Raw genomic sequence first — 114,744 nt, 5'->3', positions numbered from 1 at the left:
TGCGCTTTCGAATCTGACGAAGCGACACCAGCACCGGCACCGCGAGCATCGGCATGAGCAGCAGTTTGGTGGGTCCGGCCGCGGGGCTGTCGAGGCCGAGCAGTGTCACATGGATCACCGAGACCGCGATGTAGGGCAGGAATGCCCACACGAGCGGGTCAGGCTGACGGCGGCGCTGCATCTCCCCATCGTAAGCGGGACTGAACCGCGCCCTTCTCGCTCAGGACTCGACGGTGACCTGCGTGATCTGACCGTCGGTGCCGAGGTGCACGGCGGGCCAGTATCCCTCGGGGAAATGCTGGCCGCAGGTGTCGATGAGGTGGAGTATGACGGTGCCGTCGGATGAGGCCTCGAGCGTCTCGAGGCTGAGGTCGGTCGCCGCGTCATCGAGCTCGTGCTGCTCGGGGGTGACGCTGCTGAACGCCGCCACGACCGCATCCGTGGCCAATCGCCGCAGAACGCTGAGAGCGGCAATGGTCTGATGGACGTGGGGGAGCAGAGTGGACGCCTCATCGACGTCTGTCCCTTCGATCATGAGATCGAGGGGTTCGCCGTTGACCACCGTGCCGCCGGCGTACCAGTCGTGGGTCAGAACGGTCCCGTCAGACAGCTCCGTCGTCGCGCGCACGAGGGTGCCCAGCTCGGGATCTTCGATGGTGGGGTTCTCGTCGCTCATGTCACCACGCTAGCGGTCATCACGGTTCGAGAGCCGAGCCGAGCGACTCGAGGTGTTCGCGCAGGATGCGGACGGCTTTCGGCCCCACTCCGTGAATTGCGAGGAGTGCACGCTCTGACGCTCCGTCGAACTGGTCGAGACGAGTGAGCCCCTGCTGAGCCAGCGCCCTACGTGCGACGGTGCCCATGGATGTCGGCAGCTCTGTCTCTTCGCTCACGTGGAGAGCTCCACTGCGACGAGAGTGCGTCCTGGCTTCATCTCGGCCCTCTCTTCGAAGCCTGCTGCCAGGAACGTGGTGAGTAGGCCGTGGAACAGGTCGTTCGTGCGCTTCTTCTCGCCGCGGGTGTCTACGGGGTAGCCCTCGATGAGTCGGGCCCCTGAGCTTCGCGCGAATTCGACGGCAGCGCGCAGCAGTTCGAGGTTGAGGCCCGAGCCTCGGTGTTCGCGACGGACCACGAAACACGTGACGGCCCACACCGAGTCGTCGTCGAAAGGCTCTGAGGAGGCTGCCGCGATCATGCGCGTGCGCGCCACCCGCTGCTGCTTCGTGCGAGGCCCGATCCGGATCCACCCGGCGGCAGCGCCGTCGACATACGCGATCAGACCGGGCGGAGGGCCTGCGTCGATCTCGTCGCGCAGCATCTCAGTGCGTTGCGGCGTGGTCGTCGCATCCCAGTCCTTGTTGCTCAGCATCGGCCAGATGCACTGGCAACTGGCGCCATCGCCCCCGCCGGTGAGAGCACTCTGAACGTCGTGCCATCGGGCGGTCGTCGCCACCTCTGTCGTGATCGTCGCCATGCAGGTGACGGTACGCCGCGCCTCCGACACCACGCAACGCCCGGGGCTCACGCGGTTCGCGGAGGGCGGGCGTGTAGGGCTAAGATGGGGGAGTTGCCTGCGCGAGAGTGCAGAACAACGGGCTGTGGCGCAGCTTGGTAGCGCACTTGACTGGGGGTCAAGGGGTCGCAGGTTCAAATCCTGTCAGCCCGACCGAAGAGAAAATACCCGATCAGAAGGTATTTTCAAGAGGTCGTGAGATCGGCGTTCGCGTCGGTCTAGCACCCAAAATTGTACCCGCTGAACCCCTTGACCCGACATGGTCAAGGGGTTCAGGCGTTCCTAGCTGCTCACCGCGGCCTCCCGAAGGTGCTCATTCATCCGTGCCCCGGCGTTCTGCAGTGCCGTGTTGTCAGTGTGGAGGTACGCACGCGTCGTCTCGACCGATGCGTGCCCGAGGATGTCGCTCACGACGTGAATCGGGATGCCCGCGCTCGCGAACCAAGTTGCCCCCCGCATGCCGGAGGTCGTGACGGCGCAACCCTGGCAACCCCAGCGATGCAACCAGCTCATCCCAGCTGGTTGCGTCACGCAATGCTGCAGTGGTGATGACACCGCCACGCGGCCCGCGCAACAATGGCAGGTTGCGTGCCCGTTGCATCGTGAGTCTGCGCAACACTGGTTCGAGCGGCTCAATGATCGGCACTCGGCGCGCCCGACTCCCCTTCGGAGGCTTGATACTCAGGCCACCAGCACCCGGGAAGCACTGTCGTTCGATCGTGACCATCTTGTTCTTCCAATCGACATCGCCGACGACGAGCCCGCCTACTTCCGAACTGCGCGCAGCGAGGAACGCGCTGAGCATGACGTGGTCGCCGTAGCTTCGGTGGATGTCAGCGCAGGCCGCAGCGATCCGCGCGACATCATCGGGCGCCGGAATCAGCTTCGCGTGCGGAAGCTCCGTGTTCGGGCGATAGCGCCTGTCGGCGCGGTCGCGCACGGGATTGCGAGTGAGGAGGTCATCGCGCACCGCTTCGTCGAGCACCCGCGTCAGCGGCGATCGTGTTCTTGAGCGTGGAGCGGGAATGGACCGTCTCCCAGCTGTCGATGGCTCGGTCTACGAGCCCGGTTGTGATCCCACGGACGCGGATATGGCCCAGCATTGGCAGGACTCTGAGGTGGAGTCCGGCTCGGTATCCGGATGCGGTCGAAGTCGGATCGACACCGCGAAGGAACCGGTTGCCGATCGAATGCGCGTAGTCGCTCAGAGTGATGAGTGGATCGACGGTACGGTTCGAACTCGCTCGCATGAATTCGAAGAACTCTCGAGCGGCGATGTCATCATCGACCGTGACAGAGCGACTTCCGCGTTCCCGCGAAAACGGATCAGTCCAGCGGACCCGGGCGCGGATCCGGGAACCGCGGCGGAGGGTGTCGAGGTGGAGGCGAACTCCGAACGGTGGCAAGGGGGTGTGATGAACCGTCATCCGATCGAGGATCTCGCACTGTCGCTGCGGACCTAAAGTTCTCTGTGGGCAGGCAGTTATCTGACTGCGTGACACGTGCAGGCGGCCGAGTACCTGCAACTCAGCGGGGGAGAGAAAACCAGGATCACTGCGAGCCGAGCATTCTTACCAGCCGTCGTGATCATGACCGCATGCTGCCGCCAGCGCAGTGCGCAACTTCACGGTGTTAGACGGGATTGAACTACCTGGTTGGCTAGTTGCGTGTCTACCCGACAGACTTGACGCGGGAGTTCGGCATGAGGAACTCCCGACCTGAAGCATCGACCAATCGCATGGAAGCGCCCCGTAACCGGTCGTCGTACGGCAGCGGCTCGGGTGTCTTGAGGTGGTACTCGCCGTCATTGGGGCCGAGCTCTTCCCAGCCCGTCAGAGCCGCGACATCGCCCACGCTCGATGTGATGTCATCAAGGATCTCAGGAAGGCTGTGGAGCTTTGCGACAACGCTCGTGTCGTGCCGTGTGCTGGCGCCGGTGCGGCGTAGAAGATCGGCTGCATCCTTGTCGGTGACGACGACGTGACAGTAGGGGACGGCAAGGCTGAGTGCGTCGATATCTCGAAGCATGTTCCAAGACCACCTCCGTCCCTTGTTCCAGAAGAGCAGCGCTTTCATATCCGCGGAAATCCGGGCTGTGGGGACACGTTCCATGAACGCGACGGCTTTCGCGCGGCTCGCCATACCGGTTCTGCCACCGGTGATCATCGACAGCGTAAGCCGGTACTCCGCAAAAATGTCGTTGAGCAGATCGGTGTACTCGTGATAGATCTCGCGTGCCATCACAAGGGCGCGTAGCTCGTCCGCATCGGGACTGCGGTCGGCAAGCTGCTCTGAGAGCCACTGCTCGTACTCGACGCGACTGCCGGGACGGTTCTCGAGGTCGCGAGGGGCGACGTATCCGAGATCAACGAGACCCGGTAGATCGTCGGGCAAAGGCCCGGTGAATACTGCAGCCTCGGCGTACTCGTTGAGATGTCGCAGGCGCGTCCTGTCGACATCGATCACCTGGCCTTCATCGTTCACGACTTTGAAGAAGGCCTGCACACCGCTGAACGCCCAATGGACGCCAACGCCGAGGACCTTGGGTCGCGGCGGGCGGAATGCGGGGCGTCCGAGCGTCTCGTGAAGCGCAGCAAGGAACTGATGTCGCATGAGGACGGGCTGCGCCCGGATCGTTTGCATGAGCGAGATCGGCGCGACCACATCGGTGAGGTCCTTCCGCTGTCGCCAGTCCAGGATGCGCGCGGTTTCCTCGTAGTGGGTCGCTGACAGCGGAAAGTGGACGCCCTTCGCGGCAGCGGCGCGTATTGCATCCAGTACTCGCTGATCCTCATTGTGCTGGGGGCGTCCGACGTTCGCGCGAGCGAGTCGAATCCATACCCACTGATCGAGGTACACGGCTGGACGTGAGAGCTTCAACCCAACTTTGGACACTACTCGTCACCCTGTTTCTCGTCACCCTGTTTCGGCGTAGAGGAGTCTCGGTCGAGCTGCAGACGAGTAAGGGACGACAAGGCGACAGCTCGTCGATTCTCAGGGTTGTCTTCGAGTCTCCTGCGGTCCGCTTCTTCAAGCAGCGGGCTTGGGAGCAGGCCTCTGAGGGCATGCAAGACCGCATCCACGCCGAACAAGCGATCGACGATCTGCAGATCCAGATTGCCGAGAGTCCAGGGCGCGCCAGGCACGCCCATGATTCGCTGTCGGGACACGAATCTGGCGACGACATCGAGGCGTGGCCATTTGCCAGGGTCGATGCGGGCCCGCAACCACGACCTTGCTCCGTCAAGATCGATGATCTGCCAATCCCAGATCAGTGACCAGAGCTCCGCAGGGACGTTGAAGATTTCATCCTCGTTGTACTGGCTGAGCGTAGCTCGCACGGCGGAGCTGAACTGGTGTTTGGCGCTCTCGAATGCTGTTAGTCGATCCCACGATGGGCGTCTCTCAGCTTCTTGGGCAGCGTGCGAGATGAGATAGGACGCGAGAGAAAGCCCGCCCTCAGTGTGAGCGAGAGTCGCGATGGCAACAGCAGGCTCATCGGCTGGCAGGAGCAGATAGATCTGCTGCGCGATCCATCGTGACTGAATGTCCGGCGTCAGCATTCCGTCGTCGTCCGGGAGCTCGTTGCGGTGCTTCGCGATCCAGCGCAAGAGTTCGACGCCGCCGGCCCGCTCGTTTTCAAAGGCGTGGAGTATCTTGCTTAGCGCGAGATTTAGGTTACTGACGTCGTCGGCAATCTTGCCCTCGATCAGTGCCAGCTCCGTGCCGTGCTCGCCTGCACGCAGCTGTCGATATGCGTTGGTCGCGTCGGCGTCGGACACATCCTCCGGAGGGACTCCGAAGGCGAAGTAACGATCGAAATAGTCGGGATGATGAACACGCCCGGCCGTCGGCTGCCGCCTCGAGCGGTCGGGATCTTCCCGAGTCCAGTGAGCCTCGAAGCGGGGGAACAGAAGCCCCACCATGTCGGCCACGCCCTCCATGTGGATGAGGGACACTCGTGCCATCTCTAGCCGGATTCGCCAGTAATCGCGAGATCCCTCCTTGTCGGGCGTGCCGAACAAGTCGGCCGTCTCAATGTTCCTGACTTCGCCGAGTAGCGCCGAACGTTCTCTTGCGAGCAAGTCGTACACCAGCGGCTCCGCGGTACGGAGCCACGTCAGCACGAGGAAGTCCACCACGTCGACTTCGGCATGGACGGCATCGAGAAACGCATCCACCTGGCTGAAGTATCGCTTCACCGCTCGCGGCGTGGCGAGACGGTCGCGAAGATGCCCGAGGAATGCATGCGCGAGGCGCCTTCGGGCCGCACTGTCCAACGCGAAGTCCAGCCGCTGCTGAAGTTCCGACAGCTCCTGCTCGATCCACTTATCGAGCTGCCCCTGCCGGACAGGTGGCAGGTCCAACCGCACTTGGATCATCTTCTCCAGGTAGTCGACGCCGCGTCGGGAGTCGACGCCGACCAAACCGGTCCTGCTAAGGCTGTCGAGCAGTGTGTCCTCGTCGTAGGCGACGAGATAGTAAACGTGTGGCAGTCGTCCCACCAACCGGATGAGCTTGAGCGTCAGGAGGAGCTCATCGGGTGCAAGGCGATCAAGGTCATCGAGAACCATCAGAACTGGCCGATCGAGGTCACGTAGCGAGTCCTCGAGCTTGGTTCGAGTCTTCGCGAGGCTCTGATCCGGCGAGATGAAGTCGCTGAGCGCCTGCACTGACTTGGAAGCATCGATCCCGCCGAACAGGGTCGCGATCGAGGTGAGTGGAGCGACAGCCCTGCCGAAGGTGGCCAAGGATTGGCGAACCGCATCCACCTTGCTTCCCCGTGACGGGAGAGCAGCACTCAGCTCGCGGAAGAAACCTGCCTGGAGTGTATCGAGATCCTGGAAGAACCAGGGGTTGAAGTCGGCGATGATCCAGCCGGATGATGCGTGCTCGTTCTTTGCCCTGAGCGAAGACTTGATCATATTGAGCGCGCTGCTCTTGCCGGATCCCCACGGGCCTATGAGCGCAACAACCGAAGACGCCTCGGATGCTGCCACTGCCTTCAGGATCGAAACGGCTGAAGACACGAAGTGGTGCCGTCCAAGGTGGTCAGCGGCGACATCATTGCCTGACAGCGGGTCATCATTGAGATCGCGTGCGGAGAGTTGGGTCACGTTCCTATGTTGTCGGAAGGCACCGACATCTCCGACTGTCGAGACCGCGACTCTTTCGTCGTTATCGAAACCAAGGCGGTGCGCACACACGGTGGTCGGGGTTACTGCTCAGACGGTCGATTCGTTCCCCCGTTTATCTGCTGCCTCAACTTTGGCGACTACGCGGTCCTAGCTCTGAGGAGCTGACACAACGTGGAGATGTGTGATCCCGCCCTGGTTTACACAGTCCTCCGCGAGTCGGTACACGTCTTCGTGGAAAGCGTCGGCAGGGCCGGTGGCGTAAATGGTCGTTCGGACTGGTGTGTACTTTCGTAGCGGAGTGGAGGTGCCATCGTAGGTCTGACCGCTCCAATCGACGGTCAGGATCTGAAGCGCTTCTCTTCCGCCCCATTCGATACCAACACGCACTTCGTACTCTTCGACAGAACGAACCTCAGCTGTTGCGCGAACCAAGGCACTGAAGTCAGCTACGCAACACTCGATTCCGCGACTTTCGACCTGCCATCCATGGTGGAATCCATCCGTGCTCATTCGATGTCCGCCGACTGCCGCTGCGAGCATGACGGACCCGTCATGATGAATTTCTGCCCAAGCTTCCTTCCAAATCTCTCGTTCACCTGTCGCAGCATTTACGGCGCCCCACCGACGAAGGCCCGGCCGAGGGTTGAGCGCTTCCATGTTCTCGAACGGATGGACTCCGTTCCGACTCGAGTAGGTCAGGGTGATCGCTTCTGCACGGCTGAAAATGTTGCTCGCCTGTGCGCGGTCAGGGCGTGACGTGAGATCCGGGATGCGTGGATGCGCAATTGCTACTAGCCATGCTCGCTTTTCGCTATCCCGTCCCGCTGCCGCTTCCTCGTAGAGTGAGTCCACGGCATCCGATGTCCGTCGTCGTTCGTCGAAGCGTGCCCGGTACATCGTTTCGATCTGACGCTCCTTCATCCATGCCGTATCGGCATCGTTGCGGATGGGCGCCCCGAACAGGTCGTTCTTGTAGATCAAGTGTGGTCCATCGACGCTTGCAGGCACCTCGACCGCCACAGCACGGACATCCGTCCCCAAGCGATGAATGATCAACCCGAAGATTGGCGGCGAGATGGCGGTGACTGCGGCGCTCCGGTATGCGCGCTCATACCGCTCGGTGAAGTCCCCGGCGTCCTTCCTCCCAGTCGCAGCCTTCTCCACCTCTTCGACCCCGTACACGATCATCCCGCCACCACTGTTCGCCATTGCCGCGATGTCCTTCGGGATGTCCGTCTGCGAGATCCCATTCACCGGGGGGAGCTCTGACTTCCAATCCAGGTCGTCAGTCTCTGCGATGCCGGCGCTGATCGCTGCGTCGAGGATGTCGTCAGTGAACGGGCCCGGCGCCAATCCCAGCGCTCGATGCAGCGGAGTAAAGGTCATGCGCTAAGACTATTGTCCGAGCAGCACAAGGGTCCGAGGGGGAGTGGCCTACCAGCGCTTGTAGCGGCTGATCACCTCACGATGCCTTTCAACGACATCGTTAAGCTGATCAGTCCCGCCTAGGAATTGGGACCAGGGTTGCGATCGGGATCGTTCTATCTGCCTTCGGAACGTCCTTTCAACCAGGGGAACCCCGTCGAACCCCCATGCTCGTTCGCCTACATACTCACCACTGATTGCTCTCAGGAAGAGGTTGGGCGTCAACTGCTCCTGGATCAGACCCAAACGGTACTCGAAGCCATGGTAAGCGGCCCGATAGTCGTCGAAGCTGGGATATGACTCTGCGAAGTACCGCCAGAGGTCGGTCACGAACATGTGGCTCGCTGGATAGGTCCATCGAGTCCCCTCCCACCTCGGGAGCGCGTTCACCCAATCGTCGCTTGTGAGTCGGAGGTAGTGCAGGAGATGCGCCGCGGGGAACACATGCTCCTCGCCAGGTCGCGGGCGCCCCTCCACTTCCGTCGCAAGTCGGATGAGCAGACCTTCGCGGTCTCGCCGCATCGCAGTAATTCCGCAGATGGCAAGCGCGGCAAATGCGGGCAACAGCCGCGCTGGATAGAGAGCGTCATTCCATCCCTGGGAAGGGACAGCCGTTCCGGCATCGACCAGCCGCTGCAGGACATCGACCCAGAGCTGATCGTGCGCCCCTTCGGGATCATGCCATACGCCAGCCTCCAGCAGCGGTGCGAGCTGCTCTATTGATGAGAAGTAACCCTCATAGGTGTCCTGGAGGTCCTGCCACTGCAGCGGGCCATCCGAGTTGATGGGTGAGGCGGCAATGTGTTCGACTACCGTGTCCACCTGACGCATGACGAGGTCGTGTAAATCGATTCGTCTGACGGGGTCCGCGAGATACCGCTTGAGTCGCGCGAGCGCCAGCGCAGCAGACAATGGTGGTGCTGAGAGCCGATCAAGCGCGTTGATATCTCCCGCAAGCTCGGAGAAGAACTCATCTGCGCTCGACGCCGGTATGATGGTGCCCGATCGAGCCGCAAGGAGGCGTTGGGCGTTGTCTCCCTTGCTGCTGCGCGCGTCCCAGTAGAGCGGGTACCGGCGGTTCGGGGTTCGTTCAAGTGCGGAGACGAGGGCCGTATCCCAGTCCGCTGACCAACCTGAGACGATGATCCCGTACTCGTCGAAGACTTGGCTGAGAAGGGCGTTCCACTCCGCTGGGTAGGAGTTGAGCTCGTCAGGGGTATTACGGCTGCCGAGGTCCTTATAGTCGCCGTGGAGTTTGATGATTGTGGCGGGGGAGTGAACAAGTGGTGCCATGCCGTTGACGGCCTCGGGGCGGGCGATCACCTGCGGCGTCACTCCCTGTGCTTCGAGGGCACGCTCCATGAGCCGGTCGAAGTTCGTTGTGATGATGACCCGTACCAGCCCGTTCTTCACCAGCTTGGCCAGCGATTCGTGCGCCTTGGTCGGCTGCTTGAGTCCTTCCTCCCGTTCGTCCTCATCGGGTTCGAAGAAGTCGGCGAGGAGACCTTGACGCGCGGCGGCCGTTGGCGCGAGCTGTTGCAAGAGCGTCGAGTAGCCGAGTTTGCCCTCCGCATTCTCGGCCCACCAGGCTTCGGGGTCACCCCACGCAGTGTCCACCGCTGATGAGTCTCCGCCATCCGCGGCAGCAATCCGCCGCACCAACTCGCGAACGACACCCCAGCCGGTTGGGATGCCGGCAGCTGTCGAAACCCCCGAGCCGAGGAGGACAGCGTACACGCCGGGTTGAGCGTGCATCGATGTCGCCAGCGATACGAGTGGGGATAGCGTGGTTGACATGTGACCTCCAATGCACAGTATGGCAACAAGGTGGGACAACGACTCGAGAAACGCATTGTCAGGAACTGGTGCGCCCCTTCCGAATGACGGTTCGGAAGGGGGCGCGGATTCTTGGCATCCGTGGCACTCAGCTGCTGTGTTCTTTAGTCGTAAGAGATGAAGACCAATTTGACGACGGCTCGCTCACTCAGCCATAGATCGTCGCGCGCGTACGTCAGGCCGATCGATGGTTCGGGGGCAGAGCGGGGACGGACCACGGGCGCATCAGCGCCACTGACGGTGCTGTCGCGGCCGGCTGCGCGAAAAGGGCGGCCCTTGCCAAGTTCCTTCCGCCGCCACAATTGTCTTTGGTCGCGCTGCTACAGCGGGCTCGGGGCAGCGGCGCTCATCGAGTTGGCATCGGGCAGTCAGCAATACTGGGTCAAGCCGCTGAACCGCATCGCAGCCCGGTCATTCAGGTAAACCAGCCTTGAAATCATCGGGGGCGGTCTCGCGCGAGTTTCGAAGGGTCTCTGACACCAGCGCCCGGTATCTGGGGCGTCCGGGTGTCACCAATCTCGAACACTGTCTGGAAGTGTTGGTGCTTGCGACGGATGCTGCTTAGCGAGCTGAGCGAGCTCGTGCGAACATCGGCGCAATGCCTTGTACCCAGCCGGGGACGTCGAGCGCGTCTTGGCCGATGATCTCGATTGGGCTGTTGTTGACGAACCAGTACCACGCTTGGTCTAGCGGTACCCACAGCGGTCGACCGCAGACGTGACCCTTGTACCACTCAGCGCGTCGCTTGAAAGCGGGCGCGGTAGTTGTGAGATCTGCCCAGACCCAGTGAGTGAGGTCCGCGAAGTCGTATGGCAGACCTCGAAACGGGCTCGAATCGTCGACACGCTTCGCACGATGGGTCTTCTCTCCGCGGATGAAGAGAAGCCCGCCGACCTTTTCGCCGGACTCTTGAGCTAGCAGATCATCTTGTGCCAGCGGCTTGTCGTGCGAGCCTGCGGCCAGCCGATTCGTCTCGAATAGGTCGTAGACCGCATCGAGCGCCCAGTTGACCGCCACAGAGACCGCATCGGAGTCGGTCCGGTCGTGCGTCGGAGGTCGCGGACCAGGCCCGAAGCCCACTCGAGCGAGCGCAGGCGGACGCGGTAGATATCGCCGAGTGGCGTGTCCATGAACTCGACGCTGGCTCGTCTCGGATCGACAGATCGAGTCCTTCGGATCAGGGAACGGAAGATACTGCTGCACTTCATTCACACCCGGTGAGATGATCAGACGAGCGACCTTAGGGAGATGTGTGACGACAGAGTGGCAGTCCGACGGGATCGCGGTGCCTGCCGAGCTTGAACGTGCGCTTGAGACAGACACGCTTGTGCTGTTCTGCGGTGCGGGAATCTCCGCAGCTCCTCCGTCCTCTTTGCCTGGGTTTCAAGGCTTGGTCGAGGCGGTGGCCCGCGAGCTCGGCCGCTCGGACCTGCTCCCCGAAGACCCTGATGCCCCTGTTCAGTTCGATGCCGTCATGGGGGAACTCAACGAGCTCCAACACGATGTGCATGCGCGCGTGAGCGCCCGCCTCAGGGGTACGACACAACCGAACTCGTACCATACGGACCTCATTCAGATCTCCCAGAGCCATGCCCGAACTCCGAGGATCGTCACAACCAACTTCGATCTGCTCTTCGAGCACGGTGCTCAAGAGCTCGGCGTATCCCTCCCCGTACACACGGCTCCAGCCTTGCCCCTAGGGAACGACTTCAGTGGCATAGTTCACCTGCACGGAACGATCGACCCTTCAAGCGGTCAACGGATGGTCGTAACGGACGCCGATTTCGGGCAGGCATACATCACAGAGGGCTGGGCTACGCAGTTCCTCACGCGCATGTTCGAGCGATACGTCACGCTCTTCGTCGGCTACAGCGCCGACGACACCGTGATGCGCTACCTCGCACGGGCTTTACCAGCGGACGGAAAGACTCGATTTGCGTTCATGGAGACCGAACAAGCGGACACGATGGCGGCTAGATGGGATCGACTTGGTGCCACCCCCATCGCATATCCCTCTCCGCAAGATGCCCGGCATGCTTCCCTTAAACTCTTCATCGAGAACTGGCGGAAGCGCCTCACCGCCACTCCTGCTGAACGATTCGACCGCGTTCAATCGCTACTTTCAGCTGGGCCAGATAACCCTGACGTGCCAGAACATGAGCTTCTCTGGTTGATGGGCGACACGGAGCACGCACGGCACTTTAGAAACGACGCGGACGCAGCAGCCTGGATCCCGCGACTGGACGGACTCAGCGTGCTCGACGAACTCTTCGACGCCTCTGCACCCGATTCCGACCAGAACTACGGGTGGGCGCAATGGGCGGTTGGCTCGTTCCTGGCGGACCACGGAGCTGCGCTACTCATGGCAGCGGCTCGACATGGCGGGCGATTAGCAAAAGCGCTTTGGTTCCACGTTTGGTTGCAACTCTATGAGGGCTATCAGCCCATCGAGCAGCACAGAAAGTGGCTCCTGCTGCTCGCTGCCGATCAGTCATCTCGCGACGATGAGCGTTTGTCCGGGCTGCTCCATCAGGTAGCCGAGAAGGATCCTCCGGCCGCAGAAGTCTTGCTACATCACATGCTGATCCCGCGGCTGCAGTTCCGTCCTCACAGAGGCTGGCTTGGTGAACAGGACGCGCTCGACACCGACATGGTTCTCACGTGGCGGCAATCGTCGATCCGCGACGCGTGGCCAACATTGCTGCCAAGCCTCACGGATCCTGACCATCTGCTCTCGGTGGTACTCGACCTGATACGAGGAGCTGAGTCGACAGACGCCCTTTTCAGCGGGCGTGAACGTCGCCACTCGCTGTCTACTCGTCGCCAGAAAGTGGACGGGGTCGAGGAGTACGGTCGCGATGACCCCTACGTGCTTGTCGTGGATATCGCTCGCGACCTTCTCCGTGAGTTCGTGCGGCGCGAGGGCACCGACAGAGCGCTCCAGCTCCTGAAGAGTTCATCCGAGTTGATCCGTCGTCTCGCAATCGATGCTCTCGCCGAAGCACACAGCGGGGACGCGGACACGATGTTGAGCCTTCTCATTGAACGCGGCCTCATCTTCGATATTCGATACAAACCCGAGGTATTCCGACTGCTGAAGTCGATGTACCGGCACGCGACGCTGGACGCCAAGGTGGAGCTGTTGGCGCACATCGAGCAAACCGATGCACGCGACAGCGGAAACGACATTCGGGACTACGAGCGATACAACGTACTGGCGTGGCTCAGTGCAGATCAGGCGGATGAGGATCCGGTGCACGAAGTGTTGAGCGCGGCAGAGGCGGCACACCCCGACTATGGTCCACGGGAGCACCCTGACCTCGACTTCTGGGTCAGCGTTGGGGCGTTCGAGGAGTCCACCTCCGAAGCCGAAGGACTATTCCGCGGCAAACTGGTCGGCGACGTGGCTGCGGTGCTCGCGAACGATTCAGCGCTGGACGATGCATACGACAACGGACCGATCCTGCGGGAGCTGCGCGATTATCTCGACCACGAGCCTGGTCACGAGTTGGACCTGCTGGACGAATTCCTCGCTCAGAATCTGTCGTCGGCGGCGGCATGGACTGTGGTGCTGCAAAGCGCTGTGCGGTCGGGATCCACATGGCAGGCGGAGCCCCTCCTGGCGCGGCTCACGCAACTCGCATCAACTATCAACGACATCGCCTATGGAGTCGTATTCTCAATCACGCGACCGTCGAACGAACTCGACAAGCCCCTCGAGAACGCTCTAGAACGATGCCGACTCCTACTGGGCATATGGCGAAACGTCAGCGTCGAGGCATTGGAGGAGCCTCCAACCGATCCATCTGAAGCACACTCCACGGCCCGCGGTGCGCTCGCGTATGCATACGTCGAGACCGCGCTGCGGGCGACCCAGGAGGAGGAACGCCCCGTAGTCGACGCCGAGCTGCTGGCGGGCTTCGAGGAACTCTTGGAGGCACAGGACATTGAGTCCGCCGATCCCAGTCCGATGATGCTGGCCCGGTACGCCGGACATATTGTCGATATGGCTGAGGAATGGTCTGATCGCAATCTGCAACCATTCCTGGCCTCAATCGACGATTCACCTCGTTCGCGAAGCCTCTGGGCCGGAGTTCTAGCAGCCAACTACTTCACCCGCTCCCTGATGACGCGCACGCGAGACGCGCTTCGGATCGGATGGCCGGAGATCGCCCGCTCGCTCCCCGGCTCCGTAGAAGCTTTCATCAAGGTCCACGCGGCGCAGTTCGCGTTCTACACGCCGGCAGGCGAGCACACCTGGGCTGACCCGTTCATCGCTTCTGCACCCGTGACCACCCGTGCGCGCTGGATTCGATCAGTCGCCAGGCATCTTGACGGCAACGATCCAGCGTTCCAAGACCTGCTTTTCGAACTCTGGCAACACAGACTCGACAACCAACCACCGCTGCACGGTGCAGAACAGCGTGCGCTCCTCGACTGGCTGATCCTCCCCAACATTGATCTCGACCGCGCCGTAGACCTGTTCACTCGCGGACCCGCTGTGGCATCCGACGAGCGAGGGTTCGACTACTACGGCCTTGACGACTTCCCTCGGGATAACAACACCGCCCTGCTCAAGGTAGGACTGCATCTCCTGGCGGGGCGACCAAGCCTGCCGCCCTTCCTGAACCTTCTCGTAAAGGCCGCCACGGAGGCGAGCGAACAGGACGCTGAACTCGCGAAAGAAGTATGGAATCGGCTACTTAGCCTGGGTTACAAGCCGGCGCGAGAGCGTCTCGGAACCCGCTTCGGTCTGAACGGTCTTGATGGGTCGACTGGTGAAGCGATCGTGGCTGTCGGTGAGTAGACCACGTCGGAGCCGTGAGTCGCAGCCGACCACGATGCATCTTTCAGCGGCATCAGCCAGCGGCCATGACCGCACTAAGGCGACACGACACGACACGCGGTGGCAAGCGGACCGGGGGCGATATGGTTCGCGAGCATGAGGAAGCGACGCAAAGCGGCACTGGTAGTGCATCTAATCTGAGCGGTTGCGGGGATCGCGAGGCCGATCACGAACCGCGATACCTCGACATCTCCAGGCGTCGCGCTCGGATCGTCCCCGCCGCGTTTCGGAACACCCGGATCGGTGGCTACGGTGTTCATTCCAGAACCTGCGCTCTCGCGCTCACCGCCATTACCGGATCACCTGGATGAACGGTGAACTCGGCAGTCCGATTCGCGGCCCTAATGGTCACCGTGATCTCTCGTGCCTCGAGTCCGGACGATAACGCGGCGGGCTCGAGGAGGCTCGTGGTGTTGTGTTCGGCGAGGCCGGTCTCGGCGAGACGACAGGCGGACCAGGCAAGATCTCCCGCTGATGTCAGCTGCCATGCATAACCTAGACTCATGACCGCGGCCCACGACTCTCGCTGGCAGGATGCTGCGCGCCACCCTGACTTGCAGGTTGCGCTCGCCGAAGATGACACTGGGACGCTTCTTATGGGCAGTCCTCTCCGGGCTATCGCAGATGACGCCGATATCGACGACGATGTCCGTTACGTTGCAGGTCTCCTTTCTGCAGTCGCCTGGTTCACGCCGAACGGAAATGACTGGACCAACCCCTACGGTCCTTTCGCTACGTTCGGCGACCGGCGGAGTCCCATTCCTGCAGACTTCGCGGAGGCGGACTACGCGGTGCTAGCTGAGATCGCCGAGCTGATCCCCAGTCTCATCCTTCGAAGTCGCGTCCTTGACGTCGTTGCAATCGGTGGTGACCCTGCGCTTCGCCCGACTCGGCATGCTGCGCAGCTGCAGGCGCTGGCCGACCACGGGGTGACGAGCGAGGCGATGACCCATGCCGCCGAGCAGTGGGACCGCGGACTTGCTGTCGGCGTTCGCTTCCGCGGCGTTGCGTCGGCGCAGCTCGGCGAAATCGAACGCCAACTCGTCGAAGCCGCGACCACATCCTCCGACGGAGGCCTCGCGGTTCGCGCGGCACGGCTGCTCGGCGACCATCGGCTTGGACGCCAGCATGCGGCGACGATCGCGGCACGCCTTGCTGAACATGCTGGAGGCATCGAGTCAATCGCCGCTCAGCACACTCTGGAGGTCGCGGCCGAGTGGTATGGCCGTGCGGGCGATTCAGCGGGGGCGGAGGAGGCGACGTACGCAATCGTTCAGCGACTGATTGCTGAGGCCAATGCTTCTGAGGCGTTCCGCGCGTCCATCCACTTGGAGATCGCGCTCAAGATTCTCCGCACGCTGCCTCGCACAGCCCGCGAGCGTCTTGGCGTGGCCGACCTGCCAACCGAACTCGCCCGCCGGATCCGGGAGAGCGGCGCTGCAGCGATCGGTCAGATGAAAGTGTTCACCACAGAGGCTGGCGATCTCGGCGACCATGTCGCTGAGTTGCTTGCCGCAATTCGTAGCGATGACCCAGTGGAGTCCATCCGGCGTTTCGCCGATATACAGCCCTTCGCAAGTCTGTCGACGGCTCGGACGGACGCGGAGCAGCGCGAGCGGCAGTCCCCCGTCTCATTCTTAGCAGCGCGGCGGACTCTCAGCTCCGACGGACGCACCGTGTACCGCTCGCCTGCGAGTGACGACGCCACGATCTATGGGGAGAAGGCGGCGACCTGGGAAGGGATGATCCAGCACTATCAGCTGCGGGTCAATCTTCTGGGCGGCATCGTGCTGCCGAGGGCTTGGAGACAGCTATCCACCGATCACCGGCTTCACATCGGCGACTTCCAAGCCCTTGCTGCTGGCAGTGCCATTGTGCCGAGCACACATGAGGGGGTCTTTGCGCGTGGGCTCCACTACGGGTACAGCGGGGACTTCGGAGCCGCGGTGCACCTCCTCGTGCCCGCAATCGAAGCGCTCGTGCGACTGCATCTCGCGAACGCCGGGGAGCGCACGAGCGCTATCAGTGCCGACGGCAACGAGAACGAGATCGGCCTCTCCGCGCTCATGGAGAATGAGCGGGTCGTTGATATTTTCGGAGAGGATGTTGCGTTCGAACTTCGTGCACTTCTGTGCGGACCGATCGGCCCTAACCTTCGCAACGAAGTCGCACACGGACTGATCGGCGACACGGTGTTCTCCTCAGGTATCAGCGTCTACCTTTGGTGGCTCACGCTCAAGCTCGTCTTCATGCCTTATTGGAACGCACTGCACGATCCAGAGGCGGCTGAAGCACGCGAGCCGGCCGTTCCGGAACGCGATTCGGATTAGGCTCACCGGGCGAGAGGCCGGTCCGTTCAGTCCGTCTATCTCAGTGCGCGCCGTTGTCGAGAGCCGGGACCAAACCGGGACCAAAGCCATGGAATGCATGCAAGGCATGACATGAAATGACGTCGTTTGAGGCGCAGAGATACCCGGGAAGTCAAGGAATTGACCTAAACGGGATACCTGGGGGTCAAGGGGTCGCAGGTTCAAATGCTGTCAGCCCGACCACAAAGCCCCGGAGAACCGCAGAAATACGCGGAACTCCGGGGCTTTTTTCATGCCCGGGTTCGGGCGGAGATCGAGTCGTTCGATACCGCGGATTCGGATCCACGCCGATTCCCGTATCTACGTACCGAGGGGAGACCCCGGTCGACCTCGCAGTACAGATGTCGTCGCGGGCAATTGAGGCGAAAGCGTGGGATCGACGCCGAGGGCCACCGGGCGCGCATGAACGCCAAGGAAGCGACGCGGACGTGGGACGCCCTCACCGCATCCCTGGCTGCGGTTAGGCAGGAAGGACCCGAGCTGAGCTGTGAGCTACTCGCGCTTGTCGCCCTTCCGCGAGCCTTCGAACCCGGCACCGACGGCGACACCCGCAGCGAGGCCGACCGCTACGCCGATAGCGGTGCTGTCGAAAAAGATCGATCCGATCGCAGCGCCCACCGGCAATCCGAGTGCCATGCCGAGCGCAATACCGAGGCCGGGCTTCATCGTGGAGTCTCGTTTGGGGTCGGTCATGCGATCGACGCTACTTCGACACGTGAACCCCCACATCCCCCACGCGATGGATCTCGACCCTCGGACACCTCTTCAGTCGCGGCGGCGCCGAGGCGTTCGCGGGGACGTCGACCACTCGCCAGGGCCGCATGGATCGCCGCCCAGATCCGTGCGTACGTGAGGGCTGGCTGGCTGGCATGGCCGGTCGTCGTGCTGGGTTGGCGCGGGTCCCAGATCCTGTCAGCCCACCACAAAATCTCGGATAACCGCAGGAATCCGCGGAACTCCGGCGCTTTTTTCATACGCACAGGATCGGATTGAAGACTCTCTTGCTGGCCAGGTCGGGGCTGGATAGGTTGAACTCACATTCAATGGCGAGATTCGTGAGGCGATCATGCGCAGATACTGGACGGCTCTCGTCGGGGCAAGTGTTCTCGCGGCCGCGGGACTCACTCTGGCTGGCTGCACCTCTGGGCCCGACCCTGAACCGACACCGACGGAGACCATCTCACACCTCGAAGGAACCTGGCGCAGTCTCGAGGGAGTTGAGTTCCTAGAGTTCGATGAGGACGGCACGTTCGTCGGGTTCGACAACTGCAACACCGTCGAAGGCGCCTGGGCATCCACAGCCGACGGAGTACGCCTGGAATTCCTCGGAGGGACGGAGAAAGGATGTCCGGAGGGCAGCGTGTGGCTGATCACGGCCGAGGCCGCGGCGCAGGCAGAAGACGGCTCTCTGGAACTGCGCAACGGTGGCGGAGAAGTTGTCGGCACGCTCACCCGACAAGAACCGTGAGACAGCCTGCCGACAGAAACCCCTGAGGCCGGTGAGTGGCCGATGCCCGATGAGCGCCTCCTGCGATCCACGACTCGAGTCCAGGCGGCTCGCGCAACGCCGTCTGCCGCAAGATGCGAAGAGCGCGCCCTAGTGGCTCGGCGTCGTGTCAGGGATGCCGGTGGCATCGAACAGCAATCTGTCGACGACGTGGTCGAGTTGGACTGGCCGCACGCTGATGTGCCTCAGTAGATCTTCGAAGTGAGAGAACACGACAGCAGCCTCTTCGAACTCCGGCTCTGTTCCGTGGACGACAGCTCCATCGTCTCGCACTGCCAGGTACTCGTATCCGCTGCGAACGGAAAGCAGGATGGGTAGGTGACGCTTCCAGAAACGGGAGACCGCGGACGCCTCCTCATCTGTTGCCGCGGCCTCGGTGCTCAGCCGTTCGCATTCGTTCCACGCGAACGCTCCCTCGGCGCTGGTCGAGTAGTCGTGGCGGGAGAGGAACCACACCGTCTCGTCCGAGTTCGACAGCAGTGAGAACGAGGACACCCAGCGGATCACCGTCTCGGGCGCCGTCTGCAGCGCGGAAGGAAGATCCTTCTGCGCGGGCATCGGCGGTTCACATGTCCAACCGGATTCCCGCAAGCATCCGGTGGCACTGCGGATGAGTTCCGTCATGTTCCCCACGCTACCGAGCAGTCTCTATAGGCAGACGGTCACGTGGTCGCGCCGGTGTTGACCCATTCCAGGGCCGTCAACTTCGCCTCGATCTTCTCAAGGCCGACGTTCCCGCATCCGACCAGGGTGAGCCTGCGCAATCGCGGGAGGTCGTTGATGGCGGCGATGCCGGTGATCTTCTTGCAGTACTGGATGTTCACGATCTCGAGCTGCTGGAGAGCAGACAGCTCGGAGATGTCCCCCAGAGCGGTGAGGTTCTTCAGCCGCAACGACTCCAACTGGGGGAGCGCACTGATCCCGGTGAGGCTCGTCAGCGTCCGTCCGCCAATCAGTCCGAGACGGCGAAGCCCGACCGGTTCGACGAGGCGGAAGATCTCCTCGTCAACGGGCACGTTCAAGAGGTTCAATTCTTCCAACGGCAGTTCGAGTGCCTGGCGCACATTGTTCAGAGACCTCTGCGGGTAGAGGGAGAGGGCCCGGAGCTGGGGGAAGTGCTCGTTCTTGAAGCGGAAGGGTTCGCCGACGTAGAGGGTCTGCAGGTTCGGCACCACCACCTCCGGCCACACCAGGGTCCGATCGCCGATGTGCACCGAGAGCTCTTCCAGACTCTCTGGGAGATCCCCCTGCCGCAGTCCGGTGACGACGGTGGGGAGCATCCTCCCCGGCCCGATGCTGAGGGCTCTCAGGTTCGTCATCGCCGAGATGATCTCCGGGAGACGGTCGATCGGCCCGTCGAGGGGCGACCACAGGTGCACATCGGTGATGCGTGACAGCTGCTCGGCGTCGTAGGGCTGGTCGTAGAACACGAGGTCTCTGTCCGGCACGTCGAACTGGTCCTGGTGCGCACTGTGCAGCACCATCGTCCGCTTGCTCATGATGCTCTCATCCATTCACCCTTGACTTCGCGGGCCGTCGTCCCGGCCACGCGATTCAGATTAGCTGTGCGTGTCGCCGACGTTCCTGCGGCGGTGCTTCCTTGCGCGCGCAGGGGAACGGCGCGTAGGTCCGCCACTGCACTCGCGTCAACCCCCTCACCGGCGCCGCCTGAGCGGCGTACCGTCGGCTCATCGACAGAGGAGATGCAATGAGCGATCTGCAGAACACGCACGGAACCGCCGACGCCCACGAAGAGGCCGACACCGCCTCGGGTGGTGCCCCCGATGATTCGACGTCCAAGGACACGGACGAGATCCTCGAAGACGAGACCACCGACGAAGACGGTGCGCCTCTCGAGAACCCGTCCGGCGGCTGAATCGGCCACGCCCTGGAGCGCGAAGACCCCCACTCGGCGTTGAGCCGGTGGGGGTCTTCTCGCTGTCGGCTGGTCTCTCGACCTAGGCGGTGCGCACCGTCAGCATCCGCCATCCTTCCGGCACCTTCGCCTCGAGCGATGCCATGTCGTCGGCCTCGATCTCCTGCACGCCGTCGACGCGTGTGAATGTGCCGGTCGCCTCCATCTTGGCCACGCCCTTCAGCATCCGCACCGGCGCGGAGGCCAGCTCGAAGCCCGGCTTGCGATGTTGTTCCAGCTCGACGAGCACCTCGGCGAGCGTCGTTCCCACCACATCTGCAGTGCTGGTCTCGATGGGGCGGATCAGAGCGATGAGCATCATGCCAGCCTATGGCGCGGCGGGCGCGACGTCGGGGTACCGCTCCGCAGGGGGTGTCAACCGGGTGTCGCCGCAAGCGGAGGAAGGTGCGGGATCGTGATCGGCGCCGTCGACCGGCTCGGCGGATTGTGGAACCGCTGAAGATCGCTCAGCACCTCCTCGGCAGACATGTACGAGCTCGCCAGGGGGAGATTGCGCAACCAGAGCACGTCCACCTCGACGGCATCCACCTGGTAGATGCAGGCGACGGTCTGACGTGCGTCGTGCGGCTCGTACCGGTGATCGACGATCAGCCACTCCGTCTCCGTGACCCTGCGGAGCTCGAATCTCGGATCGGGCATCGCGGACATCTCAACACTCCAATCAGTCGTTTCGGCATCGTCTGACAGGGGGAGCGCTCCGCGACCGGGCGAGATGGGGGAACCGCCTGGCCGGCGGGCGCCCTCTGCCCGCCAGAGTTCACCAGAATTATAAGAACAAACCGGTATATCGCTCAAGAGGATCGTGGGTGGATGCGGACGTTGGTGGAGCTTGCGGATGAGGGCGGATCCTGCGCGGATGCCGTGAGCTCCGCCTCACGCCTCGAAGGCGGTGTTCCCGGCGATCACCGTGCGTAGGACGCGGGCTGTGAGCAGCGTCCCGGTGCCCTCCGAGAAGGGATCGACGTCGAGCACGGCGAAGTCCGCTGCCTGACCCACTGCGATGCGACCACGCCACGCCCCGTCGCCGATCGACGCCGCTGCGTCACGCGTCGCATGGGCTATCGCGCGTCCGAGGGGAAGGGCGAACTGCGGATGCACCGCCGGGACGTCCGGATCCAGAGCAGACGCCCGCGTTGTGGCCACGTACATGTTGGCGAGCGCCGCGTGCGGCGCGGTGGGCGCGTCCGTCGAGAAGGCGAGCAGTGCACCGGCATCCTCGTACTCCGGCCATGCGAACGCCCGCTCCGCTCGATCATCGCCGAGCTGGGCCGCCCAGTTGGCGAAGATCGCGGGATCAGCGTGCACCGGCTGCATCGACGCCGTGACGCCCAGACGCGCCATCCGCTCGGCGGTGCCGGGCGCCGCATACTCGAGGTGCTCGATCCGATGACGACGCGGACGATCGCCGTTGACGGTGATCGCGTATTCGATCGCATCCAGAGCGAGTGTGCTCGCTTCATCCCCGATCGCGTGCAGCGCGACCTGCAGCCCCGCGGCATCCGCAGCCGCGACGATGGGGAACAGGCGCTCTGCCGGCCAGATCGGTGCCGCGTTGGTACCGTCCGCATACGGTGCACGCATCGCGGCGGTGCATGCATCGATCGTGCCGTCGAGCACGAGCTTGATCCCGATCACCCGAACAGCGCTCGAGGCGGCGCTGGCACGCTCCGCCGCCTCGGCGACCTGGGCCAGGTTCAGCGCGTCGTCACCGGTGTTCGCGACGAACCAGTGCGCGGCTATCCGCATGGGCAGCGCACCGCGCCGCTCCGCCCGCTCGAGCGCCGCGAGGGCGAGTCCGTCGAACGCCATGTCGACGGCGCCGGTGACACCCGCCGCGAGATAGGCCTCCACGACGCGCTGCACCGCCGCATCCCGCTGCTCGTCGGTGGTCGTGGCATCCCTGTGCGCCCACGCGTGCTGCTGCGCGGCCGTCTCGTAGAGCATCCCGGTCGGCTCGCCGTCGGCATCCCTCTCGATCCGCCCGCCGATCGGGTCGGGTGTCTCGCGGGTGATCCCCAACTCCTCGAGTGCCGCGGAGTTGACCCAGCAGGAGTGGTAATCGTTGGCATCGAGATAGACGGGGACGTCGGCGACGACCGCGTCGATCATCGCGGCGGTCGGAGATCCGCCCGGGATCGCGTCGAAGAGCCATCCGCGTCCGCGCACCTCGCCGGGGGACATCGCTCGCCCCAGCCGCACTCTGCGCTGGATCTCGTCCAGTGAGTGTGCGTCGGTCAGTCCGATCTGGCCGAGCGCCTCGCCCATCATCAGCAGATGAGTGTGTGCGTCGGTGAAGCCGGGAAGAACGACTCTGCCGCCGAGGTCGACGGTCGCATCCGACGGCGGCGCGTCGGCCTCGGCACCGACGAAGGCGAACTCCGTGCCGTCGACGATGACGGCTTCGGCCCAGGCGGTGTCGTCAGCGGTGAAGAAGCGGGCATTGCGATAGAGCGTGCGGGGCATCAGAGCGTCTCCTCGGTGGTGGCTGCACGCTCGAGGCGTGTCGAGAGCAGAGCGATCGCGCTCGCAGGCACGGCGAGCACGAAGCTCGCGATGCCCAAAGCGACGGCGAACCCCTGGAACCCGAGCGCGCCGACGAGCGCCGCGCCGATCACGGGAGTGAGCGCCGAGCCGACGAGGTAGACCGCGAGGAGGGGGCCGGACCAGCGGCCATCGGCGTCGAGCGCCGCCGAGGTCGACACGAAGTACATGAAGGCGATCGCGTAGACGGTGTTCCAGGCGATGAAGACGACGATGAATGCGGTCGGATCAGAGGTGAATCCCTCGACGATCTTCAGCACGCCGCCGGTCACGAGCAACACCGCGAGGGGCACGGCTCGCCCCAGCCGGGATCCGACGACCATGAGCAGCACAGACCCGATGAGGCCGCCCGCCGTCGCACCGCTGAGCGCGAGGCCCAGCCCCTCGGGCGTCAAGCCCGTCTGCTCCGCACCCATGATGCCGGCCATGGCCCAGAGGGAATCCTCACTCGCTGCCCACAGCGCGAACACGACGAGGAGGCTGAATCCGGCGATAGTGACTGTTCGCGAGCGAGCAGGAGAGAGACGCACCGTACCTGTCGGCGGCACGTCGATCGGCATCGCCTCGGCGACGGCGGCTCCGGCCCGAGGATCGACCACGGGGGCCGCGGGCAACCACGCCGAGACGAGCAGTCCGACGATGTTGAACAGCGCGAGCGCACCGAAGACATCGATCGGTGCGAGTCCGACGAGGGGGATCACCGCCAGCACGATCGTGATCACGCCACGGTTCGCGAGACCGTTGAACCCCGCGACCCTGTCGGGGTTCCGGAACGCGGCGAGCGCAGCGCCCGAGGCCGCGACGGCACCACCGGCTCCGGCTCCGCCGACCAGAAGCCCGGGAATGATGAGCGCCGGGACCAGCGCTGCGACGGCGAAGCCGATCACCGCGATGGCGAGACCGCTTCGGGCCACGGCTCGCCGGTGGCCGCCGGCGCAGAGCGGAGCGATCGCGAGTCCGGTGACCGCGGTGAGCAGCAGGGTCGCGGTGACGAGCCAGCTGGCGGCGAGAACATCGATTCCGAGACCCTGCTGAGCGGCGGTGATCATGTAGGGCGAGAGGTTGACGCCGAGATAGCCCGCGATTCCGATCGCGAAGGTGGCTGTGGCGGTGGGTAGCCGGAGCGGAACCCGGGTACTGAGGTCGATGGCGGTCATGGTTCTCCCACTGAGAAGGCACGGCGATGTGCGCGAAGGTTCTGCCGATGCGCATCGGGTGGGGCGCGAATTCAAAAACGAATGGTGTTCGTCAACGAATGGTGTTCACTATTATGCACAGGAGGGGTACCGGAGGGAAGAGGTTTTCTCAACGGCTCCGGGAACAGAGAGTGAGCGTGCGATGCCCAGGCCTTCGAGTCCATTGCTGTCGCCTGAGATCATCGGTGCGGCCGGCCTCGAATTGTCCAGGGCCGGCGAGCCGTTCGGCGTGAACGCGATCGCCCGCCGGCTCGGCGTCAGGCCGTCGTCTCTGTACAACCACGTTGACGGCATGGAGGGCATCATCGAGGTGATGCGCGGCCGGCTGGTCGAGGAGTACAGGGTCGGGCCGGGGGAGCGCGAGTGGGACGTCTTCCTGGTCGATCTTCTGAGACGCCAGCGCCAGATGTATGCCGATCACCCGCAGCTCGTGCCGCTCCTGATCGGGAAGACGATCACGCATCCGACGGTCATCGCCGCATACGACGACCTGGCGACCGTTCTCGTCGACGGAGGCTTCCCCGACGACGAGGTGCTCACTGTGATCGCGATCATCGATGCCTTCGCTATCGGCTTCGGTCTCGATCTGGCCTCGCCGGACGAGGTGTGGGAGCCGGGTGAAGGAACTCGCACACTCGGTCGCGTGCTCGAGGGCGCGGAGCGGGGCGCTGCGCGGGCGGATCGCACGTTCGAGCTCGGAATCGGGCTGCTGGTCGACTCGCTTCGGGCTCGCCTCGGCAGATGAGGCTGGAATGGTTGCCCTCTCGAGTCATCCAACCCCATTTGGATCACTCGAGAGGGCTCACCGTCCGTCCCGGACGGTAGGGGAGGCGGCGAAAGACTTTCGCTGCTCTCTCGACTGATATCCCCAGATGTTCAGCCGGTAGCCCCCGCTACTTCCAGCAGAATATCGCTTAATCGCTCTGTCCGCCATTTGGGGGACAAAGAAATCTACGAATGTTTCTTCCAAGACTGGGGCTTGCCGCGAGAACGTCCACTCATAGAGTGGGTTCATGGACAGAAAGCTCGTACTGAACGCGCACCTCGCCATCGCTCACGGGCACCGAGTCGAGGTGACGGAGCGCCTCGATGAGCTGACCGGGGAGTCCCTGATCCTGTCTGTCAGAGACCTCGACACCGGCATCCGATATCGCCGCATCGACGAGCCCCGCGGCGAGCTCATCCGGTGGCTGGGTCGTGTCGTGGACTGCACGGTGACGATCGGCGGGCACTCGTCGCAGACGGCTCTCGTCGTCGATGCCGAGGGGGACGGATCCGGTGCGACGAGTGCCAGGGCCGCCCTGCACGGCGCGGATGCGGCGGTCGATGCGGCGAAGGCTGAAGCGGACCGCTGGGGTGGCGGCGACCGCGTGCCCGAGCCTGAGCCCGAACGCTTCTGGTGAACCGCTCAGCGGAAGTCCCGCGATCGATGCGTCACTCCGGTGCGGAGGTCTTCGAATGCGTCCGCGAGGACGTTCACCACTCCCTCCGCTGAGCGCTCGAGAATGCCGCGGATGATCAGAGCAGGAGAGTCCCGCGCCACTCGGTGATAACGACCCCACACCCCCGTCGAGCAGATGACGTTGACCAGGCCGTTCTCGTCTTCGAGGTTGAGGAACGTGACGCCCGCTGCCGTCGCCGGGCGCTGACGATGGGTCACGAGGCCGGCGACTTCGATGCGCCTGCCCGTCTCGTGGCTCTGGAGGTCGGCGGAGGTGAGCACGCCCCGCTCACGCAGGAGTCCGCGGAAGTGCGCCATCGGGTGGTCGTCGGTCGAGACGCCGGTCGCCCAGAGATCTGCGGAGAGCCGTTCATAGCTGGACTGGTCGCTGAACAGCGGTGGCTGCACGGCGATCGTCGTGCCGGGAAGGTACCGTGAACGATCCTCAGCGGCTGCCCCCGACATCCAGATCGCCTCTCTGCGCTGAAGCCCGAGGCACTCGAACGCGCCGGCGGTCGCCAGGGATTCCAGCTGCGCTGCGGTGGCATCGGTGCGCCTCACCAGATCGTTCAGATCGTGGAACGGGCCGGCGGCCTCGCGTTCTGCGACGATTCTCTCCGCCAGCGGTGTGCCGATGCCGCGCACACCGCTGAGCCCCATGCGCACCGCATACGCGCCATCCCTGCGGTGCGCCGCCGACTCGTCGGGTGAGGACCGGTCGAAACGCGGCACCCGAGGCTGCAGTGGATCGCCGCAGGCGTCCAGCCCCGTCGGCATCCGCAGCGGTGCGCCCTCGAGGGGTTCGAGTGTCTCGGTGACACCGGAGGCGTGCAGATCGGGTCGACGCACCTCGACGCCATGCCGTCGAGCGTCTGCGGTGAGCGTCGAGGCGGAGTAGAAGCCCATCGGCTGCGACCGGAGCAGTCCGGCGAGGAACGCCGCCGGATAGTGCAGTTTGAGCCAGGAGCTCGCATAGACGAGAAGTGCGAAGGACAACGAGTGCGACTCTGCGAATCCGAAGTTCGAGAACGCCTGGATCTGCGCGTAGATGCGATCCGACTGCTCGGCGGAGAGCCCGCGTCTGGTCATCCCCGCATAGAGCTTGTCGCGCACCTTCTCGATCTTCTCGAGCCCGCGCTTGGATCCCATGGCGCGTCTGAGCAGATCGGCTTCGTCGGCAGTGCAGTCGCCGATGGCCGTCGCCATCTGGATCAGCTGCTCCTGGAAGATCGGGATGCCCAGCGTCCGCTCGAGGATCGGCTTGAGGTCATCATGCGGATACGGGATGTCGAGCACCACAGGTTCTTCGCCACGAGCCGCCCTGGCGCGGTTCTCCTCGTCGAGCGCATCCTTCGCCATCTTGCGTCGGACGAAGGGATGCACCGCCCCACCCTGGATGGGCCCGGGGCGGATGAGCGCGATCTGGATGGCGAGGTCGTAGAAGGCGCGTGGCTGCAGGCGGGGAAGCAGGCCGATCTGAGCGCGGGACTCGACCTGGAACACCCCGATCGAATCAGCGCGGCAGAGCATGTCGTAGACGGCCGGTTCTTCTTTCGGAAGGGTCTCGAGCGTCCACCGCTCGCCCGTGGCGTCGTCGATGAGATCGAAGCAGTGCTGAAGCGCCGCCAGCATGCCGAGCCCGAGGAGGTCGAACTTCACCAGCCCCATCCAGGCCGCGTCGTCTTTGTCCCACTGGATCACGGTGCGGTTCTCCATGCGCGCATGCTCGACGGGGACGACCTCGCCGACGGGGCGTGCCGTGAGCACCATGCCGCCGGAGTGGATGCCGAGGTGCCGGGGAGCCTTCAGCAGCTCACCCGCATAGTCGAGGACTTTCGCGGGGATGTCGTGCTCGTCGGACACCTCGAGTCCGGTGCTCCACCCGTCGACCTGCCTGGACCAGGCATCCTGCTGCCCTGGGGAGTAGCCGAGAGCCCTCGCCATATCGCGCACGGCATTCTTCGGACGGTACTGGATGACGTTCGCCACCTGGGCCGCGCGCTCTCTTCCGTACTCGCGGTACACCCACTGGATGATCTCCTCCCGGCGATCGGAGTCGAAGTCCACATCGATGTCGGGTTCTTCCTGACGCGTCGTCGCGAGGAACCGCTCGAAGGGCAGGCGGTAGAGGATCGGGTCGACGGCGGTGATGCCGAGCAGATAGCAGACGGCGCTCGCCGCGGCAGAGCCACGCCCCTGACACAGGATGCCGCGACGACGTGCCTCCGTGACGATGCCGTGCACGATGAGGAAGTAGCCGGGGAAGTCCTTCTCCTCGATCACGTCGAGCTCGCGCCCGATCCTGCGGCGGCCGTCGTCATCCAGATTCGGGTACTTCGTCGGCACGGCCTCCCACACCAGGTGGCGCAGCCAGCTCATGGGGGTATGGCCGTCGGCGACCTTCTGCTGCGGGAGGGCCGGTCGCGCCCGGCGGAGGGAGAAGGCCGACGCTGCGGCGAGTTCGAGCCCGTAGGAGATCGCGCCGGGGTGGCGCCGGAAGCGCGCCGCCATCTCCGCACCGCTGCGCAGATGTGCTCCTCCGTGGGTCGGAAGCCAGCCGTCGAGCTCGTCCATGCTGCGCACGGCACGCACAGCGGCGACTGCCTCGGCGAGCGATGCACGTTCGGGGGCGGCATAGTGCACGTTGTTCGTCGCCACCACCGGCAGCCGCATCCGTCTGGCGAGATCGGCGAGAGCGTCGTTGCGACGTGTGTCCTGTGGGTCGCCGTGGTCGAAGAGCTCGACGGCGACGCGATCCTGGCCGAACAGATCGACCAGGCGGCGCAGCGGTGTCTGCGCGTCTCCGGCTTCGAGGCCACGCCGGACGCCGCCCTTTCGGCACCCGGTGAGGATCGTCCAGTGCCCGTCGGCGGCTGCCGCCAGCTCATCGAGGTCGTACACGGGGCGCCCCTTCTCGCCGCCGCGCAGGTGAGCGGCCGTCATCGCGCCGGAGAGACGGTGATAGCCCTCCAGGCCGTCGGCGAGCACCAGGAGGTGGTCGCCGACAGGATCGGGGGTGCCCCGCTGCGGTGCGTCCAGACCGAGCGAGAGCTCTGCTCCGTATACCGTCTGGACGCTCACATCCATCAGCTCCGCGACCTCGGCGAAGCGGGCCGCCCCGTAGAAACCGTCGTGGTCGGTGAGGGCCAGCGCGGTGAGCCCCAGACGCTCGGCCTCCGCGAGCAGGTCCTCCGGCGAGGAGGCGCCGTCGAGGAAGGAGTACGACGAATGCGCGTGCAGCTCGGCATAGGGAACGGCATCCTCCGGCCGGCTCACGAATGTAGGAGGGTTCCGTGTGCGCTTGGTGCTGACGGGGCCGGGATCCGGGCGGCTGCCGGGGGGCATGCCTCCGGTCGGGTAGGGCGATTCCTCGCCGCTGAGAGTGCGCTCCAGTTCGTTCCAGGACAGGGGAGGGTTGTGCCAGCCCATCAGCGGTACCGCCCCTCGGCCCACCAGCGATCGCCGGTGCAGAAGACGAGCCAGGCCCGATCATGATCGTCGATGATCTGCAGACGGTGCCCCTTCTTTCCTCCGGAGGCGTCCCATCGACGTTCATGGATCGGCCATGGGCCCGCCCAGGCCTGGACATCGTCGCCGTCGATGCGAGCGGGCACCGCCGAGAGCGCCCCGCGGTCGTCGACGAGGATGGTCTCACCGTCAGGCGCGAGGACTCCGATGGGGCGAGGCGGTCGGAACACCTCGGCGGGAAGAGGATCGGGAAGGCTTCCCGGCCAGGGGCGGCCGGGGTCTCTGGGAGCGACGGCGCGTTCGCCCCACGGAGTGAGCACCTGTCGATCGGCGAGCCAGCGCCCGCCGGACAGGGCGGCGGTGACGACGCCCTCGTGACCGAGCATCGTCTGCACGCGGGAGATGGCGTGGTGCAGACGCTCATCCGTGCCGGAGCCGAAGAGTCCGGGCTGATGATGGGCGGCATCATCGACCGCCACGGGCACGATCCGCACCAGGGCGATGCCGCCGAACGCCCGAGCCTCATCGATCGGCTCCTTCGCGGACTCCGCCCCCAGCGCCTCGAGCTGCCAGCGCACCCGGTCGACGAGGTCAGCGGCATCGAAGCAGGTCGGGTGCAGCCACGGGCGGGAGAACACCTTGCCGTCGTCGTCGATCAGGTCGATGCGGATCTCTGTGCACACCACCGAGGCTTCTCCGAGAGCGAGCATGACCGCATCGGCCGTCTGCCTCACTGCGAAGGCCACCTGATCGGCTCCCGCGAGTGGCGGTTCGAATTCGACGGAGCGCGCGAGCTCGGGGTCGGGCGGTCGTGCCACCACTGCGCGGGAATCGGCACCGGCGGCGAGGGAGTGCAGGCGGGAGCCGCGCTCGCCGAAGCGATCGCGCACCTCGATCTCGTCGAGGGCTGCGAAGTCGCCGAGCGTGCGTACGCCGAGCCGGATGAGCAGACCACTGAGCTGTTCGTCTCGCAGAACCCCCACGGGCAGCGGCGCGAGGAAGTCCTTCGCCAGACCTGCAGGTACGACGGTGCACGGTGCGCTTCCTCTGGCGGCGAGCTCTGCCGTGAAGGGGCCGTCGGCGATGCCCACGCGCACCTCGGGGAAGCCCGCCTCGGTGAGGATGTCGATGAGGGCCCGCCCCGCCTCAGCCTCGCCGTCGTGGTAGCGGGAGATGCCCCGCGCCCGCACGGCCGCGAGTCCTGGGCGCAGCAGGGCGGCCCCGGGGGCATGCTTCTCGATGAGCTGCAGCACCGGAAGGAAGGCTCTCTCGTCGCGGGCGGCGTCGTGAGGCAGCACGCGCAGCGACGAGATATGCCCCTGAGCGACTCGGCGGCGTTGACCCGCGCGCACACCGTGCTCTCTCGCCGAAGCGGTGCACGCGACGACGGTGTTCGCATGCACCAGAGCCGTCGGCGGATGAGGCGGGGGGCCGCCCAGAACGGCACGCAACGGCCAATCGGGAAGCCACAGGACGAGGACCCGCAGCGGAGCGGCGGTCATCCGGCCACCGCCAGACGCGGGTACTCGGGTGGAGCGGCATCGGCACCGCGCAGGCCGGGCAGCGCGGTCATCTCGGCCATGGTCTCGACGGCGATGTGCTCGGCGGGCAGTTCCTCGACCGCGCCGTGGGCACCGGGAAGACGCACGCGCACGCTCGACACCAGCGGACTGTGCCGCGTCCGCGCTGACACCGTCGCCGTGGAACCCTCGATCAGCCCCCACCCCTCGCCGACGCCGAGCCAGTGCTGGTCATGCAGCCGGATGGAGCCCTCGCTCTGCGGCCAGGCGCCGGACGCGGTCGACTCGGTGATGAGCAGGGTGCTCCCGCGGTCTCGCAGCCGGGCGCTCAGCCGTGACACATCGGCATCGCGTGCCCTGCCTCCTGGCTGCACGGCGATCAGCGGAACCACCTCGGCGAGCGCAGAGGTCACGGCGAGCCAGCGGTCTCCGGGGTCGGGGACGAGGATCAGTCGAGGCAGCTCGATGCCGAACGCCGCTGCAGCTTCGACGCCCAGTGTGGGCATGCCCACCACCGCGCACCAGTGGCCCTTGCTCGACGCGGCAGCGAGGAGCGAGAGGATGAGGCTGGGCGAGGGGGAGACGGTGTAGGTCGTCCCCGTCTGCAGTCCTTCTTCGGGGAGCAGAGAGGAGAAGGCGGGATCGAGGGGGAGCAGCGGGTGCTCGCTGCGTCTGCGCTGCATGCGGCTGATCTCCCGGCGCAGCCGAAGAACCTCTCCGGCGCGGGAGTCGCCAGCCGGAGAGAGCGCGGTCACCGCATCGAGCCCGATCCCCATGAATCCATCCTCGAAGATATGTACTAATAAAGCAACTGGAGTAGATGACGATAGTTCGAACCTCGGACATCGGGGTGGGAGGTTATCCACACGCAGTCCTCGCCGGCATCCGTCTTCTTCTAGCCTTCCGGCATGGATCTGCGCACCGCGGCTGTCGTGACCGTTCATCTGACGCTGTTCGTGATCGCCTGCAGGCTCGTCGCCGTCGACATCCGCACCCATCGGCTGCCGAACCGGATCGTGCTCCCCACCCTGGCGGCGCTCGTCGTCCTCGGGGCCGCCGACGCACTCGCCTCGGGGGAGAGCGCGGCGATGACCAGAGCCGCACTCGGCATGCTGATCCTCGGCGGCTTCTACGCGGCGCTCCGTGCGCTCAGCCGCGAGGGGATGGGCGGAGGAGACGTCAAGCTCGCCGCCGTCATCGGCCTGATCCTCGGTTGGCACAGCTGGCAGGCGCTCGCCGTGGGAGCAGCATCCGCCTTCGTCCTCGGCGCCCTGTTCTCCCTGTCGCTGATGATGCTCCGCAGGGCCGACGGCTCCACGCGCATCGCCTTCGGGCCGTGGATGATCATCGGCGCGATCCTCGGCATCCTCATGGAGTGAGCACCGTGCAACGCGTCGGCGATAGGGTGAGCACATGGCACTTGCACGGCTTCACGGCGGCCCGCTGGACGGGCAGATCATTCCTCTCGGCGATGCGGACGACAAGCTCATCGTCCCCTACAGCGAGACCCAGGTGGTGTACAACAGGCGCGGTGACGCGCAGAACACCGGCGACACCGACGGTCCCACCGAGATCGACTACTGGTACGACGAATCCCTCGAGGACATCAGCCCGTCGGATGACTGAGCACCACAACGCTCCGCGGTCCGGCCTCGAACCCTCCAGGGTCGTCGAGGTCGAGCGCAAGTACGACGTCGATGACACCACGCTCCTTCCGGAGTGGGTGGGCATTCCCGGCGTCGATGCGGTGTCCTCCGGTGAGGTGCGTGAGCTCGACGCACGCTACTTCGACACCGCGGACGGCGAGCTCTCACGCTCAGGGGTGGCTCTTCGTCGCCGCACGGGCGGCCCCGATGCCGGCTGGCACATAAAGGGACCGCGCGAGGGCGACGGCCGTCTCGAGATCGGCTGGCCCCTGGGCGACGATGACGGGATCCCGGATGCGGTGACCGAGACGCTCTCGCGATGGACGTCGGCCCCGCTGACGCCTCTCGCCCGGATCGAGAACACCCGAACGGCATATCTGCTCACTGGAACCGCCGGAGTGGTCGCCGAATTCGTCGACGACAGAGTTCGCGCGACCGACCTCCGGCACGACGTGCAGCGTGAATGGCGCGAGTGGGAGTTCGAGCTCGGCCCCGCTGCTCCCGCCGACGAGGTGGGGCGAGCCGTCCTGTTCGAGGCCGTCGAGACGGTGATCTTCGCCGCCGGGGGTCGCGACGCGTCATCCGGCTCCAAGCTCGCCCGTGCTCTGGGTTTCTGACTCACGGCGCAAGCCCCTTCCGTGCGTGAGCGGGGCCATGCTTGAGTGGCAGACATGACCCGCTCCGCCGTACTCCGCTCGCTGCGGACGATCGTTCCAGACACCGTCATCGAGCAGCACGAGGTGCGCGACATCTTCGCCTCGCAGCCCGACGTCGGGCGCCTCGCGCAGAGGATCATCGGAGCGTCCTTCAACGGATCGGGCATCGACACCCGCCACACCGTCATCGAAGAGCTGGCGCCCACGGCGAGGCCCACAGCGAGCACCCACGAGCCGGTCTTCTTCGATCGTGAATCGGGTCTTCTGCACTCTCCAGGAACCGGGGCGCGCAACGACCTCTACATACGCGAGGCGTCCCGTCTCTTCGTCGAGGTCGCGCGCAGCGCCCTGGACGCAGACCCGGACATCGTCGCCGCAGACGTCACGCATGTCATCACCGCATCGTGCACGGGCTTCCATGCGCCAGGACCCGAGTACGAGATCGTGAGGGGGCTGGGTCTCTCCGACAGCGTGCAGCGCTATCACCTCGGGTTCATGGGCTGCTACGCCTCGATGCCGGCGCTCCGTGCGGCGAGTCAGTTCTGCGCGGCCGACCCCGCAGCGGTGGTGCTCGTGGTGAGCGTCGAGCTGTGCACCGTGCACCTTCGCTCGTCGGAGGATCCGGATCTCATCGTGGCGAACTCTCTCTTCGCGGACGGAGCGGCCGCCGGCATCGTCACCGCGCGCGACCTCCCGACTCCGGTGCCCGGGGTCCGTCTCGACGGCTTCCACACCGCGATCGCCGCGGAAGGCGAGAAGGACATGGCCTGGACGATCGGGGACCACGGCTTCGAGATGATCCTCTCGACGAAGGTGCCTCAGATCATCGGCGAGACCATCATCGGCGCCATCCGTCCGCTGTACGCTCGGGACGGCGAGCTCGCGGCCGCGTTCGACGAAGGACGGGTGGGGGAGCGGGTGGAGCACTGGGCGATCCATCCGGGCGGCCGCAGCATCCTCGACCGCGTCCAGGAGCGCCTGCAGCTGAGCGACGCCCAGCTGCACCCGGCACGGGAGACGCTGCGCGAGAACGGCAACATGTCGAGCGCGACGGTGCTCTTCGTCATCAAACGGATCCTCGACGACGGCGCGATCGAGGGGTCGCGGGTCGCCGCGATGGCCTTCGGGCCGGGGCTGACGGCCGAGAGCGCGCTGATGACGGTCACCACCGGCGTCTCGTGAGGCACGACCTCTCGACGCGCGCCATCGAGGCGCGCGAGCTCATGGACGATCCGGACGCGGACATCGGGATGCTGGAGCACACCTACCGGCGCTTCCGTCTCGTGAACGCGCTCGTCTCCCGGCCGGGGCTGCTCTATCGCCAGGAGATCCGGCCGCGCGCCCGCCGCGGTCCCATCCGCATCCTGGACATCGGCGCCGGCGGTGGAGACGTCTGCCGGATGATCGCGGCCCGGTTGCGGCGGGCGGGACTGGACGCCGAGATCACGGCCCTCGACGCCGACGAGCGGGCGATCCGCTGGGCGGCGGATCACGATGACGGGGCTGGTATCCGGTATCGCTGTGCCTTCGCCTCAGACCTGGTGGCGGAGGGGGAGCAGTACGACGTGGTCTTCTCGAATCACGTGCTGCATCACCTCACCGCGGCAGAGCTCGACGGCCTGCTGCGCGACTCTGCGGCGCTCGTCGGCCCCGGCGGAGTCGTGGTGCATCGGGACATCGCCCGCACCCGACTCGCCTATGTGCTGTACGACGCCGCCACGTGGATCCTCTCCGGCACGCTGTTCCGCGGTTCGTTCATCCGCGAGGACGGCCTCATCAGCATCCGTCGCTCGTACACGCGGAGAGAACTCGCCTCTCTCGTGCCGTTCGGGTGGACTGTGCGCTTCGGACTGCCCTCGCGGCTGGAGCTGCGCGGGGAGAGTTCCACCCTCACGTAGGGCGCCGGGCGACCGCGGATCGACCTGAGCATCCGATTCTCATGCGGACGCCGCTCTCACCAGCGTGGAGAACGACTGCCGGTGGACGCACGAAGGCCCGACACGCGTGAGCGTGCCGGGCCTTCGATCTGATGCTCGGATCAGAAGTTGATCATGTGACCTGCGAGGCCGTGGAAGCCCTCCTGCAGCGCCTCCGACAGCGTCGGGTGGGTGTGCACGTTGCGGGCCAGCTCGAGGGCCGTGAGGTCCCACTTCTGGGCCAGAGTCAGCTCGGGAAGGAGCTCGGAGACGTCCGGGCCGATCATGTGGGCGCCGATGAGCTCGAGGTGCTCGGCGTCGGCGATCAGCTTGACGAATCCGACGGGCTCGCCGAGGCCGTGTGCCTTGCCGTTGGCCATGAACGGGAAGGTCGCGACCTTGATCTCGCGACCCTCGTCCTTCGCCTGCTGCTCGGTGAGGCCGAACGAGGCGACCTGGGGCGAGCAGAACGTCGCACGAGGCATCATGCGGTAGTCGCCGAGCGTCTGGGTCTCGGCGCCGCCGATGGTCTCGGCCGCGACCACACCCTGCGCCTCGGCCACGTGGGCGAGCTGCAGCTTGGCGGTGACGTCGCCGATGGCGTAGATGCCCTCGACGTTCGTGCGCATGTGGTCGTCGATGTCGATCGCGCCGCGCTCGGTGAGCTTCACGCCGGTGGCCTCGAGGCCGAAGCCCTCGATGTTGGGGGCGAAGCCGACCGACATGAGCACCTTGTCGGCTTCGATCGAGCTCTGCTGCCCGTCCTTGCCGGTGTACGACACGGTGACGGAAGAGCCGTTGTCGACGACGGACTCGACCTTGGTGGAGGTGAGGATGTCGACGCCGTAGTTCTTGTACTGCTTCGCGATCTCCTTCGACACATCGGCATCCTCGTTGGGGAGCGCGCGGTCGAGGAACTCGATGATGGTGACCTTGACGCCGTAGTTGGTCATCACGTAAGCGAATTCCATGCCGATGGCGCCGGCTCCGACGATGACGATCGACTTCGGGAGCTCGCGGCTGAGGATCTGCTCCTCGTAGGTCACGACGTTGTCGCTGAGCTGGACGCCCGGGAGGAGACGCACCTTCGAGCCGGTCGCGATGATCGCGTTGTCGAAGGTGACCTCTTCGGTCGACCCGTCGGCCTTGGCGACCGAGATCGCCTTCGGGCCGGTGAAGGTGCCGCGACCGTCGTACTCGGTCACCTTGTTCTTCTTCATGAGGAAGTGGATGCCCTTGACGCGGCCGTCTGCGACGACACGGCTGCGGTCGAACGCCTTGCCGTAGTCGATCGTGAACTCACCCGAGATGCCGAAGAACTCGGCCTTGTGGTTGAGCGTGTGCGCGAGCTCCGCGTTCTTCAGAAGAGCCTTGGAGGGGATGCAGCCCACGTTGAGGCAGACACCGCCCCAGTACTTCTCTTCGATGATGGCGGTGGACAGACCGAGCTGCGCGCTGCGAACCGCAGCGACGTATCCGCCAGGACCTGCACCGAGGATGACGACATCGTAATGTGGCATGCCTTAAGCCTATCGCTCCGAGGGGAGGTCGGAATCGGTGGAAGCGCGGTCGCGGCGACCGCGGATCACGAGCCAGACCACGATGGCGATGATCACGAGCGCACCGGCGATGGCGAGCACCCAGATCAGCGTCGTGGAGGCGGATGAGTCGTCGCTCTCGGGGGCGGGAGTGGCGTCGGTGCCGGGCCCTGCGGTCGCATTCGGCGCGGGAGCGGCCGTAGCCGTCTCCGTGGGCTCGGCGCTCGGCTCCTCGGTCGGGGCGGCCTCGGTGCTGTTCGCGACCGTGAAGCTGAACTTATTGGAGGTCGGGTGGCCGTCGCTGGAGACGACCTTCCAGATCACGCTGTAGACGCCCGCCGGGGCCTCCGCGGCGAGCTGCTGCGTCACGATCGCACCCTCGACGGTGGCAGCGCCCTCGATGACCGAGTTGCCGGAGGGATCGGTCACGACCACCTCGGTCGCCCCGGTCTCGTCGATGAGCTTCGCGCTGAAGGTGAGCGTCAACTCGGTCGGGAGCGTGTCGACCGTGCTGTCGGCCTCTGGAGACGACGCGAGCAGGCTGTCGTGTGCGGAGGCGGACAGGGGCGCGAACAGCACGAGGAACGCGGTCAGAAGGGCGGCGGCGAGTGCGACCGGAGCTGCAGGGAGGCGGCGGGCTGTGGTTTTCACCCCCTCAGCCTATGAAGCATCGGTATGCGATGCCTGAGTGTGAAGCGAGCTCCCGCGAGCGGCGTCCGATCAGTTAGTCTGGAGGACTAGGAGGGCATAGTGACAGACAGCCAGAATCGATCGGGCGGAGACGCCGCGATCCACCGTCCCGGCGAGCAGAGGCACGACGTGACGCAGACGTTCGGGCACGACTCGGACCTCTCCTTCGTGCCTTTCGGCGTGGAGCTCACTGACGTGGAGCAGGGCGCCATCGCAGCGCTTCCTTCCGGTTCCGCGCTGCTCCTGGTGCGCTCCGGAGCTCTCGCGGGGGCTCGCTACCTGCTCGACACCGATGTGACGACCGTGGGTCGCCACCCCGAGGCCGACATCTTCTTCGACGACGTGACCGTCTCGCGCCGCCACGCAGAGGTGACTCGCAACGGCTCGACGTTCGAGATCATCGATCAGCGCTCGCTCAACGGCACGTACGTCAACGGCGAGCGCGTCGACCGCAGCGCGCTGGTCGACGGCACCGAGCTCCGCGTCGGCAAGTTCCGGTTGAACTTCTTCGCCTCTCCCGTCGATCGCGTCGCGGCGATCGACTGATGGCGGCTTCTCCCGCCCGCGAACGCTCAGCGTCCGCGGGTCTTCTGAGCATCGGCCAGGTGCTGGCTCGGCTCACTCCGGAGTTTCCGGAGCTCACTTCCAGCAAGCTCCGCTTCCTGGAAGTGCAGGGGATCGTCAGCCCGTCCCGCACAGAGTCGGGCTATCGCAAGTTCTCGCAGGCCGATATCGAGCGCCTGCGCCTCGGCCTCACGCTGCAGCGTGACCATTACCTCCCTCTCAGCATCATCCGAGAGCAGCTCGACGACGCGGAGGCGAACGGCGAATCAGCCGCCCTCGCTCCGCCGCCCTCGATCACGCCGACCCCTCGTCGCTACCGCCGCAGCGAGCTGCTGTCGGCGGCCGGCGCGGGCCCGCAGCTTCTCAACGATGCGATCAGCACCGGCGTCATCGTCGCTCAGGAGAGCTACCCCGAGGCGACCGTCACACTGCTGCGCGGCCTGGTCGCGCTCGACCGCCACGGCATCGAACCGCGCCACCTCCGGTCACTGCGACAGGGCGCCGAGCGCGAGGTCGCGCTGATCGAGTCCGCCATGTCTTCGCTGCTCCGTCGCACAGACGCGGCCTCGCGCGCGAAGGCGAGTGACATGGCGCCCAACCTCGCCGCGAAGATCGACGAGGTGCGTTCGCTCTTCGTCAAGGACGCACTCACCAGGTTGCTTTCGTAACGAACTGATTGCGACACACCTTCGGCGTCCCACGGATGTCATTGCCGGTGCCGGAGGGCTGCTCTAGCGTGGAGGTAACAGCTCCAGGGAGGATTTCAAATGAATGCGGATGAGCGTGCAGGCGACCCGCGGTTCGTGCCAGAACTCCTCTTCACCGACGGCCTTCCGGCCATGGACGACGAGGTCGGCTACCGCGGTGCGGTAGCGGCGCGCGCGGCGGGCATCACCTATCGCCAGCTGGATTACTGGGCACGCACCGAGCTCGTCGAGCCCACTGTGCGAGGGGCCAGCGGTTCCGGATCGCAGCGTCTCTACGGCTTCCGCGACATCCTCGTGCTCAAGCTCGTGAAGAGCCTGCTCGACACGGGGATCTCGCTGCAGCAGATCCGTACGGCCGTCGAGGAGCTCCGTCGCGCAGGCATCCGCGACCTCGCGGGAACGACCCTGATGAGCGACGGCGCATCCGTCTATCTGTGCACGTCGAACGACGAGGTCATCGACCTGGTCAGCCGCGGTCAGGGCGTGTTCGGCATCGCCGTGGGCAAGGTCCTGCGCGAGGTCGAGTCCACCCTCGTCGAGTTCGACGCGACCTCACCGGACCCGGTCGACGAGCTGTCGGCACGCCGCACCAAGCGCTCCGCCTGATCGATCGCGACCTGAGTCGCCCGATACGAAACGGCCACCCTCGCGAGAGGATGGCCGTTCTGCTGTCTGGGGTCAGGCCTGCGGGCCGGAATCCGCGACCTGGATGCGCCCGGTGCGGATGATCCGATCGAGCAGCTGGTCGAAGTCCGAAGCGAGTTCCTGCGCCGAGTCACCCGGCCAGATGTGCAGCGGCTTGGCAGCACCCTGCGCCTGCTGGAGCGAGGTGCGCTCGGGAAGCTGCGGTGAGAGCACGAGGGGGCCGAACATGTCGCGCAGCTCCTTGATGCGGAACTGGTGCTCGATCGACTGGGGTCGCACGCGGTTGACCACGATGCCGAGCGGCTGCAGGCGGGGGGAGAGCCCCCGGCGGATCTCCTCGATCGCGCGCAGCGCACGGTCGGCCGCAGCGACGGAGAAGAGTCCTGGCTCGGTGACGACCATCACGCGGTCGCTCGCGGCCCATGCGGTGCGGGTGAGGGCGTTCAGCGAGGGGGCGCAGTCGACGAGGACGAGGTCGTAGTCGGCTTCGACGGAGGCGAGCGCCTCTTCGAGCTTCCACACGTCACGCACGCTCGGGTGCGGACCGTCGAAGTTGATGGCGGACGGGCTGCCGATCAGCACGTCGATGGTTCCGGGGTGCACCTTCGCCCAGCCGCTGGAGGTGATCGCCTGACGGACGACCTTCTCCTTGGGGTTGGCAAGGACATCGGCGATGTTGAGCCGACCGGCCACCTGGATGTCCATCCCGGTTGACACATCGGACTGAGGGTCGAGGTCGACGACGAGCGTTCGGACACCACGGGCGAAGGCCGCTGAGGCCAGGCCGAGGGTCACGGTCGTCTTGCCGACGCCTCCCTTGAGAGAGCTGACGCTGAGTACGTGCACGAACACCACGTTACCTTCCCCTAGGCTGGGTGCACACTCAGCCCCGCCCCATGCGCGCAGATTGCAAGTGCGCATCGAGCTTCCAGAGGTGTGCATGTTCCAGAAGATCCTTGTGGCGAACCGCGGCGAGATCGCGATCCGTGCCTTCCGTGCGGCTTTCGAAGTCGGGGCGAGAACGGTCGCCGTCTTCCCGCACGAGGACCGCGGCTCCGTCCACCGCCTCAAGGCCGATGAGGCCTACGAGATCGGCGAGCGCGGTCACCCCGTGCGCGCGTACCTCGACGTCGATGAGATCATCCGCGTCGCGAAGGATGCGGGAGCGGACGCGATCTACCCCGGCTACGGGTTCCTGTCAGAGAATCCCGAGCTGGCCGAGAAGGCCGCGGCGAACGGCATCGTCTTCATCGGGCCGCCCGCGAAGGTTCTCGAGATGGCAGGCAACAAGGTCGAGGCCAAACGGCATGCGATCGAGGCGGGGGTGCCGGTGCTCCGCTCGACCGAGGCCTCGGATGACGTCGACGCTCTCGTCGCCCAGGCTCCGGACATCGGCTTCCCGCTCTTCGCGAAGGCCGTCGCCGGCGGCGGCGGCCGGGGCATGCGTCGGGTCGAGTCGGCGGCGGAACTCGCGCCCGCACTCGCCGAGGCGATGCGCGAAGCGGCGAGCGCCTTCGGCGACCCGCGGATGTTCCTCGAGCAGGCCGTGCTCCGTCCCCGGCACATCGAAGTGCAGATCCTCGCCGACAAGACCGGCGAGACCGTCCACCTCTTCGAACGCGACTGCTCGGTGCAGCGGCGCCACCAGAAGGTGGTGGAGATCGCCCCGGCGCCGAATCTCGACGACAGCATCCGCACCGCACTGCACGGCTACGCGGTCGCGTTCGCGCGATCCATCGGGTACGAGAATGCGGGAACGGTCGAGTTCCTGCTCGAGACCGCGGGGGAGCGCACCGGTGAGGTCGTCTTCATCGAGATGAATCCGCGCATCCAGGTCGAGCACACCGTCACCGAAGAGGTGACAGACGTCGATCTCGTGCAGAGCCAGATGCGCATCGCCGCAGGCCAGACCCTGGCCGAACTCGGGCTGGAACAGCACAACCTGCAGGTGCGTGGAGCGGCGCTGCAGTGCCGCATCACCACGGAGGACCCGACTCAGGGCTTCCGGCCCGACACGGGCAAGATCACCACCTACCGCTCGCCGGGTGGCGCGGGCATCCGCCTCGACGGCGGCACGGTGCATCAGGGCGCGCAGATCAGTCCGCACTTCGACTCCATGCTCGCCAAGCTGACCTGCCGGGGACGTGACTACCCGGCGGCCGTGGCGCGGGCGCGGCGAGCGCTGGCCGAGTTCCGCATTCGCGGCGTCTCGACCAACATCCCGTTCCTGCAGGCGCTGCTGGAGGATGACGCCTTCATCGCCGGCGATGTGAGCACGTCTTTCATCGATGAGCGTCCGGATCTCCTCCGTGGCCGCGAGTCGAAGGACCGCGGCACTCGGATCCTGAACTGGCTGGTCGACGTCACGGTCAACAAGCCCCACGGGATCCACCCTGGCTCCCTGGACCCGGCTGCCAAACTCCCCACCGTCGACCTCTCCTCCACCCCGATCGCCGGTTCACGACAGCGTCTGCTCGAGCTGGGTCCGGAGGGCTTCGCCCGGAGCCTGCGCGCGCAGAGTGCTCTCGCGATCACCGACACGACGTTCCGCGATGCCCACCAGTCGCTGCTCGCGACCCGTGTGCGCACGAAGGACCTCGTCGCAGCCGCACCCCACATCGCCAGGCTGACACCGGAGCTGCTCTCGGTCGAAGCCTGGGGAGGGGCGACCTACGATGTCGCACTGCGCTTCCTCGGAGAGGACCCCTGGGAGCGTCTCGACAAGCTGCGGGCCGCGCTTCCGAACGTCGCGATCCAGATGCTGCTCCGCGGACGCAACACGGTGGGGTACACGCCGTACCCCACAGCCGTGACCGAGGCCTTCGTGCAGGAGGCGGCGGCCAGCGGCGTCGACATCTTCAGGATCTTCGATGCGCTCAACGACGTCGAGCAGATGCGCCCGGCGATCGAGGCGGTCCGGAACACCGGCACGGCGGTCGCCGAAGTGGCGCTCTGCTACACCGGCGACCTGCTCGACCCTGCCGAGGATCTCTACACGCTCGACTACTACCTGAAGCTCGCGGATCAGATCGTCGCGGCCGGCGCCCACATCATCGCCATCAAGGACATGGCAGGACTGCTGCGCCCCGCCGCGGCGGCGAAGCTCGTCGCGGCACTCCGAGAGCGCTTCGATCTCCCCGTCCACCTCCACACCCACGACACCCCTGGAGGCCAGCTCGCCACCCTGCTCGCTGCGAGCGCCGTAGGAGTGGACGCGGTCGACGCGGCATCCGCTCCGCTCTCCGGCACCACCAGCCAGCCTTCGCTCTCGTCCCTCGTCGCCGCCCTCGCGCACACGGATCGAGACAGCGGCATCTCCCTCGACAGCGTCTCGGACCTCGAGCCGTACTGGGAGGCGGTCCGCCGGATGTACGCGCCGTTCGAGTCCGGGCTTCCGGGCCCCACAGGGAGGGTGTACCACCACGAGATCCCGGGAGGGCAGCTGTCGAACCTCCGTCAGCAGGCGAAGGCGCTCGGGCTCGCGGACGATTTCGAGCTGATCGAGGACATGTACGCCGCAGCCGATCGAATCCTGGGCCGCGTTCCCAAGGTGACGCCGTCGTCGAAGGTGGTCGGCGATCTCGCCCTGCACCTGGCCGCGGTGAAGGCAGATCCTGCTGACTTCGAGGCGAACCCCGAGAAGTACGACGTGCCCGATTCCGTCGTCGGTTTCATGGCTGGCGAACTCGGTGACCTCCCGGGCGGATGGCCGGAGCCTTTCCGCACGAAGGTGCTGGCGGGACGGTCGGTGCGCATCGGCATGACAGAGATCTCCGGCGACGACGAGGCAGCATTGGCGGGTGACAGCGCGACCCGTCGTGCGCGGCTGAACACGCTGCTGTTCCCTGCTCCCATGCGCGAGTTCACCGAGAGGCGGGAGCTGTTCGGCGACCTCTCGGTGCTCGACACCGCCGACTACCTGTATGGACTCGTGCAGGGCCAGGAGCACGTCGTCGAGATCGATCGAGGCGTCCAGCTGTACGTCGGGCTCGAAGCCATCGGAGACGCGGATGACAAGGGTATGCGCACCGTCATGACGACCCTCAACGGTCAGCTGCGCCCGGTGTTCGTGCGCGACAGATCGGTGGCGGTCGATGCCCACGAGATCGAGAAGGCCGACACATCGGTGCCCGGCCAGGTGGCCGCGCCGTTCTCCGGTGTCGTGACGCTGAAAGCAGACGTCGGTGACTCGGTGCACGCCGGTGAGCCGGTCGCATCCATCGAGGCGATGAAGATGGAGGCGGCCATCACCGCCCCCGTCGACGGCGTCGTGGAGCGACTGGCGATCGGCGCGACGCAGCAGGTCGAGGCCGGAGATCTTTTGGTCGTCATCCGCCCAGCGCACTAATCTTGTGCGGGCGAGGCCGCGTTCGACGCAACGCACCCGAGGCCCGCACAAGCTTGGAGCGACACAGTGACCCCGAAGAACGTGGCAGACAACCCGGACGACGAGTCCAGAGGGGTGCTCGACGACGCTACGTCGTTGGACACCTCGGCCATCGGCATACTCGGCAATACGGCGCAAGTGAGCGTCGTCCTCCCGAAGGACGATGACGACGACCTGGAGGACGATGGCGTCGTCGAGGGCGAAGTCGTCGCCGACCTGATCATCGATGAGCCGGTCGCCGCAGCGAAGGCCGCTGCAGAGATCTCACCCGCACCGCTCGGTGCGGCTCCTATGATCATCGAGCTGCCACCGGAGCCTGCGGCGGTGGACGATCCGACCGACACGATCGAACTCGAGTCCGAGGCGTCTGCAGAGCAGGAACCCGAGCCCGAGGTCGAACCCGAGCCCGAGGTCGAACCCGAGCCTGACGTCGAACCCGAGCCCGAGGTCGAACCCGAGCCCGAGGTGCAGCCGGAACTGGTGCCGGAGCAAGAGCCTGAGACCGATCCTGAGCCCCCTGCGGTGCCTGAGTCGGAGCTGGATTCCGAGCCCGCGACAGAGCTGGAAGGATCGCCGGAGCCGGAGCCGGAGCCGGAGCCGGAGCCGGAGCCGGAGCCGGAGCCGGAGCCGGAGCCCGAGCCGGAGCCCGAGCCCGAGCCCGAGCCCGAGCCCGAGCCCGAGACGGAACCCGAACCGGAGCCCGAGCCCGAGGCGGAACCGGAGCCGGAGCCCGTAGCGGCGCCCGCTCCCGCGTCTGCGCGCACCCGCGAACGCGCTCCGAAGACTGCACCGCTGACAGCGGTCGGCACCGCAGCTTCGACTAAGCCGGATGCTGCTCCCGTTGGCGCCGTCGCAGCGGAGGCCGCCGCGGCCGCGGCGTTCATCGCGAGGGCGAAAGCCGATGTCGACGCTGTTCCCAGCTCGCGCAGATCGTCGGCGGCATCATCACTCGCCAAGAAGGAGAGCTCCGCCATGAATGCTGACAAGCCCCAGCGGGCTACGACCCCGACGTCCAGATCCGGCCGCGGCGATGTGCAACTCTCCGCGAAGCGTCTGGACGATCTGGGCGACTCCTCTCGTGAGAGCGCCGACCTGCTCACTGCGGACCGCCTGCTCGATCCGCACCGCATGACGAAGCCCGAGCCCGAGGGCGCCTGGAGCCACTTCCTCTATGCGATCTCGGGACGTCGGATCAACATCGGAGACGGACGACGCGCGCGCGAGCGCAAGGCACTGAGCGCCAGGATCGCCGCGCCGATCGTCGGAGGGGCGCGCTTCGTGCCCGTGCTGTCGCGCAAGGGCGGAGTCGGCAAGACGACGATCACCGCTCTGCTCGGCATGGCCCTCGCCGACGCCCGTGACGATCGCGTGATCGCGGTCGATGCCAACCCCGATCGCGGCACCCTCGCCGAACGCGTGGTGCGCCCGAACCACAACAAGTCCGTCCGGGATCTCGTGCGGATCCATGACGAGGTCAGGGGATATCACGACATCTCCGCGATCGTCGCGCGAGACGCCACCCGCCTCGATGTGCTCGCCTCGGATTCCGATCCGCGGATCGCAGAGGCGTTCAGCGACAGCGACTACCGGGACGTGGCCGGTGTCGCCGCGCACTACTACTCGCTCGTCCTCACGGACACCGGCACGGGCATCGTGCATTCCGTGATGTCGGCCACACTCGATCTCGCCGATCAGATCGTGATCGTCTCCGGGCTGAGTGTCGACGAGGCGCGCCTGGCGTCCGAGACGCTGACCTGGCTCGAGAGCAACGGATACGCGGAGCAGGCGCGCGAGGCCGTCGTCGTGCTCAACCAGTCGACCCCCGGCGCCCCCCTCGTGCGTCTGAACGAGCTCGAGGCGCACTTCCGCACGAGGGCGAAGCACGTGGTGCGGATGCCGTACGACGCGCAGATCGCCGGGGGCGGGACCATCGTGTTCGCCAACCTGCAGCCTGAGACTCGAGTGGCGGCGCGCGAGCTCGCCGCGCTGCTCGTCGAGGGCCTGCGAGCGAAGGTCGCCTGATGGCAGTGCGTGAGATCCGAGTCTTCGGAGACCCCGTCCTTCGCACCGTCTGCGCCCCGATCGATGCCGTCGACGAGGGCATTCGCGCGCTCGTCGCCGATCTGCTCGACACCGTCGAGCTGCCGGGGCGTGCCGGCGTCGCCGCCCCGCAGATCGGTGTCGCGCTCCGCGCTTTCAGCTACAACATCGACGGGGACATCGGCTATGTGCTCAACCCCGTCCTGACCGAGGTCCGTGGTGAGCCCGTGCCGACGGGGGAGGGCTGCCTGTCCGTTCCCGGGCTATGGCACGACGCACTGCGCCACCCCTGGGCGAGAGTCGAGGGCATCGACCTCGACGGCGATCCGGTGGTGCTGGAAGGAAGCGGCCTGATGGCGCAGGCGCTTCAGCATGAGACCGATCATCTCGACGGCAAGCTCTACCTCACGAGACTCGATGCCGAGACGCGCAAGCGTGCGATGCGCGAGGTCCGAGAGAGCGCCTGGTTCTGAATTCCGGGTGGATATGAGAAAGGCCCCGCCGAGGCGGGGCCTTTCTCATGTCTCGCGGGCCTCAGCCGCCGATGGCGACGTTGGTCGTGGTGACGGGCTCGTCGTAGATGGCGGCGATCTCGTCGGCGAAGTCGCTCATGATCACGTTGCGCTTGATCGACATCTTCGGGGTGAGATGACCGGACGCCTCGGTCCACTCGCTGTCGAGCACCGTGAACTTGCGGATGGACTCTGCGCGGGACACCCGGGCGTTCGCGGCATCCACAGCCTTCTGGATCTCGGCTCGGACCGCGTCGTTCTTCGAGGCCTCGGCGAGCGACATCTCCTTCGGGAGCCCGGCGTTGGCGAGCCAGGTCGGCAGCATCTCGGGGTCGAGGGTGATGAGGGCCGAGATGAACGGGCGCTGGTCTCCGACGACCACGACCTGTCCGATGATCGGATTCGCGCGGATCGGGTCCTCGAGGGCGGCGGGTGCGACGTTCTTGCCGCCCGCCGTCACGAGGATCTCCTTCTTGCGACCGGTGATGGTGAGGAAGCCCTCGGAGTCGAAACTACCGATGTCGCCGGTGCGGAACCAGCCGCCCTCGCTGAACGCGTCGGCGGTGGCTGTCGGGTTGTTCCAGTACTCCTTGAACACGTTGATGCCTCGGACCTCGATCTCGCCGTCGTCAGCGAGCCGTACGCCCACTCCGGGGAGCGCCGGGCCGACGGTGCCGATCTTCGACTTGTCGGCGAGATTCACCGTCGCGGGAGCGGTCGTCTCGGTCAGGCCGTAGCCCTCGAGGATCACGACGCCGAGGCTGTGGAAGAAGTGGCCGAGTCGCGCACCGAGGGGAGCCGAGCCAGACACGGCGTAGACGACGTTGCCGCCCATCGCCTCGCGCAGTTTGCTGTAGACGAGCTTGTTGAACAGCGCGAACTTGAGGCGGGTGCCGAACGGGATGCTCTTCCCCTCTTCGAGCAGCTTCGAATGCTGGATCGCCACGTCTGCGGCGGCGCGGAAGATCTTGCCCTTGCCGCCGGCTTCGGCCTTCTGCTCCGCCGAGTTGTAGACCTTCTCGAACACCCTCGGCACCGCCAGGAGGAACGTCGGCTTGAACGAGCCGAGCGCCGGCAGCAGCTGTCGCGTGTCGGGCTGGTGCCCGGTGCGGACACCCGCGTGGATGTTCAGGATCGAGATGAATCGAGCGAAGACATGCGCTGTGGTGATGAACAGGAGCGTCGACGCGCCGGGGGTCTGCACGACGGCGTCCAGCGCCTTGGCCGAATTGCGGCAGAGCTCGACGAAGTTGCTGTGCGTGAGAACGCAGCCCTTCGGGCGACCGGTCGAGCCTGAGGTGTAGATGAGCGTGGCGATGTCGGAGCCGACAGCGATGCTGCGCAGGCGCTCGATCTCGGAGTCAGGCACCGATGCACCCTGTGCGGTCAGCGAGTCGATCGCGCCGAGGTGCAACTGCCAGACTTCGCGGAGCAGCGGGAGGTCGCCGCGCACCTCATCGAGGCGTGCGAAGTGCTCGGGCGACTCGAGCACGAGTGCGATGGCGCCGGAGTCCTCGAGGATCCACTGGATCTGAGAGGGCGAGCTGGTCTCATAGATCGGCACCATCACGGCGCCCGCATAGAACAGGGCGAAGTCGACCAGCGTCCAGTCATAGGTGGTGCGGGCGAGGAAGCCCACCTTCTCACCCGGCTGGATGCCGGCGGCGACGAAGCCCTTGGCCAGTGCGATCACGGCAGTCTCGAAGTCGGCTGCGGTGATATCACGCCAGCCCTCACCTTCGGGCACGGAGAACAGGGGGCGATCCGGCGTCGCCTTGACGCGCTTCGCCAGGAGGTCTGCGACGTTCCCCTCTGGATCGGCGGGGACGACGGCGGGGACTTCAAACTGGACCACGGCAGCTCCTTCGGTACCGGTCGGGCACTGGGTTGCACACGAGTCTAGAGCATGGGACTCGGTCGCATGTCAGGTGGAACTCAGTCGCCAATCACGCGTCGTCGACACATGGCGCTGGCGGATGCCGACCACGGCGCTAGACTTCACCTCGATGTTCTACTGGCTGATGAAGTACGTGGCGATCGGCCCTGTGGTCAAAGCGATATTCCGACCATGGGTGGTCGGGCGCGCGAACATTCCGGCCAACGGCGCCGCGATCCTCGCCAGCAACCACCTGTCGTTCGCCGACTCGATCTTCCTTCCGCTGATGATCGACCGCCCCATGTCGTTCCTTGCGAAGAGCGACTACTTCACCGGGCGCGGGATCAAGGGCTGGGCCACCAAGTTCTTCATGAAGGCCACAGGGCAGATCCCGATCGACCGTTCCGGCGGCAAGGCCTCGGAAGCCTCTCTGAACACCGGCCTGCAGGTGCTCGGCAGAGGAGACCTGCTCGGCATCTACCCTGAGGGCACGCGAAGCCCTGACGGGAGGCTCTATCGGGGCCGCACCGGGATCGCGCGGATGGCCATGGAGGCGAAGGTCCCCGTGGTTCCGGTGATCATGGTGGACACCGACACTGCGATGCCGATCGGGCAGCGGCTGCCGCGCGTGGTGAGGGTCGGGATAGTCATCGGCGAGCCCCTCGACTTCTCCCGGTATGCGGGCATGGAGAACGACCGTTACATTCTGCGGTCCGTCACGGACGAGATCATGGTCGCCCTTCAGAGACTGGGCGAGCAGCAGTACGACGACGTGTACGCGTCGAGCGTGAAGGACAGGCTTCCCGCCCGCGTCACACAGCGCTCCTGAGGCATCCCGACTTCGCCGCGAGCACTAGGCTGGACACCATGCTCCAGCACCACATCGACGCGCTTGATGCGTGGCGTTCGCTCCCGATCAAGCAGCAGCCCCAGTGGCTCGACGCCGAGCGTGTCTCCGAGGTCTCCGCGCAGATCTCGACGCTTCCGCCCCTGGTGTTCGCAGGTGAGGTCGACAACCTCCGCGATCGTCTCGCGCGCGCAGCGTCCGGCAAGGCGTTCCTCCTTCAGGGCGGCGACTGCGCAGAGACGTTCGCGGGCGCCACCGCCGATCAGATCCGCAACCGCATCAAGACCGTCCTGCAGATGGCGGTCGTGCTGACATATGGCGCTTCGATGCCCATCGTGAAGATGGGTCGCATGGCGGGCCAGTTCGCCAAGCCGCGGTCGAGCGACACCGAGACGCGCGGCGACGTGACGCTTCCCGCATACCGTGGCGACATCGTGAACGGCTACGACTTCACCGAGGTGTCTCGGCGAGCCGATCCGGGTCGTCTGCTTCAGGGCTACCACACCGCCGCATCGACGCTGAACCTGATCCGCGCGTTCACCCAGGGTGGGTTCGCCGACCTGCGCGAGGTGCACTCGTGGAACAAGGGCTTCGCGCAGAACCCGGCCAACCAGCGCTACGAGCGGATGGCTGCCGAGATCGATCGCGCCATCAAGTTCATGGAGGCGGCCGGCGCCGACTTCGACGAGCTCACCCGCGTCGAGTTCTTCACGGGCCACGAGGGCCTGCTGATGGACTACGAGCGTCCGATGACCCGCATCGACTCCCGCACGGACACGCCGTTCAACACCTCGGCGCACTTCTTGTGGATCGGTGAGCGCACCCGCGAGCTCGACGGGGCGCACGTCGACTACTTCTCGAAGATCCGCAACCCCATCGGTGTCAAGCTCGGTCCGACCACGACCCCCGAGACCGCGCTCGCCCTGATCGACAAGCTCGATCCGAACCGTGAGCCGGGACGTCTGACGTTCATCACGCGCATGGGTGCGGGCAAGATCCGTGACGCGCTGCCGCCGCTGCTCGAAGCCGTCCGCGATTCGGGCGCGCAGCCGCTGTGGGTCACTGACCCGATGCACGGCAACGGAATCACGACCCCCACCGGATACAAGACGCGTCGTTTCGACGACGTCGTCGACGAGGTCCGCGGATTCTTCGAGGCGCACCGCTCCGTGGGCACGTTCCCGGGCGGAATCCACGTCGAGCTCACCGGCGATGACGTCACCGAATGCCTCGGCGGTTCGGAGCACATCGACGAGGCCGCCCTGGCGACTCGCTACGAGAGCCTGTGCGACCCTCGCCTCAACCACATGCAGTCGCTCGAGCTGGCCTTCCTCGTCGCGGAAGAACTCGAGAAGCGCTGACCGCGAGCCTCACGAGAAGACAGCCCCCTCCGCGCGGAGGGGGCTGTCTTTCTGTCAGCAGCAGGATGCGGGACGCGGCTGGTCGCATGGACCAGGGGATCCTCGACGGGCTTCGCCCTAGAACGCGCTGCTCTTGATCTGCAGAGTGATCTCCGTGCCCTTCGCACGCTGGGAGCCTGCTCCCGGATCTGACCCGGTGACCTCGGTGAAGTCATTGGGGAACGCGTTCCAGATGCCGTTCCAGGTCGGTTCGAAACCCGCATCGCGGATCGTCTGGGCAGCTTCGTCCCGACTCATCCCCTCGACATCCGGCACCGGGAACAGCTCGGGTCCCTTGGAGACGATCAGCTGGACGGTGTCGCCGGGGCGTCGATTCCCCTCCTCGGCACGGTCGGTGACACCGATGACGAGGTCCTTCGCGACAGAACCGCTGAAGACGAACTGCGAGTCCGGGTTGACCTCGACACCCTTGTCGCGGAGAGTGCTCGTCGCCTGATCCACGCTCATTCCCGCGACGTCGGGGAAGGTGCCGGCCGAGACATAGAGTTCGACGGTGTCGTCCTCGAGCAGCTCGCAGCCCTCGGCGCACGCGTACACCTCGCCGCCATCACGAGGTGTCACGAAGGCGTTGATCACCCGCCCCGCCTCGGCATCGGAGAAGAGCAGCAGGGGAGTGTCTGTGACGTTGACCTTGATGTCCGCGAGGTAGTCGCGGGCCTCCTGCTCGGTCTTGCCGTTCAGGGTCTCCGCCGTGTGCGACGCGGGGCCGGAGGAGACGAAGACCGTGATCTCGGTGCCCTTGTCGAGCCGCTCGCCCTCCTCGGGATCCGTCCGGATCGTCTCACCGCTGGCGATATCGATGGAGCTCTCCTCGCCGCGCACAGGCATGAAGCCCTCGGCGGTCAACGCCGCCGCGGCATCGTCGTACGACAGGCCGGCGACTCCGGGCACGGCGACGAGGGACCCTGGGCCGGATCCGAACCACCACCCGACACCGCCGGCCACCGTCGCGAGGAGCAGCACCAGCGTCAGCAGGAACGCTCCCCGTGCGCGGCGTCGCGACGACCGGCGCCGCAGCAGCGTGGCGTTGTCGACGGCGGCCTGCACCGGGGCGGTGGGATCGGCGATGACCATCGTGCTCGGCATGACCTTGGTGAGATCTGCGGAGTCGGCTTGGGAGCGCTGGGAGGCTGTCGCGGCGGCGACGGCGGGGGCGATGCCCAGACCGCGCTCGATCTCGCGCAGGCGCTCGAGCATCTGACCGGCGTCGTCAGGGCGCTCGTCGGGCGACTTCTCCGTCGCCCAGAGCACGAGCTCGTCGAGCTGCTCCGGCACGCCGGGGTTCCGCACACTCGGACGCGGCACCGACTCGGTGGCGTGCTGGAAGGCGATCTGCATGGGCTGCTCGCCCTTATAGGGCTGTTCGCCGACGAGCATCTCGTAGAGCATGATGCCGAGCGCGTAGATGTCGCTCCTGGCGTCGGCCGTTCCGCGGGTGACGAGCTCGGGTGCGAGGTAGGCGATGGTGCCGAGCAGCTGCTGGCCGGTGGCCGTGTTCGCGGTCGTCGCGCGGGCGAGACCGAAGTCGCCGATCTTGATGCGGCCGTCTTCGGCCAGCAGGACGTTCTCCGGCTTCACATCGCGATGGACGATTCCCGCACGGTGCGCTGCCGAGAGCCCGGCGAGGACGGCATCCATGATGGTGATGGTCTGCGGGATCGTGAGCCGCTTCTGCTCGCGCAGGAGCTCGCGCAGCGTGATGCCCGGCAGATACTCCATCACCAGATAGGCGAGTTCGCCGTCTTGGCCCTGGTCGAAGACATTGACGACGTGCGGGTCGGCCAGCCGTGCCGCTGCGCGTGCCTCCTGGATGAATCTGCTCTGGAAGGCGGAGTCGTCGCTCAGATGGGCGTGCATGACCTTCAGGGCGATGCGTCGCTCGAGCCGCAGATCGGTCGCGACGTAGACGGTCGCCATGCCTCCGCGCGCGATCCGGGCGCGCACCCGGTACCGACCGTCGACAAGCCGCCCGATGAGGGGGTCGGCCTGCTGATTGGTCGTCACGTCAAGATTCTATGGAGAACTGCCTGAAAGCCCGGGGAGCGGCTCGCCCCTTGCGCCTGCGGGTTTGCCCGGAAGCCGGTCAACCGTGGACGCTGAGCCACTGAAATGCCTGAGTCTCCCACTGGCCGTATCGCTCGGGATAGGCCGAGATCTGCACCGCCTGTGCCGCATCCGCGAATCGCAGACTCTCCCATCCGGAGATGTCGAGAAGCCCCCGCGACGCGTTTCCGTTCGGGTCGGCAGCGCCGCCGTAGAAGACCCTCGTGCTGCGGTCGGCGTCGACCGCCTGCTCGGGAGATCCCCAGCCCATGCTGGGGCGCTGCTGGAAGAGACCTAGTGAATCGCGGTCGCCCCACGAGAGATTGCGCAGGCTGGATTCCACCATCGCCGTGGCGAGTGCGATCGCGATGGCGCGGTCGGGCACACCGAGATCGCGACCGATACGGATGATGGTCGAGGCGTTGCCCGCCTGCTCGGCGTCGAGGGTGGCGAACAGCTGGGCCGGTGGCGCGGTGACGACCACGGCGGGTGCCGGTGCGGCGACCGGCGCTGCGGCGACGGTCAGGGTCTGACCAGGGTAGATGATCGCTCCCGACGCCAGGCCGTTCATGGCGTAGAGCTGAGCGACGGTCGTGCCGTACTTCTTCGCGATCGCGAACAGGGTGTCGCCTGCCGCCACGGCGTGCGTCTGGCCGCCAGCTGCCACGGGAGCGGGCGCGGTGACGGCCACCGCCACGGGCGAGGGAGCGGAACCCGAAGCGCCGGAGAGCAGCAGCTGCTGACCGGGGTAGATGACGGATGCCCGAGTGAGGCCGTTCGCCGCGAGCACGGCGTCGACGCTGGTGCCGTGCCGCTGCGCGATGCTGAACACGGTGTCGCCCGCGGCGACGGTGTGCGTGGCGGTCGAGTCCGTCGCGGCCTGCGCCGGCGGCGCCGTCGGAGCGGCGCCCGCTGTCAGCGACAGGGTCTGACCCGGGTAGATGACGGAACGCCAACTCAGTCCGTTCCATGCGAGCACGTCGACCGTCCGCAGCCCGAACCTGTTGGCGATGGATGTGATCGTGTCGCCAGGCTGCACGACGTAGGCGGCGGGGGGAGCTTCGGCCGACGCGATGCGCGTGGGGGCCGACTGGAGTCGCTCGACCGGCCCCGAGACCGCGTCCGCAGAGGCGGGGGTGACGGCGATCGCCCCCGAAAGCGTGCCCAGCACGGCGGCGGGCACCCCGAGCTGGATGAAGCGCGTTCGTCGCGCGACAGTGTGCGTGGTCAAGGTGGTCTCCCTTGTTCGACGTCCGCCCACGCTGACACGTATGTAAACGGAAGTCAACAGAAGTGACTGGTGTTGCTGATGAGACGAATGAAAACTCGGTCACGCTCCGGCCGACATGCGGTCGGCACTCAGAGGTGAGATAGTTGCACTGTGTCTGTGTCGTCTGAAAGCAATCCCTCCGAAACTCCGCAGTCGGAGAACGCCGTGAGCATCCCCGGCGTCACCGCCACCGAGTGGCTGACCATGCCCGATCTCGTGGACGTCCTCGATGAGACGCTGGGCCGCGTGCGTCGACTGATCGACGAGCACTACCTCGTCGGCTCGCGTCGTTCCGGCGTGTTCGCGGTTCCGTCGGTGTTCATCGTCGACGACCACCCGCTGTCCTCGCTGCGCGGCACCATCATCGTCCTCCAGGACGCGGGCTTCACTGATGACGAGGTCATCGACTGGCTCCTTGCCCCCGACGAGGAACTGGGTCGCTCGCCGATCGACGCGCTGCTCGCCGGACACAAGAGCGCTGTCCGCCGGGTCGCCCGAACCCTCGCCTGAGCCACGCGGTCACGACTGCTCGGTCCTACCGATCTCAGGCTGACCGCACCGTCGCCGCGCGTGCGAGATCACGCAGGTCTCCGACGGCCGCGTTGTCGAGTCGCGCCCCGGAGAGCGCTCGATCGGCTTCTCGTGCGTACTCGTCGATCATTCGCTCCACGCGCTCGAGAGCGCCGGACGCCGTGATCGTCGCCTGCAGGAACGCGACCTGCTCGCTCGTGAGCTCAGGGTCGCCGAGCATCTCATCGAACAGGTTCCGAGCTGACGTGTCGAGCGTCTGCCTCGTGAGGGCCACGAGCACCGTGCGCTTGCCCTCGCGCAGGTCGTCGCCCGCCGGCTTGCCCGTGACCGTGGCATCGCCGTAGACGCCGAGCAGGTCATCGCGGAGCTGGAACGCCATCCCGACCGGATGGCCGAATCGGCGCAATGCCAGCAGCTGGTCGTCGTCGCCATCGGCGATCGCGGCGCCGAGCACCAGCGGCTGCTCGATGCTGTATCGCGCGGACTTGAGCGAGACCACACGAAGGGCACGCTCGACGTGCGAGTCGGTGGCGTGGACGCTCCATGCGGATTCCTCGGCGATGTCGAGGAACTGACCCACGGTGACGTCTCTGCGCATGCGTCCGTATTCGCGGCGGACCGCCGAGGCATGGGGGAGCGGTTCGATCGCGTCCTCGAGGAGGTCGTCGCTCCAGGCCACCAGCAGATCGCCGAGGAGGATCGCCGATGAGCGGCCGAACGCCGCCGGGTCCCCGCGCCAACCGGCTCCGACATGGGCGCTCTCCAGTGCGCGGTGCGCGGCCGGCCGCCCGCGTCGCGTGTCGGAGTTGTCGATCAGGTCGTCGTGCACGAGCGCCGCGGACTGGAAGATCTCCAGCGCCGCGCAGACGTCCCAGAGGGTGGTGGACTCCGTGGCGTCGCGATCGCGGACGCGAGCGACGGCCTGCCAGCCCGCGTGGCAGAAACGGGCACGCAGTCGCTTGCCGCCCACGAGCGTGTCGGCGGCCGAATCGATCAGGCCCTCGGCGTCAGGGCCGTAGTCGGCCGACTCGCCTCTCATCCGGTCGAGGAACAGCCGCAGGCGTGCGGCGACAGCGTCGGAGACGAATGAGGGGGACGGCACGACTCCCAGCATACGTAAAGCCAACGGAGGCCCTTGCTGCTAGCCCACAGCGGCATACCGCGCGTAGAATGGACGAACGAATACCCGAGGGGGACGAAATGCCACTCTCCGAACAGGAGCAGCGTCTGCTCGACGAGATGGAACGCCATCTCCTCCACAACGACGCCGATGTCGTCAGTGCGCCGTCAGGCGATCGAGCTCTCAGCTACCGCAACCTGGTCTACGGAGCCCTTCTGCTCCTCGCCGGAGTGGGCGGCCTCATCGTCGGAGTCGTGCTCGGAGATGTCTGGGGCGTCGTGGTCGGCGTCATCGGATTCGCCGCCATGCTCGGTGGTGTCATGATCGCCGTGACCCCCGTCCGCAAGCCGCTCTCCGCGGTCCCTCGTGAACGAGCGCCCAAGCAGCGGAGTTCGGCCTCCTTCATGGATCGCATGAACGATCGATGGGATCGCCGCCAAGACGGCAACTGACCACCACTTCCTCGAAGGCCCGGATGCTCTGAGCATCCGGGCCTTCGTCGTGTCCGGACACTGAATCGCAGTGCGACTGCGCCCTGATGGCGGCTCGCTGATCCCGCGTTGATCCTCCACTCGCGCTCCACCGCCCTCCACTCCGAAAAGCCGCGTAATCATGCGGTTCATCCGCATGCCGTGGCGCCTGCCCGCCGCCTGAGCGCGGATTGATCGTAGGTTTGTGGAGGAAAGTGGAGTAAAGTGGGGCGCACCTCGAGTTGGCCGGACGGAGAGGGGGTGATGGCTGATGTTGCTGGGAACGCATTCTCCGAAGTTGGACGACAAGGGACGGGTCATCCTTCCCGCGAAGTTCCGCGAAGACCTCGGTGGCGGCATCGTCGTCACCCGAGGGCAGGAACGCTGCCTCTACGTCTTCAGCACGGCCGAGTTCGAGGCGATGCACGAGCGGATCCGTCAGGCGCCGCTCGCCAACAAGCAGGCGCGTGACTTCATGCGACTGTTCCTCTCCGGTGCGAGTGCGGAGATGCCAGACAGCCAGAACCGCATAACCATCCCCGTGCACCTTCGTCAGTACGCGGGCCTGCAGAAGGAACTCATCGTCACCGGAGTCGGCGCCCACGCCGAGATCTGGGATGCCGAGAGCTGGAACAGCTACCTCGCAGCCGGCGAGGAGACCTACTCCGATCTCGAGCAGGAGGTGATTCCGGGACTCTTCTGACCACGGCTGTGATGCCCCGCCGCTCCCGCCCCGACACACTTCCCCGGTGCCGGGTCGTGAAGCGGAGGGGGATCAGGGCCCTGGTCACCGACATACAGAGGTCACCCGAGAAAGATCATGAACCTCCGCGACATCCACACCCCCGTTCTGCTCGACCGCTGCGTCGAGCTCCTCGCTCCCGCCCTTCAGGCCGACGGAGCGGTGCTCGTCGATGCCACCCTCGGCATGGGCGGTCACTCCGAGGCACTGCTCGAACGTTTCCCCCACATCCGCCTGGTCGGACTCGATCGCGACACCGACGCCCTGCGCATCGCGGGGGAGCGGCTGGCCCGCTTCGCCGACCGGATCACGCTCGTGCACACCGTCTACGACGAGATCGGGCTGCACGCCCAGGGCGCGGCCGGCATCCTCTTCGACCTCGGCGTCTCCTCGCTGCAGCTCGACGAGGCGGATCGCGGCTTCGCATACTCCAAGGACGCCCCGCTCGACATGCGGATGGATCAGACGAAGGGCGTCACGGCCGCCGAGGTCATCGCGACCTACAACGAGGGCAACCTGCGTCGCATCTTCGAGCGCTACGGCGAGGAGAAGCTCGCCGGCCGCTATGCGCGGTTCATCATCGCCGCGCGTGAGAAGAAGCCGATCACGCGATCCGGTGAACTCGTCGAGATACTGCAAGCGGCCACGCCTGCGGCGGCTCAGCGTGCCGGACACCCGGCCAAGCGCGTCTTCCAGGCTCTGCGCATCGAGGTGAACGCCGAGCTCAACGTCCTGGCGGACGCCATCCCGTCGGCCATGGACGCCCTCGCCGTCGGCGGGCGCATCGTGGTCATGTCCTACCAGTCCCTCGAGGATCGACTCGTGAAGCAGGCCTTCGCCGCAGGTGCAGCTTCCACCGCACCGAGGGGCCTGCCCGTCGAGCTGCCGGAGCACGCGCCGCGATTCCGCATCATCACCAAGGGAGCGGAGCTCGCCGACGACGACGAGCGTGCGCGCAACCCCCGCGCCATTCCGGTCAGACTGCGTGCCGCAGAGAAAGTGCGGGAGACCTCATGAGCCTGAACGTCGCAGCTCCGAAACCCCGCGCACTGCCCGACGCGCCCGCGCGTGCTCCGCGCCGGCGTCTCGAGCCCGTCACGGGCACCCCCGTCCGCCGCAAGCCGAAGCTCGCCTACGCGATCGCGGCATTGGCCGGGGCGATGATCATCGGAGCCGTGCAGATCGGACTCTCGCTGGCGATCACGCAGGACTCCTTCGTACTGGCAGGTCTGTCTGCGCAGCAGCACGAGCTCGACCTGCACGCCAACGCCCTGCAGGAGGACCTCACCGGGATGAGCTCGCCTCAGTCGCTCGCCACCAGCGCCGCATCCCTCGGCATGGTCGTGGCAGGGGCTCCGTCCTATCTTCGACTGAGCGACGGCGCCGTCTTCGGTCAGGGCACCGGCGCGACAGGATCGTCGACGATCGATCCGAACGGCGCCGGCGCCGTGAGCAACTCCCTGCTGAACGATGTGCCCGTCAACGCCTCGACGGCAGACGACGCCGTGCCTGAAGGAACGGCGGGTCAATCCGCGCAGGAGCTGCCGCCTGCGATCACCGACGGGCTTCCGAGCCCCAGCACCCGCTAGTCGAATCCGCCCACCACCGAGACCTGACGGAGAGAGTCCATGACGACACGAGCAACCCGGACGCCCCGGCGACGCACGGTCGTCGCGCTCGCGGTCATCCTGGCGATCCTGGCGGCGTTCGTCGTTCGTCTCGTCGACATCCAGGTGGTCAAGGCAGACGAGCACGTCGCCCAGTCGCTCGAGTTCATCGCGCATCGCACCTCCATTCCGGGCGAGCGCGGATCGGTCGTGGACAGCGAGGGATCGGTGCTCGCCGAGAGCGTCATGGTCTACGACGCGCAGCTCAGCCCCCAGGTCATCCGCCTGCTGGAGGAGGACGAGAAGAACCCTCCGAAGCTCCCGTGGGCCGAGGCGTCGACCCGCATCGCCGAGATCATGGGCCTGGATGCAGACGAGCTGCGGGCGGAGGTCGCGGCCAAGCTCGCCGAGAACCCCGACTCGCAGTACCTCCCGCTGGTCAAGGGCCTCAGCACCGAGAAGTACATCGAACTCCGTGAACTCAAGGTGTCGTCCTACCTCGAGATGAAGCCGCGCGAGGTCAGGGTCTACCCGAACGGGGCCGTCGCAGGAAACCTGCTCGGTTACCTCGACGGAACGGGCACCGCGCAGACCGGCATCGAGAAGATGGACGAGAAGTGCCTCGCTCCCACCGACGGCGAGGAGTCCTACCGCACCGGCAAGAACAGCGTCGTCATCCCCGGCAGCGAGAGCAGAGTGGATGCGGTCGACGGCGGCACCGTGCAGCTGACCGTCAACAGCGATCTGCAGTGGTACATGCAGCAGATGATCGCCGAGGAGGCGCAGGCCCAGGGTGCCAAGGGCGGCACCGTCACGGTCGTCGAGGTCGGCACCGGCAAGATCCGCGCCGCGGCGGAATGGCCGACGATGGACCCCAACGATCTCGACGCATCGTCGCCCGAGACCTGGACCAGCAAGCTCTTCACCTATCCGTTCGAGCCGGGGTCGACGTTCAAGGCGGTGACCGCCGCGGCAATCATGGAGAACGCCGGCGTGACCATGACGAGTCCGACCGTGTCAGCGTCCTCGCATGAGAAGTTCGACAACGGCGCCGTCATCAACGACGCGTTCGTCCACCCGACCTTCCAGTACACCCTCGCCGGCGCACTCATCGACTCCTCGAACGTCGCGCTGTCGAAGTTCGGCACCATGGTGAGTCCTGACATCCGGCACGACTACCTCGAGCGCTTCGGAGTGGGCGACACGACTATCGGCTTCCCCAACGAGACGTCCGGGGAGATCCACCCCACGAGCGAATGGGACAACCAGTCCCTGTACACCACCACGTTCGGCCAGTACTTCACGGTCACTGCTCCCCAGCTCGCCGGGGCCTACCAGGCCATCGCGAACGGGGGCGAGAAGATCGGCCTCTCGCTGGTCGAGTCCTGCACGGCACCTGACGGCACCGTCGTCACGCCCGAGGCGCCGGAGTCGGAGCAGATCGTCAAGCCCGAGACCGCGGCCGACCTCACGCGGATGCTCGAGAACGTCGCGGTCCAGGGCGGCAACGCCGACCGCATCCAGGTTCCCGGCTACCGGGTGACGAGCAAGACCGGTACCGCGCAGATCCCGGATGGCAACGGCGGATACAAGTCGGGCGTCTACTACACGAGCATGGTGGGCTTCGCTCCCGTCGACGATCCTCAGTACGTCGTGGTGGTGACTCTCGACGAGCCGACTAGAGTTACATCGTCTGCTGCTACCGCCTCGGCCTTCCAGAAGGCGATGACCCAGACCATGAAGACCTACCGCGTGATGCCGTCCTCCAGCCCGATGGACGCACTGCTTCCCAAGTTCGAATAGACGGCGCCCCGCCGCGCCTGGAGACGTCATGATCGCCCTGTCGCTTGCTGAGATCGCCGCCGTCATCGGGGGTGATCTCCGCCTCGCCGGTTCTTCCACCGCCGACACCGTCGTCGACGGCGTCGTCGACACAGACTCGCGCAACATGGTGCCCGGATCCGTCTTCGTCGCGAAGCCGGGAGCCGAGACGGACGGCCATCGGTTCGTCGGCTCGGCGCTGGCCGCCGGTGCCGCCCTCGCGATCGTCGAGCACGTGGTCGAAGACCAGATCACGCAGATCGTCGTTCCCGACGTCATCGTCGCCCTCGCCGACCTCGCCCGCGAGGTCGTGGCACGTGTGCGAGCTGCGGGCGACCTCAAGATCGTCGGGATCACCGGATCGAACGGCAAGACGACGACGAAGAACTTCCTCGCCCGCATCCTCGCCGACGAGGGCGATACCGTCGCGCCCATCAACTCGTACAACAACGAGGTCGGCGCACCGGTCACCATGCTGCGGGTCACGTACGACACGAGGTTCCTGGTCAGCGAGTTCGGAGCGGATGCGCCAGGGAGCATCGCCCGCCTCGCCGGACTCGTCGAGCCCGACGTCGCGGTCGTGCTGATGGTCGGCATGGCCCACGCCGGCGGGTTCGGCGGCATCGAGGCGACGGCCAAGGCGAAGTCCGAGCTCGTGTCCGCTGCGAGGTCGACAGGAACGGCCGTGTTGAACATCGACGACTCCCGTGTCGCGGCCATGGCCGAGCTCGCGCAGTCGCGGGGCATGCGGGTCGTCAGCTTCGGGCAGGGCGCCGCGGCAGAGGTGCAGGCCCACGACCTCGAGGTCACCGCGTCCGGCACCTCGTGCGTGATCGAGACGGCGGGGGAGAGCCTGCCCCTTCGTCTGCAGGTGCTCGGGGCTCACCACATCGGCAATGCGCTGGCGGCCATCGCCGCCGCGGGGGTCCTGGGCGTGTCGGCGTCCGACGCCATCGCGCGTCTCGAGACGGTCGAGAGCGCGGAGCGCTGGCGCATGCAGCCGATGGGCAGCGACCGGGTGCGCATCATCAACGACGCCTACAACGCCAGCCCCGACTCGATGTCGGCGGCGCTGCGGACTCTCGCTCAGATCACCGGCCCGGGTGAGCGGACCGTCGCGGTGCTCGGCGCCATGAGCGAGCTCGGCGAGACCGCCGGTGAGGAGCACGACCGGATCGGACTGCTCGCCGTGCGGCTGAACATCCAGCGGATCGTCGTCGTGGGCCCTGAGGCCCGCAGGCTCTACATCTCTGCCATCGGCGAAGGCTCGTGGGACAGCGAGGCCATCTTCTTCCCCGACCAGGACGCAGCGTTCGACTACCTGCGCACCGAACTCCGAGACGGCGACCGCGTGCTCGTGAAATCCTCCAATTCCGTAGGCCTCCGGCACCTCGGCGATCGTCTGGGAGAATTGTTCTCGTGAGATCTCTCATCATGGCGGCTGCCATCTCGCTCGCCTTCACACTCTTTCTGACTCCCGTCTTCCTCCGGCTCTTCCGGAAGTGGGGCTGGGGCCAGGTCATCCGCACGCCCGAGGCGATCGAGAACCCGAACCACGAGGCGAAGCGCGGAACGCCCACCATGGGCGGTGTGATCTTCATCGTCGGCACCATGGTCGGCTACTTCACCGGCACTTACGTCGGCGGGGGCACCCCTGCGCTGTCCGCGCTCCTCGTCATCTGGCTGATGGTGGGCTTCGGAGCCGTCGGGTTCATCGACGACTACATGAAGGTGCGCAGCCAGCGCAGTCTCGGGCTATCGGGCTGGCGCAAGATCATCGGTCAGCTCATCGTGATCATCCCGTTCGGGATCGTCGCCCTGAACTTCCCGAACGCGTTCGATCAGACCCCGGCATCCGGTTCGATCTCGCTCTTCCGCGACATCCCCTGGTTGAACCTCTTCGCCTTCACCGCGATCCTCGGGTGGGCGCTGTATCTGCTGTGGATCTCCGTCATCGGAGTGGCGACGTCGAACAGCGTCAATCTGACGGACGGACTCGACGGTCTCGCCGCGGGCGCCGGGGTCATCGTCGTCGGTGCCTACAGCCTGATCGCGTTCTGGCAGTTCAAGCAGTCGTGCGTCGGCGAGGGAGTCGAGACCGCGGCACTGGGCGGATGCTACGAGGTCCGCGATCCGTTCAGCCTGGCGATCATCGCCGCGTCGTTCGCCGCGAGCCTGATCGGCTTCCTCTGGTGGAACGCTCCCAAGGCGAAGGTCTTCATGGGCGATGTCGGCTCCATGGCGATCGGCGGCGTCATCACTGCGATGGCGATCCTCACACGCACCGAACTGCTGCTCTTCGTGATCGCCGGCGTCTTCGTCCTCGCCTCGGGGTCTGTGATCCTGCAGCGCGCCTACTTCAAGATCACCCGCGGCAAGCGACTGTTCCTGATGAGCCCCTTCCACCACCATCTCGAGATGCGAGGGTGGTCCGAGGTGACGATCGTGGTCCGCATGTGGATCATCGCCGGACTCCTCGCCATCTCGGCGGTCGGTCTGTTCTACGTGGAGTGGCTGACCCGTGTCGACTGAGACGAGGCTCGCGACGCTCACCAGCTGGAACTCCGACTGGTCGAATCTGCGAGTGGCCGTTCTCGGGCTCTCCATGACCGGCTTCTCGGCGGCGGACACGCTCACCGAACTCGGTGCGGACGTGCTGGTCCTGTCCGAATCGGCGGAGGAGGAGTACGCCAAGCTCCTGCCCGTGATCGGCGCCCGGCTCGAACTGGGACCCCTCGATCGGATCCCCGAGACCCTCACGGACTTCGCGCCGGAGGTCGTCATCGCGTCTCCGGGCTTCGCTCCCTCGCACACCGTGATCCGCTGGGCGCAGGAGTCCGGCATCGCGCTCTGGGGCGACGTCGAGCTCGCCTGGCGCGTGCGCGACAAGGTGCCGCGTCCGGACGGCACCCCCGCCGACTGGGTGCTCATCACGGGCACCAACGGCAAGACCACCACGACGCAACTGACCGCCTCATTGCTGGTCGAAGGGGGTCTGCGCGCAGCGCCCTGCGGCAACATCGGAGTGCCGGTGCTCGATGCGGTGCGCGACCCGGCGGGATTCGATGTCCTCGTCGTCGAACTCTCGAGCCATCAGCTCTGGTACCTCGGGCTCTCCCAGGCGGAAGGCGAGCTGTATCCGCACGCCTCGGTGTGCCTCAACCTCGCGGACGACCACCTGGTGTGGCACGGGAGCGCGCAGGCGTACCGTGACGCCAAAGCTCTCGTCTACCGCAACACCCGCGTCGCCTGCGTCTACAACAAGGCCGACGAGGCCACCAGGATCATGGTCGAGGAGGCCGAGGTCGTCGAGGGAGCCCGCGCGATCGGCTTCGATCTCGGCATCCCCGGTCCGAGTGACATCGGTGTCGTGGAGGGGCTGCTCGTCGATCGCGCGTTCCTCGACGACCGGGCCGGCAGCGCCCTCGAGCTCACGACCGTCGCCGACCTCCGGGACGCCGGTCTCGCGGCGCCGCACATCGTGCAGAACATCCTGGCGGCGAGTGCACTCGCCCGCTCGCTGGGAGTCGAGCCCGAGGCCATCCACGCGGCACTGCAGTCGTTCCGGCTCGACGAGCATCGGATCCAGGTGGTCGCCCGACATGCCGGCATCACCTGGGTGGATGACTCCAAGGCGACGAACCCTCACGCAGCCGCCTCATCACTCCGCGCCTACCCCGGCGCGATCTGGGTCGTCGGCGGCGATCTCAAGGGCGTCGACATCGGCGATCTGGTCGCGACGGTCGGCACGACCGCTCGTGCGGCCGTGATCATCGGAGTCGAGCGCACGGCGGTCGTCGCGGCATTCGAGCGACACGCGCCGCAGGTGCCGGTGTTCGAGGTGGATGCTGGCGAGACTGGTCAGGTCATGAATCGCGTGGTGGAGATCGCCGCGGGGATCGTCGACGACGAGGGCACAGTCCTGCTGGCCCCCGCAGCGGCCTCCTTCGATCAGTTCTCCAGCTACGCGGATCGCGGACACCGCTTCGCCGAAGCGGTGCGGGACTGGATAGACCGGGGGAGCGCCGATGACGCAGGTCGAACGCCCCCACCGCTCTGAACCCGGCAGCACCGCCTCAGGGGGCCTCGCCGCGCGGGTGTCGCTCGGGCGTCGTTTCACCCCCGTCTCGACCGAATTCCTGATGATCGCATCGGCCGCGCTGATGCTAACGATCTTCGGTCTCGTGATGGTGCTCTCGGCGACGAGCGCGACCGCCGTGTCCAAGGGTGAGAACCCGATGGACGGCGCTCTGCGGCAGGGGATCTTCGCCGTGCTCGGCGTGCCGCTGATGTTCCTGATCTCTCGCCTTCCGATCGCGTTCCTCAAGCGCATGGCATGGCCGGCGCTGTTCGGATCCATCGCTCTGCAGCTCCTCGTCTTCACGCCGCTCGGTATCGAGGACGGCGGAAACCGCAACTGGATCATGGTCGCCGGGTTCACCCTGCAGCCGTCCGAGTTCCTCAAGCTCGCCCTCGCGCTGTGGATCGGCTACGTCCTGCTGCGCAAGCAGACGATGCTCGGCACCTGGCACCAGGTCTTCATCCCGGTCGTGCCTGTCGGAGCACTCGCGATCGGGACGGTCATCGCGGGCAAGGACCTGGGCACCGCGATGGTGCTGGTCATCATCCTGCTCGGGTGCCTCTTCTTCTCCGGGGTGAAGCTCCGGCTGTTCATCCTGCCCGTGCTGCTCGGCGCCGTCGCCGTCATCGCCCTGGCCGTCACCAGCCCTGACCGCATGCGCCGCATCACGGCGACGTGCTCCGACATGTCGGCGTACACAGGCGACTGCTACCAGTCGATCCATGGGATCTGGGGCATGGCGTCGGGCGGCATCTTCGGCGTGGGGCTGGGCAACTCGCAGGAGAAATACGGCTGGCTTCCCGCCGCCGGCAACGACTTCATCTTCGCGATCGTCGGTGAAGAGCTCGGGCTGATCGGCTGCATCGTCGTGCTGGCGCTGTTCACGCTCTTCACCGTCGGCGCCTTCCACATCATCCGCAAGACCGCAGACCCGTTCATCCGCGTCGCGGCCGGTGGCATCACCGTGTGGATCACCGGGCAGGCCGTCTTCAACATCGGCGTCGTGATCGGGCTGTTCCCCGTCATGGGCGTTCCGCTGCCCTTCATGTCACAGGGCGGCACTGCGCTTCTGGCTGTCCTCATCGCCTGCGGAGTGCTGCTGTCGTTCGCCCGCACCGTTCCCGTCGCCGAGGGACGTTCGGCTGGACGGGCCGCTTCAGCAGGGCGGGGTAAGGTCACACGGTGACCACGTACCTTCTCGCCGGCGGTGGAACCGCCGGTCACGTCAACCCCCTGCTCGCCGTCGCCGATGCGCTGCGCGCCCGCGACGCGGATGCGAGCGTGCTGGTGCTCGGCACGGCCGAGGGGCTCGAGTCCCGTCTGGTCCCCGCACGAGGGTATGAGCTGCTCGTCGTCGACAAGGTGCCCTTCCCGCGGCGGCCCGATCGGCAGGCCGCGCTCTTCCCGGCGAAGTTCCGCCGAGCCGTCGCTCAGGTGCGCGATCACATCCGCGCCCACGGCGTCGATGTCGTCGTGGGCTTCGGCGGCTACGCCTCCGCACCGGCCTACGTCGCAGCAGGCCGTGAGCGGGTGCCGTTCGTCGTGCACGAGGCCAACGCGAAGCCGGGCCTGGCGAACGTGCTCGGCGCGCGTCGAGCTGCGGCCACGGGCGTCGCCTTCGCCGGAACACCACTGCGAGGCGGCGAGGTGGTGGGCATGCCGCTGCGACGAGAGGTCATCGAGCTCGACCGTGCGGCCGTGCGCGATGAAGCCGCCGCCAGCTTCGGGCTCGACCCCGCGCGCCCCGTCCTTCTGGTGTTCGGCGGCTCGCTCGGCGCTCAGCGGCTGAACGAGGCCATCGCCGACTCCTGGGGTGACATCCTGGCGGCCGGGTGGCAGCTGCTGCATGTCACGGGTGAGCGAAGCGATCTCGCTGACCCCGAGGTGCCCGGCTATGCGATGCGTCGTTATGTCGACCGGATGGATCTCGCGTTCGCCCTCGCCGGCCTCATCGTCTCGCGATCGGGCGCCGCCACAGTGAGCGAGATCAGCGCGCTGGGGATCCCCGCGTTGTACGTGCCGTATTCGGTGGGCAACGGCGAGCAGCGACTGAACGCGGCGTCCGCCGTCGCCGCCGGCGCCGCGCGTCTCCTCGACGATGCCACCTTCGACGGCGATGCGGTGCGTCGCCTGGTGATCCCGGTGATGAAGGATCAGCAGCAGCTCGAAACCATGCAGGAGGCCGCCGGGCAGGTCGGCACCCGCAGCGGCACGGAGAACCTCATCGCCCTGGTCGATCGCGCGCTCAGGGCCTCCTGACGTCGCCGCAGACACGGCTCCGCGACCACCTCAATGTCAACACCGAAAAGTAGACTGAACTCGACATGATCAGACCTGACCTCTCCCTCCCGATCCCCGAGTCGATCTCCTCCGCGCACTTCATCGGCATCGGCGGGTCCGGCATGAGCGGGCTCGCAAAGATGTTCCTCGATGCGGGTATCCGCGTCTCGGGGAGCGATCGCGCCGACAGCGACAATCTGCGCGCGCTTGCGACGGCCGGAGCCGTCGTGCACGTCGGGCATGACGCAGCCCACCTCGCGGACGCCGACACCGTGGTCCACACCGGGGCGATCTGGCCTGAGAACCCCGAGTTCGTCACCGCCAAGGAGCGTGGGTTGCACGTCATCCATCGCTCGCAGGCGCTGCACTGGCTGATCGGTGCTCGCCGGCTCGTCTCGGTCGCCGGCGCCCACGGCAAGACGACCTCGACCGGAATGATCGTGACCGCTCTTCAGGAGCTCGGTGCCGACCCGAACTTCGTCAACGGCGGGGTGATCGAACAGCTCGGCGTCTCCAGCGCGACGGGGTCGGGTGAACTGTTCGTCATCGAGGCCGACGAGTCCGACGGCACCTTCCTGCTCTACGACACCGCCGTCGCTCTCATCACCAATGTCGACCCGGATCACCTCGACCACTACGGTTCCGACGAGGCGTTCCACGATGCGTTCGTCCGGTTCGCCGATGCGGCGACGGAGGCCGTCGTCATCTCGAGCGACGACCCCGGCGCGTTGCGCGTGGGAGCAGGTCTCTCGCACCCCAACGTCATCACCTTCGGGCAGGCTGAGGGCGCGGACGTCAGAGTGACCGACATCGTGACGGACGGGCCCGTGTCGGCCACGGTGAGTCGGGGGTCGGAGAGCGTGCGCCTGCAGCTCGCCGTGCCCGGCGTGCACAACGCGATCAACGCGGCAGGTGCCATCACGGTCCTCCTCTCGGTCGGCTTCGGCCTGGAGGAGTCCGCGCGCGCCGTCGAGGGGTTCGCCGGCACGGTCCGTCGCCTCGAGCAGCACGGCGTCGAGCGCGGTGTCACGGTCTACGACGACTACTCCCATCACCCCACAGAGGTGCGCGCGGCACTCGAGGCGATGCGATCGATCGCCGGGTCGGGCCGGATCATCGCGATCCAGCAGCCGCACACCTACTCGCGCACGCAGCACATGTTCCGTGAGTTCGCAGACGTGCTCGAGACGTACGCCGACCACACGGTCGTGCTCGATGTGTACGGCGCGCGGGAGGACCCGGTGCCCGGTGTCACCGGCGAGCTGGTGAGCGGCGCATTCCACGACCCCTCGCATGTGCATTTCGTGGCCGACTGGCAGCAGGCGGCCGACTACACGGCGTCGGTGGCGCGCGACGGCGACTTCGTCGTCACGCTCGGCTGCGGCAATGTGTACCAGATCATCCCGCAGGTGCTCGAGTCGCTGCGGACCACCGAGGTCTAGCAGATGCGTCGTCCGCCTCCGCTTCCGACGCCTCCCGCGGGTCTCGCGGAGGGCGCGCCCCGGCGACGGGCGGAGTCGGGATCCCGAGCCCGCTCGCGCGATCCGGAGTTCGACGAGCAGGCAGGCGGTCGAGTAGCTCCCCTGAGGCCGGCGCCCGGGGTCGGCGCGGAGGCCGCCGAGGATGCCGCGGCGCGGCCGACGTCCACGCGGGATGTGTGGCGAGCGGCGAGGGCGCGACGCAAGGCGCTCCGGGCAGAGATCAGGCGGTTCACGCAGCGGTCGCGTCGGCGTCGCATCATCTGGCTCAGCGCGATAGGCGCCGTGGTCCTGCTGATCGGCGGCACCACTGCGGCCGCGTACAGTCCGCTCTTCGCCGTCGAGAAGATCACGGTGCTGGGCGCTACGACGCTGGATGCCGCTGCGGTCGAGGCCTCGCTCGCGGACCAGGTCGGCACCCCGCTGGCGCTGGTCGACTCGAGCGAGGTGAAGGCGGCCCTGTTGGCATTCCCGCTGATCGAGACCTATGCGCTCGAGGCCAAGCCGCCACACGATCTCACCGTGCGGATCGTCGAACGCACTCCGGTCGGCGTCATCCGCTCGGAGGCCGGCTACACGCTCGTCGACGCGGCAGGGGTCGCTCTCGCCACGACCACCGACCAGCCGGCCGGACAGCCTCTGCTCGAGATCGACGGCGGCACGGACTCTGCGGCCTTCGAGAGCGCGGGTCTCGTGGTGCGCTCGGTTCCCGCAGAGTTGCGCGCCCTGCTCACCGGAGTGAGCGCCACGACGCCCGACGACGTGACACTGACGCTGAGCAGCGGCCTGACGGTCGTCTGGGGCAGCTCGGAGGATTCTCCGATGAAGAGCGAAGTGCTCACCAAGACCCTGCTCAGCAACCCGGAGGCATCGACGATCGACGTCACATCACCGCATGCGGTGGTCGTGGGCTGAGGTTTCGACGGCAAACGGGCGACACGCCCGTGTCGCTGCGAGTGCACGGGGGCGTGACGCTTACCTTCGAACAAGAGAAACCAATACCGGGAAATACTTTACACCTCTAGTTGAGGTTTAAGGTTCAACCCGGCGGAATCTCCCCACAGACAGGTTCGACTATTCGGAGGCCGGCCATGAGCCAGAACCAGAACTACCTCGCCGTGATCAAGGTCGTCGGCGTCGGCGGTGGCGGCGTCAACGCCGTCAACCGCATGATCGATCTCGGCCTCCGCGGAGTCGAGTTCATCGCCGTCAACACCGACGCTCAGGCGCTCCTGATGAGCGACGCCGACGTCAAGCTCGATGTGGGCCGCGAGCTCACTCGCGGGCTCGGCGCGGGAGCGGACCCCGAAGTGGGTCGACGCGCCGCTGAGGACCACGCCGAAGAGATCGAGCAGGCTCTCACGGGTGCAGATATGGTCTTCGTCACCGCGGGTGAGGGAGGCGGAACCGGAACCGGTGGAGCCCCCGTCGTCGCTCGCATCGCGAAGTCCATCGGCGCCCTGACCATCGGTGTCGTCACCAAGCCGTTCTCCTTCGAGGGTCGCCGCCGTCAGAGTCAGGCCGAGGCCGGTGTGGTGAAGCTCAAGGAAGAGGTCGACACCCTCATCGTCGTGCCGAACGACCGCCTCCTCGAGATCAGCGATCGCGGCATCTCGATGATCGAGGCATTCGCCACCGCAGACCAGGTGCTCCTCGCGGGTGTCCAGGGCATCACCGACCTCATCACGACGCCGGGTCTCATCAACCTCGACTTCGCGGACGTCAAGTCGGTGATGCAGGGCGCCGGTTCCGCGCTCATGGGAATCGGATCCGCCCGTGGCGCCGACCGCGCGATCAAGGCCGCCGAGTTGGCCGTCGAGTCGCCGCTCCTCGAGGCCAGCATCGAAGGCGCGCACGGAGTCCTGCTCTCGATCCAGGGCGGCTCGAACCTCGGGATCTTCGAGATCCACGATGCGGCAGACCTGGTCAAGGAGGCTGCGCACCCCGAGGCGAACATCATCTTCGGTACGGTCATCGACGACACGCTCGGCGATGAGGTGCGCGTCACCGTGATCGCCGCCGGGTTCGACAGCGGCGAGCCTTCGCTCCGTCTGGACCCGATGGTCGTATCGCGCCCTGCCGCGGCCAGCACGCTGCCCGAGGTGGCGCTGTCGAACGACGAGGACAGCAAGCCCGCGGCAGAGGCGCCCGCGCCCGAGAAGGTGCAGCAGCGAGTCGCGGCGACGAGCATCGAGCCGGCTTTCGCGGATGACGACATCGACATCCCCGAATTCCTGAAGTGACTTCGGCGCCGGGCCAGACCGATTCCGGTCTGGCAGTGCGGCTGTCGGCGATCGATGAACGGATCGCCGACGCCGCGCGCCTGGCCGGAAGGGATCCGGGGGAGATCACCCGGATCGTCGTGACGAAGTTCCATCCGTCGTCGCTCGTCCGCGAACTGCATTCTCTCGGCGTGCGTGAAGTGGGGGAGAACCGTCAGCAGGAGCTCTCCTCGAAGACAGCCGAGCTCGATGACCTGGATCTTCGCTGGCACTTCATCGGCCAGGCGCAGACCAACAAGGCCTCCGCGATCCGCCGCAGCGCGGATGCCGTGCACTCGGTCGATCGAGACCGGCTGGCGGACGCCCTGCACAGGGCCGCAGAAGGCGACGACATCCTCGACGTCCTCGTGCAGGTGAACCTCACCGACGATGCGGGTCGTGGGGGAGTCGAGCCCGACGATGCCCGGTCGCTCGCGGAGCACATCCTCTCTCTTCCGTCGCTGCGCCTGCGAGGCGTGATGGCTGTCGCACCACTCGACGAGGAACCCGCGTCGGCATTCGCGCGCTTGCGCGCGATCGCCGAGAGAGTGCGCGAGGTGGAACCGTCCGCCGACTGGATATCTGCAGGAATGACCGGCGACTTCGTCGCGGCCATCGATGCGGGCGCGACACACCTGCGGATCGGGTCCGCAATCACCGGACCCCGCCCCGACCGGGGTTAACCTCTACAAAGACCACCCGACACGTTCGAACCGGAGGACACGATGGGTAACCCGCTGAAGAAGACCATGGTGTATCTCGGCCTCGCCGACGAGGAAGAGGTCTACGAGGAGGAGCAGGCTCCGGCCCGCTCCCACCGAGAGCGTGATCGCGACCGCGAACGCGAGGAGCCCGCTCCGGCGCCCGTGACCCCGCTACGGCGCCCCGTCGCCGTGCGCCAGCCCGCAGGAGGGGCAGTGAACGAGATCCTCACCGTGCACCCGAAGCAGTACCGCGATGCTCAGCTCATCGCGGAGAGCTTCCGTGAAGGCGTGCCGGTCATCATCAACCTGTCGCAGATGAGCGATGCAGATGCTCGCCGTCTCATCGACTTCGCCTCGGGACTCTCGCTCGGACTCTACGGCCGTATCGAGCGGGTCACGTCGAAGGTCTTCCTGCTCTCGCCGGAGAACATCGCGGTCTCGGGCCACGGGGGAATCGCGCACGCGGACGCAGAGTCCGCGGGCTTCGACCAGTCGTAGACCGTGGGGTTCGTCGTCTCCGTCGTCGCCAGCATCGTACATCTGGCTCTTCTGCTGTACCTGCTGGTGCTCTTCGCACGTCTCATCCTGAGCTATATCCCGATGTTCAATCGGGAGTGGCGTCCCAAGGGTGCCGGACTCGTTGCAGCCGAACTCGTCTACACGTTGACCGATCCGCCCGTCCGGTTCTTCCGGCGGATCATCCCACCCCTGCGAATCGGCGCGCTGTCCCTGGATTTCGGGTTCTCGATCACGATCCTGATCGTGCTGATCCTCATGAGCATCGTCCGAAGCTTCATCTGAGACCTGCGCGACTTCGGCACCCTGGGGTGTCGCGGCGTCGCGACTGACAGGCTCGGGGACTATGCTTGGCTCCCAGGTGCGCGCCCCGGGTTCGCGCCGAATCTCGACCACGCCATTCTCCAAACTGGCAACCGAACTCATCGAAGGAGCCACCATGGCACTTACCCCGGATGACGTCGTCACCAAGCAGTTCCAGCACGTCCGCTTCAAGGACGGCTTCGACCCGGACGAGGTCGACGACTTCCTCGACGAGATCGTCATCGAGTGGCGCAAGGCCCTCGAAGAGAACGTCGAACTCAAGGCCAAGCTGGCCGCGTACGAGTCCGGCGACGCGCCGGCCGCTCCCGCAGCCGCTGCAGAGGCACCCGCCGCGGTCGTCGAAGAGGCTCCCGCGCCGGCTCCCGCTGCCGCAGAGCCCGCTCCGTCGGGTTCCGCGACCGCGACCGCCGGCATCATCGAGCTGGCGCAGCGCCTGCACGATGAGCACGTCGCCGAGGGTGAGGCCAAGCGCGCTCAGCTCATCGCAGAGGCGGAGGGCGAAGTCAACCGCATCCGCACCGAGGCCGAGGCCAAGCAGCGCGAAGAGTCGGCCCGTCTCGAGCGCGAGCGCAATGCACTCGAGGCTCGGATCACCGAACTCCGCAACTTCGAGCGCGACTACCGCTCGCAGCTTCGCGGCTACATCGAGGGTCAGCTCCGCGATCTCGACGAGAAGTCGGCGTCGACGGACTCGACTCCGGTCTCCGCGATCGGACTGTAGGTCGTCCTTTTGCCAGGACGTCGTCCCCTTCGTCGGTCGGCGGCCGGCGCGATCGTTGCGGTTCTCGCAGCGATCGTGCTGGCCGCCGATCAGTTTGTGAAGTACCTCACCACCGAGAACCTGCCTCTGCAGGAGCCGGTGCCGGTGCTCGGTGAGTTCCTTCAGCTCTACTACGTGCGCAACCCCGGTGCGGCGTTCTCGCTGGGATCCGATGTCACATGGATCTTCACCATCGCGCTCGCGGTGGTCGCCGGCGTGATCGTGTGGAAGGCCTTCGGGCTTCACTCCCGCCTCTGGGCCGTGGTGCTCGGATGCCTGCTCGGAGGAGTTCTCGGCAACCTCACCGATCGCCTCTTCCGCGATCCCGGGTTCCCCATGGGACACGTGGTCGACATGATCTCGATGCCCTGGATGATGCCCGCGATCTTCAACGTCGCCGACATCTTCATCGTCAGCGGAATGATCTCCGTCGCACTGCTCGTGGTGCTCGGGCTCCGTTTCGACGGCACGCGCGAACGAGACCATGCGCCTGTCGAGACCGATGAGCAGGCCGAGGCCGCCGCCCTGGCCGAAGAAGCCGACTCGGGCTCTCGCCCCGACGTGTCCCGCCAGGACGGAGCGTCTCCTGATGCCCCGGCCCCGGCCTCGGACGGACGCTGAGCGTGGAGTTCCGCTCCCTCCCGGTTCCTGACGGATTGGAGGGCTCACGCGTCGACGCAGCGCTCGCGAAGCTGATGGGCTTCTCGCGTACGTTCGCCGCCGACGTCGCCTCTGCCGGAGGAGTGCGCCTCGATGGAGTCACCCTCGACAAGTCCGACCGTCTGCGCGGCGGAGGATGGCTCGAGGTGGAGTGGCAGCCGAAGGAGGAGCCGCGGATCATCCCGATCGCGGTTCCCGAACTCGGAATCGTCTACGACGATGACGACATCGTCGTGGTCGACAAGCCCACGGGCGTCGCTGCGCACCCCTCACTCGGGTGGGAGGGCCCGACGGTCGTCGGCGCTCTCGCCGCGGCAGGTTTCCGGGTGGCCACCAGTGGGGCTCCGGAGCGTCAGGGCGTCGTGCATCGTCTGGACGTCGGCACCAGCGGTCTCATGGTGGTGGCGAAGAGCGAGAACGCCTACACGAGGTTGAAGCATGCGTTCAAAGAACGCACGGTCGAGAAGATCTATCATGCGGTCGTCCAGGGGCATCCTGACCCGTTGACCGGAACGATCGATGCACCGATCGGCCGGCATCCGAATCACTCCTGGAAGTTCGCAGTGGTGCCGGACGGCAAGCCGTCGGTGACCCACTACGAGACGCTCGAGGCGTTTCCAGGGGCGTCGCTGCTCGAGATCCACCTCGAGACCGGGCGCACGCACCAGATCCGCGTGCACATGGCGGCGCTTCGGCACCCCTGTGCGGGTGACCCTCTCTACGGCGCTGATCCGACGCTGTCGGCCCGACTCGGCTTGACCCGTCAATGGCTGCATGCGCACAGGCTCGCGTTCGCGCACCCGGCGACGGGGGACTGGGTGCAGTTCGAGTCGCCCTACCCCGCAGATTTCGAGCATGCGCTGGAGATCCTGCGCGGCGAGTGAATCGGCAGCACGGAATGTCGGCCATGTGGGTCAGACTGAGCATATGAGCATCGAGGTGCGCGCGGCGACAGACTTCGACGACGTCGCGGCTCTCGTCGGTCCGAAGAAGCCGACGTCGAACGTGTGCTTCTGCCTGAGCTACCGGATCGGCAGCAAGGAGAACAACGCACTGCGGGGCACGGAGCGTGCCGACCGCGTGCGCGAGCTCTGCCATCAGGACCCGCCGCCAGGAGTCATCGCCTATCTCGACGCAGAGCCCGTGGGGTGGGCGGCTCTGCATCCTCGCAGTGAGACGAGCTTCGCCCGCAATCGGCTGATCCCGCACATCGATGACCTCGACCCCTGGTCGTTGTGGTGCATCCGCGTCCGCCCCGGTCATCGGAAGCAGGGCATCTCGCATGCACTGATCGAGGGTGCGGTCGCCTACGCGCAGCAGCGCGGGGCTCCGGCGGTCGAAGGGTACCCGGTCGACAACCGCGGTGAGAAGGTGAACCTGACGATGGCCTACGTCGGGACCAGGCGACTGTTCGAGAGCGCAGGGTTCCAGAAGGCCGCTGACACCGGATCCACTCTCGACGGGTTCCCCCGAGTGCTGATGCGCCTCGATCTACGCGGATCGCGCCTACGGGCGAAGAAAGCGTGAACCTCATCACCCCACAGAGGCAATACATAGTGTGAGCACAGACAGTGAGATCATCCGGCGGTCGCTGGGCCGGCCGGAGGCATTCGCCGAGTTGTTCGACCGACACGCGCGCGCGGTCAACGCGTTCGCGGCCTACCGCATCGGCTCCGACGCAGCCGAAGACGTGCTCAGCGAGACATTCCTCGTCGCGTTCCGTCGCCGGGCCGATTTCGACCTGAGCAAGGACTCGGCCGCACCGTGGCTGCTCGGGATCGCCTCACGGCTCATCCGTCGGCACAGAGCCGTGGAGGCACGGCACTGGCGTGCGTTCGCCGCTGTCGTCGGCGAGGACCATGTGTCGCTCGGCGGACTCGACGAGGCGATGCGGCGCGTGGATGCCGAGCGCGAACTGCGCGCGCTCAGGGAGAGGATCACGGCGCTCGCCCCCAAGGACCGCGAGACGCTGCTGCTGTATGCCTGGCAGGGCATGAGCTACGACGACGTCGCAGATGCGCTCGGGGTGCCGGTGGGCACCGTGCGATCACGGCTGAATCGCGTTCGCAGGCGATTGGATCCCGCACGAAGGATCCAGGCATTCGAGAAGCAGAAGGAAGGAGAAGTTCGTGGACGTGTTTGAGAGGGTTCAGCAGACCAAGCCGGATCTCGACGGTGCAGATTCGCACCTCGAGGCGGCTCGCGCTCGACTATTGCGCGAGATCGCGGCTGACACGAGTCCAGGCGCCGCGCGTTCTTCCAGGCCGAGATGGGTGCTTGCCGGCTCGGTGCTCGGAGCTGCGGTCGCGGTCGTCATCGGAGTGGTGGCAGTCAACGGGATCACGGCTCAGACGACCCCTGCGATCGAGGCCGTCCCGACGAGTGAGCCGGGGCAGACTCAGACGCCCGCGCCCCCGACACCTGCTCCCACACAGGCTCCGATGACGTCCGCACAGGTGTTCGGCGCCGCCGCGACCGCGTCCCGAGCGTTCACCGGGCTGACGCTCGCGCCGGGACAGTATCTGCGCGTGCACACGCAATCGGAGCAGGTCGTCTATCACCAGCCCGATCCGGAGGGCGGCCAGTACCAGGCGGACAGATCGAACGCCCAGAACGCCTGGCGCGGGACGTCGTCCTACTACTCCTATTCCCCGGCAGATCCCGCAGAACAGTGGCTCATCGCTCCGGATCAGCCCTGGACGGTGACCGACACATTCGGACCCGACGCCGTGGAACTGTCCCAGGCACACAAGGACGCGATCTCGTCGAACGGCGATTCCTACTTCGACGACGGGCCGTCAGCCCCTTGGGCGACCCCTGACGGCTACGGTCTCGGAGCGTTCTTCGCGGCGATGCCGACGGACCCGCAGGGACTCATCGAGTGGATCCGCGCGAATCAGGGGGTCAGCACCGGCGATCAGGACTACAAGGTCGGGTGGGTCCTCATCGAGCTGCTGTCGCACAACCTCGGCTCGAGCGCGGAGCGCGCGACGATGTACGAGGCTCTCAGCCTGCTTCCCGGATCTGAGATCGTCTCCACCGACGGAGACCTGGTGACGTTGCGCTTCTCGGCGGCGACCGAAGCGCTCTCCGGCGAGGACGCCACCCAGAGGCGCTCGGTCACGATCGACACGACCACTGGCCTCGTGCGGGAGCAGACGGCGACGCTCGACATCGTGTCGGGCCTGATCCCCGCCACCATGGTCGACGAGCGGTACGTCTACACCGTCAGCGTGGTCGATTCGCTTCCGTGACGTGGAGGGCGACGGTGAGGGGCGCCGGGCGCTCGATGTCCCAGGCCGAAAGTAGACTCGAATCATGGCATCCGACTCCTTCGTCCACCTGCACGTGCACAGCGAGTACTCGATGCTCGACGGGGCGGCGAAGATCGCGGCGATGACCCAGGCGGCGGCCGACTACGACATGCCGGCCATCGCGGTGACCGACCACGGCAACACGTTCGCCGCCTTCGAGTTCTACAAAGCGGCGAATGTGGCGGGCGTCAAGCCGATCATCGGGCTCGAGGCCTATGTCACGCCCGGCACGCATCGCAGCGACAAGACTCGAGTGCAGTGGGGGTCTCCGGACCAGAAGAGCGATGACGTCTCGGGCTCCGGTGCCTATACCCACATGACGATGTGGAGCGAGAGCACGCAGGGCATGCACAACCTGTTCCGCCTCAGCTCGCTGTCGAGCATGGAGGGCTACTACTTCAAGCCCCGGATGGACCGTGAGCTGCTCCAGACCTACGGCAAGGGCCTGATCGCCACGACCGGGTGCCCGTCGGGCGAGATCCAGACACGTCTGCGCCTCGGCCAGTACGACGCCGCACGCGCGGCGGCTGCGGAGTTCCAGGACCTGTTCGGCAAGGAGAACTACTTCGCCGAGATCATGGATCACGGTCTCTCCATCGAGCGCAGGGTCATGACCGATCTGATCCGGCTCGCGAAGGATCTGAGCATCCCGCTCGTGGGCACGAACGACTCGCACTACACGCACCAGCACGAGGCCGACGCGCACGAGGCGCTGCTGTGCGTGCAGTCGGGCTCGACGCTCGACGACCCGAACCGCTTCAAGTTCGACGGCGACGGCTACTACATCAAGACCGCCGCCGAGATGCGTCAGCTCTTCCGCGATCACCCCGAGGCGTGCGACAACACTCTGCTGATCGCCGAACGCTGCGAGGTCGAGTTCAACACGGCGGCGAACTACATGCCGCGGTTCCCGGTGCCCGACGGGGAGACCGAAGACAGCTGGCTCATCAAAGAGGTCGAGGCGGGGCTCCACTACCGGTACCCGAACGGGATCCCCGACAAGGTGCGCAAGCAGGCCGAGTACGAGACCGGCATCATCCTCCAGATGGGATTCCCCGGCTACTTCCTCGTCGTCGCCGACTTCATCAACTGGGCCAAGGACAATGGCATCCGGGTGGGGCCGGGACGTGGTTCCGGAGCCGGCTCCATGGTCGCCTACGCCATGAAGATCACCGATCTCGACCCACTCGAGCACGGGCTCATCTTCGAACGCTTCCTGAACCCCGACCGCGTCTCGATGCCCGACTTCGACGTCGACTTCGACGACCGGCGTCGCGGCGAGGTCATCGACTACGTGACCAGGAAGTACGGATCCGAGCGTGTCGCCCAGATCGTCACGTACGGCACGATCAAGTCCAAGCAGGCGCTGAAGGATGCCGGCCGCGTGCTCGGCTTCCCGTTCAGCATGGGCGAGCGGCTGACCAAGGCGATGCCGCCGCCCGTGATGGGCAAGGACATGCCCCTCGACGGAATGTTCGACTCCGCGCACCCCCGCTACAAGGAGGCGAGCGAGTTCCGCGTCCTGATCGAGACCGACCCCGAGGCGAAGACCGTCTTCGACCGTGCGCTCGGCCTCGAGGGCCTGAAACGCCAGTGGGGCGTGCATGCGGCGGGCGTGATCATGTCGTCCGAGCCGCTGATCGACATCATCCCGATCATGCGCCGCGAGCAGGACGGCCAGATCGTCACGCAGTTCGACTACCCCTCGTGCGAGTCGCTCGGCCTGATCAAGATGGACTTCCTCGGGCTGCGAAACCTGACGATCATCTCGGACGCGCTCGACAACATCCGCACCAACCGCGGAGAGGAGCTCGACCTCGAGCACCTCGCGCTCGACGACCGCGGGGCCTACGATCTGCTCGGGCGAGGCGAATCGCTCGGCGTCTTCCAGCTCGACGGCGGTCCGATGCGATCGCTCATGCGCCTGATGCGCCCCGACAACTTCGGTGACATCTCGGCGCTCATCGCGCTGTACCGTCCGGGGCCCATGGGCGCGAACTCGCACACGAACTATGCGCTGCGCAAGAACGGTCAGCAGCCCATCACGCCGATCCATCCGGAGTTCACAGAGTCGCTCGCCGACATCCTCGACGAGTCCTACGGTCTGATCATCTACCAGGAGCAGGTGATGGCCATCGCACAGCGCGTGGCCGGGTTCTCCCTCGGACAGGCCGACATCCTCCGTCGGGCGATGGGCAAGAAGAAGAAGTCGGAGCTGGACAAGCAGTTCGAGGGCTTCCAGGCCGGTATGCACGCCAACGGATACTCCGACGGAGCCGTCAACGCGATCTGGGAGATCCTGCTCCCGTTCTCGGACTACGCCTTCAACAAGGCGCACTCGGCTGCCTATGGCGTGGTCTCGTACTGGACCGCCTACCTCAAGGCCCACTATCCCGCCGAGTACATGGCCGCGCTGCTCACCAGCGTCGGCGACTCGAAAGACAAGATGGCGCTGTACCTCAACGAGTGCCGTCGCATGGGCATCAAGGTGCTCCCGCCCGATGTCTCCGAGTCGATCAAGTACTTCGCCGCCGTCGGTGACGACATTCGCTTCGGATTGGGTGCCGTCCGCAACGTCGGCAGCAACGTGGTCGAGGGCATCATCGCGGCGCGCAAAGACGAGCGATTCACGTCGTTCCATCACTTCCTCGAGAAGGTGCCGCTGCATGTCTCGAACAAGCGCACCGTCGAATCGCTGATCAAGGCGGGCGCATTCGACTCGATGGGGGACTCCCGCCGCGCCCTGCTCGAAGTCCACGAGGATGCGGTCGAGGCGGCTGTGGATCGCAAGCGGAACGAGGCGCAGGGCGCGATCGGATTCGACTTCGACAGCCTGTACGACGGCACGGAGGAGGTGGCGCCTGCGAAGGTGCCGGCACGTCCGGAGTGGATCAAGAAGGACAAGCTCGCCTTCGAGCGCGAGATGCTCGGGCTCTACGTCTCCGACCACCCCCTCGCCGGGCTCGAGGTGCCGCTCGCGAAGCACGCATCGATCTCGATCCACAACCTCATCAACTCCGAGGACATGCAGGACGGAGAGCAGGTCACTGTCGCCGGTCTCGTCACGAGCGTTCAGCACCGTGTCGCCAAGGCCAGCGGAAACCCGTACGGCATGATCACCGTCGAGGACTTCAACGGCGAGGTGACGGTCATGTTCATGGGCAAGACTTACACCGAGTTCCAGCACATCCTGCAGCAGGACTCCATCCTCGCCGTGCGCGGACGGGTGTCGAAGCGCGATGACGGTCTCAACCTGCACGCCCAGTCGGCTTTCGCGCCGGATGTCGGCTCGTTCGACGCCGCGGGCCCCCTGTCGCTCGTGCTGGCCGAGCAGAGGGCGACCGAGCGGGTGATGACCGAGCTGGCCGAAGTGCTTCGACGTCACAACGGCGACACCGAGGTGGTTCTGCGCGTGCACCGCGGAGGCACGGCCAAGGTCTTCGACGTGCCGATGCCCGTCAAGGTCTCGGCCGATCTGTTCGGCGATCTCAAGTCGCTGCTCGGTCCGACCTGCCTGGGCTGAGCGTCGGTGAAGCACCACCGCTCGATGGGTCCTCACGGATGCACCGGGTAGTATCAGGACGCGTTCGGGTGCACGCCGCAGAGGCGCTGCACCGTGGCGAAAGGACCCTCCCCATGAGCACGGAATCACCCTTCCTGAACAATGACGAATCGGATGCGGACCGCTACGCGGCCGCAGACGAAGTGGCCGTCGACGAGGAATTCTCCGATGACGACGGCGTTCTCTACGATGACCAGGTGACGCCGGAGTACGGAATCCTCGGCTTCACACTGCGAGAGCTGCTGATCGTCGGCGTGTGGCTCATCGCCTTCATCGCCTCGTTCTTCCCCTACGTCGGCGACGCGTCGATCTGGGGGGCCGGTATCCAGTGGATTCTGCCCATCGGTGCGCCGACTGTCGCGGTGTTCCTGCTGGTCCTTCGCCGTTTCTCGCCTGACGGCATCCGCCGTGTCGGTTCGCTGGGGATCGACCAGTTCGCGTCGGTGGCGTTCTCCGTCTCGGCGGTCTTCTGGCTGGGAGCCCTCTGGAACGCCGTCGCGTTCGTGATCGAGTTCGGTGTCTTTGGGCTGCCTTGGAACGGTGTCGTCCAGCTCCTCGCGGCGCTCGCGCTCGTCGTCCTCACGGTGTTCGCTCCGCTGGTGCCCGGTCTCAAGGAAGATTTCCAGGGCCGACTCGTCACCCTCGCGCACCGCAATGCCAATCCGGTCCGGCCGGTCATCGCGCGGCCACGCCCCGAGCCCGCCGCCCCCGAGCACGACACGTCCGTGGCCTCCGATGCACACCCCGCCCCGCACACGCACACGGAGGCGGAGCCGGAAGCTGGCCACATCGTTCCTGATGCGGCTTCCGACGCCTCCGAGTCGCACCTCGCCCCGGTGGCTCCCACCACAGACCCCGTCCCGGCACCGCACACGATCGAGGCCGCGCCGCCGGCCTACACGACCACGGCCGCTCCGGCGGCGGGTATCGACGTCGAGCTGTCCGGTGAGCAGGCGACGGATGAGGTGGCTCGTCTGGATCTCGCCGAGCAGGTGCCCCTCTCCTCGCACGCCTCGGGCGGGGGGACGGGAACCGAGGAGACGACCTCCGATGAGGAGTACACGCCCGCGTACTCACGTCGGTCGCGCGGGCAGGAACCCGAGATCGTCTCGGACACGGGCAGCATCGAGTCTCTCCTGGGTACGACCGCTCGCGATGTCTCGTCGGCCGAGACGACCGCGTTCCCCGCCCTCGACGACGAGACCGACTTCGCTGCGACGAACCCGCAGGACTCCTTCTCGGCCCCGCAGCCATTCTGGATCCTCGCGCCGACGGAGCGCGACGTGCATGACGAACGCGGCGAGAGCATCTTCAGGATCGGTCCGAACGCGTGGGCTCTCGTCATCGAGGACCGCGGTGGTGCATTCGTCATCAGACACGACGACGGGCGCATCGGCTACCTGCACGACATCGCAGACATCACGAGAGGCTGATCTTGCGCACGATCGATCTGCGGGGGCGCACGCTCTCGCCGGCTGACATGCTCGCGGCCGTGCCGCGCGCCACCCAGGCACGAGCCGAGGCGCTCGATACCGCCGCACGAATCGTCGACGACGTGCGAGAGCGGGGCGAGGATGCTCTGCGCGAGCAGGCCGAACGCTTCGATCGGGTCACCGGCCACGATATCCGGGTGCCCGCCCAGCACATCGCCGACGCCCTCGAGGTCCTCGCGCCCGACGTCCGTGTCGCTCTCGAAGAGGCGATCCGCCGAGTGCGCATCGCCTCGGCGGCACAGGTTCCCGAACGTCGGATCACGCGGATCGGCACCGGCGCGACGATCACGCAGCGGTGGCAGCCGGTGCACCGAGCAGGGGTGTACATCCCCGGAGGCAAAGCCGTCTATCCGTCCAGCGTCATCATGAACGTCGTTCCTGCGCAGGTCGCGGGAGTGCGGCAGATCGCGCTCGCCTCACCGCCGCAGCAGGACCAGGGCGGGCGTGTGCACCCCACGATCCTCGCCGCGGCAGGTCTGCTCGGCATCACCGAGGTGTACGCGATCGGCGGAGCCGGGGCGATCGGATCCTTCGCGCACGGCGTCGCGGGGATCGGGCTCGATCCGGTCGACGTCCTGTCAGGGCCGGGCAACAACTACGTCGCTTCCGCGAAACGTGCGGTGGCCGGGGTCGTCGGCACCGATTCGGAGGCAGGGGCCACCGAGATCCTCGTCGTCGCAGACGCCGCCGCCGACCCGCGGCTCATCGCCGCCGACCTCGTCAGCCAGGCGGAGCACGATGAGCAGGCGTCGGCTGTGCTCGTCACCGATTCTCCGCAGCTGGCCGACAGCGTCGCCGCCGAGGTCGAGCGGCAGGCGGGCGCCACGCGCCACGCGACGCGCGTGGCGGCGGCTCTCGACGGGCCGCAGTCGGCGATCGTCCTGGTCGATGACCGTGCGATGGCGACGGCGTTCAGCAACGCGTACGCTCCCGAGCACCTCGAGCTGCACCTCGAAGATGCCGAGGCCGCGGCAGACAGCTTCACCAGCGCAGGCGCGGTGTTCGTGGGAGACCACACCCCGGTGAGTCTCGGCGACTACATGGCCGGCAGCAATCACGTCCTGCCCACCGGGGGACAGGCGCGCTATGCGCCCGGACTCGGCGCGTACACGTTCCTTCGTCCGCAGCAGGTCATCTCATACGATCGAGCTGCACTCGCCGAGGTGCGCGCAGGAGTGGTCGCCCTCGCCGAGACCGAGGTGCTCCCTGCGCACGGTGAGGCGATCGAGGCGCGGTTCACCGCGTAGGATCGGTCAGATGCACTGCCCCTTCTGCCGTCACTCGGACTCCCGGGTCATCGATTCCCGCACCAGTGATGACGGTCTCTCGATCCGGCGTCGACGTCAGTGTCCCGAGTGCGGTGGTCGTTTCACGACGACGGAGACCGCGAGCCTCAACGTCATCAAGCGATCTGGCGTCATGGAGCCGTTCAGTCGCGAGAAGGTCATCTCGGGCGTGCGCAAGGCCTGTCAGGGGCGGCCCGTCACGGAAGCGGATCTGGCGATCCTCGCTCAGCGGGTGGAGGAGGCCGTCCGACAGACCGGCGTCTCGCAGCTCGACACGAATGAGATCGGCCTCGCGATCCTCGGACCTCTCCGCGACCTCGACGAGGTCGCCTACCTGCGGTTCGCCAGCGTGTATCAGGCCTTCGACTCGCTCGAGGACTTCGAGAGCGCGATCACAGATCTTCGCTCGGACCACGTCAAGCCGGAGCCCGTCGACCGGTAATCTGGCAGGGATGTATCCGCTGCTCTTTCGCGCTGTCCTGTCGCGCTTCGACCCCGAGTTCGCCCACCACGCCGGTATGGCGGTGATCCGCGTGCTCGGTGCTCCGCCGTTCTCCCGGGCGACACGCGCGCTGACGAAGCCCGACCCGTCCCTGCGGGTGCAGGCGCTCGGCCTCACCTTCTCCTCTCCGTTCGGCATCGCGGCGGGATTCGACAAGAACGCCGTCGGCGTCCGCGGTCTCGCCGCGCTCGGCTTCGGACATGTCGAGATCGGCACCGTCACGGCGATCCCGCAGGAGGGCAACCCCAAGCCGCGGCTGTTCCGCCTGGTCGCCGATCGAGCGGTCATCAACCGGATGGGGTTCAACAACGCGGGAGCGGACGCCGCCGCCCGCCGACTCGCGCGACTGCGGCGCGGCGCACCCGACACGGTCATCGGAGTGAACATCGGCAAGAGTCGGGTCGTCGACGTCGAGAACGCCACCGCCGACTACGTGGCTTCGGCGACGAGACTCGCACCCCTCGCCGACTACCTGGCAGTCAACGTCTCATCCCCGAACACCCCCGGTCTGCGAGGACTTCAGGCCGTCGAGACGCTGGCCCCGCTCCTCAGGGCGGTGCGGGCAGCATCCGGTGAGACTCCGCTGCTCGTCAAGATCGCTCCCGACCTCTCAGACGACGAGATCGTCGCCATCGCGAAGCTCGCGGTCGACGAAGGACTCGCCGGAATCATCGCTCACAACACCACGATCAGCAGGGCCGGACTCACTACGGACGCGGCGACGGTCGCGGAGATCGGGGCTGGCGGGCTCTCGGGAGCGCCGCTCAAGGAGCGTTCCCTGCAGGTGCTGCGTCTCGTGCGTTCGGCGGTGCCCGAGGACTTCTGCGTGATCGCCGTGGGGGGAGTGGAGACGTCGTCAGACGTGCAGGAGAGACTCGAAGCCGGAGCCACGCTCGTGCAGGGCTACACGGCCTTCCTCTACCGCGGTCCCTTCTGGGGTCGCGAGATCAACCGGGGCCTCCTCGCCCGCTGAACCATCGCACCCGCATACGAGAAGCGCCTCGTGCTCAGGGAGCAGGAGGCGCCTCTTCTGGAAGCCGGGGGTCAGGCGGGGTAGTCGCCGCGCTTGACCTGCGGCTTGGGAAGACGCATGAACCGCATCTGCAGTGACCGCATGGCGGCGTACCATCCGAGGCCGCGCTCCATGCGCTCCTTGCCGAACTTCGCGGCGACCTTGCGCTTGACGCGCATGCCCAGCAGCACCATCCCGCCGATCGCGAGGATCAGGTACGCCATCATCACCAGATATGCCCATCCGGCGATGGCGAATCCGCCGATGGCGAGGTTCGCGGGCAGCAGCGAGATCAGGATGACGAGCACCATGACGCCCATCACGAACTCGGCCGGGTGCCACCCGGCATCCACGTAGTCACGCACCCAGCGGCGCTGCGGCCCCTTGTCACGAGCCGGGAGGTACTTCTCCTCGCCGGCGGCCAGACCGGCCTGAGCGCGGTTGCGGCGTTCGTTGAGCTCGGCGCGTGCCGCAGCCTTCGCCTCCTTGGTGTTCGCGACCAGAGGTCGGCGGCGAGCCGCCTCCTGTTCGGCCCGGGTCGGCGTCGCGCGTCCCTTGCCCGACGCAGTCGTCTCGGGAGCGTCGTCGTTCGTCGAGTGGGGGACAGGGGTAGTGGCCACGAGGTTCCTCGGTTCAGTGAAGGCGGATCACCTTAAGATTACTCGCATGACATCTCCTGCCCAGCCCGGCGAACAGAATCTGTCCAGCGAACGCGAACCGGCCGTCCTCGAGGCTGTGTCGACGGGGTTTCCCGCGGCACTGAGCGACCTGGGCTCGCTCGTCCGCATTCCCGGCATGGCGTGGCCCGCATTCGACCAGACGCAGCTCGAACGCAGCTCTGAGGCTGTCGCCGCACTCGCCACCGCCACCGGGATCTTCGACGAGGTGCGCGTTCTCCGCGCCGCGATCCCCGGCACCGACGAGCACGGGCAGCCGGCGGTGCTCGCGACACGTGCCGCGCGCAACGGCAAGCCGACGATCCTGCTCTACGCGCACCACGATGTGCAGCCTCCTGGGGACGACGCCCTGTGGGAGACGCCGCCGTTCGAGCCGACCGTGCGCGACGGACGCCTCTACGGTCGCGGCGCCGCCGACGACAAGGCCGGGATCATGGCGCACATCGCCTCGATCCGGGCCGTCGCCGAGGTCGTAGGCGACGATCTCGAACTGGGCATCGCGATGTTCATCGAGGGCGAGGAGGAGTACGGATCCCGTTCCTTCGCGCAGTTCCTCTCGGACAACAAGGAGGCTCTCCGTGCGGATGCGATCGTGGTCGCCGACTCGGGCAACTGGGATTCGGTGACACCCGGGCTCACCGTCTCGCTCCGCGGCAACGCGCGATTCACCGTGCGCGTGCGCACCCTCGATCACGCCTCGCACTCCGGGATGTTCGGGGGAGCCGTCCCCGACGCGATGATGGCGACGGTCAAGATGCTCTCCACCCTCTGGCACGAGGACGGTTCTGTCGCAGTCGACGGGATGACCGAGCGCGAGGCCCCCACGCCCGAGTACAGCGAGGAGACGCTTCGAGATGAAGCCGGTCTTCTGCCAGGCACGTCGCCGATCGGAGGCGGCAGCATCCTCAGCCGGATCTGGAACAAGCCGTCGGTGACCGTCATCGGAATCGACGCGACCAGCGTCGCTGCGGCCTCCAACACCCTGCTCCCGGAGGTGACGGTCGTCGTGAGCGCGCGTGTCGCACCCGGCCAGACCGGGGAGGAGGCCTACGCCGCCCTCGAGTCGCATCTGCGCGCCAACGCGCCGTACGGCGCTGAGCTGACCTTCTCCGACGTCGATCTCGGCAACGGCTTCCTCGTCGACACCAGCGGTTGGGCCGTCGCGCTCACGCGGGATGCCATGCGAGACGGCTACGGCGTGCCCCCCGTCGATCTCGGTGTCGGCGGGTCGATCCCGTTCATCGCCGACCTCGTGCGGGAGTTCCCTGACGCGCAGATCCTCGTGACGGGCGTGGAAGACCCGCACTCGCGGGCGCACAGCCCCAACGAATCCCTGCACCTCGACACGTTCCGCCACGCGGTGGCGACCGAGGCGCTGCTGCTCTCCCGCATGAACGACATCATCATCTGAGCCCGATCCCCGAGCCAGAGGGTAAAATCGAGTTACCAGCCGTGCACGCGCGGCCCGTCCCAAGGAGCGACATGAGCGACACCACACTGACCTCAGCAGAGACCACCCAGGCGCACGGCGTGAAGCTGACCGACGCCGCGGCCGTCAAGGTGAAGAATCTCCTCGAGCAGGAGGGCCGTGACGACCTTCGTCTGCGCGTAGCCGTCCAGCCCGGCGGATGCTCCGGCCTGATCTACCAGCTGTACTTCGACGAGCGGTTCCTCGAGGGCGACGAGACCGTCGACTTCGACGGAGTCGAGGTCATCATCGACAACATGAGCGTCCCGTACCTCGATGGCGCGTCCATCGACTTCAAGGACACGATCTCGGAGCAGGGCTTCACGATCGACAACCCGAATGCCGCGGGCAGCTGCGCCTGCGGAGACAGCTTCCACTGATCCGGACCCCCTCGCCAACCTGCGTGGTTGGCATGAATCAGGTGTGAGGTTGCCCTAGACTTGGGTGTGCCCTGTCCGCAATCTGAAAGGTGCATCGTGCCCTCGAAACGCCGCCTTCGTTGGGCCGCTCTCCCCCTGGGAGTAGCGGCAGCCGTGGCCCTGGCGGGATGTACTGCCACTGAGCTGAACGGTTACCTCCCTGGCTTCGTGGAGGGTGAGCCTGCGGCCACCAACCAGACCGAGCGCGTGTCGTCGCTCTGGGTCAACTCCTGGATCGTCCTGCTCGCCGTCGGCGTGATCACCTGGGGCCTGATGGCGTGGGCGGCTATCGCCTACCGCCGCCGCAAGGGTCAGACCGGTCTGCCCGTGCAGATGCGCTACAACATGCCGATCGAGATCTTCTACACGGTCGTGCCGCTGATCCTCGTGCTGGGCATGTTCTTCTTCACGGCCCGTGATCAGTCCGCCATCGAGGCGAAGTGGGACGAGCCCGACGTCGAGATCACGGCTATCGCGAAGCAGTGGGCGTGGGACTTCCAGTACGACGGCGAGGAGGAGGACAACTCCGACGCCGTCTGGACCATGGGAATCCAGGCTCAGCCCGACGCGGACGGCAACATCGACCAGGCGCAGCTTCCGACGCTGGTGCTTCCCGTCGACCAGAAGGTCACGATCAACCTCCAGTCTCGCGACGTGATCCACTCCTTCTGGATCATCGACTTCCTCTACAAGAAGGACATGTACATCGGGAAGGACAATTCCTGGTCCTTCATCCCGACGCGTGTCGGCGAGTACGCCGGCAAGTGCGCCGAACTCTGCGGCGAGTACCACTCGATGATGCTCTTCAACGTGAAGGTCGTCGAGCAGGACGAATACGACGCCTACCTCCAGTCGCTCGAGGAGGAAGGCAACACCGGAGACATCACGGACGCCTACGACCGTCTGTCGAACTACCCCGGGACAACCGCCCCGACCTCCGAGGAAGGAGAGGAGTAAGCCATGTCGACCACTGAAGCCCCCCGCACCGACGAGGCCCCTCGCTCTCGACCCACCACTCTGCCCGCGCGCCAGGCCGCTCTGATGAGCACCTCGCGCGTCGAGCAGAAGGGCAACATCGTCGTCAAGTGGATCACCTCCACCGATCACAAGACGATCGGGTACATGTACCTGATCGCCTCGGTGCTGTTCTTCCTCCTCGGTGGCGTGATGGCTCTCGTCATCCGCGCAGAGCTGTTCGCTCCCGGGATGCAGATCATCCCGACCAAGGAGCAGTACAACCAGCTCTTCACGATGCACGGCACGATCATGCTCCTCATGTTCGCGACCCCGCTCTTCGCGGGCTTCGCGAATGCGATCCTGCCGCTGCAGCTCGGTGCACCTGACGTCGCCTTCCCGCGTCTGAACGCCTTCGCGTTCTGGCTGTTCCTCTTCGGCTCCACGATCGCCGTAGCGGGCTTCCTCACGCCGCAGGGCGCGGCGTCGTTCGGATGGTTCGCCTACCAGCCGCTCGCGAGCGCGTCGTTCTCGCCTGGTGCCGGCGGAAACCTGTGGATGGTCGGCCTCGGAATCTCCGGATTCGGAACGATCCTCGGTGCAGTGAACTTCATCACCACGGTGATCACGATGCGTGCGCCCGGCATGACCATGTGGCGTATGCCGATCTTCTCGTGGAACACGCTCATCACGAGCCTCCTGATCCTGATGGCCTTCCCGGTGCTCGCAGCTGCGATCTTCGCCGCGGCAGCAGACCGAATCCTCGGCGCTCACATCTACGACCCGGCCAACGGCGGAGTCCTGCTCTGGCAGCACCTCTTCTGGTTCTTCGGTCACCCCGAGGTCTACATCATCGCCCTGCCGTTCTTCGGCATCGTGTCGGAGATCTTCCCGGTCTTCAGCCGTAAGCCGATCTTCGGGTACAAGACGCTCGTCTACGCGACCATCGCCATCGCGGCGCTCTCCGTCGCGGTGTGGGCTCACCACATGTACGTGACCGGTTCGGTGCTGCTGCCCTTCTTCGCCCTCATGACGATGCTCATCGCGGTGCCGACGGGTGTGAAGATCTTCAACTGGATCGGCACGCTCTGGCGCGGATCCGTGACCTTCGAGACGCCGATGGTGTTCGCGCTCGGCTTCCTGGTCTCGTTCGTCTTCGGTGGTCTGACCGGCGTCATCCTCGCGGCTCCGCCGCTGGACTTCGCTCTGTCCGACTCCTACTTCGTCGTCGCCCACTTCCACTACGTCGTCTTCGGCACCGTGGTGTTCGCGATGTTCGCCGGGTTCTACTTCTGGTGGCCCAAGTGGACCGGACGGATGCTCAACGAGCGTCTCGGCTACGTGCACTTCTGGATGCTGTTCATCGGCTTCCACATGACGTTCCTCATCCAGCACTGGCTGGGTGTCGACGGCATGGTGCGTCGCTACGCGGACTACTCGGCAGCCGACGGCTGGACCTGGCAGAACCAGGTCTCGACGATCGGTGCGATCATCCTCGGAGCGTCCATGCTGCCGTTCTTCCTGAACGTGTGGATCACGGCTCGCAAGGCACCCAAGGTCACGGTCAACGACCCGTGGGGCTACGGTGCTTCGCTCGAGTGGGCGACCTCCTGCCCGCCGCCGCGTCACAACTTCACGTCGATCCCGCGTATCCGCAGCGAGCGTCCTGCGTTCGACCTGAATCACCCGGAGGCCGCCGAGTTCACACCGGCCGCACCCGGCGAGCGAGAGGGCCACTGAGCCATGCGCGACAATGTCATCCTCTGGTGGGTTCTGACCGCCTTCTTCGCCCTGGTCGGAGTCGTCTACACCGGCTGGCACATCCTCGCCACGCCGTCGGACAACTTCGCCGAGCGCATCGAGTGGGTCGGCACCGTGGCGCTGTTCTTCGCGGCCTTCATGGGTGCGATGATCGCGTTCTACCTCGACCGCACGCACAAGGCTCAGAACGGCGAACTGCCTGAAGACATCCTCACCAGCGACATCGACGACGGGGACCCCGAGCTCGGTGAGTTCAGCCCCTGGTCCTGGTGGCCGATCGTGCTGGCTGGATCCGCAGGCATCTTCGTCGTCGGACTCGCGGTCGGGCACTTCCTGCTCCCGATCGGCTTGGCGATCTTCGTCGTCGCGATCGTCGGCTGGGTCTACGAGTACTACCGCGGGAACTTCGCCCGCTGACCTGCACAGAGAAAGCCCCTGGGATGCGATCCCAGGGGCTTTCTCCATGTCGGGGCTACGCCCGAGAGCGGATGCGGGCCACGCCGGTCAGGGGGTCGACCGGGCGGCGGTGCACACCGTCGGCATCCTCCACGGGATAGCCCTCCCTGACCCAGTACTCGAATCCTCCGATCATCTCCCGGACGGCGTATCCGAGCTTCGCGAACTCCAGAGCGCCTTTGGCGCCCGCATTGCACCCGGGGCTCCAGCAGTAGACCACCACAGCGGAACCCGCCGGTATCTCAGCTGGCGCGCGGCTCGCGATCTCGCTGTAATGCATGTGCGTCGCCCCCGCGACGCGTCCCTGAGCCCACGCCTCGTCTGAGCGGACATCGATGATGACGACGTCATCCGTGGCCCGGAGAGCGGCGTACACGTCGCTCGCGTCGGTCTCGTAGGCGAGCTTGGCGGCATAGTACTCAGCGCGATCGATCATGTCCCTAGCCTAGGGAGCCGCGTCAGCGACTGTCGTCCTCTTCCTGACGCCGGCAGACAGGATCCCGCCAATGTCGACGGAGCGCCTCAGAGCTCGACGGTCATCTGGACTCGGCGTCCGTATCGATCGAGCCCGAGAGAGTTCTCTGTGTCGACGAGGCCTCGCTGGAACGGAGTCTCCGGGATGCTCTCGAGGAAACCGCACGACGCGTAGAACGGAGCGTTCCAGGGGATCTCCGCAAACGTCCGCAGCGTCATGCGCGTGTAGCCGCGCTCCCGGGCGGTCTCGAGCGCCGCGCTGACGAGTCTGCGTCCGAAGCCCTGACGGCCGGAGCGCGGAAGCACCGAGAGCTGCTCGAGGTGCGCGTGGCCGTCGATGTCGAGGACATGCACGAATCCGACGGGGGAGGAGGTGCTGCGGTCTTCCAGCACGAGCACGAACCCGGGAGCTGCGATTCGCTCACCGCCATCGCCTGGGGGTGGCCACTCCGGCGCTCCCAGACTCTCGATCAGGAGGGTATCGGCCTGCGCTTCGATGGCGCGCAGGACTTCCGCATCGTCAGCGACGGCGAGCCGTATGACGTCGCTCATCGCGCGTCCTCCGCGACCGCCGCGATCGCTTCTATCTCCACCAGCTGGTGGTCGTAGCCGAGCACGGTGACGCCGAGGAGGGTGCTCGGCACGTCGTGGTCGCCGAAGGCCGCGTGGATGACATCCCACGCGGCGACCAGATCGGCCTGAGACGAGGATGCCACCAGGACTCGCGTGCTGATGACATCCGACAGGCTGGCATCGCTGGCCCGGAGCGCTGCGACGAGCGTCTCGACGCAGCGAGCGGCCTGGGCGGAGTAGTCACCGGGGGCGGTCGTCGAACCGTCCTCCTCGAGGGGACACGCCCCGGCGAGGAAGATGAGCCGGGAGCCGGCGGGGGCGGTCGCCGCATATGCGTAGGGTGCTGCGGCGAGGTCGGTGGAACGGATGAGTTGGACTGCTGAGCTCATATCTCGATCCTGCCACGCGTGTATGAACGGCTCGCGGATGCGAAAGGGCCCTGTCCGAGAATCGAACAGGGCCCTTTGGCATGAGGAGCGGAGATGTTACTGGTCGTCCTCGGACTTCTTCTTGCGCGGCTTCTTCACCGGCTCGGTCGAGATGACCGTGCTGGGGGTGTTCGGCGTCTCATCGACATGTGTCTCACTGACGGTGAGCGGCGCATCCGGGAACCCTGCACGCTCGTGCGCGCCCTGGATCTCGGCGGCCTCGGTCTCGTCGTTCTGAGCCGTGACGTGATGCTGGTGCGCGTCCGCGGCCTCGATCTCCGCCTGCGTGAGCGGAGCGAGACGGTCCTCGAAGAACCAGCGCGAGATCGAGGATCGCAGGTTCTCGGTCCACGAGATGCGTCCCTTCGCGTTGGGGCGCACGACCAGCGGCTCGTAGCCGTCGACATCGATGAGCTTCCAGCGGTCGTACTTGTCGACGGGCTGGTGGACCTCGATGAACTCGCCACCGGGGAGGCGGACGATACGGCCGGACTCGAAACCGTGCAGGACGATCTCGCGGTCCTTCTTCTGCAGGGCGATGGCGATCCGCTTGGCGATGAAGTATCCGAGAACCGGTCCGACGAACAGCAGTGCCTGAAGCGCGTGGATCACGCCCTCCATCGTGAGCATGAAGTGCGTCGCGATGAGGTCGGACGATGCTGCAGCCCACAGGACGGCGTAGAAGATGACGCCGGCCACGCCGATCGCGGTGCGAGTCGCCGCGTTGCGCGGGCGCTGAGCGATGTGGTGCTCGCGCTTGTCGCCCGTGACCCAGGCCTCGATGAACGGATAGATCGCGACGAGCACGATGAACAGACCGAGGACCACCAGCGGCAGCAGGATTCCGAACGACCAGGTGTGATCGAGGAAGACCACATCGAGGTTCGACGGAGCGAGTCGCAGAGCACCGTCGGCGAATCCGATGTACCAGTCAGGCTGAGTACCGGCCGAGACGGGGGAGGGGTCGTACGGGCCGTAGTTCCAGATCGGGTTGATCTGGAAGAACGTCGCGATCAGCACGATCGTGCCGAAGACGATGAACAGGTAGCCGCCCATCTTCGACATGTACACGGGCATCATCGGGTAGCCGACGACATTGTCGTTCGTGCGGCCGGGGCCGGCGAACTGCGTGTGCTTGTTGACGATCATCAGCATCAGGTGCACGGCGATCAGACCGATCACCAGCAGCGGAAGCAGCAGGATGTGCAGCGTGTACAGGCGGCCGACGATGTCGGTGCCCGGGAACTCGCCACCGAAGAGGAGGAACGACGTCCAGGTGCCGATCAGCGGGATGCCCTTGATCATTCCGTCGATGATGCGCAGGCCGTTGCCCGAGAGCAGGTCGTCGGGAAGGGAGTAGCCCGTGAAGCCCTCGGCCATCGCGAGGACGAACAGCACGAAGCCGATCACCCAGTTGAGCTCGCGAGGCTTGCGGAAGGCGCCGGTGAAGAAGACGCGCAACATGTGCACGCCGATGCCGGCGACGAAGACGAGAGCGGCCCAGTGGTGGATCTGGCGAACCAGAAGGCCACCGCGGAGGTCGAACGAGATGTGCAGCGACGACTCGAGCGCCGCCGACATCTCGATACCGCGCATCGGGGCGTAGGCGCCCGTGTAGTGCGTCTCGACCATCGAGGCCTGGAAGAAGAACGTCAGGAAGGTTCCCGAGAGGAACACGACCACGAAGCTCCACAGCGCGATCTCGCCCAGCATGAACGACCAGTGGTCCGGGAAGATCTTGCGGCCGAGCTCCTTGACGAAGCCCGAGATGCTGGTGCGCTCATCGATGTAGTTCGACGCGGCGCCGACGAATCGACCGCCGAGAGGCGCCTTGTTGTCCTTGTCCTCTTTGGACAGCGTTGCGGTGCTCAATGGCGCTCCCAGAAGCTCGGGCCGACGGGCTCGGTGAAGTCACTGCGTGCGACGAGGTAGCCCTCGTCGTCGACGGTGATGGGCAGCTGCGGCAGCGGACGTGCGGCCGGTCCGAAGATGACCTTGGCGTGATCCGTGACGTCGAACTGCGACTGGTGACAGGGGCAGAGGAGGTGGTGGGTCTGCTGCTCGTACAGAGCCACAGGGCATCCGACGTGCGTGCAGACCTTCGAGTACGCGACGATGCCGTCGTACGACCAGTCCTTGCGGTCCTCGGCCTCGATGAGCTGCTCGGGGCGCAGGCGCATCATCAGCACGATGGCCTTCGCCTTCTCCTCGAGGTAGCCGTCGTGGTGGCTGAGTTCGGCGAGGTCCTCGGGGATCACGTGGAACGCGGATCCGAGGGTGACATCCGCTGCGCGGATCGGTGTGCCGTCGGGGTCGCGGACGAGGCGCTGACCCTTCTCCCACATCGTGTGCTTCAGCAGCGTCACCGGGTCGCCCGCGGTGGGGTCATCCGGAGTGCTGTGCGGAGCGAGACCACGGAAGAGCGTGACACCGGGGATGATCGAGGCCACGATCGCTGCGAACAGCGAGTTGCGGATCATCGTGCGTCGTCCGAAACCGGACTCTTCGTTCGCGGTCGCGAACGCCTCGACGACGGCCTCTCGCGTCGAGTCCTTGCCCCGGGTGGGGTGGCGGTGCTCGATGTGCTCCTTGTCGCTCATCAGCGCCTTGGACCAGTGGATGGCGCCGATGCCGATCGAGAGCAGCGCCAACGCGATGCCCAGACCGATGAAGAGATTGTTCTGACGGATGTCGATGAGCGCGCCGCTCTCGATGGGGAAGAGCATGTAGGCGGCGACCGCCCAGATGCTTCCTGCCAGCGAGAGATAGAACAGGGTGTAGACCGTGCGCTCTGCAGCCTTCTCAGCGCGCGGGTCCTTGTCGGTCATCCGCGCGCGGTGCGGCGGCAGCCCCGGGTTCTGCACGGGATCGCTGACTGCGACACCCAGCCCTGGAGAGGGCTGGTAGGCCCTGTCAAGAGCCTGCGAGTCGTCGTCGTGTGCCATGGTGCTCCTCGTACGTTCCTCTTCGATGAATAAGCGTCAGTTGGACTTCGCCGTGATCCACACGGTGATGGCGACGAGCGCGCCGATTCCGAAGATCCAGACGAACAGGCCCTCGGAGACGGGACCGAGCGAACCGAGCGAGAAACCGCCGATCTGCACGGACTGCTGCTGGTAGAGCAGAGCCGAGATGATGTCGCGCTTGTCTTCGTCCGACAGGTTCATGTCGCCGAAGACGGGCATGTTCTGGGGGCCCGTGACCATGGCGGCGTACATGTGCAGCGCGCTGGTCTCGGTCAGTGCCGGGGCGTACTTGCCCTCGGTGAGGGCGCCGCCGGCTGCGGCCACGTTGTGGCACATCGCGCAGTTCACGCGGAACAGCTCTGCGCCGTTGGCGACGTCGCCTTCGCCGTCGAGGATGTGGTCCTCGGGGAAGGTGGGACCGGGGGCCGACTGCTGCACGAACGAGGAGATCGCGAGGATCTGCTCCTCAGTGAACTGCGGCTCCTTCTGGGGTGCCTGCGGTCCCTGCATCTGCAGGGGCATGCGACCCGTCGACATCTGGAACTCGACCGCGAGCTCGCCGACGCCGTAGAGGCTCGGTCCGTTCGCCGTGCCCTGCATATCGAGACCGTGGCAGGTGGCGCAGTTCGCCGTGAACAGCTTCTCGCCGTCCTCGACCGTGAGCGTGCTCGCAGCAGTGGTCTGGGTGTCGGCCGCAGCGAAGGCTGCGGACGTTCCGGCGTATACCGCGCCGGTGATCATGAGGCCTGCTCCGATGAGGGCTACCGCAGCCAGTGGGCTGCGACGGCCATTCGAACGGCGCTTCTTCTCTCGTGCCATCTCGGGGATCAGCTCCGCTCTTATTTCAGGAAGTAGATAACGACGAACAGCACGATCCAGACGACGTCGACGAAGTGCCAGTAGTAGGACACCACGATCGAGGAGGTCGCCTCCTTGTGCCGGAAATTCTTGACGGCGTATGCGCGCCCGATGACGAGGAGGAATGCGATCAGACCGCCGGTGACGTGCAGGGCGTGGAAGCCCGTGGTGATGTAGAACGCGGACGCGTACGAGTCGGCGCTGATCGGCATGCCCTCGGCGACCAGCTGTGCGTACTCCCACACCTGTCCGGAGACGAAGATCGCGCCGAGGGCGAAGGTGAGGAAGAACCACTCGACCATGCCCCAGCCGAACAGGCGACGGCGGCCGGCGCCGTTCTTCTGCCCCTTGGCGATGCGGTACGGCTGCAGATCCTCGGCCGCGAACACGCCCATCTGGCACGTGAACGAGGAGAGCACGAGGATCGCCGTGTTCACGAACGCGAACGGAACGTTCAGCAGTTCAGTGCGGTCGGCCCAGAGCTCGGGAGAAGTGCTGCGGAGCGTGAAGTAGATCGCGAAGAGTCCCGCGAAGAACATCACCTCGCTGCCGAGCCACACAATGGTGCCGACAGCTACCGGGTTGGGGCGCTTGATCGTTCTTGCCGCCGGGGCATACGTCGCTGAGGTCGTCACCCTTCCATTATGGCCGATCCGCGGGCATGATTCTCGCACCGGAGGCCCCGGTTTCGCCCTCGATCGACTTAGGCAACCCTAAGAAAACGCTGCGAATCCTCGGTGAATACGCGGGAAACAAGGGATGCGCCACGCTGGGTCCGGGCTGTGGAAGAGTCTGCACGTTTTCCCGGCGCCGATAGGATCGCACACATGGCTGATTCCCTGACCTGGTCCGACGTGCTCACCACTCTTCTGGAGCGTCGTGATCTCAGCGTCTGGGAGTCGACCTGGGCGATGCGCCAGATCATGCGCGGCGACGTGACCCAGGCTCAGCTCGCCGGCTTCCTGGTCGCTCTTCGAGCCAAGGGGGAGACGATCGACGAGATCGTCGGCTTCCGCGACGCCATCCTCGAGGCCGCGGTCCCACTGCCCGTTTCGCCCGACGTTCTCGACATCGTCGGCACCGGTGGCGACCGGGTCGGCACGGTCAACGTCTCGACGACGGCCGCAGTCATCATCGGCGCCACCGGCATCCCGGTCGTCAAGCACGGAAATCGCGCCGCCAGCTCGGCCTCGGGGTCGTCTGACGTGCTGAGCGCACTCGGGCTGGAACTCACTCTCGATCCTGCGGCAGTCTCGACGATTCTCGACCGCACGGGCATCACCTTCGCCTGGGCGGGTGCCTTCCACCCCGGTTTCAAGCACGCGGGCGCTGTCCGCGCCGAACTCGGCGTCCCCACTGTCTTCAACATGCTCGGTCCGCTCTGCAACCCTGCTCGTGCGGAGGCGAACGCCGTCGGCGTGGCTCAGCTCGAGCGCGTTCCCCTCATCACAGGTGTGTTCCGCACGCGGGGCGCGACCGCGCTGGTGTTCCGCGGCGACGACGGGCTCGACGAGCTGACCACCACGGGGCACAGCCGTATCTGGGAGGTCACGCGAGGCGACATCCACGAGCACGACCTCGACCCGCGCGACCTCGGCATCCCGATCGCAGACCTCGCGGATCTGATCGGCGGAACACCCGATCACAACGCCGCCGTGCTGCGCAGGACGCTCGAGGGCGAGACAGGAGCCGTGCGAGACATCGTCCTGCTCAACGCAGCGGCCGGGATCGTCGCGTTCGAGCTCTCCCAGGATGCGACGCAGGTGCAGCGCCCGATCCTCGAGCGCCTCCGCGAGGGATACGAGCGAGCAGCTGCCGCGGTCGACGACGGCCGCGCCATCGCGAAGCTCGATGAGTGGATCGGCGTGAGCCGCGAGCTCGCGTCGGCGTAGACAGCACGATGGACCCCGTAGCCGCTCTGCTCGAGATCGCCTCGCTGCTCGAGCGCGAACGGGCATCTCGCTATCGGGCGAAGGCCTTCCGTCAGGCCGCGGCCACTCTGCAGCAGCTGCCGGAGGATGTCCGCGCCGATCCGACGAGGCTGCGGGCTGCGAAGGGGATCGGCGAGTCGACGTTCGCGGTCATCCGGCAGGCCCAGAGCGGGGACGTGCCCGACTATCTCGTCGAGCTGCGCGGCGACGTCGAGCCCGAGCGGGTGTCCGCGCTCAGGGCGAAGCTGCGCGGAGATCTGCACGCCCATACGGACTGGTCGGACGGCACGACGCCCATCCCCGTGATGGCGGCGGCGGCGCGAGCGCTCGGACACGAATACCAGGCGATCACCGACCACTCGCCGCGCCTCAGGGTCGCCCGCGGGCTCTCACCCGAAAGACTTCGCGAGCAGATCCCGCTCGTGCGCGCCGAGTCGGGGGATGGGTTCACGCTGCTCGCCGGCATCGAGGTCGACATCCTCGAAGACGGCGCCCTCGACCAGGACGATGCTCTGCTCGGCGAGCTCGACATCGTCGTGGCATCCGTGCATTCCAAACTGCGCATGGACGCGAGACCGATGACGGCCCGCATGATCGCGGCCGTCTCGCATCCGCGTGTCAACGTCCTCGGTCATTGCACGGGCCGCCTCGTGCAGGGCGAACGCGGAACGAGGCCCGAATCCCAGTTCGATGCGGCAGCGGTCTTCGCGGCATGTGCGGAGAACGGTGTGGCCGTCGAGATCAACTCCCGACCCGAACGCCAGGATCCGCCCGACGAGCTGATCTCGATCGCGTTGCAGGCGGGATGCCTGTTCTCCATAGATTCGGACGCGCACGCACCTGGTCAACTCTCGCTGCTCGATCACGGTGCGGAACGAGCGGAGCGAGCCGGCGTCCCCGCATCGAGGATCGTCACCACGTGGGGACTCGACCGGCTGCTCGCCTGGGCGAGCTGAGTCAACCTTCGACAGTCGCGATCGCGGCGACGGCGCGCGTCATCGAGCCTCCGAGGTTCCACTTCTCCGCGAGCGCGGTCGCGGCGTCGACCTCGGCGGGATCGAGCGGGCGGAGCGGATCGGTCGGCGCCACGATGTCGAGGTCGGGCGCGACGGCGACGACGGTCGGTGCCACATCGAGGTAGTCCGCCGCGGCGAGGATCTTCGCACGGACGCCCGCGCTCATGCCCTCGCCGGCTTCGGCCGCCTCGCGGATGCCGACCAGGTCGCCGTGGGCCTGCAGGAGCGTGGCCGCAGTCTTCTCGCCGACGCCCGCGACGCCGGGCAGCCCGTCGGATGCATCTCCGCGCATGGTCGCGAAGTCGGCGTACTGGCCGGGCAGCACGCCGTACTTCGCCACGACGACGGCATCCGTGACGATCTCGAGGTTGCTCATTCCCCGAGCCGTATAGATGACGCGCACGTTCCTGGAGTCGTCGACGAGCTGGAACAGATCCCGATCGCCCGTGACGATGTCGACCGGCACGGTCGCGTGGGTCGCGAGGGTGCCGATGACGTCATCGGCCTCGTGCTCGGCGACGCCGATGATCGGGATCCCCAATGCTCCGAGCGTCTGACGGATCAACGGGATCTGCGCGTCGAGGGGATCGGGGACCTCCTCGACGTCGGGCCCGGCGGCGACGACCTCGACGACGCGATGCCCCTTGTAGCTCGGAATCAGATCGACACGCCACTGGGGCCGCCAGTCGTCGTCCCAGCACGCGATCACGTGCGTCGGTTCGTACAGCGTGACCAGCTTCGCGACGATGTCGAGCAGCCCTCGCGCGGCGTTGATGGGAGAGCCGTCGGGTGCCGTGACCTTGTCAGGCACTCCGTAGAAGGCCCGGAAGTAGAGGCTTGCGGTGTCGAGCAGGAGGAGCTTGTCGGCGCGGGGCATGCAGACAGTCTGTCAGCGTGCCCGGCGGGGATGGTATCGAGTCCGTCATATCGCCCCGTGATCTGATAGCCTTGATTGTCACTCGTGGCGTGCCTGTGCATGCCCTGGTGTCGAAAATCAAATCAATCGCTGCAGAGCTCAACATCGGTCGTGCGCGGCCGGAGCCCTCAGCCCGAGTCTCCATTCACAAGGACAACCCACTACATGACTACCGCAACGACCGCCCCGGCCACCAAGCAGGTCGCGATCAATGACATCGGATCTGCTGAAGACTTCCTGGCCGCGGTCGAGAAGACCCTGAAGTTCTTCAACGACGGCGACATCATCGAGGGAACGATCGTCAAGATCGACCGCGATGAGGTCCTCCTCGACGTCGGATACAAGACCGAGGGTGTCATCCCCTCGCGCGAGCTCTCGATCAAGCACGACGTCGACCCGAACGAGGTCGTCAAGGTCGGCGACGAGGTCGAGGCCCTGGTTCTCCAGAAGGAGGACAAGGAAGGCCGTCTGATCCTCTCCAAGAAGCGTGCACAGTACGAGCGCGCTTGGGGAGACGTCGAGAAGATCAAGGAGAACGACGGCGTCGTCACCGGAACGGTCATCGAGGTCGTCAAGGGTGGACTCATCGTCGACATCGGCCTCCGTGGCTTCCTGCCGGCCTCGCTCATCGAGCTGCGCCGCGTCCGCGACCTCACGCCGTACCTCGGCCAGGAGATCGAGGCCAAGATCCTCGAGCTCGACAAGAACCGCAACAACGTCGTGCTCAGCCGCCGTGCGCTGCTCGAGCAGACGCAGTCGGAGTCGCGCACCACGTTCCTGAACAACCTTCACAAGGGTCAGGTCCGCAAGGGTGTCGTGTCGTCGATCGTCAACTTCGGTGCGTTCGTCGACCTGGGCGGCGTGGACGGCCTCGTGCACGTCTCCGAGCTGTCCTGGAAGCACATCGAGCACGCCTCCGAGGTCGTCGAGGTTGGCCAGGAGGTCACCGTCGAGATCCTCGAGGTCGACCTCGACCGCGAGCGCGTCTCCCTGTCGCTGAAGGCGACGCAGGAGGACCCGTGGCAGGTCTTCGCCCGCACCCACGCGATCGGTCAGGTCACGCCGGGTAAGGTCACCAAGCTCGTTCCGTTCGGTGCGTTCGTTCGCGTCGCAGACGGCATCGAGGGCCTCGTCCACATCTCCGAGCTCTCCAGCAAGCACGTCGAGCTGGCCGAGCAGGTCGTGTCGGTCGGCGAAGAGGTCTTCGTCAAGGTCATCGACATCGACCTCGAGCGTCGCCGCATCTCGCTCTCGCTGAAGCAGGCGAACGAGGCCGTCGACGTCAACGGCACCGAGTTCGACCCGGCGCTCTACGGCATGCTCGCCGAGTACGACGAGGCCGGCGAGTACAAGTACCCGGAGGGCTTCGACCCCGAGACCGGTGCATGGAAGGAAGGTTTCGACACCCAGCGCGAGGCATGGGAGCAGGAGTACGCTGCAGCCCAGGCTCGCTGGGAGGCTCACAAGGCTCAGGTTGCCAAGGCAGCCGAGGCCGAGGCGGCCGCTGGCGACGACTTCGGTGGCCAGGTCTTCTCGAGCGAGGTCGCAGGCGCGGGCACGCTCGCGGATGACGAGGCTCTCGCCGCTCTGCGCGAGAAGCTCTCGGGCGGCAACGCTTAAGCATCACGCTCTGAACGGGCCGTCATCCTTCGGGATGGCGGCCCGTTCCGCGTTTCCGCCCGTCCGCGATGGCCGCGCAGGGCAACGTGACCGAACATTACGTCTGCATTCGTCACATTTCTGCGGGTTGGACAGCATGGGGGTATGACCTCTCTGCTCTCCGCGCCCTCCACGGCACGCGGACCGGCGATCGCCGGCACTGCTCAGCCCGTGCGTCTGCACGGGGTGGAGCGGAGCTTCCCCGTCGCACGCGGTCGGCGCGAGGTTCTCCGAGGGGTGGATGTCGATGTCGCCGCCGGTGAGATCGTCGCGATCGTCGGCCCTTCCGGATGCGGCAAATCCACGCTCCTGCGTCTGGTCGGCGGCCTGGATGCGCCGACGAGTGGCAGCATCCTGCTCGATGACTCCCGCGTCGCAGATGTCGACGAGCGCACCGCGATCGCCTTTCAGGAGCCCCGACTCCTGCCATGGCGGACCATCGCGCAGAACATCGAACTGGGTCTGCCCCGAGGAACCGCGCGCCGTGACGGACGGGAACGAGTACGGGAGCTCATCGAGCTCGTCGGCCTTGAGCAGGCGGCAGACCAGCGCCCGCGTGAGGTGTCCGGCGGGATGGCGCAGCGCGCCTCGCTCGCACGTGCCCTCGCTCGCAACCCCGGCGTCCTGCTGCTGGACGAGCCGTTCGGTGCGCTCGATGCGCTCACCCGACTGCGGATGCACGATCTCCTCCTGAAGATCCACGCCGCCGAGCCGACCACCGTCCTCCTCGTCACCCACGACGTCGAAGAGGCCCTCTACCTGGCCGATCGCGTGCTGCTGCTGCGCACGCTGGTCGGCGACGCCGAGACGGACGCGCCCTCCATCGCGCGCACGATCACGGTCCCCGGCATCCGCCCCCGCGACCGCGCCGATCGCGGCCTCGCGGACCTCCGTGCCGAGCTCCTCGAGGGACTCGGCGTCGACACCCACCACAGCACCGCCACCGAGGAGACCCGATGAGCACCATCACCCGCCGAATCATCCCCGCGATCGCCATCGCCGGCACGATGATGCTCGTCGCGTCCGGCTGCGTCGCCGGGGAGAACGCCACGGCCTCCGACACGTCGGACGACGATGCCGCCGCCACCGGAGAGTGGTCCTCCGACACGCTGTCTATCGACTTCGCGACGTACAACCCGCTGAGCCTCGTGATCCGCGACCAGGGAATCCTCGAGGAGATCCTCGGCGACGACGTCGACGTCGAGTGGGTGCAGTCCGCCGGCTCCAACAAGGCCAACGAGCTGCTGCGCTCCGGCTCGATCGACGTGGGATCGACCGCCGGCTCCGCCGCGCTCCTGGCTCGCGCGAACAATTCGCCCATCCAGGTCATCGACATCTTCTCGCAGCCCGAGTGGTCGGCGATCGTCGTCGGCCCCGACAGCGACATCACCTCGGTCGAGGACCTCGCGGGCAAGTCGGTCGCCGCCACGAAGGGCACGGACCCCTACTTCTTCCTGCTGCAGTCCCTCGAGGAGGCCGGCCTGTCGGTCGATGACGTCGAGGTGCAGAACCTCCAGCACGCCGATGGCCGTGCAGCGCTCGACGGCGGCTCGGTCGACGCCTGGGCGGGCCTCGACCCGATCATGGCCGCAGCCGAGGTGGAGTCTGGCGACCAGCTCATCTACCGCAACGTCGACTTCAACACCTACGGATTCCTGAACGCGACCGAGGACTTCATCGAGAACCACGCGGACCTCGCACAGGCGGTCGTCGACGCCTACGAGCAGGCGCGCGAGTGGGCCCTCGAGAACCCCGACGAGACGGCTGCGCTGCTGGCCGAGGTCGCGGGAATCGACATCGAGGTCGCGAAGACCGTCATCACCGAGCGCTCGAACCTCGATGTGAGCGGAATCCCCGGAGAGGACCAGATCGCGGTGCTCGAGAAGATCGCTCCCGTGCTCGTCGACTCCGGTGATGTCCAGGGCGGCAAGGACTCGGTCGACAAGGCGCTGGACTCGATCGTGAACGCGACCTTCGCAGAGAAGGCGGTCGGGGGCGAGTGAGCCTTCCCGACCAGCGCGTGGTGGTGCCCGCGGACGCACGGGAGGCGCTCGACGCCGCTCGTGGTGTCCGACGGCGCCCTGAGGTGGGCGCGCGGCATGCATGGGACCGTCCGGTGGTGCGCGTCATCGGCGGGTTCCTGCTGCCCGCCCTCATCATCGTGGCCTGGCAGGTCGTGACGACCACCGGACTCGTCGCGCCGTACCTCCTCCCGTCTCCGGAGTCCGTCTTCGCAGCCGGCGTCGAACTGGCCGAGCGCGGTCTGCTCTGGACCCACATCGCGATCTCGGTGCAGCGCGTGCTGCTCGGCTTCGCGATCGGATCCGTGATCGGACTCGCGATCGCGGGGATCGTCGGACTCTCGAGGATCGGCGACGTGCTGCTCAGCCCCACTCTCTCGGCGGTTCGTGCTGTCCCGTCTCTGGCGTGGGTGCCGCTCCTGATCCTCTGGATGCAGATCGGCGAGGAGTCGAAGGTCACACTGATCGCCATCGGTGCGTTCTTCCCGGTCTACACCACCGTCGCATCGGCCCTCCGGCACGTCGATCCCCAGCTCGTCGAGGCAGGGCGCTCGTTCAGCCTCCGCGGCTGGTCGCTGTTCCGCACCGTGCAGCTGCCCGCCGTCGTGCCGTCGGTGGTCGCAGGCCTCCGCCTCGCACTCGCGCAGGCCTGGCTGTTCCTCGTCGCCGCCGAGCTGATCGCGTCGTCGATGGGGCTCGGGTTCCTGCTCACGGACTCGCAGAACAGCGGACGCGTCGACAGGATCATCCTGTCGATCGTTCTGCTCGCGCTTCTCGGCACGATCACCAATGCGCTTCTCGTGCTCGTGGAGAAGTACCTGCTCCGACGGTGGGTGTGACGTGACGGAAGCCCGTCTGCACGAGACCCGCACGTACCCGGCGCCCGCGGGGTTCGCCGAGGCGGCGAACGTGACCGCGGAGGCGTATGCGCGGGCCGCGGCGGATCCGACGCTCTTCTGGGAGCAGGCGGCCGAGCGGCTCGACTGGGCCGAGCCGTGGCACACGGCTCACGAATGGGACCCGCCCGTGGAGGATGCCGTTCCCGCCGCTCGGTGGTTCGTCGGCGGACGGCTCAACGTCGCGTACAACTGCGTCGACCGCCATGTCGAGGCCGGCCGCGGCGACAAGGTCGCCCTGCACTTCGAGGGTGAGCCGGGCGACCGCATCGCCGTGACGTACGCGGACCTCCAGGACAGGGTGTCGCGCGCGGCCAACGCGCTCATCGCACTCGGCATCCGTCCGGGCGACCGCGTCGTCATCTACCTCCCGGTGCTGATCGAGACGGTCGTGATCACCCTGGCGTGCGCGCGCATCGGCGCCGTGCACTCGCTGGTGTTCGGCGGGTTCTCCGCCGAGGCGGTGCGGTTCCGGCTCGCCGACACCGGTGCCAAGCTGCTCGTGACGAGCGATGGCCAGTTCCGCCGGGGCACCGCCACCGAGGTCAAATCGACGGCCGACCTCGCCGCTGCGGATCTTCCCGACCTCGAACACGTCCTCGTGCTCCGGCGCACCGGGCAGGACGTTCCCTGGACCGAGGGGCGCGACGTCTGGTGGCACGACGTCGTCGACACCGCCTCCTCCGAGCATGAACCCCAGGCGTTCGATGCCGAGCATCCGCTCTTCATCATCTACACGTCGGGCACGACGGGGAAGCCGAAGGGGCTCGTCCACACGTCCGGCGGGTACCTCACGCATGCGAGCTGGGCGCACTGGGCCCATTTCGACGCGAAGCCCGACGATGTGCACTGGTGCACGGCGGACCTCGCCTGGGTGACCGCCCACACGTACGAGATCTACGGTCCGCTCTCGAACGGTCTGACGCAGGTCATCTACGAGGGGACGCCGGACACCCCCCATCGTGAGCGGCATCTCGAGATCATCGAGCGCTACGGCGTGACCGTCTACTACACGGCCCCCACGCTGATCCGCACCTTCATGACCTGGTTCGGTGCCGAGCTGCCGCAGGGGCACGACCTGTCGACGCTGCGCCTGCTCGGAACGGTCGGTGAAGCGATCAACCCCGAGGCCTGGATCTGGTTCCGTCGCAACTTCGGGCGCGACGAGCTCCCGGTGGTCGACACCTGGTGGCAGTCGGAGACCGGGGCGGCGATGATCGCACCGCTTCCGGGGGTCACGACACTCAAGCCCGGCTCGGCGTCCGTGCCGCTGCCCGGCATCGACGCGACCGTGGTCGATGAGAACGGCGACGAGGTGGCGCCAGGGCGATCCGGAACGCTCGTGGTGCGGCGACCGTGGCCGGGAATGGCGCGGACGGTGTGGGGGAATCCGCAGCGTTACCGTGACGCGTACTGGTCGGCGTACGCCGGGCACGGCGAGCACGGCGGATACTACGTCGCCGGTGATGGGGCGACCCGAGATGCCGACGGCTACATCTGGATCCTCGGCCGCCTCGACGACGTCGTGAATGTGTCTGGACACAGGCTCTCCACCATCGAGATCGAATCGGCGCTCGTGGCGCACGACACGGTGGGGGAGGCAGGCACCGCCGGCGTCGCCGATCCTGTCACCGGGCAGGCCGTGGTCGCGTTCGTCACCGCGTCAGGACGCGCGGAGGTCTCGACCTCGCAGCTACGAGGACAGGTCGCCACGGCGATCGGACCCGTCGCCAAGCCGAAGCACATCGTCGTGGTCCCCGATCTGCCCAAGACCCGCTCCGGCAAGATCATGCGACGACTGCTCGCACAGCTGTGGGAGGCGGAGCAGGACCGGCGCGCAGGGCGCGCACCCGCCGCGCTCGGGGACACGACATCTCTGCAGAACCCGTGGGCCGTCGACGAGATCGCCGCCGTGCTCGAGACCGCTGAACTGAGGACACAATGACGGAAGAACACCGCTTCGGGTTTCGCACGAGGGCTCTGCATGCCGGAGGCACACCGGATGCCGCGACCGGTGCCCGCGCCGTGCCGATCTACCAGACGACGTCGTTCGTGTTCGAGGATGCGACGGACGCCGGCAACCTCTTCGCTCTGCAGAAGTACGGCAACATCTACTCGCGCATCGGCAACCCCACCGTCGCCGCGCTCGAGGAACGGCTGGCATCGCTCGAGGGCGGGATCGGCGCCGTCGCGACCGCATCGGGCATGAGCGCAGAGTTCATCACGTTCGCCGCGCTCGTCGGAGCCGGAGACCACGTGGTCGCCTCGGCGCAGCTCTACGGCGGTACCGTGACCCAGCTGGATGTGACGCTGCGTCGATTCGGCGTCGAGACCACGTTCGTCGCGTCCACGGATCCGGCCGACTACGCGGCGGCGATCCGCCCCGAGACCAAGGTCGTCTACGTCGAGATGATCGGCAACCCGTCCGGAGAGATCGCCGACGTCGAAGGCCTCGCGGAGGTCGCGCACGCGGCCGGGGTGCCACTCGTCGTCGACGCGACGCTCGCCACCCCCTACCTCTCGCGTCCGCTCGAACACGGCGCTGACATCGTCATCCACTCGGTGACGAAGTTCCTCGGGGGTCATGGGACGACCCTCGGGGGCGTCGTGATCGAGAAGGGCACGTTCGACTGGGGCAACGGCCGCTTCCCGCAGATGACCGAGCCGGTCGAGTCGTACGGCGGCATCAAGTGGTGGGACAACTTCGGCGAGTACGGCTTCCTCACCAAGCTCCGCACCGAGCAGCTCCGCGACATCGGTCCGGCGCTGAGCCCGCAATCGGCTTTCAACCTCCTGCAGGGTGTCGAGACGCTGCCGCAGCGCATCGACGCCCACCTCGCCAACGCGCGGATCGTCGCCGAGTGGCTCGACTCTGACCCCCGGGTCGAGTACGTGACGTGGGCGGGCCTGGCCCATCACCCGCACCACGATCGTGCGGCCAAGTACCTGCCGCTCGGTCCCGGGTCGGTGTTCGCCTTCGGAGTCAAGGCCGACGACGGTCGCGCAGCGGGGGAGACGCTGATCGAGAACCTGCAGCTGGCGTCGCACCTCGCGAACATCGGTGACGCGCGCACGCTCGTCATCCACCCGGCATCCACCACGCACCGACAGCTCACGGAGTCGCAGCTCGTGGCGGCGGGAGTGCGCCCCGACCTCATCCGGATCTCAGTGGGTCTCGAGGATGCCGAAGACATCATCTGGGATCTCGATCAGGCCCTCACCACAGCGACAGGAGCGACACGATGAGCGGAACCGAGACCACCGGTGCCGACGCCTGCGCGCTTCCGACTGCGCAGGAGGTCGTGGCCTGTGCTCTGCCCGGCGCTGCACCGCAGCAGTCCGATCGGACCTGGACCGGCCCCAGTCAGCCGCAGCGCTTCGGCATCCTCCGACGTGCGAAATCCGTCGCCATCGTCGGCGCATCGAACAACCCGGCACGTGCGTCGTACTTCGTCGCGACCTACCTGCTCTCCAGCACCGCATATGACGTCTACCTCGTCAACCCGCGCGAGTCGGAGATCCTCGGCCGGCCGGTCTACGCCTCGCTCGCAGATCTGCCTGTGGTGCCCGACATCGTCGACGTCTTCCGCCGGCACGACGACCTGCCGGGAGTCGCCGAGGAGGCGATCGAGGCCGGGGCGCAGACGCTCTGGTTGCAGCTGGGTTCCTGGAATGAGGATGCCGCTGCGATCGCCGAGCGCGCAGGACTCTCTGTCGTGATGGATCGGTGCATCAAGATCGAGCACGCCCGGTTCCACGGCGGACTCCACCTCGCCGGATTCGACACCGGGGTCATCAGCTCACGTCGGCAGCTGCTGGCGCGCTGACCGAGCTCGCCGCCGAGCCTAGACTGGCGGGATGCCTCTCATCGCGCTCACCGGCGGTATCGCGTCGGGCAAGTCGACCATCGCACGACGACTCGCGGAGCTCGGAGCGGTCATCGTCGACGCAGACCAGATCGTGCGCGACGTGCAGGCGCCCGGCTCGGCGGTGCTGGCGCGGATCGAGGAGACCTTCGGGCCTGAGGTCATCGCCGCAGACGGCGCACTCGATCGCGCTGCGCTGGGCGCGAAGGTCTTCGGCGACCCCGACCAGCTGGCCCGGTTGAACGCGATCGTCCACCCCGCGGTCCGTGCCGAATCGCAGCGGCGATTCGAAGCGGCCGCGGCCGTCGACCCCGAGGGAGTCGTCGTCTACGACGTCCCTCTGCTGGTCGAGGCTCGCGTCGATGACCCGTGGGATCTGATCGTCGTCGCCCATGCGCCTGCAGGCGAGCGCAGGCGGCGGCTCGTCGAACTGCGCGGTATGACGGAGCAGGCCGCTCAGGAGCGGATCGACGCCCAGGTGTCGGACGAGCGTCGACTCGCGATCGCCGACGAGACGATCGACACCTCCGGTTCTCTCGAGCAGACGATCCAGCAGACCGAGGCGCTGTGGGAGCGGATCAGATCGTCGTGACCTTCACCGGTCACACACCTGGCTCTCCCGCCTATCGGCGTCTCATCGTCGGGCTCTTCTTCGCCGGCATCGCGACGTTCGCGCAGCTGTATTCGCCGCAGGCGGTTCTGCCGCAGCTGTCCTCGGATCTCGGGATCTCTCCGGCCACCGCGGCACTCGCGGTGTCGGCTGCGACGCTCGGCCTGGCCGCAGCCGTCATTCCGTGGTCGATGGTCGCCGATCGCATCGGACGTGTGCCCGCGATGGGGATCGGCATCCTCACGGCGACCGCTCTGGGACTTCTCGCGCCGCTGAGCTCGGGCATGGAGATGCTGTTGGCGCTGCGTCTGCTGGAGGGCGTGGCGCTGGGAGCCGTACCCGCGGTCGCGCTCGCGTATCTCAGCGAGGAGGTGAGCGCACGCGATGCGGCGACTGCGGCGGGGAGCTATATAGCCGGGACGACCGTGGGCGGCCTGCTCGGTCGTGTTCTGTCAGGACTGGTGGGCGAGCCGTGGGGATGGCGTGCGGGCATCTGGACCGTCGCCGGGGTGTGCGCGGCGGCAGCCGTGCTCTTCCTCTGGCTCACTCCGAAGGCTCGAGGGTTCGTGCCCGGTCGCTTTCGCGACGATGCGCGGCCGGGAATGCTCGCGCGCCTGGCGATGCCGCTCCGCTCAGCGCCGCAGCTCGCGCTCTACATGCAGGGCTTTCTTCTCATGGGGGCGTTCGTCGCGGTCTACAACTACCTCGGGTTCCACCTGATCGACGCGCCGTTCGCCCTTCCGGGGTGGTTGGTCACGCTGCTGTTCCTGGCCTACCTCGCAGGCACCGTCTCGTCACCGACGGCAGGTGCGCTCGCATCCCGCTTCGGTCGGTATCCGGTGCTGCTGTGCTCGATCGCAGTGATGGGCCTCGGTGCCCTCGCCCTGCTCAGCGAGGTGCTCATCGTGGTGATCCTCGGGCTGCTGATCTTCACCGGCGGATTCTTCGGCGCGCATGCCGTCGCCTCGGGGTGGGCTCCCATCGCGGCCGCACCCGAGACCAGGGCGCAGGCGTCGTCGCTCTACTACTTCGGCTACTACGCGGGGTCGAGCCTCTTCGGCTGGGCCCTGGGGACCGTGTTCGGCGCAGCTGACTGGGCGTGGTTCGTGGCGGCGATCGCGGCGATGTGCGCGGTGTCCGCGGCGCTGGCGGCACGCGTCCTGCGGCTGTCACCGACCGGACGCGTATGATCGCGAAGCGGCGGCTCGTCACCGGGATCCGCTGTCGCCGTCGACCGGGAGGAGCGCCGTCATGCGCATGACCCATCTCGCAGCCTACGACCGGGAGCTGCGCACGGATGCCGAGGTCACCCACGCGCTCAGCGTGGCGGCGCACGGGCCCCTGCGACTCGCCGTCTTCCCCGGCGAGCGCGGGTTCGTGTCTTATGCCGACCTCGACGGCTTCGACGCTCGCGGCATCGAGACGCTCGTGGATGTCGCGCTTGCACACTTCGTGAACCTGAGCGGCATCGATTCGATCGAGTGGAAGACGCGAGGGCATGATCGAGCGCCAGGCCTCGGCCCAGCTCTGGAGAGCCGGGGGTTCGTTCCGGAGGAGGTGGAGTCGGTGATGATCGGCGAGGCGGCTCTGCTCGCCCAGCCCGTGGATCTTCCCTCCGAGGTGGAGCTTCGGCGCGCGCGCACCGACGCCGAGGTGTTCGCGATGGAGGAGATGCAGGGCAGGGTCTTCGGCGACCCGCGGTGGCGCGTGCGCGTCGAGACGACGCTCCAGCGCATCCGGCAGGACGACTCCGTGGAGCTCTGGACCGCCGTGGCCGGCGGCCGGGTGGTCAGCGCCGGGCGGCTGGAGCCCGTGGCAGGCACCAGCTTCGCCGGCCTGTGGGGCGGAGCGACGTTGACTGAATGGCGGGGTCGGGGGATCTACCGAGCGCTGACGGCCCAGCGCGCGCGATCCGCCCTCGCCCTCGGCAAGTCGTATCTGCAGTCGGACTGCACCGAGTTCTCGCGGCCGATCCTCGAGCGCGCAGGGCTCGTCAAGGTGTCGACGACCACCCCCTATGTGTGGACGCGCTCGCCCGACTGACCGGAACCGCCCTCTCGACGCCTGTGCGCCAAGCGGCGCAGGCCCACCACCACGACGACGACGAGCGCCACCAGCAGCAGGGCCGCCACGAAGGGGATGATGATCGCCGTGGCGGCGAGCATGAACGACGCGCCGTCCTCGGCGGTGCTCAGGACGGGAGCCGCAAGGCCTCCGGTCACGGTGTTGGCGGCGACGCGCGCCGTGGCCTTCACGATGTGCACGCCCAGGGCGATCGCGATGCCCACGACCACCGGCACCCAGGTGTTGTCGGTGAAGAACGCGGCAGGGTCGTCGACCGCGATCGTCTGTGCTCCGGAGCCCGCACCGAACGCGATGCCTCCGGATGCCGGACGCAGAATGCTCTGGATCACGTCGTTCACTGAGTCGAGCGCCGGGATCTTGTCGGCCACGATCTCCAGCAGCAGGAGCCCCCCGAGGATCCAGAGTGCGAGATCGCTCGAGAGCCACGACCACGACGAAGGCAGCACGACGGCGGGAAGCAGCCGGTCGGCGAGCCCGAGCAGGAACAGCGGCATCCAGGCATTGAGGCCGGCGGAAGCGGCGAGGCTGGTGCCGATGAGGAACTCGATCACGCCCCCACTCTAGGCCGACGCCCCTCGTGGCCCCGATGTCGGTGGCCCGGCATACGCTGGAGGTATGCAACCCACGCGCAGCGTCCGTCCTTTCGAGGTCATCAGCGAGTACGCGCCCGCCGGCGACCAGCCCAAGGCCATCGCCGAGCTCGCATCGCGCATCAACGCCGGTGAGACCGACATCGTCCTGCTCGGAGCGACGGGTACGGGAAAGTCCGCGACCACCGCCTGGCTCGTGGAGCAGGTGCAGCGTCCGACGCTCGTCCTCGCGCACAACAAGACTCTCGCCGCGCAGCTCGCCAACGAGTTCCGCGAGCTGATGCCGAACAACGCAGTCGAGTACTTCGTCTCGTACTACGACTACTACCAGCCTGAGGCGTACGTGCCGCAGACCGACACCTTCATCGAGAAGGACTCGTCGATCAACTCGGAGGTCGAACGGCTGCGCCACTCGACCACCAACTCGCTGCTGAGTCGAAGAGACGTGATCGTGGTCTCCACCGTGTCGTGCATCTACGGCCTCGGAGCACCGGAGGAGTACCTCAGAGCGATGGTCGCGCTCCAGGTGGGGGAGCGGTACGACCGGGACGCGCTCATCCGCCAGTTCATCTCGATGCAGTACAACCGCAACGACGTCGACTTCTCACGAGGCAACTTCCGCGTGCGGGGCGACACCATCGAGATCATCCCCGTGTACGAGGAGCACGCGATCCGCATCGAGCTGTTCGGCGACGAGATCGAAGCGCTCTACTCGCTGCATCCGCTCACCGGAGAGGTCATCGAGAAGCTCGACTCCGTGCCGATCTTCCCCGCCTCGCACTATGTGGCGGGCACCGACGTGATCCAGCGTTCCATCGGAACGATCGAGCACGAACTCGAGGAGCGGCTCAAGGAGTTCGAGCGTCAGGGCAAGCTGCTCGAGGCCCAGCGGCTGAGGATGCGCACGACCTTCGACCTCGAGATGCTGCAGCAGCTCGGCTTCTGCTCGGGAATCGAGAACTACTCCCGGCACATGGACGGGCGTCAGCCGGGCGAGCCGCCGCACACGCTGCTCGACTTCTTCCCCGACGACTTCATGCTCGTGATCGACGAGTCGCACGTCACGGTGCCCCAGATCGGCGCGATGTACGAGGGCGACGCCTCCCGCAAGCGCACACTCGTCGACCACGGCTTCCGCCTGCCGAGTGCGATGGACAACCGGCCGCTGAGGTGGGATGAGTTCAAGAACCGGATCGGGCAGACCGTCTACCTGTCGGCGACGCCCGGCAAATACGAGATGGGCATCGCCGACGGCGTGGTGGAGCAGATCATCCGCCCGACGGGTCTGGTCGACCCGCACATCATTGTGAAGCCGTCGAAGGGGCAGATCGACGACCTCCTCGAAGAGATCAGGCTGCGTGTCGGGCGTGACGAGCGGGTGCTCGTGACGACGCTCACCAAGAAGATGTCAGAAGAGCTCACCGACTTCCTCGGTGAGCACGGCGTGCGCGTGCGGTACCTCCACTCAGACGTCGACACGCTGCGACGAGTCGAGCTGCTCAGCGAGCTGAGGGCGGGCGTCTACGACGTCCTGGTGGGAATCAACCTGCTGCGTGAAGGACTCGACCTGCCCGAAGTGTCGCTGGTCGCGATCCTCGACGCCGACAAGGAGGGCTTCCTGCGATCGGGCACGTCGCTCATCCAGACGATCGGCCGCGCGGCGCGCAACGTGTCCGGTGAAGTGCACATGTACGCCGACAGGATCACCGACTCGATGGCCAAAGCGATCGAAGAGACCGATCGACGTCGTGAGAAGCAGGTCGCCTACAACCTCGAGCACGGGATCGACCCGCAGCCGCTGCGCAAGCGGATCGCCGACATCACCGAGGTGCTCGCGCGTGAAGGCGCGGACACCGCCGCGATGATGTCCGGCCGCGGACGCGCGACCGGCAAGGGGAAGTCGCCGACTCCTAACCTGCGGCGCACGGGGATCGCGGCCGAGGGGGCTCAGCAGCTCGAAGCTGTGATCCAGGACCTCTCCGATCAGATGCTCGCAGCGGCCGCAGAACTCAAGTTCGAACTCGCCGGACGACTGCGTGACGAGGTGCAGGACATGAAGAAGGAACTGCGCGCGATGGAGAAGGCCGGCCACGCCTGACGACACAGGAGTGACGAGGATGGATGCAGCAGGAGAAGAGCTCGCCGACCGCGTGAGAGCGCTCCTCACGCTCGATGGGAACGTCGAGGAGAAGCGGATGTTCGGCACGCGCGCGTTCCTTCTCGGTGGTCACATCCTCGTCGGAGCGCGCACTGGCGGAGTGCTGCTCGTTCGCGTCGATGAGGAGCACGGCGCCTCGCTGATCACCCGGCAAGGGGTCGCCACTGCGATCATGGGTCCGCGGACGATGGGGACAGGCTGGCTCGACGTGTCGCCGAGCGCGCTCGTCGGTGACGATGATCTCGCAGCCTGGCTCGACATCGCGCGTGAGGACGCGCAGCGAGACGGCTGAAAGCGGCTTCAGGGGCAGTGGACGAGAGTCTTCGGGCCCGACCGGTCGATCTCGTGCTCGCTCATCGGCGATCCGCACAGCGGACAGGCGCGCTCGGCGCGTTCGGACGGGCTCGGCGGGGGAGTCTTCTCGTAGGGTCCGACCGAGGCGGGGCCGGCGAAGCGGATCAGATTCGAGTTGAACCAGGCGTACAGACCGCCGGCCTCGCGGATCCGAGTGCGGAGCGGAGGACGATCATCAGAACTGGCCATGTTGCTTAGTGTACTAACTATTAGTGTCAATGTATATTCGAATCCGTGACCGCATCGGATGACCTGCTCAAGCTCGACAACCAGCTCTGCTTCGCTCTGGTGACAGCAGCACGCAACGTCGTGGCGATCTACAGGCCGATCCTCGATCCCCTCGGGCTCACGCATCCGCAGTATCTCGTGATGCTGGCGCTCTGGGAACGTGCTCCACGCCCACTGAACGACCTCGCGGCCGATCTCGCGCTCGAGCCCGCTACGGCATCACCGCTCGTGAAGCGGCTGGAGGCAGACGGTCTGGTGGCGCGGCAGCGCAGCGTCGAGGACGAGCGCCGTCTCGACATCACGCTCACGGACGCCGGACGGGCCCTGCGTGACCGAGCCCTCGACGTGCCTCGCCAGGTGATGGCCGCAGTGGGGATGGACCTGCAGCAGATCGCGACACTGCGCGACGGGTTGTCGGCGTTCGCGGGGCGCCGTTCAGCGCCCGAGTGACCGCGTCATAGGGTGTGGGCATGCCGATCGAACACCAGACGCGTCCTGCGCGCCGGAGTGTCGACCGGGTGATCCTGCCGTCCGTCGTCGTGTCCCTCTTCGTCGTGGTCATGATCGCGGCAGCGATCGAGGGGCGGCCGACGTTCCGCCCCGCCGCGCCGATTCCTGCGGGAACCGCCGAGCCGCTGCCCACTGCGGAGCCGGGTGGGACGGGGCTGCCCGAGCCGGTGGAGGTCGACTCCACCAGCGCTGTGGTCGCGCAGATTCTCACGATGATCCTGATGGTGCTGGTGGCGGCCGGGATCATCGCGCTCATGGTGGTCATCGTGAGAGCCGCGCTCCGAGCCTGGCGCGAGCGCCCGCTCCGGCGCCGCGACGCATCGCTCGTCGCATCCGAGGTCGACCAGCTCGCGTCGACGCCGTCGGCCGACATCGCGGTAGGGGTGATGCAACGAGGGATCGCAGGCGCGCTGCAGACGATCGATGAGCGTGTCACCGCATCGGATGCGATCATCGCGGCGTGGATAGGGCTCGAGGAGAGCGCCGCGGACGCGGGGGTCAGGCGGGCGGCGAGTGAGACTCCGGGGGAATTCGCGGTGCGGATCATCACTCTGCGCCCGGGTGTCGCCGACGAAGCTGCGGCACTGCTGCGCCTCTACGAGAGCGTCCGCTTCGGAACGCGGGTGGCCGATGAGGGCGATCGGGCCTCGGCCCGACAGGCCCTGCGGCGCATCGAAGGGGTGTGGCGATGAGTGTGCGGAGAACACTCCTCGCGATCGGCGCGGCAGCCGTCGCAGCTCTCGCCCTCTTCGGATTCGGCTTCGCCTGGCCGTTCGTGATCGGGTGGAGCCTGCTGATCTGTGCGGTCGGGCTGCTCGGACAACTCGTGATGCCGCTCGAGCCGGGCTTCGA

108 protein-coding genes and 1 tRNA gene (2 of these 109 only partly in view) are annotated in these 114,744 nt (G+C 66.5%); 70 read left to right on the top strand and 39 right to left on the bottom strand.

Annotation, left to right across the window (positions count from 1 at the left end; genetic code table 11):
* The 4 genes in view from ACZ0AA_RS06605 to ACZ0AA_RS06590 are tightly spaced (at most 39 nt apart) and all read right to left on the bottom strand, a layout consistent with a single transcriptional unit that may run on beyond the window.
* Positions 1-181, bottom strand: the 5' end (the start) of a protein-coding gene (locus ACZ0AA_RS06605; RefSeq protein WP_463512463.1) for a lysoplasmalogenase family protein. The gene continues 488 nt to the left of window position 1, outside the view; 181 of the gene's 669 nt are visible here — the first part of the coding sequence; it begins with the start codon at positions 179-181; its stop codon lies beyond the left edge, outside the window.
* 39 nt (positions 182-220) lie between these two features.
* Positions 221-676 (bottom strand): hypothetical protein, encoded by a 456-nt coding sequence (locus ACZ0AA_RS06600; RefSeq protein WP_463512462.1) that lies wholly within the window; start codon positions 674-676, stop codon positions 221-223.
* A 19-nt stretch (positions 677-695) separates the two neighbouring features.
* Entirely contained in the window at positions 696-893 is a 198-nt protein-coding gene (locus ACZ0AA_RS06595; RefSeq protein WP_400859611.1) for a helix-hairpin-helix domain-containing protein, read from the bottom strand.
* Positions 890-1,474 carry a GNAT family N-acetyltransferase gene (locus tag ACZ0AA_RS06590; RefSeq protein ID WP_463512461.1) on the bottom strand — a complete coding sequence of 195 codons (585 nt, stop codon included), beginning with the start codon at positions 1,472-1,474 and terminating at the stop codon, positions 890-892. The genes ACZ0AA_RS06595 and ACZ0AA_RS06590 overlap by 4 nt, the downstream gene beginning before the upstream one ends.
* A gap of 118 nt (positions 1,475-1,592) precedes the next feature.
* Here ACZ0AA_RS06590 and ACZ0AA_RS06585 point away from each other — a divergent pair.
* Positions 1,593-1,666 (top strand) — tRNA-Pro (locus ACZ0AA_RS06585).
* 129 nt (positions 1,667-1,795) lie between these two features.
* Here ACZ0AA_RS06585 and ACZ0AA_RS06580 read toward each other — a convergent pair.
* The 7 genes from ACZ0AA_RS06580 to ACZ0AA_RS06550 all read right to left on the bottom strand — a co-directional run bounded on the left by ACZ0AA_RS06580 (position 1,796) and on the right by ACZ0AA_RS06550 (position 10,929).
* The gene (locus tag ACZ0AA_RS06580; RefSeq protein WP_463512460.1) at positions 1,796-1,924 is read right to left on the bottom strand and encodes a hypothetical protein; all 129 of its coding nucleotides are present in this window, start codon (positions 1,922-1,924) and stop codon (positions 1,796-1,798) included.
* The gene (locus tag ACZ0AA_RS06575; protein WP_463513861.1) at positions 1,866-2,498 is read right to left on the bottom strand and encodes a site-specific integrase; all 633 of its coding nucleotides are present in this window, start codon (positions 2,496-2,498) and stop codon (positions 1,866-1,868) included. Before ACZ0AA_RS06575 ends, ACZ0AA_RS06580 begins: the two co-directional genes overlap by 59 nt.
* A 686-nt stretch (positions 2,499-3,184) precedes the next feature.
* Entirely contained in the window at positions 3,185-4,372 is a 1,188-nt protein-coding gene (locus tag ACZ0AA_RS06570) for a hypothetical protein (protein WP_463512459.1), read from the bottom strand.
* A gap of 35 nt (positions 4,373-4,407) precedes the next feature.
* A complete protein-coding gene (locus ACZ0AA_RS06565; RefSeq protein WP_463512458.1) occupies positions 4,408-6,630 on the bottom strand; it encodes a KAP family P-loop NTPase fold protein in 2,223 nt (740 codons plus the stop codon).
* Between the two features lie 168 nt (positions 6,631-6,798).
* Positions 6,799-8,037 (bottom strand): AlbA family DNA-binding domain-containing protein, encoded by a 1,239-nt coding sequence (locus ACZ0AA_RS06560; RefSeq protein ID WP_463512457.1) that lies wholly within the window; start codon positions 8,035-8,037, stop codon positions 6,799-6,801.
* A gap of 48 nt (positions 8,038-8,085) precedes the next feature.
* On the bottom strand, positions 8,086-9,693 hold the full coding sequence (locus tag ACZ0AA_RS06555) for an SIR2 family protein (RefSeq protein ID WP_463512456.1): 1,608 nt from the start codon (positions 9,691-9,693) through the stop codon (positions 8,086-8,088).
* Positions 9,694-10,473: 780 nt separating this feature from the next.
* Positions 10,474-10,929 (bottom strand): hypothetical protein, encoded by a 456-nt coding sequence (locus tag ACZ0AA_RS06550; protein WP_463512455.1) that lies wholly within the window; start codon positions 10,927-10,929, stop codon positions 10,474-10,476.
* A gap of 235 nt (positions 10,930-11,164) precedes the next feature.
* On the opposite strand from ACZ0AA_RS06550, the gene ACZ0AA_RS06545 reads away from it, so the two are divergent.
* Together ACZ0AA_RS06545 and ACZ0AA_RS06540 are read left to right on the top strand one after the other, a co-directional pair.
* On the top strand, positions 11,165-14,719 hold the full coding sequence (locus ACZ0AA_RS06545; RefSeq protein WP_463512454.1) for an SIR2 family protein: 3,555 nt from the start codon (positions 11,165-11,167) through the stop codon (positions 14,717-14,719).
* 542 nt (positions 14,720-15,261) lie between these two features.
* A complete protein-coding gene (locus tag ACZ0AA_RS06540; RefSeq protein ID WP_463512453.1) occupies positions 15,262-17,088 on the top strand; it encodes a DUF4209 domain-containing protein in 1,827 nt (608 codons plus the stop codon).
* A gap of 531 nt (positions 17,089-17,619) precedes the next feature.
* Here ACZ0AA_RS06540 and ACZ0AA_RS06535 read toward each other — a convergent pair.
* Positions 17,620-17,820: a hypothetical protein gene (locus ACZ0AA_RS06535; protein WP_463512452.1), complete on the bottom strand. Its 201-nt coding sequence runs from the start codon at positions 17,818-17,820 to the stop codon at positions 17,620-17,622.
* A gap of 373 nt (positions 17,821-18,193) precedes the next feature.
* On the opposite strand from ACZ0AA_RS06535, the gene ACZ0AA_RS06530 reads away from it, so the two are divergent.
* Positions 18,194-18,595, top strand: a complete 402-nt coding sequence (locus ACZ0AA_RS06530) for an META domain-containing protein (RefSeq protein WP_463512451.1) — start codon at positions 18,194-18,196, stop codon at positions 18,593-18,595.
* Positions 18,596-18,724: 129 nt separating this feature from the next.
* Here ACZ0AA_RS06530 and ACZ0AA_RS06525 read toward each other — a convergent pair whose 3' ends face one another.
* Together ACZ0AA_RS06525 and ACZ0AA_RS06520 are read right to left on the bottom strand one after the other, a co-directional pair.
* Positions 18,725-19,258 (bottom strand): hypothetical protein, encoded by a 534-nt coding sequence (locus tag ACZ0AA_RS06525; RefSeq protein WP_463512450.1) that lies wholly within the window; start codon positions 19,256-19,258, stop codon positions 18,725-18,727.
* 38 nt (positions 19,259-19,296) lie between these two features.
* Positions 19,297-20,133, bottom strand: coding sequence for a leucine-rich repeat domain-containing protein (locus ACZ0AA_RS06520; protein ID WP_400859642.1), 837 nt, complete (start codon positions 20,131-20,133; stop codon positions 19,297-19,299).
* A 209-nt stretch (positions 20,134-20,342) separates the two neighbouring features.
* On the opposite strand from ACZ0AA_RS06520, the gene ACZ0AA_RS06515 reads away from it, so the two are divergent.
* Positions 20,343-20,510, top strand: a complete 168-nt coding sequence (locus ACZ0AA_RS06515) for a hypothetical protein (RefSeq protein ID WP_400859643.1) — start codon at positions 20,343-20,345, stop codon at positions 20,508-20,510.
* Positions 20,511-20,592: 82 nt separating this feature from the next.
* Here ACZ0AA_RS06515 and ACZ0AA_RS06510 read toward each other — a convergent pair whose 3' ends face one another.
* The 4 genes from ACZ0AA_RS06510 to ACZ0AA_RS06495 all read right to left on the bottom strand — a co-directional run bounded on the left by ACZ0AA_RS06510 (position 20,593) and on the right by ACZ0AA_RS06495 (position 24,268).
* The gene (locus tag ACZ0AA_RS06510; RefSeq protein ID WP_463512449.1) at positions 20,593-20,868 is read right to left on the bottom strand and encodes a hypothetical protein; all 276 of its coding nucleotides are present in this window, start codon (positions 20,866-20,868) and stop codon (positions 20,593-20,595) included.
* A gap of 56 nt (positions 20,869-20,924) precedes the next feature.
* Complete coding sequence (locus ACZ0AA_RS06505; RefSeq protein ID WP_400859646.1) at positions 20,925-21,209, bottom strand: hypothetical protein; 285 nt, start codon at positions 21,207-21,209, stop codon at positions 20,925-20,927.
* Between the two features lie 234 nt (positions 21,210-21,443).
* Positions 21,444-23,033 carry an amidohydrolase gene (locus tag ACZ0AA_RS06500; protein WP_400859647.1) on the bottom strand — a complete coding sequence of 530 codons (1,590 nt, stop codon included), beginning with the start codon at positions 23,031-23,033 and terminating at the stop codon, positions 21,444-21,446.
* Positions 23,033-24,268 carry an MFS transporter gene (locus ACZ0AA_RS06495; protein ID WP_463512448.1) on the bottom strand — a complete coding sequence of 412 codons (1,236 nt, stop codon included), beginning with the start codon at positions 24,266-24,268 and terminating at the stop codon, positions 23,033-23,035. The genes ACZ0AA_RS06500 and ACZ0AA_RS06495 overlap by 1 nt, the downstream gene beginning before the upstream one ends.
* 181 nt (positions 24,269-24,449) lie before the next feature.
* Here ACZ0AA_RS06495 and ACZ0AA_RS06490 point away from each other — a divergent pair, with 181 nt between their 5' ends.
* A complete protein-coding gene (locus tag ACZ0AA_RS06490) occupies positions 24,450-25,052 on the top strand; it encodes a TetR/AcrR family transcriptional regulator C-terminal domain-containing protein (protein WP_400859650.1) in 603 nt (200 codons plus the stop codon).
* A 268-nt stretch (positions 25,053-25,320) separates the two neighbouring features.
* Positions 25,321-25,710, top strand: a complete 390-nt coding sequence (locus ACZ0AA_RS06485; RefSeq protein WP_463512447.1) for a hypothetical protein — start codon at positions 25,321-25,323, stop codon at positions 25,708-25,710.
* A gap of 5 nt (positions 25,711-25,715) precedes the next feature.
* On the opposite strand, the gene ACZ0AA_RS06480 is transcribed toward ACZ0AA_RS06485, so the two are convergent.
* The 3 genes from ACZ0AA_RS06480 to ACZ0AA_RS06470 are packed head-to-tail and all read right to left on the bottom strand — an operon-like array spanning position 25,716 to position 31,512.
* Positions 25,716-29,177 (bottom strand): error-prone DNA polymerase, encoded by a 3,462-nt coding sequence (locus ACZ0AA_RS06480; RefSeq protein ID WP_463512446.1) that lies wholly within the window; start codon positions 29,175-29,177, stop codon positions 25,716-25,718.
* Entirely contained in the window at positions 29,177-30,718 is a 1,542-nt protein-coding gene (locus ACZ0AA_RS06475) for a DNA polymerase Y family protein (RefSeq protein WP_463512445.1), read from the bottom strand. Before ACZ0AA_RS06475 ends, ACZ0AA_RS06480 begins: the two co-directional genes overlap by 1 nt.
* A complete protein-coding gene (locus tag ACZ0AA_RS06470) occupies positions 30,715-31,512 on the bottom strand; it encodes a hypothetical protein (RefSeq protein ID WP_463512444.1) in 798 nt (265 codons plus the stop codon). Before ACZ0AA_RS06470 ends, ACZ0AA_RS06475 begins: the two co-directional genes overlap by 4 nt.
* Before the next feature lie 132 nt (positions 31,513-31,644).
* Here ACZ0AA_RS06470 and ACZ0AA_RS06465 point away from each other — a divergent pair, with 132 nt between their 5' ends.
* From ACZ0AA_RS06465 to ACZ0AA_RS06445, 5 genes are read left to right on the top strand one after another with little or no spacing between them, the layout of a single operon-like run.
* Complete coding sequence (locus ACZ0AA_RS06465; protein WP_463512443.1) at positions 31,645-32,115, top strand: prepilin peptidase; 471 nt, start codon at positions 31,645-31,647, stop codon at positions 32,113-32,115.
* A gap of 34 nt (positions 32,116-32,149) precedes the next feature.
* Positions 32,150-32,362, top strand: coding sequence for a hypothetical protein (locus ACZ0AA_RS06460; RefSeq protein WP_042538484.1), 213 nt, complete (start codon positions 32,150-32,152; stop codon positions 32,360-32,362).
* Positions 32,355-32,999 (top strand): CYTH domain-containing protein, encoded by a 645-nt coding sequence (locus ACZ0AA_RS06455; protein WP_463512442.1) that lies wholly within the window; start codon positions 32,355-32,357, stop codon positions 32,997-32,999. Before ACZ0AA_RS06460 ends, ACZ0AA_RS06455 begins: the two co-directional genes overlap by 8 nt.
* A 54-nt stretch (positions 33,000-33,053) precedes the next feature.
* Positions 33,054-34,220, top strand: a complete 1,167-nt coding sequence (locus ACZ0AA_RS06450; protein ID WP_400859663.1) for a type III polyketide synthase — start codon at positions 33,054-33,056, stop codon at positions 34,218-34,220.
* Positions 34,217-34,936: a methyltransferase domain-containing protein gene (locus tag ACZ0AA_RS06445; protein ID WP_463512441.1), complete on the top strand. Its 720-nt coding sequence runs from the start codon at positions 34,217-34,219 to the stop codon at positions 34,934-34,936. The genes ACZ0AA_RS06450 and ACZ0AA_RS06445 overlap by 4 nt, the downstream gene beginning before the upstream one ends.
* A gap of 140 nt (positions 34,937-35,076) precedes the next feature.
* Here ACZ0AA_RS06445 and lpdA read toward each other — a convergent pair whose 3' ends face one another.
* Positions 35,077-36,474, bottom strand: a complete 1,398-nt coding sequence (gene lpdA, locus ACZ0AA_RS06440) for a dihydrolipoyl dehydrogenase (protein ID WP_463512440.1) — start codon at positions 36,472-36,474, stop codon at positions 35,077-35,079.
* 9 nt (positions 36,475-36,483) lie between these two features.
* Positions 36,484-37,143, bottom strand: a complete 660-nt coding sequence (locus tag ACZ0AA_RS06435) for a copper resistance CopC family protein (RefSeq protein ID WP_463512439.1) — start codon at positions 37,141-37,143, stop codon at positions 36,484-36,486.
* 99 nt (positions 37,144-37,242) lie between these two features.
* Between ACZ0AA_RS06435 and ACZ0AA_RS06430 the strand changes: the two genes are divergently transcribed.
* The 3 genes from ACZ0AA_RS06430 to ACZ0AA_RS06420 all read left to right on the top strand — a co-directional run bounded on the left by ACZ0AA_RS06430 (position 37,243) and on the right by ACZ0AA_RS06420 (position 39,059).
* Positions 37,243-37,728, top strand: a complete 486-nt coding sequence (locus ACZ0AA_RS06430; RefSeq protein WP_311259203.1) for an FHA domain-containing protein — start codon at positions 37,243-37,245, stop codon at positions 37,726-37,728.
* A complete protein-coding gene (gene ftsR / locus ACZ0AA_RS06425; protein ID WP_400859670.1) occupies positions 37,728-38,414 on the top strand; it encodes a transcriptional regulator FtsR in 687 nt (228 codons plus the stop codon). The genes ACZ0AA_RS06430 and ftsR overlap by 1 nt, the downstream gene beginning before the upstream one ends.
* A 99-nt stretch (positions 38,415-38,513) precedes the next feature.
* Positions 38,514-39,059: a MerR family transcriptional regulator gene (locus ACZ0AA_RS06420; protein WP_079113096.1), complete on the top strand. Its 546-nt coding sequence runs from the start codon at positions 38,514-38,516 to the stop codon at positions 39,057-39,059.
* Between the two features lie 72 nt (positions 39,060-39,131).
* On the opposite strand, the gene ACZ0AA_RS06415 is transcribed toward ACZ0AA_RS06420, so the two are convergent.
* Positions 39,132-39,944 carry a ParA family protein gene (locus ACZ0AA_RS06415; RefSeq protein WP_290161951.1) on the bottom strand — a complete coding sequence of 271 codons (813 nt, stop codon included), beginning with the start codon at positions 39,942-39,944 and terminating at the stop codon, positions 39,132-39,134.
* Between the two features lie 94 nt (positions 39,945-40,038).
* On the opposite strand from ACZ0AA_RS06415, the gene ACZ0AA_RS06410 reads away from it, so the two are divergent.
* The 3 genes from ACZ0AA_RS06410 to def all read left to right on the top strand — a co-directional run bounded on the left by ACZ0AA_RS06410 (position 40,039) and on the right by def (position 45,998).
* On the top strand, positions 40,039-43,446 hold the full coding sequence (locus ACZ0AA_RS06410) for a pyruvate carboxylase (protein WP_463512438.1): 3,408 nt from the start codon (positions 40,039-40,041) through the stop codon (positions 43,444-43,446).
* A 66-nt stretch (positions 43,447-43,512) separates the two neighbouring features.
* Positions 43,513-45,507: a MinD/ParA family ATP-binding protein gene (locus tag ACZ0AA_RS06405; RefSeq protein ID WP_463512437.1), complete on the top strand. Its 1,995-nt coding sequence runs from the start codon at positions 43,513-43,515 to the stop codon at positions 45,505-45,507.
* Entirely contained in the window at positions 45,507-45,998 is a 492-nt protein-coding gene (gene def / locus ACZ0AA_RS06400) for a peptide deformylase (RefSeq protein ID WP_400859676.1), read from the top strand. The genes ACZ0AA_RS06405 and def overlap by 1 nt, the downstream gene beginning before the upstream one ends.
* A gap of 61 nt (positions 45,999-46,059) precedes the next feature.
* Here def and ACZ0AA_RS06395 read toward each other — a convergent pair whose 3' ends face one another.
* Entirely contained in the window at positions 46,060-47,892 is a 1,833-nt protein-coding gene (locus ACZ0AA_RS06395; RefSeq protein ID WP_463512436.1) for an AMP-dependent synthetase/ligase, read from the bottom strand.
* Between the two features lie 151 nt (positions 47,893-48,043).
* Between ACZ0AA_RS06395 and ACZ0AA_RS06390 the strand changes: the two genes are divergently transcribed.
* Positions 48,044-48,742: a lysophospholipid acyltransferase family protein gene (locus ACZ0AA_RS06390; RefSeq protein ID WP_400859680.1), complete on the top strand. Its 699-nt coding sequence runs from the start codon at positions 48,044-48,046 to the stop codon at positions 48,740-48,742.
* A gap of 38 nt (positions 48,743-48,780) precedes the next feature.
* Positions 48,781-50,121: a class II 3-deoxy-7-phosphoheptulonate synthase gene (locus tag ACZ0AA_RS06385; protein ID WP_463512435.1), complete on the top strand. Its 1,341-nt coding sequence runs from the start codon at positions 48,781-48,783 to the stop codon at positions 50,119-50,121.
* A 117-nt stretch (positions 50,122-50,238) separates the two neighbouring features.
* Here ACZ0AA_RS06385 and pknB read toward each other — a convergent pair whose 3' ends face one another.
* Both pknB and ACZ0AA_RS06375 read right to left on the bottom strand, forming a co-directional pair.
* Positions 50,239-52,185, bottom strand: coding sequence for a Stk1 family PASTA domain-containing Ser/Thr kinase (pknB, locus tag ACZ0AA_RS06380; RefSeq protein WP_400859681.1), 1,947 nt, complete (start codon positions 52,183-52,185; stop codon positions 50,239-50,241).
* 79 nt (positions 52,186-52,264) lie between these two features.
* A complete protein-coding gene (locus tag ACZ0AA_RS06375) occupies positions 52,265-53,455 on the bottom strand; it encodes a LysM peptidoglycan-binding domain-containing protein (protein WP_400859683.1) in 1,191 nt (396 codons plus the stop codon).
* A gap of 204 nt (positions 53,456-53,659) precedes the next feature.
* On the opposite strand from ACZ0AA_RS06375, the gene ACZ0AA_RS06370 reads away from it, so the two are divergent.
* Positions 53,660-54,004, top strand: a complete 345-nt coding sequence (locus ACZ0AA_RS06370; RefSeq protein ID WP_400859684.1) for an Rv2175c family DNA-binding protein — start codon at positions 53,660-53,662, stop codon at positions 54,002-54,004.
* A 34-nt stretch (positions 54,005-54,038) separates the two neighbouring features.
* Here ACZ0AA_RS06370 and ACZ0AA_RS06365 read toward each other — a convergent pair whose 3' ends face one another.
* Positions 54,039-55,139 carry a polyprenyl synthetase family protein gene (locus ACZ0AA_RS06365; protein WP_463512434.1) on the bottom strand — a complete coding sequence of 367 codons (1,101 nt, stop codon included), beginning with the start codon at positions 55,137-55,139 and terminating at the stop codon, positions 54,039-54,041.
* Between the two features lie 86 nt (positions 55,140-55,225).
* On the opposite strand from ACZ0AA_RS06365, the gene ACZ0AA_RS06360 reads away from it, so the two are divergent.
* The 27 genes from ACZ0AA_RS06360 (at position 55,226) to ACZ0AA_RS06230 (ending at position 83,979) form a co-directional block, all read left to right on the top strand.
* Entirely contained in the window at positions 55,226-55,597 is a 372-nt protein-coding gene (locus ACZ0AA_RS06360; protein WP_042538457.1) for a DUF3040 domain-containing protein, read from the top strand.
* 289 nt (positions 55,598-55,886) lie between these two features.
* Positions 55,887-56,318 (top strand): division/cell wall cluster transcriptional repressor MraZ, encoded by a 432-nt coding sequence (gene mraZ, locus ACZ0AA_RS06355; protein ID WP_311259213.1) that lies wholly within the window; start codon positions 55,887-55,889, stop codon positions 56,316-56,318.
* A 117-nt stretch (positions 56,319-56,435) separates the two neighbouring features.
* Positions 56,436-57,374, top strand: coding sequence for a 16S rRNA (cytosine(1402)-N(4))-methyltransferase RsmH (gene rsmH, locus ACZ0AA_RS06350; protein ID WP_400859688.1), 939 nt, complete (start codon positions 56,436-56,438; stop codon positions 57,372-57,374).
* The gene (gene ftsL / locus ACZ0AA_RS06345; RefSeq protein ID WP_400859690.1) at positions 57,371-57,946 is read left to right on the top strand and encodes a cell division protein FtsL; all 576 of its coding nucleotides are present in this window, start codon (positions 57,371-57,373) and stop codon (positions 57,944-57,946) included. Before rsmH ends, ftsL begins: the two co-directional genes overlap by 4 nt.
* Before the next feature lie 39 nt (positions 57,947-57,985).
* Positions 57,986-59,767, top strand: a complete 1,782-nt coding sequence (locus ACZ0AA_RS06340; protein WP_400859692.1) for a peptidoglycan D,D-transpeptidase FtsI family protein — start codon at positions 57,986-57,988, stop codon at positions 59,765-59,767.
* A gap of 28 nt (positions 59,768-59,795) precedes the next feature.
* Positions 59,796-61,208, top strand: a complete 1,413-nt coding sequence (locus ACZ0AA_RS06335) for a UDP-N-acetylmuramoyl-tripeptide--D-alanyl-D-alanine ligase (RefSeq protein ID WP_463512433.1) — start codon at positions 59,796-59,798, stop codon at positions 61,206-61,208.
* Positions 61,205-62,317 carry a phospho-N-acetylmuramoyl-pentapeptide-transferase gene (gene mraY / locus ACZ0AA_RS06330; protein WP_400859696.1) on the top strand — a complete coding sequence of 371 codons (1,113 nt, stop codon included), beginning with the start codon at positions 61,205-61,207 and terminating at the stop codon, positions 62,315-62,317. Before ACZ0AA_RS06335 ends, mraY begins: the two co-directional genes overlap by 4 nt.
* Positions 62,307-63,845 (top strand): UDP-N-acetylmuramoyl-L-alanine--D-glutamate ligase, encoded by a 1,539-nt coding sequence (murD, locus tag ACZ0AA_RS06325; protein ID WP_463512432.1) that lies wholly within the window; start codon positions 62,307-62,309, stop codon positions 63,843-63,845. Before mraY ends, murD begins: the two co-directional genes overlap by 11 nt.
* Positions 63,814-65,052 (top strand): putative lipid II flippase FtsW, encoded by a 1,239-nt coding sequence (ftsW, locus tag ACZ0AA_RS06320; RefSeq protein WP_463512431.1) that lies wholly within the window; start codon positions 63,814-63,816, stop codon positions 65,050-65,052. The genes murD and ftsW overlap by 32 nt, the downstream gene beginning before the upstream one ends.
* Entirely contained in the window at positions 65,049-66,125 is a 1,077-nt protein-coding gene (locus ACZ0AA_RS06315) for a UDP-N-acetylglucosamine--N-acetylmuramyl-(pentapeptide) pyrophosphoryl-undecaprenol N-acetylglucosamine transferase (protein WP_463512430.1), read from the top strand. Before ftsW ends, ACZ0AA_RS06315 begins: the two co-directional genes overlap by 4 nt.
* A gap of 65 nt (positions 66,126-66,190) precedes the next feature.
* Entirely contained in the window at positions 66,191-67,588 is a 1,398-nt protein-coding gene (gene murC, locus ACZ0AA_RS06310) for a UDP-N-acetylmuramate--L-alanine ligase (protein WP_463512429.1), read from the top strand.
* A gap of 3 nt (positions 67,589-67,591) precedes the next feature.
* A complete protein-coding gene (locus ACZ0AA_RS06305; protein WP_463512428.1) occupies positions 67,592-68,539 on the top strand; it encodes a cell division protein FtsQ/DivIB in 948 nt (315 codons plus the stop codon).
* A 176-nt stretch (positions 68,540-68,715) separates the two neighbouring features.
* Positions 68,716-69,867 (top strand): cell division protein FtsZ, encoded by a 1,152-nt coding sequence (gene ftsZ / locus ACZ0AA_RS06300; RefSeq protein ID WP_400859705.1) that lies wholly within the window; start codon positions 68,716-68,718, stop codon positions 69,865-69,867.
* Complete coding sequence (locus tag ACZ0AA_RS06295; RefSeq protein WP_463512427.1) at positions 69,864-70,568, top strand: YggS family pyridoxal phosphate-dependent enzyme; 705 nt, start codon at positions 69,864-69,866, stop codon at positions 70,566-70,568. Before ftsZ ends, ACZ0AA_RS06295 begins: the two co-directional genes overlap by 4 nt.
* Before the next feature lie 42 nt (positions 70,569-70,610).
* On the top strand, positions 70,611-71,087 hold the full coding sequence (locus ACZ0AA_RS06290) for a cell division protein SepF (RefSeq protein WP_400859708.1): 477 nt from the start codon (positions 70,611-70,613) through the stop codon (positions 71,085-71,087).
* A 3-nt stretch (positions 71,088-71,090) separates the two neighbouring features.
* Positions 71,091-71,390 (top strand): YggT family protein, encoded by a 300-nt coding sequence (locus tag ACZ0AA_RS06285; RefSeq protein WP_463512426.1) that lies wholly within the window; start codon positions 71,091-71,093, stop codon positions 71,388-71,390.
* Between the two features lie 154 nt (positions 71,391-71,544).
* Positions 71,545-72,150 carry a DivIVA domain-containing protein gene (locus tag ACZ0AA_RS06280; protein ID WP_463512425.1) on the top strand — a complete coding sequence of 202 codons (606 nt, stop codon included), beginning with the start codon at positions 71,545-71,547 and terminating at the stop codon, positions 72,148-72,150.
* Between the two features lie 51 nt (positions 72,151-72,201).
* Positions 72,202-72,810 carry a signal peptidase II gene (lspA, locus tag ACZ0AA_RS06275; protein WP_400864537.1) on the top strand — a complete coding sequence of 203 codons (609 nt, stop codon included), beginning with the start codon at positions 72,202-72,204 and terminating at the stop codon, positions 72,808-72,810.
* Between the two features lie 2 nt (positions 72,811-72,812).
* Positions 72,813-73,733, top strand: coding sequence for an RluA family pseudouridine synthase (locus ACZ0AA_RS06270; protein ID WP_400859714.1), 921 nt, complete (start codon positions 72,813-72,815; stop codon positions 73,731-73,733).
* 43 nt (positions 73,734-73,776) lie between these two features.
* Positions 73,777-74,376, top strand: coding sequence for a GNAT family N-acetyltransferase (locus ACZ0AA_RS06265; protein ID WP_400859716.1), 600 nt, complete (start codon positions 73,777-73,779; stop codon positions 74,374-74,376).
* 31 nt (positions 74,377-74,407) lie between these two features.
* Entirely contained in the window at positions 74,408-74,992 is a 585-nt protein-coding gene (locus tag ACZ0AA_RS06260; RefSeq protein ID WP_400859718.1) for an RNA polymerase sigma factor, read from the top strand.
* Positions 74,979-76,103: a hypothetical protein gene (locus ACZ0AA_RS06255; RefSeq protein ID WP_463512424.1), complete on the top strand. Its 1,125-nt coding sequence runs from the start codon at positions 74,979-74,981 to the stop codon at positions 76,101-76,103. Before ACZ0AA_RS06260 ends, ACZ0AA_RS06255 begins: the two co-directional genes overlap by 14 nt.
* A 64-nt stretch (positions 76,104-76,167) precedes the next feature.
* Positions 76,168-79,686, top strand: coding sequence for a DNA polymerase III subunit alpha (dnaE, locus tag ACZ0AA_RS06250; protein WP_463512423.1), 3,519 nt, complete (start codon positions 76,168-76,170; stop codon positions 79,684-79,686).
* Between the two features lie 113 nt (positions 79,687-79,799).
* Positions 79,800-81,158 carry a hypothetical protein gene (locus ACZ0AA_RS06245; RefSeq protein ID WP_400859724.1) on the top strand — a complete coding sequence of 453 codons (1,359 nt, stop codon included), beginning with the start codon at positions 79,800-79,802 and terminating at the stop codon, positions 81,156-81,158.
* The gene (hisD, locus tag ACZ0AA_RS06240) at positions 81,158-82,465 is read left to right on the top strand and encodes a histidinol dehydrogenase (protein WP_400864540.1); all 1,308 of its coding nucleotides are present in this window, start codon (positions 81,158-81,160) and stop codon (positions 82,463-82,465) included. The genes ACZ0AA_RS06245 and hisD overlap by 1 nt, the downstream gene beginning before the upstream one ends.
* Before the next feature lie 10 nt (positions 82,466-82,475).
* On the top strand, positions 82,476-82,946 hold the full coding sequence (gene nrdR, locus ACZ0AA_RS06235; RefSeq protein WP_400859726.1) for a transcriptional regulator NrdR: 471 nt from the start codon (positions 82,476-82,478) through the stop codon (positions 82,944-82,946).
* A 10-nt stretch (positions 82,947-82,956) separates the two neighbouring features.
* A complete protein-coding gene (locus ACZ0AA_RS06230) occupies positions 82,957-83,979 on the top strand; it encodes a quinone-dependent dihydroorotate dehydrogenase (protein ID WP_400859728.1) in 1,023 nt (340 codons plus the stop codon).
* Between the two features lie 71 nt (positions 83,980-84,050).
* Here ACZ0AA_RS06230 and ACZ0AA_RS06225 read toward each other — a convergent pair whose 3' ends face one another.
* Positions 84,051-84,638: a DUF3043 domain-containing protein gene (locus ACZ0AA_RS06225; protein WP_400859730.1), complete on the bottom strand. Its 588-nt coding sequence runs from the start codon at positions 84,636-84,638 to the stop codon at positions 84,051-84,053.
* Positions 84,639-84,684: 46 nt separating this feature from the next.
* Here ACZ0AA_RS06225 and ACZ0AA_RS06220 point away from each other — a divergent pair, with 46 nt between their 5' ends.
* The 5 genes from ACZ0AA_RS06220 to ACZ0AA_RS06200 all read left to right on the top strand — a co-directional run bounded on the left by ACZ0AA_RS06220 (position 84,685) and on the right by ACZ0AA_RS06200 (position 89,714).
* Positions 84,685-86,106, top strand: coding sequence for a dipeptidase (locus ACZ0AA_RS06220; RefSeq protein WP_400859732.1), 1,422 nt, complete (start codon positions 84,685-84,687; stop codon positions 86,104-86,106).
* Positions 86,107-86,177: 71 nt separating this feature from the next.
* Positions 86,178-86,543 carry an iron-sulfur cluster insertion protein ErpA gene (gene erpA, locus ACZ0AA_RS06215; RefSeq protein WP_194763425.1) on the top strand — a complete coding sequence of 122 codons (366 nt, stop codon included), beginning with the start codon at positions 86,178-86,180 and terminating at the stop codon, positions 86,541-86,543.
* A gap of 96 nt (positions 86,544-86,639) precedes the next feature.
* A complete protein-coding gene (gene ctaC / locus ACZ0AA_RS06210; protein ID WP_400859734.1) occupies positions 86,640-87,539 on the top strand; it encodes an aa3-type cytochrome oxidase subunit II in 900 nt (299 codons plus the stop codon).
* Between the two features lie 3 nt (positions 87,540-87,542).
* Positions 87,543-89,276, top strand: a complete 1,734-nt coding sequence (ctaD, locus tag ACZ0AA_RS06205) for an aa3-type cytochrome oxidase subunit I (protein ID WP_042538403.1) — start codon at positions 87,543-87,545, stop codon at positions 89,274-89,276.
* A 3-nt stretch (positions 89,277-89,279) separates the two neighbouring features.
* Positions 89,280-89,714 carry a cytochrome c oxidase subunit 4 gene (locus tag ACZ0AA_RS06200; RefSeq protein WP_400859737.1) on the top strand — a complete coding sequence of 145 codons (435 nt, stop codon included), beginning with the start codon at positions 89,280-89,282 and terminating at the stop codon, positions 89,712-89,714.
* Positions 89,715-89,769: 55 nt separating this feature from the next.
* On the opposite strand, the gene ACZ0AA_RS06195 is transcribed toward ACZ0AA_RS06200, so the two are convergent.
* From ACZ0AA_RS06195 to ctaE, 7 genes are all read right to left on the bottom strand, one after another.
* The gene (locus tag ACZ0AA_RS06195) at positions 89,770-90,189 is read right to left on the bottom strand and encodes a rhodanese-like domain-containing protein (protein WP_400859739.1); all 420 of its coding nucleotides are present in this window, start codon (positions 90,187-90,189) and stop codon (positions 89,770-89,772) included.
* Between the two features lie 86 nt (positions 90,190-90,275).
* Complete coding sequence (locus ACZ0AA_RS06190) at positions 90,276-90,779, bottom strand: GNAT family N-acetyltransferase (protein WP_463512422.1); 504 nt, start codon at positions 90,777-90,779, stop codon at positions 90,276-90,278.
* Complete coding sequence (locus tag ACZ0AA_RS06185) at positions 90,776-91,189, bottom strand: RidA family protein (protein WP_463512421.1); 414 nt, start codon at positions 91,187-91,189, stop codon at positions 90,776-90,778. The genes ACZ0AA_RS06190 and ACZ0AA_RS06185 overlap by 4 nt, the downstream gene beginning before the upstream one ends.
* 96 nt (positions 91,190-91,285) lie before the next feature.
* On the bottom strand, positions 91,286-93,100 hold the full coding sequence (gene qcrB / locus ACZ0AA_RS06180) for a cytochrome bc1 complex cytochrome b subunit (protein ID WP_400859744.1): 1,815 nt from the start codon (positions 93,098-93,100) through the stop codon (positions 91,286-91,288).
* Positions 93,097-94,173, bottom strand: a complete 1,077-nt coding sequence (qcrA, locus tag ACZ0AA_RS06175; RefSeq protein ID WP_042538395.1) for a cytochrome bc1 complex Rieske iron-sulfur subunit — start codon at positions 94,171-94,173, stop codon at positions 93,097-93,099. Before qcrA ends, qcrB begins: the two co-directional genes overlap by 4 nt.
* A gap of 36 nt (positions 94,174-94,209) precedes the next feature.
* Entirely contained in the window at positions 94,210-95,013 is an 804-nt protein-coding gene (gene qcrC / locus ACZ0AA_RS06170) for a cytochrome bc1 complex diheme cytochrome c subunit (protein WP_400859745.1), read from the bottom strand.
* Between the two features lie 20 nt (positions 95,014-95,033).
* A complete protein-coding gene (gene ctaE / locus ACZ0AA_RS06165) occupies positions 95,034-95,687 on the bottom strand; it encodes an aa3-type cytochrome oxidase subunit III (protein WP_091234540.1) in 654 nt (217 codons plus the stop codon).
* 192 nt (positions 95,688-95,879) lie between these two features.
* Here ctaE and trpD point away from each other — a divergent pair, with 192 nt between their 5' ends.
* Together trpD and ACZ0AA_RS06155 are read left to right on the top strand one after the other, a co-directional pair.
* On the top strand, positions 95,880-96,944 hold the full coding sequence (trpD, locus tag ACZ0AA_RS06160) for an anthranilate phosphoribosyltransferase (RefSeq protein ID WP_463512420.1): 1,065 nt from the start codon (positions 95,880-95,882) through the stop codon (positions 96,942-96,944).
* Between the two features lie 8 nt (positions 96,945-96,952).
* Positions 96,953-97,939 carry a PHP domain-containing protein gene (locus tag ACZ0AA_RS06155; RefSeq protein ID WP_463512419.1) on the top strand — a complete coding sequence of 329 codons (987 nt, stop codon included), beginning with the start codon at positions 96,953-96,955 and terminating at the stop codon, positions 97,937-97,939.
* Position 97,940: 1 nt separating this feature from the next.
* Here ACZ0AA_RS06155 and ACZ0AA_RS06150 read toward each other — a convergent pair whose 3' ends face one another.
* Positions 97,941-98,876: a 5'-3' exonuclease gene (locus ACZ0AA_RS06150; RefSeq protein ID WP_463512418.1), complete on the bottom strand. Its 936-nt coding sequence runs from the start codon at positions 98,874-98,876 to the stop codon at positions 97,941-97,943.
* Between the two features lie 204 nt (positions 98,877-99,080).
* Between ACZ0AA_RS06150 and rpsA the strand changes: the two genes are divergently transcribed.
* From rpsA to ACZ0AA_RS06100, 10 genes are all read left to right on the top strand, one after another.
* Positions 99,081-100,535 carry a 30S ribosomal protein S1 gene (rpsA, locus tag ACZ0AA_RS06145; RefSeq protein ID WP_056377208.1) on the top strand — a complete coding sequence of 485 codons (1,455 nt, stop codon included), beginning with the start codon at positions 99,081-99,083 and terminating at the stop codon, positions 100,533-100,535.
* 144 nt (positions 100,536-100,679) lie between these two features.
* Positions 100,680-101,534 (top strand): ABC transporter ATP-binding protein, encoded by an 855-nt coding sequence (locus ACZ0AA_RS06140; protein WP_400859751.1) that lies wholly within the window; start codon positions 100,680-100,682, stop codon positions 101,532-101,534.
* Positions 101,531-102,577 (top strand): aliphatic sulfonate ABC transporter substrate-binding protein, encoded by a 1,047-nt coding sequence (locus ACZ0AA_RS06135; protein ID WP_463512417.1) that lies wholly within the window; start codon positions 101,531-101,533, stop codon positions 102,575-102,577. Before ACZ0AA_RS06140 ends, ACZ0AA_RS06135 begins: the two co-directional genes overlap by 4 nt.
* Complete coding sequence (locus ACZ0AA_RS06130) at positions 102,574-103,434, top strand: ABC transporter permease (protein ID WP_463512416.1); 861 nt, start codon at positions 102,574-102,576, stop codon at positions 103,432-103,434. The genes ACZ0AA_RS06135 and ACZ0AA_RS06130 overlap by 4 nt, the downstream gene beginning before the upstream one ends.
* The gene (acs, locus tag ACZ0AA_RS06125) at positions 103,385-105,436 is read left to right on the top strand and encodes an acetate--CoA ligase (RefSeq protein WP_463512415.1); all 2,052 of its coding nucleotides are present in this window, start codon (positions 103,385-103,387) and stop codon (positions 105,434-105,436) included. The genes ACZ0AA_RS06130 and acs overlap by 50 nt, the downstream gene beginning before the upstream one ends.
* Positions 105,433-106,737 (top strand): O-acetylhomoserine aminocarboxypropyltransferase/cysteine synthase family protein, encoded by a 1,305-nt coding sequence (locus ACZ0AA_RS06120; RefSeq protein WP_400859759.1) that lies wholly within the window; start codon positions 105,433-105,435, stop codon positions 106,735-106,737. Before acs ends, ACZ0AA_RS06120 begins: the two co-directional genes overlap by 4 nt.
* Positions 106,734-107,318 (top strand): CoA-binding protein, encoded by a 585-nt coding sequence (locus ACZ0AA_RS06115; protein ID WP_463512414.1) that lies wholly within the window; start codon positions 106,734-106,736, stop codon positions 107,316-107,318. Before ACZ0AA_RS06120 ends, ACZ0AA_RS06115 begins: the two co-directional genes overlap by 4 nt.
* A 31-nt stretch (positions 107,319-107,349) precedes the next feature.
* The gene (gene coaE / locus ACZ0AA_RS06110) at positions 107,350-107,949 is read left to right on the top strand and encodes a dephospho-CoA kinase (RefSeq protein WP_463512413.1); all 600 of its coding nucleotides are present in this window, start codon (positions 107,350-107,352) and stop codon (positions 107,947-107,949) included.
* A complete protein-coding gene (locus ACZ0AA_RS06105) occupies positions 107,925-109,157 on the top strand; it encodes an MFS transporter (RefSeq protein ID WP_463512412.1) in 1,233 nt (410 codons plus the stop codon). Before coaE ends, ACZ0AA_RS06105 begins: the two co-directional genes overlap by 25 nt.
* A gap of 67 nt (positions 109,158-109,224) precedes the next feature.
* Positions 109,225-110,010, top strand: a complete 786-nt coding sequence (locus tag ACZ0AA_RS06100; protein WP_463512411.1) for a GNAT family N-acetyltransferase — start codon at positions 109,225-109,227, stop codon at positions 110,008-110,010.
* Here ACZ0AA_RS06100 and ACZ0AA_RS06095 read toward each other — a convergent pair.
* On the bottom strand, positions 109,983-110,603 hold the full coding sequence (locus ACZ0AA_RS06095; protein WP_463512410.1) for a DUF4126 domain-containing protein: 621 nt from the start codon (positions 110,601-110,603) through the stop codon (positions 109,983-109,985). The two genes, ACZ0AA_RS06100 and ACZ0AA_RS06095, sit on opposite strands and share 28 nt — an antisense overlap.
* 64 nt (positions 110,604-110,667) lie before the next feature.
* Between ACZ0AA_RS06095 and uvrB the strand changes: the two genes are divergently transcribed.
* Positions 110,668-112,740 (top strand): excinuclease ABC subunit UvrB, encoded by a 2,073-nt coding sequence (gene uvrB / locus ACZ0AA_RS06090; protein ID WP_400859771.1) that lies wholly within the window; start codon positions 110,668-110,670, stop codon positions 112,738-112,740.
* A 19-nt stretch (positions 112,741-112,759) separates the two neighbouring features.
* On the top strand, positions 112,760-113,092 hold the full coding sequence (locus ACZ0AA_RS06085; RefSeq protein ID WP_400859773.1) for a TfoX/Sxy family protein: 333 nt from the start codon (positions 112,760-112,762) through the stop codon (positions 113,090-113,092).
* Between the two features lie 8 nt (positions 113,093-113,100).
* Here ACZ0AA_RS06085 and ACZ0AA_RS06080 read toward each other — a convergent pair whose 3' ends face one another.
* Positions 113,101-113,343 carry a hypothetical protein gene (locus ACZ0AA_RS06080; protein ID WP_400859775.1) on the bottom strand — a complete coding sequence of 81 codons (243 nt, stop codon included), beginning with the start codon at positions 113,341-113,343 and terminating at the stop codon, positions 113,101-113,103.
* A 45-nt stretch (positions 113,344-113,388) separates the two neighbouring features.
* Here ACZ0AA_RS06080 and ACZ0AA_RS06075 point away from each other — a divergent pair, with 45 nt between their 5' ends.
* The 3 genes in view from ACZ0AA_RS06075 to ACZ0AA_RS06065 are tightly spaced (at most 20 nt apart) and all read left to right on the top strand, a layout consistent with a single transcriptional unit that may run on beyond the window.
* Positions 113,389-113,832, top strand: a complete 444-nt coding sequence (locus ACZ0AA_RS06075; RefSeq protein ID WP_400859777.1) for a MarR family winged helix-turn-helix transcriptional regulator — start codon at positions 113,389-113,391, stop codon at positions 113,830-113,832.
* A 20-nt stretch (positions 113,833-113,852) separates the two neighbouring features.
* Positions 113,853-114,584: a DUF4129 domain-containing protein gene (locus ACZ0AA_RS06070; protein WP_463512409.1), complete on the top strand. Its 732-nt coding sequence runs from the start codon at positions 113,853-113,855 to the stop codon at positions 114,582-114,584.
* Positions 114,581-114,744, top strand: partial view of a hypothetical protein gene (locus ACZ0AA_RS06065; protein ID WP_463512408.1) — the start only. 373 nt of this gene lie beyond the right edge of the window; the window shows 164 of its 537 coding nt (coding positions 1-164); the start codon lies at positions 114,581-114,583; its stop codon lies beyond the right edge, outside the window. The genes ACZ0AA_RS06070 and ACZ0AA_RS06065 overlap by 4 nt, the downstream gene beginning before the upstream one ends.

This window comes from Microbacterium sp. AC035, from assembly GCF_979258485.1.
The sequence above is the reverse complement of the archived record's forward strand: the minus strand, read 5'-3'. Positions and strand labels throughout refer to the sequence as shown.

Coding starts and splice junctions, on each gene's coding strand:
- ACZ0AA_RS06600 (WP_463512462.1), bottom strand. CDS start 676: ATGAGCGACGAGAACCCCACCATCGAAGATCCCGAGCTGGGCACCCTC.
- ACZ0AA_RS06590 (WP_463512461.1), bottom strand. CDS start 1,474: ATGGCGACGATCACGACAGAGGTGGCGACGACCGCCCGATGGCACGAC.
- ACZ0AA_RS06560 (WP_463512457.1), bottom strand. CDS start 8,037: ATGACCTTTACTCCGCTGCATCGAGCGCTGGGATTGGCGCCGGGCCCG.
- ACZ0AA_RS06540 (WP_463512453.1), top strand. CDS start 15,262: ATGACCGCGGCCCACGACTCTCGCTGGCAGGATGCTGCGCGCCACCCT.
- ACZ0AA_RS06535 (WP_463512452.1), bottom strand. CDS start 17,820: ATGACCGACCCCAAACGAGACTCCACGATGAAGCCCGGCCTCGGTATT.
- ACZ0AA_RS06530 (WP_463512451.1), top strand. CDS start 18,194: ATGCGCAGATACTGGACGGCTCTCGTCGGGGCAAGTGTTCTCGCGGCC.
- ACZ0AA_RS06525 (WP_463512450.1), bottom strand. CDS start 19,258: ATGACGGAACTCATCCGCAGTGCCACCGGATGCTTGCGGGAATCCGGT.
- ACZ0AA_RS06520 (WP_400859642.1), bottom strand. CDS start 20,133: ATGAGCAAGCGGACGATGGTGCTGCACAGTGCGCACCAGGACCAGTTC.
- ACZ0AA_RS06515 (WP_400859643.1), top strand. CDS start 20,343: ATGAGCGATCTGCAGAACACGCACGGAACCGCCGACGCCCACGAAGAG.
- ACZ0AA_RS06510 (WP_463512449.1), bottom strand. CDS start 20,868: ATGCTCATCGCTCTGATCCGCCCCATCGAGACCAGCACTGCAGATGTG.
- ACZ0AA_RS06505 (WP_400859646.1), bottom strand. CDS start 21,209: ATGCCCGATCCGAGATTCGAGCTCCGCAGGGTCACGGAGACGGAGTGG.
- ACZ0AA_RS06500 (WP_400859647.1), bottom strand. CDS start 23,033: ATGCCCCGCACGCTCTATCGCAATGCCCGCTTCTTCACCGCTGACGAC.
- ACZ0AA_RS06495 (WP_463512448.1), bottom strand. CDS start 24,268: ATGACCGCCATCGACCTCAGTACCCGGGTTCCGCTCCGGCTACCCACC.
- ACZ0AA_RS06490 (WP_400859650.1), top strand. CDS start 24,450: ATGCCCAGGCCTTCGAGTCCATTGCTGTCGCCTGAGATCATCGGTGCG.
- ACZ0AA_RS06485 (WP_463512447.1), top strand. CDS start 25,321: ATGGACAGAAAGCTCGTACTGAACGCGCACCTCGCCATCGCTCACGGG.
- ACZ0AA_RS06480 (WP_463512446.1), bottom strand. CDS start 29,177: ATGGGCTGGCACAACCCTCCCCTGTCCTGGAACGAACTGGAGCGCACT.
- ACZ0AA_RS06475 (WP_463512445.1), bottom strand. CDS start 30,718: ATGACCGCCGCTCCGCTGCGGGTCCTCGTCCTGTGGCTTCCCGATTGG.
- ACZ0AA_RS06470 (WP_463512444.1), bottom strand. CDS start 31,512: ATGGGGATCGGGCTCGATGCGGTGACCGCGCTCTCTCCGGCTGGCGAC.
- ACZ0AA_RS06465 (WP_463512443.1), top strand. CDS start 31,645: ATGGATCTGCGCACCGCGGCTGTCGTGACCGTTCATCTGACGCTGTTC.
- ACZ0AA_RS06460 (WP_042538484.1), top strand. CDS start 32,150: ATGGCACTTGCACGGCTTCACGGCGGCCCGCTGGACGGGCAGATCATT.
- ACZ0AA_RS06455 (WP_463512442.1), top strand. CDS start 32,355: ATGACTGAGCACCACAACGCTCCGCGGTCCGGCCTCGAACCCTCCAGG.
- ACZ0AA_RS06450 (WP_400859663.1), top strand. CDS start 33,054: ATGACCCGCTCCGCCGTACTCCGCTCGCTGCGGACGATCGTTCCAGAC.
- lpdA (WP_463512440.1), bottom strand. CDS start 36,474: ATGCCACATTACGATGTCGTCATCCTCGGTGCAGGTCCTGGCGGATAC.
- ftsR (WP_400859670.1), top strand. CDS start 37,728: ATGGCGGCTTCTCCCGCCCGCGAACGCTCAGCGTCCGCGGGTCTTCTG.
- ACZ0AA_RS06420 (WP_079113096.1), top strand. CDS start 38,514: ATGAATGCGGATGAGCGTGCAGGCGACCCGCGGTTCGTGCCAGAACTC.
- ACZ0AA_RS06410 (WP_463512438.1), top strand. CDS start 40,039: ATGTTCCAGAAGATCCTTGTGGCGAACCGCGGCGAGATCGCGATCCGT.
- def (WP_400859676.1), top strand. CDS start 45,507: ATGGCAGTGCGTGAGATCCGAGTCTTCGGAGACCCCGTCCTTCGCACC.
- ACZ0AA_RS06390 (WP_400859680.1), top strand. CDS start 48,044: ATGTTCTACTGGCTGATGAAGTACGTGGCGATCGGCCCTGTGGTCAAA.
- ACZ0AA_RS06385 (WP_463512435.1), top strand. CDS start 48,781: ATGCTCCAGCACCACATCGACGCGCTTGATGCGTGGCGTTCGCTCCCG.
- ACZ0AA_RS06365 (WP_463512434.1), bottom strand. CDS start 55,139: ATGCTGGGAGTCGTGCCGTCCCCCTCATTCGTCTCCGACGCTGTCGCC.
- ACZ0AA_RS06360 (WP_042538457.1), top strand. CDS start 55,226: ATGCCACTCTCCGAACAGGAGCAGCGTCTGCTCGACGAGATGGAACGC.
- mraZ (WP_311259213.1), top strand. CDS start 55,887: ATGTTGCTGGGAACGCATTCTCCGAAGTTGGACGACAAGGGACGGGTC.
- rsmH (WP_400859688.1), top strand. CDS start 56,436: ATGAACCTCCGCGACATCCACACCCCCGTTCTGCTCGACCGCTGCGTC.
- ftsL (WP_400859690.1), top strand. CDS start 57,371: ATGAGCCTGAACGTCGCAGCTCCGAAACCCCGCGCACTGCCCGACGCG.
- ACZ0AA_RS06340 (WP_400859692.1), top strand. CDS start 57,986: ATGACGACACGAGCAACCCGGACGCCCCGGCGACGCACGGTCGTCGCG.
- ACZ0AA_RS06335 (WP_463512433.1), top strand. CDS start 59,796: ATGATCGCCCTGTCGCTTGCTGAGATCGCCGCCGTCATCGGGGGTGAT.
- ftsW (WP_463512431.1), top strand. CDS start 63,814: ATGACGCAGGTCGAACGCCCCCACCGCTCTGAACCCGGCAGCACCGCC.
- murC (WP_463512429.1), top strand. CDS start 66,191: ATGATCAGACCTGACCTCTCCCTCCCGATCCCCGAGTCGATCTCCTCC.
- ACZ0AA_RS06305 (WP_463512428.1), top strand. CDS start 67,592: ATGCGTCGTCCGCCTCCGCTTCCGACGCCTCCCGCGGGTCTCGCGGAG.
- ftsZ (WP_400859705.1), top strand. CDS start 68,716: ATGAGCCAGAACCAGAACTACCTCGCCGTGATCAAGGTCGTCGGCGTC.
- ACZ0AA_RS06290 (WP_400859708.1), top strand. CDS start 70,611: ATGGGTAACCCGCTGAAGAAGACCATGGTGTATCTCGGCCTCGCCGAC.
- ACZ0AA_RS06280 (WP_463512425.1), top strand. CDS start 71,545: ATGGCACTTACCCCGGATGACGTCGTCACCAAGCAGTTCCAGCACGTC.
- ACZ0AA_RS06265 (WP_400859716.1), top strand. CDS start 73,777: ATGAGCATCGAGGTGCGCGCGGCGACAGACTTCGACGACGTCGCGGCT.
- dnaE (WP_463512423.1), top strand. CDS start 76,168: ATGGCATCCGACTCCTTCGTCCACCTGCACGTGCACAGCGAGTACTCG.
- ACZ0AA_RS06245 (WP_400859724.1), top strand. CDS start 79,800: ATGAGCACGGAATCACCCTTCCTGAACAATGACGAATCGGATGCGGAC.
- nrdR (WP_400859726.1), top strand. CDS start 82,476: ATGCACTGCCCCTTCTGCCGTCACTCGGACTCCCGGGTCATCGATTCC.
- ACZ0AA_RS06230 (WP_400859728.1), top strand. CDS start 82,957: ATGTATCCGCTGCTCTTTCGCGCTGTCCTGTCGCGCTTCGACCCCGAG.
- ACZ0AA_RS06220 (WP_400859732.1), top strand. CDS start 84,685: ATGACATCTCCTGCCCAGCCCGGCGAACAGAATCTGTCCAGCGAACGC.
- erpA (WP_194763425.1), top strand. CDS start 86,178: ATGAGCGACACCACACTGACCTCAGCAGAGACCACCCAGGCGCACGGC.
- ctaD (WP_042538403.1), top strand. CDS start 87,543: ATGTCGACCACTGAAGCCCCCCGCACCGACGAGGCCCCTCGCTCTCGA.
- ACZ0AA_RS06200 (WP_400859737.1), top strand. CDS start 89,280: ATGCGCGACAATGTCATCCTCTGGTGGGTTCTGACCGCCTTCTTCGCC.
- ACZ0AA_RS06195 (WP_400859739.1), bottom strand. CDS start 90,189: ATGATCGATCGCGCTGAGTACTATGCCGCCAAGCTCGCCTACGAGACC.
- ACZ0AA_RS06190 (WP_463512422.1), bottom strand. CDS start 90,779: ATGAGCGACGTCATACGGCTCGCCGTCGCTGACGATGCGGAAGTCCTG.
- ACZ0AA_RS06185 (WP_463512421.1), bottom strand. CDS start 91,189: ATGAGCTCAGCAGTCCAACTCATCCGTTCCACCGACCTCGCCGCAGCA.
- qcrA (WP_042538395.1), bottom strand. CDS start 94,173: ATGGCACACGACGACGACTCGCAGGCTCTTGACAGGGCCTACCAGCCC.
- qcrC (WP_400859745.1), bottom strand. CDS start 95,013: ATGGCACGAGAGAAGAAGCGCCGTTCGAATGGCCGTCGCAGCCCACTG.
- trpD (WP_463512420.1), top strand. CDS start 95,880: ATGGCTGATTCCCTGACCTGGTCCGACGTGCTCACCACTCTTCTGGAG.
- ACZ0AA_RS06155 (WP_463512419.1), top strand. CDS start 96,953: ATGGACCCCGTAGCCGCTCTGCTCGAGATCGCCTCGCTGCTCGAGCGC.
- ACZ0AA_RS06150 (WP_463512418.1), bottom strand. CDS start 98,876: ATGCCCCGCGCCGACAAGCTCCTCCTGCTCGACACCGCAAGCCTCTAC.
- rpsA (WP_056377208.1), top strand. CDS start 99,081: ATGACTACCGCAACGACCGCCCCGGCCACCAAGCAGGTCGCGATCAAT.
- ACZ0AA_RS06140 (WP_400859751.1), top strand. CDS start 100,680: ATGACCTCTCTGCTCTCCGCGCCCTCCACGGCACGCGGACCGGCGATC.
- ACZ0AA_RS06135 (WP_463512417.1), top strand. CDS start 101,531: ATGAGCACCATCACCCGCCGAATCATCCCCGCGATCGCCATCGCCGGC.
- acs (WP_463512415.1), top strand. CDS start 103,385: ATGCGCTTCTCGTGCTCGTGGAGAAGTACCTGCTCCGACGGTGGGTGT.
- ACZ0AA_RS06120 (WP_400859759.1), top strand. CDS start 105,433: ATGACGGAAGAACACCGCTTCGGGTTTCGCACGAGGGCTCTGCATGCC.
- ACZ0AA_RS06115 (WP_463512414.1), top strand. CDS start 106,734: ATGAGCGGAACCGAGACCACCGGTGCCGACGCCTGCGCGCTTCCGACT.
- coaE (WP_463512413.1), top strand. CDS start 107,350: ATGCCTCTCATCGCGCTCACCGGCGGTATCGCGTCGGGCAAGTCGACC.
- ACZ0AA_RS06100 (WP_463512411.1), top strand. CDS start 109,225: ATGACCCATCTCGCAGCCTACGACCGGGAGCTGCGCACGGATGCCGAG.
- uvrB (WP_400859771.1), top strand. CDS start 110,668: ATGCAACCCACGCGCAGCGTCCGTCCTTTCGAGGTCATCAGCGAGTAC.
- ACZ0AA_RS06085 (WP_400859773.1), top strand. CDS start 112,760: ATGGATGCAGCAGGAGAAGAGCTCGCCGACCGCGTGAGAGCGCTCCTC.
- ACZ0AA_RS06080 (WP_400859775.1), bottom strand. CDS start 113,343: ATGGCCAGTTCTGATGATCGTCCTCCGCTCCGCACTCGGATCCGCGAG.
- ACZ0AA_RS06070 (WP_463512409.1), top strand. CDS start 113,853: ATGCCGATCGAACACCAGACGCGTCCTGCGCGCCGGAGTGTCGACCGG.